This window comes from Wolinella succinogenes DSM 1740 (assembly GCF_000196135.1).
GTDB classification, from domain to species: Bacteria; Campylobacterota; Campylobacteria; order Campylobacterales; family Helicobacteraceae; genus Wolinella; species Wolinella succinogenes.
On the sequence record NC_005090.1, the window covers coordinates 399644 to 514986 of the forward strand.

The 115343-nt window shown below is 48.9% G+C and carries 104 protein-coding genes, 5 tRNA genes and 1 other RNA gene (2 of these 110 running past the window's edge); 81 read left to right on the forward strand and 29 right to left on the reverse strand.

Annotated elements, in window-relative coordinates; genetic code table 11:
• From WS_RS02015 to rnpB, 3 genes are all read right to left on the reverse strand, one after another.
• On the reverse strand, positions 1-15 hold the start of the coding sequence (locus tag WS_RS02015) for a P-II family nitrogen regulator (protein ID WP_011138353.1). 324 nt of this gene lie to the left of the window's left edge; the window shows 15 of its 339 coding nt (coding positions 1-15); its start codon is at positions 13-15; the stop codon falls past the left edge of the window.
• 11 nt (positions 16-26) lie between these two features.
• A complete protein-coding gene (locus WS_RS02020; protein WP_011138354.1) occupies positions 27-1340 on the reverse strand; it encodes an ammonium transporter in 1314 nt (437 codons plus the stop codon).
• Positions 1341-1539: 199 nt separating this feature from the next.
• Positions 1540-1865, reverse strand: an RNA gene (gene rnpB, locus WS_RS10790) — RNase P RNA component class A.
• A 174-nt stretch (positions 1866-2039) separates the two neighbouring features.
• Here rnpB and WS_RS02025 point away from each other — a divergent pair.
• The 3 genes from WS_RS02025 to WS_RS02035 are packed head-to-tail and all read left to right on the forward strand — an operon-like array spanning position 2040 to position 7528.
• Complete coding sequence (locus tag WS_RS02025; RefSeq protein WP_081454405.1) at positions 2040-3116, forward strand: efflux RND transporter periplasmic adaptor subunit; 1077 nt, start codon at positions 2040-2042, stop codon at positions 3114-3116.
• Positions 3117-3125: 9 nt separating this feature from the next.
• The gene (locus WS_RS02030) at positions 3126-6278 is read left to right on the forward strand and encodes an efflux RND transporter permease subunit (RefSeq protein ID WP_011138356.1); all 3153 of its coding nucleotides are present in this window, start codon (positions 3126-3128) and stop codon (positions 6276-6278) included.
• The gene (locus WS_RS02035; RefSeq protein WP_011138357.1) at positions 6275-7528 is read left to right on the forward strand and encodes a TolC family protein; all 1254 of its coding nucleotides are present in this window, start codon (positions 6275-6277) and stop codon (positions 7526-7528) included. Before WS_RS02030 ends, WS_RS02035 begins: the two co-directional genes overlap by 4 nt.
• Here the strand turns inward: WS_RS02035 and WS_RS02040 are convergent.
• Genes WS_RS02040 through purB form a run of 3 tightly spaced genes read right to left on the reverse strand, consistent with a single transcriptional unit; the run spans position 7522 to position 12499 of the window.
• A complete protein-coding gene (locus WS_RS02040) occupies positions 7522-8817 on the reverse strand; it encodes a GGDEF domain-containing response regulator (protein ID WP_011138358.1) in 1296 nt (431 codons plus the stop codon). The two genes, WS_RS02035 and WS_RS02040, sit on opposite strands and share 7 nt — an antisense overlap.
• The gene (locus tag WS_RS10530) at positions 8792-11161 is read right to left on the reverse strand and encodes a response regulator (RefSeq protein WP_011138359.1); all 2370 of its coding nucleotides are present in this window, start codon (positions 11159-11161) and stop codon (positions 8792-8794) included. Before WS_RS10530 ends, WS_RS02040 begins: the two co-directional genes overlap by 26 nt.
• A gap of 9 nt (positions 11162-11170) precedes the next feature.
• Complete coding sequence (gene purB, locus WS_RS02050) at positions 11171-12499, reverse strand: adenylosuccinate lyase (protein ID WP_011138360.1); 1329 nt, start codon at positions 12497-12499, stop codon at positions 11171-11173.
• 73 nt (positions 12500-12572) lie between these two features.
• On the opposite strand from purB, the gene WS_RS02055 reads away from it, so the two are divergent.
• Positions 12573-13499 carry an RluA family pseudouridine synthase gene (locus WS_RS02055; protein ID WP_011138361.1) on the forward strand — a complete coding sequence of 309 codons (927 nt, stop codon included), beginning with the start codon at positions 12573-12575 and terminating at the stop codon, positions 13497-13499.
• Here WS_RS02055 and WS_RS02060 read toward each other — a convergent pair.
• Genes WS_RS02060 through WS_RS02070 form a run of 3 tightly spaced genes read right to left on the reverse strand, consistent with a single transcriptional unit; the run spans position 13480 to position 15847 of the window.
• Positions 13480-14109 carry a protein-L-isoaspartate(D-aspartate) O-methyltransferase gene (locus tag WS_RS02060; protein WP_011138362.1) on the reverse strand — a complete coding sequence of 210 codons (630 nt, stop codon included), beginning with the start codon at positions 14107-14109 and terminating at the stop codon, positions 13480-13482. The genes WS_RS02055 and WS_RS02060 overlap by 20 nt on opposite strands.
• Complete coding sequence (locus WS_RS02065) at positions 14110-14832, reverse strand: nitrilase-related carbon-nitrogen hydrolase (RefSeq protein WP_011138363.1); 723 nt, start codon at positions 14830-14832, stop codon at positions 14110-14112.
• Positions 14822-15847: a ribonucleotide-diphosphate reductase subunit beta gene (locus WS_RS02070; RefSeq protein ID WP_011138364.1), complete on the reverse strand. Its 1026-nt coding sequence runs from the start codon at positions 15845-15847 to the stop codon at positions 14822-14824. The genes WS_RS02065 and WS_RS02070 overlap by 11 nt, the downstream gene beginning before the upstream one ends.
• A gap of 138 nt (positions 15848-15985) precedes the next feature.
• Here WS_RS02070 and WS_RS02075 point away from each other — a divergent pair, with 138 nt between their 5' ends.
• Positions 15986-18184 carry a heavy metal translocating P-type ATPase gene (locus WS_RS02075; RefSeq protein ID WP_011138365.1) on the forward strand — a complete coding sequence of 733 codons (2199 nt, stop codon included), beginning with the start codon at positions 15986-15988 and terminating at the stop codon, positions 18182-18184.
• Here WS_RS02075 and WS_RS02080 read toward each other — a convergent pair.
• From WS_RS02080 to WS_RS02105, 6 genes are all read right to left on the reverse strand, one after another.
• Entirely contained in the window at positions 18181-18576 is a 396-nt protein-coding gene (locus WS_RS02080; protein WP_011138366.1) for a VOC family protein, read from the reverse strand. The genes WS_RS02075 and WS_RS02080 overlap by 4 nt on opposite strands.
• A 35-nt stretch (positions 18577-18611) precedes the next feature.
• Entirely contained in the window at positions 18612-19430 is an 819-nt protein-coding gene (gene fabI, locus WS_RS02085) for an enoyl-ACP reductase FabI (protein ID WP_011138367.1), read from the reverse strand.
• 20 nt (positions 19431-19450) lie between these two features.
• The gene (locus WS_RS02090) at positions 19451-20149 is read right to left on the reverse strand and encodes a triose-phosphate isomerase (RefSeq protein WP_011138368.1); all 699 of its coding nucleotides are present in this window, start codon (positions 20147-20149) and stop codon (positions 19451-19453) included.
• Between the two features lie 82 nt (positions 20150-20231).
• On the reverse strand, positions 20232-21716 hold the full coding sequence (locus WS_RS02095) for a vWA domain-containing protein (protein ID WP_011138369.1): 1485 nt from the start codon (positions 21714-21716) through the stop codon (positions 20232-20234).
• A complete protein-coding gene (locus WS_RS02100) occupies positions 21704-22612 on the reverse strand; it encodes a vWA domain-containing protein (protein WP_011138370.1) in 909 nt (302 codons plus the stop codon). The genes WS_RS02095 and WS_RS02100 overlap by 13 nt, the downstream gene beginning before the upstream one ends.
• Entirely contained in the window at positions 22609-22980 is a 372-nt protein-coding gene (locus WS_RS02105) for a hypothetical protein (protein ID WP_041571696.1), read from the reverse strand. Before WS_RS02105 ends, WS_RS02100 begins: the two co-directional genes overlap by 4 nt.
• Before the next feature lie 152 nt (positions 22981-23132).
• Here WS_RS02105 and polA point away from each other — a divergent pair, with 152 nt between their 5' ends.
• Entirely contained in the window at positions 23133-25829 is a 2697-nt protein-coding gene (gene polA / locus WS_RS02110) for a DNA polymerase I (RefSeq protein WP_011138372.1), read from the forward strand.
• Between the two features lie 36 nt (positions 25830-25865).
• The gene (locus WS_RS02115) at positions 25866-26480 is read left to right on the forward strand and encodes a hypothetical protein (RefSeq protein WP_011138373.1); all 615 of its coding nucleotides are present in this window, start codon (positions 25866-25868) and stop codon (positions 26478-26480) included.
• Here WS_RS02115 and WS_RS11100 read toward each other — a convergent pair.
• The 7 genes from WS_RS11100 to WS_RS02145 all read right to left on the reverse strand — a co-directional run bounded on the left by WS_RS11100 (position 26468) and on the right by WS_RS02145 (position 34115).
• Complete coding sequence (locus WS_RS11100) at positions 26468-27682, reverse strand: methyl-accepting chemotaxis protein (RefSeq protein ID WP_049770619.1); 1215 nt, start codon at positions 27680-27682, stop codon at positions 26468-26470. The genes WS_RS02115 and WS_RS11100 overlap by 13 nt on opposite strands.
• Positions 27683-27832: 150 nt before the next feature.
• Entirely contained in the window at positions 27833-28459 is a 627-nt protein-coding gene (locus WS_RS11105) for an FIST N-terminal domain-containing protein (protein ID WP_011138375.1), read from the reverse strand.
• 152 nt (positions 28460-28611) lie between these two features.
• Complete coding sequence (locus WS_RS02125) at positions 28612-30135, reverse strand: mechanosensitive ion channel family protein (RefSeq protein ID WP_011138376.1); 1524 nt, start codon at positions 30133-30135, stop codon at positions 28612-28614.
• Complete coding sequence (locus WS_RS02130) at positions 30128-30616, reverse strand: HIT family protein (protein ID WP_011138377.1); 489 nt, start codon at positions 30614-30616, stop codon at positions 30128-30130. The genes WS_RS02125 and WS_RS02130 overlap by 8 nt, the downstream gene beginning before the upstream one ends.
• 21 nt (positions 30617-30637) lie before the next feature.
• Positions 30638-32083 (reverse strand): Mur ligase family protein, encoded by a 1446-nt coding sequence (locus WS_RS02135; RefSeq protein ID WP_011138378.1) that lies wholly within the window; start codon positions 32081-32083, stop codon positions 30638-30640.
• Between the two features lie 8 nt (positions 32084-32091).
• Entirely contained in the window at positions 32092-33078 is a 987-nt protein-coding gene (locus tag WS_RS02140; protein WP_011138379.1) for an alpha/beta fold hydrolase, read from the reverse strand.
• Positions 33078-34115 (reverse strand): D-alanine--D-alanine ligase, encoded by a 1038-nt coding sequence (locus WS_RS02145; protein ID WP_011138380.1) that lies wholly within the window; start codon positions 34113-34115, stop codon positions 33078-33080. The genes WS_RS02140 and WS_RS02145 overlap by 1 nt, the downstream gene beginning before the upstream one ends.
• A gap of 109 nt (positions 34116-34224) precedes the next feature.
• On the opposite strand from WS_RS02145, the gene WS_RS02150 reads away from it, so the two are divergent.
• The gene (locus WS_RS02150) at positions 34225-35859 is read left to right on the forward strand and encodes a YcaO-like family protein (RefSeq protein ID WP_011138381.1); all 1635 of its coding nucleotides are present in this window, start codon (positions 34225-34227) and stop codon (positions 35857-35859) included.
• On the opposite strand, the gene ruvA is transcribed toward WS_RS02150, so the two are convergent.
• Positions 35856-36425, reverse strand: coding sequence for a Holliday junction branch migration protein RuvA (ruvA, locus tag WS_RS02155; protein ID WP_011138382.1), 570 nt, complete (start codon positions 36423-36425; stop codon positions 35856-35858). The genes WS_RS02150 and ruvA overlap by 4 nt on opposite strands.
• Positions 36422-38245, reverse strand: coding sequence for a FapA family protein (locus WS_RS02160; RefSeq protein ID WP_011138383.1), 1824 nt, complete (start codon positions 38243-38245; stop codon positions 36422-36424). The genes ruvA and WS_RS02160 overlap by 4 nt, the downstream gene beginning before the upstream one ends.
• A 124-nt stretch (positions 38246-38369) precedes the next feature.
• Here WS_RS02160 and murJ point away from each other — a divergent pair, with 124 nt between their 5' ends.
• The 54 genes from murJ (at position 38370) to WS_RS02430 (ending at position 95131) form a co-directional block, all read left to right on the forward strand.
• The gene (gene murJ / locus WS_RS02165) at positions 38370-39785 is read left to right on the forward strand and encodes a murein biosynthesis integral membrane protein MurJ (RefSeq protein ID WP_041571697.1); all 1416 of its coding nucleotides are present in this window, start codon (positions 38370-38372) and stop codon (positions 39783-39785) included.
• Positions 39786-41189, forward strand: coding sequence for a cysteine--tRNA ligase (cysS, locus tag WS_RS02170; RefSeq protein WP_011138385.1), 1404 nt, complete (start codon positions 39786-39788; stop codon positions 41187-41189).
• A gap of 120 nt (positions 41190-41309) precedes the next feature.
• Positions 41310-41513: a 50S ribosomal protein L31 gene (gene rpmE, locus WS_RS02175; protein WP_011138386.1), complete on the forward strand. Its 204-nt coding sequence runs from the start codon at positions 41310-41312 to the stop codon at positions 41511-41513.
• A gap of 1 nt (position 41514) precedes the next feature.
• On the forward strand, positions 41515-42330 hold the full coding sequence (gene rsmI, locus WS_RS02180; protein WP_011138387.1) for a 16S rRNA (cytidine(1402)-2'-O)-methyltransferase: 816 nt from the start codon (positions 41515-41517) through the stop codon (positions 42328-42330).
• A 46-nt stretch (positions 42331-42376) separates the two neighbouring features.
• A complete protein-coding gene (gene rlmB / locus WS_RS02185) occupies positions 42377-43069 on the forward strand; it encodes a 23S rRNA (guanosine(2251)-2'-O)-methyltransferase RlmB (RefSeq protein WP_041571986.1) in 693 nt (230 codons plus the stop codon).
• Positions 43053-44039: a hypothetical protein gene (locus tag WS_RS02190; RefSeq protein WP_011138389.1), complete on the forward strand. Its 987-nt coding sequence runs from the start codon at positions 43053-43055 to the stop codon at positions 44037-44039. The genes rlmB and WS_RS02190 overlap by 17 nt, the downstream gene beginning before the upstream one ends.
• Positions 44036-44866, forward strand: coding sequence for a hypothetical protein (locus tag WS_RS02195; RefSeq protein WP_011138390.1), 831 nt, complete (start codon positions 44036-44038; stop codon positions 44864-44866). Before WS_RS02190 ends, WS_RS02195 begins: the two co-directional genes overlap by 4 nt.
• A 29-nt stretch (positions 44867-44895) precedes the next feature.
• Positions 44896-46119, forward strand: a complete 1224-nt coding sequence (locus WS_RS02200) for an LL-diaminopimelate aminotransferase (protein ID WP_011138391.1) — start codon at positions 44896-44898, stop codon at positions 46117-46119.
• Positions 46119-47378, forward strand: a complete 1260-nt coding sequence (locus WS_RS02205) for a homoserine dehydrogenase (protein WP_011138392.1) — start codon at positions 46119-46121, stop codon at positions 47376-47378. Before WS_RS02200 ends, WS_RS02205 begins: the two co-directional genes overlap by 1 nt.
• Position 47379: 1 nt before the next feature.
• Positions 47380-47706: a YraN family protein gene (locus tag WS_RS02210; protein ID WP_011138393.1), complete on the forward strand. Its 327-nt coding sequence runs from the start codon at positions 47380-47382 to the stop codon at positions 47704-47706.
• Positions 47707-47787: 81 nt separating this feature from the next.
• The gene (gene trxA, locus WS_RS02215) at positions 47788-48108 is read left to right on the forward strand and encodes a thioredoxin (protein WP_011138394.1); all 321 of its coding nucleotides are present in this window, start codon (positions 47788-47790) and stop codon (positions 48106-48108) included.
• Positions 48108-48596, forward strand: a complete 489-nt coding sequence (locus tag WS_RS02220; RefSeq protein WP_011138395.1) for a hypothetical protein — start codon at positions 48108-48110, stop codon at positions 48594-48596. Before trxA ends, WS_RS02220 begins: the two co-directional genes overlap by 1 nt.
• Positions 48597-48616: 20 nt before the next feature.
• Positions 48617-49564 (forward strand): thioredoxin-disulfide reductase, encoded by a 948-nt coding sequence (gene trxB, locus WS_RS02225; RefSeq protein ID WP_041571987.1) that lies wholly within the window; start codon positions 48617-48619, stop codon positions 49562-49564.
• A gap of 1 nt (position 49565) precedes the next feature.
• On the forward strand, positions 49566-50336 hold the full coding sequence (dapB, locus tag WS_RS02230; RefSeq protein ID WP_011138397.1) for a 4-hydroxy-tetrahydrodipicolinate reductase: 771 nt from the start codon (positions 49566-49568) through the stop codon (positions 50334-50336).
• On the forward strand, positions 50320-51732 hold the full coding sequence (gene purF, locus WS_RS02235) for an amidophosphoribosyltransferase (protein WP_049770620.1): 1413 nt from the start codon (positions 50320-50322) through the stop codon (positions 51730-51732). The genes dapB and purF overlap by 17 nt, the downstream gene beginning before the upstream one ends.
• A gap of 29 nt (positions 51733-51761) precedes the next feature.
• Positions 51762-52709: a tRNA modification radical SAM protein MnmL/YtqA gene (gene mnmL / locus WS_RS02240; protein WP_011138399.1), complete on the forward strand. Its 948-nt coding sequence runs from the start codon at positions 51762-51764 to the stop codon at positions 52707-52709.
• Positions 52706-53464: a tRNA (5-methylaminomethyl-2-thiouridine)(34)-methyltransferase MnmD gene (locus tag WS_RS02245; protein ID WP_011138400.1), complete on the forward strand. Its 759-nt coding sequence runs from the start codon at positions 52706-52708 to the stop codon at positions 53462-53464. Before mnmL ends, WS_RS02245 begins: the two co-directional genes overlap by 4 nt.
• An 80-nt stretch (positions 53465-53544) precedes the next feature.
• Positions 53545-53620, forward strand: a tRNA-Thr gene (locus WS_RS02250).
• 63 nt (positions 53621-53683) lie between these two features.
• Positions 53684-53768, forward strand: a tRNA-Tyr gene (locus tag WS_RS02255).
• An 18-nt stretch (positions 53769-53786) separates the two neighbouring features.
• Positions 53787-53863: transfer RNA gene (locus WS_RS02260), tRNA-Gly, on the forward strand.
• 81 nt (positions 53864-53944) lie between these two features.
• A tRNA-Thr gene (locus WS_RS02265) sits at positions 53945-54019 on the forward strand.
• Between the two features lie 111 nt (positions 54020-54130).
• On the forward strand, positions 54131-55330 hold the full coding sequence (gene tuf / locus WS_RS02270; protein ID WP_041571700.1) for an elongation factor Tu: 1200 nt from the start codon (positions 54131-54133) through the stop codon (positions 55328-55330).
• Between the two features lie 42 nt (positions 55331-55372).
• Positions 55373-55531: a 50S ribosomal protein L33 gene (rpmG, locus tag WS_RS02275; protein ID WP_041571701.1), complete on the forward strand. Its 159-nt coding sequence runs from the start codon at positions 55373-55375 to the stop codon at positions 55529-55531.
• Between the two features lie 39 nt (positions 55532-55570).
• Positions 55571-55646: transfer RNA gene (locus tag WS_RS02280), tRNA-Trp, on the forward strand.
• A gap of 30 nt (positions 55647-55676) precedes the next feature.
• Positions 55677-55856, forward strand: coding sequence for a preprotein translocase subunit SecE (secE, locus tag WS_RS02285; protein ID WP_041571702.1), 180 nt, complete (start codon positions 55677-55679; stop codon positions 55854-55856).
• Positions 55857-55874: 18 nt separating this feature from the next.
• The gene (gene nusG, locus WS_RS02290; protein WP_011138402.1) at positions 55875-56405 is read left to right on the forward strand and encodes a transcription termination/antitermination protein NusG; all 531 of its coding nucleotides are present in this window, start codon (positions 55875-55877) and stop codon (positions 56403-56405) included.
• A 26-nt stretch (positions 56406-56431) separates the two neighbouring features.
• Positions 56432-56857 (forward strand): 50S ribosomal protein L11, encoded by a 426-nt coding sequence (gene rplK, locus WS_RS02295; RefSeq protein ID WP_011138403.1) that lies wholly within the window; start codon positions 56432-56434, stop codon positions 56855-56857.
• A 28-nt stretch (positions 56858-56885) separates the two neighbouring features.
• A complete protein-coding gene (gene rplA, locus WS_RS02300; RefSeq protein WP_011138404.1) occupies positions 56886-57590 on the forward strand; it encodes a 50S ribosomal protein L1 in 705 nt (234 codons plus the stop codon).
• A gap of 114 nt (positions 57591-57704) precedes the next feature.
• On the forward strand, positions 57705-58187 hold the full coding sequence (rplJ, locus tag WS_RS02305; RefSeq protein WP_011138405.1) for a 50S ribosomal protein L10: 483 nt from the start codon (positions 57705-57707) through the stop codon (positions 58185-58187).
• Positions 58188-58220: 33 nt separating this feature from the next.
• On the forward strand, positions 58221-58595 hold the full coding sequence (rplL, locus tag WS_RS02310) for a 50S ribosomal protein L7/L12 (RefSeq protein WP_011138406.1): 375 nt from the start codon (positions 58221-58223) through the stop codon (positions 58593-58595).
• A gap of 112 nt (positions 58596-58707) precedes the next feature.
• Positions 58708-67359 (forward strand): DNA-directed RNA polymerase subunit beta/beta', encoded by an 8652-nt coding sequence (locus WS_RS02315; protein WP_011138407.1) that lies wholly within the window; start codon positions 58708-58710, stop codon positions 67357-67359.
• A 98-nt stretch (positions 67360-67457) separates the two neighbouring features.
• The gene (gene rpsL / locus WS_RS02320; protein WP_011138408.1) at positions 67458-67862 is read left to right on the forward strand and encodes a 30S ribosomal protein S12; all 405 of its coding nucleotides are present in this window, start codon (positions 67458-67460) and stop codon (positions 67860-67862) included.
• A 38-nt stretch (positions 67863-67900) separates the two neighbouring features.
• On the forward strand, positions 67901-68368 hold the full coding sequence (gene rpsG / locus WS_RS02325; protein ID WP_011138409.1) for a 30S ribosomal protein S7: 468 nt from the start codon (positions 67901-67903) through the stop codon (positions 68366-68368).
• Positions 68369-68496: 128 nt separating this feature from the next.
• Positions 68497-70578 carry an elongation factor G gene (gene fusA / locus WS_RS02330; protein ID WP_011138410.1) on the forward strand — a complete coding sequence of 694 codons (2082 nt, stop codon included), beginning with the start codon at positions 68497-68499 and terminating at the stop codon, positions 70576-70578.
• A 103-nt stretch (positions 70579-70681) separates the two neighbouring features.
• Entirely contained in the window at positions 70682-71464 is a 783-nt protein-coding gene (locus WS_RS02335; RefSeq protein WP_011138411.1) for a histidinol-phosphatase, read from the forward strand.
• Between the two features lie 204 nt (positions 71465-71668).
• Positions 71669-72058, forward strand: coding sequence for an NAD(P)H-quinone oxidoreductase subunit 3 (locus WS_RS02340; protein WP_011138412.1), 390 nt, complete (start codon positions 71669-71671; stop codon positions 72056-72058).
• Positions 72040-72549 (forward strand): NuoB/complex I 20 kDa subunit family protein, encoded by a 510-nt coding sequence (locus WS_RS02345; RefSeq protein ID WP_011138413.1) that lies wholly within the window; start codon positions 72040-72042, stop codon positions 72547-72549. Before WS_RS02340 ends, WS_RS02345 begins: the two co-directional genes overlap by 19 nt.
• Complete coding sequence (locus WS_RS02350; RefSeq protein ID WP_011138414.1) at positions 72549-73349, forward strand: NADH-quinone oxidoreductase subunit C; 801 nt, start codon at positions 72549-72551, stop codon at positions 73347-73349. Before WS_RS02345 ends, WS_RS02350 begins: the two co-directional genes overlap by 1 nt.
• Positions 73350-73355: 6 nt before the next feature.
• Positions 73356-74582, forward strand: coding sequence for an NADH dehydrogenase (quinone) subunit D (gene nuoD, locus WS_RS02355; protein ID WP_011138415.1), 1227 nt, complete (start codon positions 73356-73358; stop codon positions 74580-74582).
• Between the two features lie 10 nt (positions 74583-74592).
• Positions 74593-74826 carry an NADH-ubiquinone oxidoreductase subunit E family protein gene (locus tag WS_RS02360; RefSeq protein WP_011138416.1) on the forward strand — a complete coding sequence of 78 codons (234 nt, stop codon included), beginning with the start codon at positions 74593-74595 and terminating at the stop codon, positions 74824-74826.
• Positions 74823-76772 carry an FAD-dependent oxidoreductase gene (locus WS_RS02365; RefSeq protein WP_011138417.1) on the forward strand — a complete coding sequence of 650 codons (1950 nt, stop codon included), beginning with the start codon at positions 74823-74825 and terminating at the stop codon, positions 76770-76772. Before WS_RS02360 ends, WS_RS02365 begins: the two co-directional genes overlap by 4 nt.
• Positions 76773-76787: 15 nt before the next feature.
• Complete coding sequence (locus tag WS_RS02370; protein WP_011138418.1) at positions 76788-79028, forward strand: 2Fe-2S iron-sulfur cluster-binding protein; 2241 nt, start codon at positions 76788-76790, stop codon at positions 79026-79028.
• An 8-nt stretch (positions 79029-79036) separates the two neighbouring features.
• Positions 79037-79966 carry a 2Fe-2S iron-sulfur cluster-binding protein gene (locus WS_RS10805; RefSeq protein WP_011138419.1) on the forward strand — a complete coding sequence of 310 codons (930 nt, stop codon included), beginning with the start codon at positions 79037-79039 and terminating at the stop codon, positions 79964-79966.
• A 1437-nt stretch (positions 79967-81403) separates the two neighbouring features.
• Positions 81404-82393 carry an NADH-quinone oxidoreductase subunit NuoH gene (nuoH, locus tag WS_RS02380; RefSeq protein WP_011138421.1) on the forward strand — a complete coding sequence of 330 codons (990 nt, stop codon included), beginning with the start codon at positions 81404-81406 and terminating at the stop codon, positions 82391-82393.
• A gap of 5 nt (positions 82394-82398) precedes the next feature.
• Complete coding sequence (nuoI, locus tag WS_RS02385; protein ID WP_011138422.1) at positions 82399-83016, forward strand: NADH-quinone oxidoreductase subunit NuoI; 618 nt, start codon at positions 82399-82401, stop codon at positions 83014-83016.
• The gene (locus tag WS_RS02390; protein ID WP_011138423.1) at positions 83009-83581 is read left to right on the forward strand and encodes an NADH-quinone oxidoreductase subunit J; all 573 of its coding nucleotides are present in this window, start codon (positions 83009-83011) and stop codon (positions 83579-83581) included. Before nuoI ends, WS_RS02390 begins: the two co-directional genes overlap by 8 nt.
• Positions 83581-83883, forward strand: a complete 303-nt coding sequence (gene nuoK / locus WS_RS02395) for an NADH-quinone oxidoreductase subunit NuoK (protein ID WP_011138424.1) — start codon at positions 83581-83583, stop codon at positions 83881-83883. Before WS_RS02390 ends, nuoK begins: the two co-directional genes overlap by 1 nt.
• A gap of 3 nt (positions 83884-83886) precedes the next feature.
• Positions 83887-85734, forward strand: coding sequence for an NADH-quinone oxidoreductase subunit L (gene nuoL, locus WS_RS02400; RefSeq protein ID WP_011138425.1), 1848 nt, complete (start codon positions 83887-83889; stop codon positions 85732-85734).
• A gap of 3 nt (positions 85735-85737) precedes the next feature.
• On the forward strand, positions 85738-87258 hold the full coding sequence (locus WS_RS02405; protein WP_011138426.1) for an NADH-quinone oxidoreductase subunit M: 1521 nt from the start codon (positions 85738-85740) through the stop codon (positions 87256-87258).
• Complete coding sequence (gene nuoN, locus WS_RS02410; protein WP_011138427.1) at positions 87258-88748, forward strand: NADH-quinone oxidoreductase subunit NuoN; 1491 nt, start codon at positions 87258-87260, stop codon at positions 88746-88748. The genes WS_RS02405 and nuoN overlap by 1 nt, the downstream gene beginning before the upstream one ends.
• 66 nt (positions 88749-88814) lie before the next feature.
• Positions 88815-91163: a tetratricopeptide repeat protein gene (locus WS_RS02415; protein WP_049770622.1), complete on the forward strand. Its 2349-nt coding sequence runs from the start codon at positions 88815-88817 to the stop codon at positions 91161-91163.
• Between the two features lie 43 nt (positions 91164-91206).
• Complete coding sequence (locus WS_RS02420) at positions 91207-91599, forward strand: hypothetical protein (RefSeq protein WP_011138429.1); 393 nt, start codon at positions 91207-91209, stop codon at positions 91597-91599.
• 8 nt (positions 91600-91607) lie between these two features.
• Positions 91608-93425 (forward strand): hypothetical protein, encoded by a 1818-nt coding sequence (locus tag WS_RS02425; RefSeq protein WP_011138430.1) that lies wholly within the window; start codon positions 91608-91610, stop codon positions 93423-93425.
• A complete protein-coding gene (locus tag WS_RS02430) occupies positions 93422-95131 on the forward strand; it encodes a WD40 repeat domain-containing protein (protein WP_011138431.1) in 1710 nt (569 codons plus the stop codon). The genes WS_RS02425 and WS_RS02430 overlap by 4 nt, the downstream gene beginning before the upstream one ends.
• A 4-nt stretch (positions 95132-95135) precedes the next feature.
• On the opposite strand, the gene dnaK is transcribed toward WS_RS02430, so the two are convergent.
• The 3 genes from dnaK to WS_RS02445 are packed head-to-tail and all read right to left on the reverse strand — an operon-like array spanning position 95136 to position 98445.
• Positions 95136-97031 carry a molecular chaperone DnaK gene (gene dnaK, locus WS_RS02435; protein WP_011138432.1) on the reverse strand — a complete coding sequence of 632 codons (1896 nt, stop codon included), beginning with the start codon at positions 97029-97031 and terminating at the stop codon, positions 95136-95138.
• A gap of 29 nt (positions 97032-97060) precedes the next feature.
• The gene (gene grpE / locus WS_RS02440; RefSeq protein WP_011138433.1) at positions 97061-97615 is read right to left on the reverse strand and encodes a nucleotide exchange factor GrpE; all 555 of its coding nucleotides are present in this window, start codon (positions 97613-97615) and stop codon (positions 97061-97063) included.
• Between the two features lie 35 nt (positions 97616-97650).
• Positions 97651-98445, reverse strand: coding sequence for an HrcA family transcriptional regulator (locus WS_RS02445; protein WP_011138434.1), 795 nt, complete (start codon positions 98443-98445; stop codon positions 97651-97653).
• Between the two features lie 215 nt (positions 98446-98660).
• Here WS_RS02445 and WS_RS02450 point away from each other — a divergent pair, with 215 nt between their 5' ends.
• Positions 98661-99275, forward strand: a complete 615-nt coding sequence (locus WS_RS02450) for a class II aldolase and adducin N-terminal domain-containing protein (protein ID WP_011138435.1) — start codon at positions 98661-98663, stop codon at positions 99273-99275.
• Here the strand turns inward: WS_RS02450 and flgL are convergent.
• Positions 99272-101812 carry a flagellar hook-associated protein FlgL gene (gene flgL, locus WS_RS02455; RefSeq protein ID WP_011138436.1) on the reverse strand — a complete coding sequence of 847 codons (2541 nt, stop codon included), beginning with the start codon at positions 101810-101812 and terminating at the stop codon, positions 99272-99274. The genes WS_RS02450 and flgL overlap by 4 nt on opposite strands.
• A gap of 190 nt (positions 101813-102002) precedes the next feature.
• Here flgL and WS_RS02460 point away from each other — a divergent pair, with 190 nt between their 5' ends.
• On the forward strand, positions 102003-102278 hold the full coding sequence (locus WS_RS02460) for an HU family DNA-binding protein (protein ID WP_011138437.1): 276 nt from the start codon (positions 102003-102005) through the stop codon (positions 102276-102278).
• Positions 102279-102347: 69 nt separating this feature from the next.
• On the opposite strand, the gene WS_RS02465 is transcribed toward WS_RS02460, so the two are convergent.
• Positions 102348-102665: a hypothetical protein gene (locus WS_RS02465; protein ID WP_011138438.1), complete on the reverse strand. Its 318-nt coding sequence runs from the start codon at positions 102663-102665 to the stop codon at positions 102348-102350.
• Between the two features lie 78 nt (positions 102666-102743).
• Between WS_RS02465 and WS_RS02470 the strand changes: the two genes are divergently transcribed.
• From WS_RS02470 to WS_RS02550, 17 genes are all read left to right on the forward strand, one after another.
• The gene (locus WS_RS02470; RefSeq protein ID WP_011138439.1) at positions 102744-103115 is read left to right on the forward strand and encodes a RidA family protein; all 372 of its coding nucleotides are present in this window, start codon (positions 102744-102746) and stop codon (positions 103113-103115) included.
• Between the two features lie 105 nt (positions 103116-103220).
• Positions 103221-103532 (forward strand): 50S ribosomal protein L21, encoded by a 312-nt coding sequence (rplU, locus tag WS_RS02475; RefSeq protein WP_011138440.1) that lies wholly within the window; start codon positions 103221-103223, stop codon positions 103530-103532.
• Positions 103533-103541: 9 nt separating this feature from the next.
• On the forward strand, positions 103542-103799 hold the full coding sequence (rpmA, locus tag WS_RS02480) for a 50S ribosomal protein L27 (protein ID WP_011138441.1): 258 nt from the start codon (positions 103542-103544) through the stop codon (positions 103797-103799).
• Between the two features lie 117 nt (positions 103800-103916).
• Positions 103917-104993, forward strand: coding sequence for a GTPase ObgE (gene obgE / locus WS_RS02485; RefSeq protein ID WP_011138442.1), 1077 nt, complete (start codon positions 103917-103919; stop codon positions 104991-104993).
• On the forward strand, positions 104990-105775 hold the full coding sequence (proB, locus tag WS_RS02490; RefSeq protein WP_011138443.1) for a glutamate 5-kinase: 786 nt from the start codon (positions 104990-104992) through the stop codon (positions 105773-105775). The genes obgE and proB overlap by 4 nt, the downstream gene beginning before the upstream one ends.
• A complete protein-coding gene (gene fmt, locus WS_RS02495; RefSeq protein ID WP_011138444.1) occupies positions 105772-106689 on the forward strand; it encodes a methionyl-tRNA formyltransferase in 918 nt (305 codons plus the stop codon). Before proB ends, fmt begins: the two co-directional genes overlap by 4 nt.
• Positions 106670-107305, forward strand: coding sequence for a biotin--[acetyl-CoA-carboxylase] ligase (locus WS_RS02500; RefSeq protein ID WP_041571704.1), 636 nt, complete (start codon positions 106670-106672; stop codon positions 107303-107305). The genes fmt and WS_RS02500 overlap by 20 nt, the downstream gene beginning before the upstream one ends.
• Before the next feature lie 22 nt (positions 107306-107327).
• Positions 107328-108116, forward strand: a complete 789-nt coding sequence (locus WS_RS02505; RefSeq protein ID WP_011138446.1) for a ParA family protein — start codon at positions 107328-107330, stop codon at positions 108114-108116.
• Positions 108113-109006 carry a ParB/RepB/Spo0J family partition protein gene (locus WS_RS02510; protein WP_011138447.1) on the forward strand — a complete coding sequence of 298 codons (894 nt, stop codon included), beginning with the start codon at positions 108113-108115 and terminating at the stop codon, positions 109004-109006. Before WS_RS02505 ends, WS_RS02510 begins: the two co-directional genes overlap by 4 nt.
• A gap of 52 nt (positions 109007-109058) precedes the next feature.
• On the forward strand, positions 109059-109484 hold the full coding sequence (locus tag WS_RS02515; protein WP_011138448.1) for a FoF1 ATP synthase subunit B': 426 nt from the start codon (positions 109059-109061) through the stop codon (positions 109482-109484).
• Between the two features lie 17 nt (positions 109485-109501).
• Positions 109502-110014, forward strand: coding sequence for a F0F1 ATP synthase subunit B (locus WS_RS02520; RefSeq protein ID WP_011138449.1), 513 nt, complete (start codon positions 109502-109504; stop codon positions 110012-110014).
• The gene (locus WS_RS02525; protein WP_011138450.1) at positions 110014-110544 is read left to right on the forward strand and encodes a F0F1 ATP synthase subunit delta; all 531 of its coding nucleotides are present in this window, start codon (positions 110014-110016) and stop codon (positions 110542-110544) included. The genes WS_RS02520 and WS_RS02525 overlap by 1 nt, the downstream gene beginning before the upstream one ends.
• Before the next feature lie 30 nt (positions 110545-110574).
• Positions 110575-112077, forward strand: a complete 1503-nt coding sequence (atpA, locus tag WS_RS02530; RefSeq protein WP_011138451.1) for a F0F1 ATP synthase subunit alpha — start codon at positions 110575-110577, stop codon at positions 112075-112077.
• 15 nt (positions 112078-112092) lie between these two features.
• Positions 112093-112989 (forward strand): ATP synthase F1 subunit gamma, encoded by an 897-nt coding sequence (gene atpG / locus WS_RS02535; protein WP_011138452.1) that lies wholly within the window; start codon positions 112093-112095, stop codon positions 112987-112989.
• 17 nt (positions 112990-113006) lie between these two features.
• Positions 113007-114410 (forward strand): F0F1 ATP synthase subunit beta, encoded by a 1404-nt coding sequence (gene atpD / locus WS_RS02540; protein ID WP_011138453.1) that lies wholly within the window; start codon positions 113007-113009, stop codon positions 114408-114410.
• Positions 114411-114425: 15 nt separating this feature from the next.
• Complete coding sequence (atpC, locus tag WS_RS02545) at positions 114426-114818, forward strand: ATP synthase F1 subunit epsilon (protein WP_041571707.1); 393 nt, start codon at positions 114426-114428, stop codon at positions 114816-114818.
• Positions 114815-115343, forward strand: partial view of a MotA/TolQ/ExbB proton channel family protein gene (locus tag WS_RS02550; protein ID WP_011138455.1) — the 5' portion only. It continues 56 nt past the right edge of the window; the window shows 529 of its 585 coding nt (coding positions 1-529); its start codon is at positions 114815-114817; its stop codon lies beyond the right edge, outside the window. The genes atpC and WS_RS02550 overlap by 4 nt, the downstream gene beginning before the upstream one ends.

Genomic DNA, 115343 nt, shown 5'->3' on the forward strand with positions numbered 1-115343 from the left:
TTCGATTTTTTTCATGCTTTAGCTCCTTACTTTAAGTGAAAGCTTTTTTCGCCGTGGGTGGACTCATCCAGACCCATGGTCTCTTCTTGGGCATCCACTCTTCCTCCTCCAGTAATCAAGCAGACGATCTTGAAGACGATGGCAGTGGCGATGGCGGTAAAGACCATAGTGACCACTACGCCCTCAAGCTGGATGAGGAATTGACCTGCATTTCCATAGAAAAGACCCGTGCCTAGCTCGTTGACTTCGGGGTTGGCAAAGAGTCCTGTCGCCAAAGCTCCCCAGATACCCGCAACTCCATGGATTCCAAAGGCATCTAGAGAGTCGTCTGCCCCCAAGGCTTTTTTGAGCCCATGGATACCAAAGAAGGCCACAAGACCCGCTACAAGACCAATGATCACTGAGGCAGGAGTGTCTACAAAGCCCGCTGCAGGAGTGATGGCCACGAGACCCGCCACAATCCCTGAGGCGATACCGATGAGGGTGAACTTCTTGTAGACGGCGTATTCAATGAGCATCCAAGCCAAAGCCGCTGCCGCTGCGGCAGTGTTGGTCACCATGAAAGCACTAGCGGCGATTCCATCAGCAGCAAGCTCGCTTCCGGCGTTGAAACCAAACCATCCAAACCATAGAAGAATAGCCCCTAGCATGGTCAAAGTCACAGATGAAGGGAAGATTGCCTTATCTTTGTCGCTTCGTTTGCCAAGCATATAGGCCATGACTAGACCTGCAACCCCAGCGTTGATATGAACAACGGTTCCTCCGGCAAAATCAAGAACACCCTCATTAGCCAAGAAGCCTCCGCCCCACACCCAGTGTGCTACAGGAGCGTAAACCACGGTGACCCAAAGCACCACAAAGAGAATCCATGTGGAGAATTTGAGTCGCTCAATGACTGATCCACTTGCCAAGGCTACGGTAATACCCGCAAAAGTCATTTGGAAAGCAGCGAATAGGAGCACGGGAATATTTCCGCCTTCCCAAATATCAGTCACCTTAACATTGCTGAGGAAGAATCCATCCAAAGCGCCCACAAATCCGCCAATGTCTTCACCAAAGGCTAGGCCATAACCCCAGCCCACCCAAACAAGAGAGGCGAGAATGTAGCCCACCACGCTCATGCCGATGGTGTTGAGCATATTCTTAGAGCGCGTCATGCCTCCATAAAAGAGAGCCAAGCCAGCGGGTGTCATGAGCATGACAAAGGCTGTGGCCACTAACATCCAAGCCGTGTTCGCGGCGTCCAATTCCAAAGCGGTCTCTGCTGCCTCCGCTGCGGCTTCGTCTCCGAAAAGCAGAACCGGTAGCAGGGCCAAGATCAAAAGTTTAACGATTTTCATTGGTCTCCCCTTTTAATCCAAACTCTTCTTCGAGTTTTGGTTGGGATCATTATAGACCATCTTCTAGGCAGCTTATGTCGATGGTTATGATTAATTTTTAAGCAATTGACATTTCTGAACAAGGCTAAAGAAGCCTATTTTGCGATCTTTTTGATGGTTTTACATTTTTGTTATGAAAGATGTAGAAGGCGAGAAGGGAGAGAGGGGCGTGGCCGTAAGCCGAGTTCTGTTATGACGGCTATTCATCTATTCGACTATTTCACAATAGCGATAAAGCGAAGGATTCGAAGTTTTGAGACTTTAACCAGATCCTTCTTGCTGCGGGTTGGGTTTACCATGCGACTCCTATTGCTAGGACTCCGGGGGTCTCTTACACCTCCGTTTCACCCTTACCGATGACTCGGCGGTCTCTTCTCTGTTGCACTTTCCCTTATCTTACGATAGCCATCCGTTAGATGGAACCCTGTCTCAATGCAGCTCGGACTTTCCTCTTCTTGGAGCAGAAGCAACCGTCCGCCACGCCCTTGAATGAGATTCTAGCATAGATGAGCCAAGATACCAATTTCACGTCCAATTCACGGTAAAATCTTATGATTGAAATAAGCACACCCTTTAACCTTGGACTTCAAAGTGAAGAGTGAGAGATTGGGATGTGGATGTTTTGAAGGCAATGATCAAAATGGGCAAGGGATATTTGGAATGAAGACGCGATGGATTTGGATTTTGGGTTTGTGTGCGGGGCTTCTTTGGGCGGCACCTGAGGCAAAAAAAGAGGAGAAGCCCTCAAGCGAAGAGAGGGTGGCTTTGGTCGTGAGTGAAGCCATCATTGAGGGGAGTATGGATAGCCTTGGGAGCTTTGTGGGGACGCTCTACTTTGAAGATCGATCTTCTCTTGCCTCTGAAGTGAGCGGGGTGATCGAGGAGCTTTTGGTCAAAGAGGGGGCGAGGGTCAAAAAAGGAGAAGCTCTAGCACGCCTTAATAGCGACCTTCTCCAAAAAGAGATTGCCGCTAAAGAATCTTCACTCAAGCAGTCCAAAGCCCAAGCCGCCAAAGCCGAAAAAGAGTTTGAGCGTCTCTCCAAGCTTCATGCAACTCAATCCGTCTCGTTCAAAGAATATGAAGACGCCCTCTTTGACAAAGAGGCACAAAAGAGTAGCGCTGAGGCGGTGGCTTCAGATTTGGCGAGGCTTAAAAGTGAACTAGGGCGAAAGACACTCAAAGCCCCCTACGAGGGAATCATCCTCGAGAAGCTTCTCAATCCAGGGGAGTGGGTTGCCACGGGAGCAGCGATTTTCAACATGGCGAAGCTAAGCCCTATGGAGGCGAGCATCGAGGTGCCTTTTGAGACGATGAAGAATCTCAAGGTGGGGGATCGCGTCAATCTTAAGGTCGCTCAGAAAGAGTACCCCGCCTCTATCAAGGCGTTGATTCCCCTGGGAGATTCTAAGGCGCGCACTTTCCCTGTGAAGATTGCTATTGACAACTCCAAAGGAGAGCTCTTTGAGGGGTTAGAGGCGCGGGTGAGGCTCAAAACCCAAGAGAGCGCCTCAGGGCTTTTGGTGCCACGCGATTCCATTCTCCCTAAAAATGGACAAAATGTGATCTTTGTCCTCAAAGAGGGAAAGGCTAAGATGATCAATGTCGAGATTTTGGCCTATGAAGGACGATTGGCGCTAGTCAAAGCCAAGGGGATTAGTGCGGGAGAGAGAGTGGTGATTGAGGGGCAAGAGCGCCTAAGAGCTAATCAAGAGACGCAAGAGCGCCAAGCCCAATAAGAGAATTGCATGATTAAATATGTCATTGCCAAGCCCGTTGTGGTGATTGTTGGCATTATCCTTGTCGCACTCTTTGGGGTGCTGAGCCTCTCTCAAATGCCCTATCAGCTCACGCCCAGCGTGACGCGTCCCATCATCACCATCAACACGCTTTGGACTGGTGCAACTCCCTATGAGATGGAGCGAGAGATTATCGAGCGTCAAGAGAAGGTGCTCAAAGGAATCGATAACCTCATTAGCATGGAATCGCGCTCAAGAAATGGAAGGGCGGATATTACGCTGGAGTTTAAGATCGGCACTAGCCTAACAGAGGCGATGCTCAAGGTCTCTAATAAACTCGATGAGGTCAAAAAGTATCCCGATGGAATCGATAAGCCCATCATCACCGCCACAGGTGAGAGCACCTCGCCCGTGGTGTGGATGGTGCTTAAGACCCAAAAAGAGAATCCTCGCCATATCAATGAGTATCGGACCTTCTTCAATGAAAGCGTGATTCAATATTTTGAGCGAATTGATGGCGTGGCGGAGGTCTTTTTCCCCTCGGGCACTGATAGAGAGATGCATGTGGTGATTGACCACAACAAGCTCGCGAGTTATCAGCTTACTCTTCAAGACCTCATCAGCGTTCTTGATCTTGAAAATGCCAATGTTTCGGCTGGCACGATGGATTATGGGCGTCGTTCCTATCGCGTGAGATCGGTGGCCGAATATAAATCTCCTGAGCAGATTGAGCAGACGGTGGTCTGGAGCGATGGACAGAGGCGGGTGAGAATCGCTGATCTTGGTTATGTCAAAGAGGGATATGCGCGTCCCACAGCCTATGTGGAGCACAATTTTGAGTCTGGAGCGGTCGTGGGAATCAAGCCCACCCCAGGAACCAACATCCTAGAGCTTAGCGATGAGGTGGAGCGAGTCTTTTTCCGTCTGAATGAGGGAGTATTGGCCAAAGAGGGGCTTTATCTGGATTGGATGTATGATCAGCGAAGCTACATCAATGGGGCGATTTCACTGGTGCGCCAAAATATTTTGATTGGGGCTTTTTTGGCTGTTGTGGTGCTTTGGCTCTTTTTGCGAAGCTTCACCTCCACGGTGGTGATCGCGCTCTCCATGCCCATTAGCATCCTTGGGACATTCATCGTGATGAACGCCCTAGGGCGAACGCTCAATGTCGTCTCTATGGCGGGAATCTCCTTTGCTGTGGGGATGCTTGTGGATAGTGCGATTGTGGTGCTAGAGAATATTGATCGCCACAAAAGACTCGGTAAGGGAATCTTTGCCGCCTCTTATGAGGGGACCAAAGAGGTGGTCGGAGCGCTGGTCGCCTCGGTGCTCACCACGGTGGCCATTTTTATCCCGATCATCAACATGGAAGAGGAGGCGGGACAGCTCTTTAGGGATATTGCTCTCACCGCCAGCAGCGCCGTGCTTTTTTCGATGGTGGTCTCGATTCTGATTATTCCAATGTTTAGCTACCAGCTTCTCAAGCTCTTTGGGGTGGAGAAGCCACACCCTAAGAGCACTCTAGAGGGGGTAGGGGCCAGAATCATTGATACGGTAGTGGCGTGGGTGAAGGGGTGCACGGCTTCGGTTGGTTCGCGTCTTGCAACCATCTTTTTCTTCACCTTCCTCTCTTTGGCGATTAGCTACGCGCTCTTTCCCAAGATGGAATATCTCCCTGAGGGGAATCAAAACTTTGTCACCACCGTGCTCAATCCTCCTCCAGGACTCTCTTATGAAGAGCGCCAAAACATTGGCAAAGAGGTCTTTAGGCTCAATGAGTCCTATTTTGTTCAAAAGGGGTATGAGAAAAACGAAAAGGGTGAGATGCCTCCCATTCGCCATATGTTTTTCCTAGGAAGTGAAAACTTCATGTATTTTGGCACAAGAGGAGCGATCGAAGATCGCGCAGGGGAGATGATCCCTCAATTTTTAAAGACCATCGAATCGCTTCCAGGGATGACGGGAGTCTCTATGCAGCCAGGAATCTTTGAGCGAGGAATGGGCAAGGGGCGGACGATTGATGTGGATATTTCAGGAGTTGAGATCGAATCGCTCATCCAAACCGCTAGCGCCATGCAGCGACTCATCAAGCAAAGACTCCCCCAAGGGACACAGGTGCGCCCTCTGCCTAGTTTAGAGCTTATCTACCCTGAGATCAATCTCTACCCCGACTCAGACAAGCTCAAAGCCGCGGGGCTCAATCCCAGCACTTTTGGCGTAGCGCTCGATGTGCTTATGGATGGACGAGCGATTGCGGAGTATAAAGAGGAGGGGCGAGAGAAGATCGATTTGGTGCTCAAAGCCAACAAAGGTGAGCTCAAAACTCCCGAAGAGATCTACAACGCTCTTATCTACACGCCAAGCGCGGGGATTCTCCCCCTCTCCTCTCTCTCTGAGATCAAACGAGAGTATGGAATCACCGAGATTCGCCATTTTGAACGCAAAAGAACCGTGACGCTTCAAGTGACACCCCCTAAGAACATGCCCTTAGAGGAGGCGATGGAAAAAATCCAAGGGGAGTTTGTGGAAGAGCTGCAAAAGCAGGGGCTAATAGGGAGTAATGAGCTACGCCTCAGTGGAACCGCCGACAAGCTCACTCAGACTCGCCTAGCACTCCAAGGGGGGTTTGTGTTGGCGGTGGTGATTATCTATCTTCTCATGGCGGCGCTCTATGAGAACTTCATCTATCCGCTAATCATCATCTTCACGGTGCCTTTGGCAGTGGCTGGAGGGGTGATTGGACTCAAGCTTGTGAATCTCTTTTTGGCGAATCAGCCTTTAGATATTCTCACGATGCTAGGGTTTATTATCCTCGTGGGGACGGTGGTGAACAATGCGATTCTTATCGTCTATCAGGCGATCAATAACATTCGCGAAGAGGGGATGGAGGCCTATGAAGCGGTGATTCTATCCGTTAGGACGCGTCTTAGACCCATCTATATGAGCACGCTCACTTCGCTTTTTGGGATGTTACCTCTCGTCCTTGCCCCTGGTCCTGGGAGCGAGGTCTATCGAGGGCTTGGCGCGGTGATTCTTGGGGGGCTCACCTTCTCGACTCTCATCACCGTCTTTGTGATTCCCTCGCTTCTGCTCTTTGTGATTCAAAAAGAGAGGCTGAAAATCGACATTGAAAAAGCGGAAAAAGCAGGAGGAATCGCATGAAGTGGAGATTAGCCCTTGGGGCGTTGGCTCTTTTTTGGACTTTGGGGGCAGCGGCGCTAAGCATGGAAGAGGCAATTGATAAGGCACTCCTTTATAGTCAGAATGTAGAGCGCCAAGCATGGCTTTTGAAGCAGGCGCAGAGTGAGACTCAAAAGAGTCGGGGAAGTTTCTATCCCGAGGTCAATCTCAAATACCAAACCTATGGCAGCAATCGCTCCGATAATCGAGGAGAGAGTGATGGCAGTTATGCGCTTTTGGAGCTCCGATATAACCTTTTTAATGGACTGAGTGATCGATTCTCTCTCCAAAGCGCCAAAGCTCTAGAGGAGGCGCAAGAGTTTGCACTAGAGGCGAGCCGACAGGATTTGATCCTCTTGGTTAAAAACTCCTATATTGCTCTTTTGAAGGCACGCGAGAATCTCAAAGTCTCCCAAGAATCCGTGAGGCTTTTGGAGGAGCAAAGGCGCGAATCAGAGAACTTCTATCAAGTGGGGTATATTGCAAAAAACACTCTTTTGAAAGTCGAAGTGGAGCTCTCTAATGCCAAACAGACTCTTTTGGAGAAGGAGAGCGCGCTCGCTTACGCTAAGCGTGATTTAGAGCGTTATGTGGGCGAGCATATAGTGCTTGAGGGAGTTAAAGAGGTGAGGATAGAGAGTGCCTTGGAGACTTCAGAGATGCATTTGAGGGAGAAGATGTGGGCGAATCGCTCCGAGCTCCGCTATTTGGCCAAGAATAGAGAAGCCAAACGATATGAGCAAAGGGCCTCCGCCTCGAACTACTACCCCAAGGTGGACTTGGTGGGGGAGTATCGTAGCTATGGGGATAGCGCCTCCTTGGGGAATCGAAATGGCACCTATAACGATCGCACCGAAGGACGACTGGAGGCGAGCTGGAATCTCTTCAATGGGTTTAGTGACCAGCACAACCAAGAGGCGAAGCGATACGCAGTTTTGGCGATGGATAGTCAGATTGTGGAGACCAAGCGGGAGTTAGAGCTTCAGCTTTTTGAGGCGCTAGAGCAATATCGACTCGCTCAAAACGCTCACGAGGTGGCCAAACTAGCCCTAGAGCAAGCCAAAGAGAACTACCGCATCACGCTCAATCGCTACAAAGAGCGCATGGAGACCTCCAGCGAGCTATTGGATGCAGAGCTTCTCCTCACCAAAGCCAAAAGCTCACTCTTGGAGAAGCGCTACTCCATCGCCACCTCCATCGCCTCGCTTCAGAGGGTGGTGGAAGCTCAGTAGCTAATGATGCGATTCCTCCCGCTCTCTTTGGCGGTGTAAAGGGCTAAGTCCGCTCGCCTCACCAGCGTGTCTAGCTCATCTTCAGGGCTAAACTCCGTCACACCAAAGCTTGAGGTGATGGGAATATTCTCAAACTCCATCCCCTCAATCGCCGCGCGCAGGCGCTCGGCAAGCTCTAGGGCTTGAGCGAGTCGATAGCCTTGGGCTAAGACGATAAACTCTTCTCCGCCCCAGCGCGCGATCATCGCCTCTTTGTGTTTGAGTTGACGCTTGAGAGTGGAGGTGATCGCTTTGAGCACGCGGTCGCCAAATTGGTGGCCGTGCGTGTCGTTGATCGTCTTGAATCGATCCACATCTAAAAGCATCAACGAGAAGGGATGATTCGAGCTTTTGGCGCACTTGATCTCTTGGCGGAGAATCTTGTTGAACTTGTAACGATTCCAAACTCCCGTGAGCGTGTCGGTGTGGGCGATGTGCTCTAGCTTTTGATTCTGCTTCTCTAGGATCTGTTTGGTCTTGATGTGTTCGGTGATGTCAAATTGAAGAGCGATGAGCTCAGTGATCTTGCCATCAGCATCAAAGAGTGGAAACATTGAGGCTTGGATGAAGTAGGGTTCACCTTTTTTATTCAAAAGCTCAATCATTCCTTTCCATGATTTTCCTCGTAAAACATTCACCCAAAGCCCGCCATCAAGCCGACTCAAATCTTGACGAGGGGAGACCATGTGGCGATAGATTTTGCCTGTGAGCTCCTCTTTGGAGTAGCCAGAGATTTGGCAAAAGGCTTCATTGGCGTAGGTGATGGTCTTGTCCAAGTCGATCTTGCAGATCATGGCCGTCTCATCGACAATGCGTTTGTATTCGCGCAGCAAGCTTCGATTCTGCCGTGCCTCTTCACGCCGAATGAGCAACTCGATACATCGATTGATGGAGGCGAGGAGCAGTTGGATATCGATGGGTTTGAGCAGGTAGGTCTCCACTCCTAGGCGCGCGGCCTCTGAGACGAACTCTTCATTATCAAAGGCAGAGATGACGATCACGGGAGTGTCACCCAACTCTTTGATCTCTTTAGTGAGCGCCAAGCCATCCATCACAGGCATTTTAATGTCCGTGATGACGATATCGGGGCGTTTCTCTTTGAAGATCGCGAGCGCCTCCTCTCCATCGCTAGCCACTAAAATATGGTCAATATAGCGCTCTAGCACATTGAGGGCTGCCTCTTGAACCTCTCTCTCATCCTCCACAAAAAGGATGGAGAGTTTTTTATAAAAAGGCGTGAGTCGGACCATGTTTGGCATCCTTGCGAAGCTCAATGGGGATGAGCAGAGTGAAGAGCGCCCCACTCCCTGGGGGCTCTTGGTTGATGACGGAGATTTTCCCCTCCATGTTTTTTTCAATGATGATTTTACTCATATAGAGTCCAATTCCTGTCCCTTTTCCCTGCTCTTTGGTGGTGAAATAGGGATCAAAAATCTTCTCTTTGATTCCTTGGGGGATGCCCACTCCTGTGTCTTGGATTTGAATCTCCAAAAAAGGCTCTTTAAGGGAGAGAAAAAGGTCAATTTTCCGCTCACAAAGAGGATCAAGCACGATTCTCTCTTCAACAGAATCGATGGCATTTTTGAGGAGATTGAGAAGCACCTGCTTGAGCTCGTTTTGGTAGCCAGTGATGGTGAAATCTTTGGGAAGCTCAGAGTGGAGCAGACAGGAGATTTGAGAGAGTCGAGCTTGATTTTGAACCATGGCAATACTTTTTTGAATCTCCTCTAGCACCTTGAAGGTTGAGGTGGCCTTGGAGGGGCGAAAAAAGTTACGAAAGTCATCGATGGTGTGCGACATAAAGCTGATGAGATCCATGGAGGAGTGGACAAAATGGTCCACATAAGAGGGGGTGAGCTCTTCATTTTCATAGGCGAGTTCAATATCTTGGATTTTGACGGCTAGGGCATTGATAGGTTGCCTCCACTGATGAGCGATAGAGCCGATCATCTCCCCCATAGCGGCGAGCTTGCTTTGTTGAATGAGCAGATTTTGCTGGTGATTCTTCTCCTCTTTGAGGAGATACTGCTCAGTGAGATTCCTGAAACTGCAAAGAAGCAGATTGGAATCTTCTTCTTGGAGGGTATTGAAGCTGAGTTGTCCTAGGAGCTGTTCGCCGCTTTGACTTAAGAGAGTGATGTCATGAATCTCTCGCCGTTTAGCTAGGATATCTTGGAAAATGGGCTTGATAGAGCGTGCGCTCATAGCACGAAGAAGGCGATAGGGGGGCAAGAGTCTTAGCTCCTCCTTGGAGTAACCTAAGAGCTTTTGGGCGGTCTGATTGCAGTCGATAATGCGGCGCTGGCGATAATCGATGAGAAGGATGGCATCGTAGCTGTTTTCAAAGAGTTGACGGAATTGTCTCTCTAGGCGAAGTTTGCCCATCACTTCGTGGCGGACGCGCTTCTCTAGCTCTATATTGAACCGCAAAAGCTCATCGCGAAGGCGCTTGTTCTCTGTCACATCAAGAATCGCTCCTTGGGCTTTAAGGAGAGTTCCTTTTTCATCTCGAATGAGCTTGACGCTAGAGTTGAGCCAGCGCCCCTCTCCTTTTTTAGTGAGAATCTCGTAATCTTCGGAGATGTATTGGGTCTCTTGGCTCTGGTTGAGGTGAAGATAGTGTTCTTTAATGAGGGTGCGATGAGGCTCTTTTATGTGTTGAAAAAAGAGCTCCGCGCGAGGCTCAACCTCAAAAGGGGTGTAGCCAAGAAGCTCATAGATTCCCCTAGACCACCAAGTGTTTTTTTGGGATAGATCCTCTTCAAAGCTACCCATTTTGGCGATTCTTTGAGCATCATCTAAGCGACGCTTGAGCTCTTCAACCTCCAAGAGTCGTTCGGCGAGCTCTCGTTCGGCGTGGGCGTCTTTGATGAGATTGGCGGCTTTGAGGATGATCTGTTCGATGGAGAAGGGTTTGTTGATGAAGTCGTTGGCTCCATGCTTGAGCACCTTGGCGATATGGTCGTTGTTGAGCGTGGAGGAGAGGGCGATCACAGGGAGGGTGAGGTTTTGGCTATTTTCTCGAATCTTGTAGAGAATCTCTAGACCATGCACATCGGGCAAAAAGAGATCGAGAATCACAAGGTCAATCCGCTCGCTCTCGATGAGCTCTAGCGCCTCTTTCCCACTGGAGGCAAGGGCAATGGAGTAGTTGCGTATCTCAAAGACGCTTTTGCACATTTCGCGAATGGCACGGGAATCGTCCACCACTAGAATCGTGTATTGGTTGTTGTGCTCCACCTTTTCGATGAGAAGCTCAATCTGCTTGCAGATGTAGTCCATTGGGTTGTTTTTGGAGATGTAGTCCAAAACACCAAGCTTGAAGTAATCATCGCGGATGAGCTGATTTTCATTGGAGGTGAGGATGATCACCTTGGATTGGCGAATCGCCCTAGAGACCATCTCTCTAGCGTCTCCATCAGGCAGCGTGAGATCAAAAATCCCATAATCAAAAGACTCCTCACGCATCGCCTCCATCGCCTCTTTGAGAGAGAAGACCGAACGAATAAGAAACCCTAGCTCTAAAAGGTATTCGCTCAAATAGCGATTGATCGAGCGGGAATCTTCAACGATGAGGAGGCGCTTTGGGGTCATCGGAGGGGTTTATCCAAAGACGCGGGAGAAGATTCCCCCCACATTTTTGGTGTAATAACCATAGTCAAAGCAGGCTCTGATGGCCTCTTCGGAGAGCTTTTCGCGAAGCTCTTCATCCCCTAAGAGGTGCTGGAGGTAGAGGCTCTCACCTTTCTCATTGAGCGCGCTTTTCCCTTGCTGGAGATCGGCCCAAACCTTCATCGCATTGCGCTGAACGATCTTGTAGGCATCCTCACGACTCACCCCCTGCAAAGGAAGCTCTAGAAGGATTCTTTGAGAGAAGACAAGACCGCCCGTGAGGTTGAGGTTTTTCATCATGTTTTCTGGATAGACCACTAGCTTTTCGATCACTCCAGTGAGGCGCTTGAGCATGAAATCGGTGGTGATAAAGCCATCAGGCAGGATGAATCGCTCCACGGAACTGTGAGAGATGTCACGCTCATGCCAAAGGGCGACATTCTCCATGGCGGGAATCGCATAGCTTCGAATCATGCGGCAAAGCCCTGTGATGTTTTCGGTGAGGACAGGATTACGCTTGTGGGGCATGGCGGAGCTTCCCTTTTGACCGGGGGAGAAATACTCCTCCGCCTCGTAAACCTCGGTGCGCTGATAGTGCCGTATAGCAATGGCGATCTTTTCGCAACTGCTCGCTAGGAGCGCAAGGTCGCTCATAAGCCTAGCGTAGCGATCGCGCTGAATCACTTGGTTGCTTGCAGGCGCTGGAGTGAGCCCAAGCTCTTCGCAGACATACTCCTCAAGCTCTAAGGGGGCGTGGGCGAAGTTACCCATCGCACCGCTTATTTTGCCCGCAGAGATCACCTTCATCGTCTCTTGGAGGGCTTTGAGGTGGCGATGGATCTCATCATACCAAATCGCTAACACCAATCCAAAAGTGATGGGTTCGCCATGGATTCCGTGGCTTCGTCCGACCATGAGAGTGTGTTGATGCTCAAGTGCGCGTTTTTTGAGCGCCTCCATCAATTCGTTCACATCTTGGAGGATAAGGCTTAGACTATCGCGCATCTGGAGGGCAACAGCGGTATCGATACAATCAGAGCTGGTCATGCCATAGTGGACAAAGCGCGATTCCTCGCCGAGGCTCTCAGAGACTGAGGTGAGGAAAGCGATCACATCATGCTTGGTGGTCGCTTCGATCTCATCGATTCTTGCTACGCTAAAAGAGGCATTGGCACAGATTTTTTCACACGCCTCATCGGGGATGAGACCCAAGCGATTCCATGCTTTGACTGCGGCTTTTTCAACCTTGAGCCATGCATCATATTTGGCCTCTTGTGTCCATAGATTCTTCATCTCTTCCCTAGCGTAGCGCTCAACCATTCATTATCCTTATGAGAGTTTTGATAGAATCCAAAATCTACCACAAATCCACTTAACCTTCGCAGGAAAATCGATGGCTTTCGTCCAAAAAACCTTTCATCTTCACACTCCCACTCCACTCTTTTTATTTTTAATGCGAGAGTTTTCTATCTCCCAAAAAGAGGCGCAAAAGTGGATTGATAAAGGGCGCGTGAGAATCCAAGGAGAGCCCTTTTTAGACAAGAGCGCTAGAGTGAGCGGGGAGCTTGAAGTGCTCTTTTTCAGGCCTGATTCTAGGGGCTTGGAGCCGCTCTTTATCGCTCCTTTTTTTGCCCTCTTTGATAAGCCAGCGGATCTACTGGTTCACCCCAAGGGGACTTTTGAGCACTACTCGCTCATGGATGAGGTGAGGCTGAGGTTTGGCCAAGAGGCGGATTTGGCTCATCGAATCGACAAAGAGACGAGTGGAATCGTGCTTATCACCCGCTCTAAGAAAGAGGGGGCGATTCTAAAAATCAACTTTTTTAATCGCGAGGTCAAAAAGTGTTATTGGGCGCTTGTGAGGGGCAAGATGGAGGGAGAGAGGATTCTTGATTTCCCCCTAAAGGCGCAGAGCAAGCGGCTTGATCTTGGGGTGCGCATGAGGGTGGATGAGAAGGGGAAGAGCTCGCTCACCCAAATCAAAGCGCTTGATTATGAGGCTTTGAGCGACACCACTTTGGTGGAGGCCTCACCGCTCACGGGGCGGACTCATCAGATTCGCCTCCATCTCGCTCACGCAGGGTATCCTATCCTTGGAGACCCCCTCTATGGAACAAGTGATGAGCTAAGCCGTGCCTATCTTGAGCAAGCGATGGATCAGGAGGAGCGAAGACGATGTTTTGGTGCTTCAAGATTGATGCTTCATGCGCAAGGGCTTGGATTCCCCTATAAGGGGAGCTGGTATGAGATCGTGAGTGGACAGGATTTTCTAGGAGAGGTGGAGGGGGCGAGGGAGGCGCTTAGGCAATTCCGCTCTTAATGGGAACAAAGACGCAGCGCTCTAGGATTTTGGTCTCTTTGAGTTGGCCTCGATATTTCTCAAAGCGCTTGATCACCTGAGCATTACCCTCCTCGATGGGGGCGATGAGTATCCCCCCCTCCTCTAGCTGATCCGCGATGGCTTGAGGGATGGAGGGGATGGAGGCGGAGAAGAGAATGCGATCATAGGGGGCGTATTGCGCCCATCCCTTTTGTCCATCATCGAGTTTGGTGTTGACATTGGAGATTTGGGAGGTTTTGAGGCGACCTCTAGCCTCAAGGAGGAGGCGCTCGATTCTCTCAATGCTAAAGACACGGCGAAAGAGGTGGCTTAGCACCACCGCCTGATAACCGCTCCCACACCCAATCTCTAGCACGCTATCAGCCCCTTTTGGCTCTAAGTATTCGCTCATCTTGGCCACCGTTAAAGGGGAGCTAATCCACTGGTTTTCACTCATGGGGAGTGCATCGAGCATGAAGGCCAAATGCCTAAGACCGCTAGGGACAAAAAGCTCCCGATCGACTTTAAGAAGGGCTTTGTAAACCTCAGGAGAGAGGGGGAATCGAGCATGAATCTCCTCCACCATCCGTGCGGTTTTGATGTGATTCATTTAGAGTCCTACGTTGATGTAGCGTCGGACTTTTTTGATTTCGGTGAGATCGGCATCCAAAAAGATGATCTCTTTCTCATCATCCTTGGTGACGATCCCAAAGGGCGAGATGATCGCGCTCCCTTTGGCCATGCTATCGTTTGCGCCATCGCTGGCGATCACAAAGGCTTGATTGGCGATGGCGAGGGCTTTGGTGAGGGTCTCGAAGTGATCCTTGCGCTCTTTGCCCCACTGAGCAGGTACAAAGAGGAGCTCACAGCCTTTGAGGCGACTCCATATTTCGGTGAAACGGAGCTCAAAGCAGTTGATGGCGCCGCATTTGATGCCATCAATCTCAAAAGGAACAATCTCCTCTTCGCTTCCCGCCTTGAAGTGGTTGTGCTCATCGCCAAGGGGGAAGAGTCGACTTTTGGATTGTTTGTGGAGGAGCTCGCCTCGGTGAAAAACCTTGAGGTTGTTGAAGTAGTCAATCTTATTCTTCTCGATCATCGTCACAATGATAGTCTTCTCTCTGGAGAGGGCAAGAAGCTCTTCTGTGGCCTCTTTGGCAAACTCGGCCGCCTCATCCATGCGCTGATAAGAGAAGTGGGTGAGGGAGACTTCAGGCGCTAGGATGATCGAATCCTCTCGGCATTTGGAGATGAGATTCTTGAGGGTGGCGAGATTCTCCTCGAAGTTTTGCTTGGTTTTGAATTGGAGCGAATAGAGTCGTTTAGAAATCATCGAAGTTGATACTCCCTTTGGCGTAGTTGGTGACATTTCCTTCAAAAAAGTTGGTCTTTTGCTCGTTGAAACTGCTGAATTGATCCACCCATTTGATGGGGTGTTTCGCGTTATACAATATCGGCATTCCAACGCGTTTGAGGCGATCATCGGCGAGGTATTGGATATATTCGTGGATGATCTCGCTAGTGAGTCCTAGAATCTGCCCTTGGGTGATGTAATCTCCCCATGCCGATTCGACAGCGACTGCTTTTCTGAACATCTCAACCACCTCCTCTTCAAGACTTTTGGTGAAGAGGTCGGGACGCTCTTTTTTGAGGGCGTTGATCATGTTCTGGAAGATGAGCAGGTGGGTTACTTCATCGCGTTGAATGAATCGAATCATCTGCGCACTTCCTAGCATTTTACCGCTTCGTGCGAGTGTGTAGAAAAAGGAGAAGCCCGCATAGAAGTAGATTCCCTCTAGGATTTGGTTGGCGAACATGGCTTTGAGCATGGCGCTATCAGTGGGGTTTTTGGCGAGCTCCTCATAGACGCCCGCGATGTGATCGTTCTTGCTTTTGAGCTGCATATCCACGCGCCACATCTCATAAATCTCATCGGTGTTAGCCGAGATTGATTCCACCATCACGGCGTAGCTTTGGGAGTGGAGTGCCTCCTCAAAGGCTTGGCGCACGAGGATGAGGTTGATCTCAGGGCTTGTGATGTAGGGATTGACATTATCAATGAGATTGTTGGTTTGGAGCGAATCCATGAAGATGAGCTGAGAGAGGGCGCGATCATACCCAAGTTTTTCAGCAGGAGTGAGACCTCCGTTATAGTCGCGCTTATCGGGGGTCATGTTCACCTCTTCAGGGAACCAAGAGTTGGCCAGCATCACTTTCCAGAGATTGTAGGCCCATTGATATTTGATTTTGTTGAGCTCAAAAATACTGGTGGGATTCCCGCCAAAGATTTTTCGTTCATTGACGGTCTCGGTGGATTGGGGGTTGTAGATCTTTTTTCGTTCTATCATGGAGTGATTGACCGTTCCTAATGATTTCAAAGTTGAAGTTTAGTTGATTATAGAGAATTAATAGTAAAAAGGAGATAAGATAATTGACTTTTCGGGAGCACTCCCTCAATATCTCCGCCTAGGGCAAAAAGGTCAAATATGGACAGGATCAAACTGAGAATCGAAGGGATGCATTGTAGCGCTTGTGCAGAGGGAATCATCGCCAATCTCTCCAAAGAATCGGGTGTTTTGGATGTGAGTGTGAATGCCATCACGGGCAAAGGGCGCATCCAATATGAAGAGGAGCGTATCACTCAAGAGAGGATCATCCGCCTCATCGAATCGTATGGGTTCAAGGCGTTTAAGGAGAGCAGCAGAGATCAAGAAGAGCGGGAGCTTCAGGAGCTTGGGCGGCGATTTTTTCTCTGCCTGCCTCTCTTTTTGGTCATTTTTGGGCTTCATATGTTCTTCCCCCATGAGCCCCTCTATCTCTACACACAGTTTCTTTTAGCCAGCGTGGTGCAGTTTGTCGGTGGAGCAGGCTTTTACAAGGGGGCAGGGGGTCTTTGGCGCACCAAGAGCGCAGACATGAATCTCCTCATCGTCATCGGAACTTCCGCTGCTTATCTCTACTCATGCATCGCGCTTTGGGCGCCTTCGCTCTTTCCTAACACACAGATGGGGCTCTATTTTGAGGGTTCTTCAGCGGTGATCACCTTTGTGCTTTTGGGTGAATGGCTCAAAGCAAGAGCCAAAAAGCGTTCAGGCGAGAGCGTGAGAGCTCTAGCGAGTCTCCTTCCTCAAAGAGCGCGGCTTTGGCGAGAGGGGGCCGAGGTGGAGGTGGAGCTCTCTGAAGTGGGGGTGAATGAGATCTCTCTTGTTAGGGCGGGGGAGAAGATTCCTTTAGATGGAGAGATTGTTGAGGGGGAGGCCGAGGTGGACAGCTCCCATATTAGCGGGGAGTATCTGCCCGTGCATAAAAAGGTCGGCGATGGGGTCGTGGGCGGGAGTATCGCTGTGAATGGCTATCTCAAGGTGCGTGTTCTTAAATCCGCCCAAGAATCGCTTCTTTATGAGATGGTCGATCTGCTCGAAGAGGCTCAGAGCCAAAAGCCCCCCATTGGGAAGCTTGCCGATCAAATCGCCTCAATCTTTGTGCCCGCCGTCATCTTTCTCTCCCTCTTGACGCTTGGAGTGTGGATCTTTTGGGGTGATGGCTATGAGCATGCTTTTTTGGCGAGTGTGGCGGTGCTCATCATCTCTTGTCCTTGCGCGCTGGGTCTAGCTACGCCCATCTCGATTGTCACAGCGATCTCTAGGGGGGCTAGAGAGGGGATTCTTATCAAAAATCCTGATGTAATTGAGCGTGCCGTAGTGATTTCTAAAGTGGTTTTGGACAAGACGGGCACTCTCACCCAAGGGATGCTCTCTATCTCTAAAGTGCGATGGATGAGAGAGGCTCCAGAGGGCTTTTTTGAGATGCTTTTGGGAATTGAATCAACGAGCGCTCACCCGATTTCTCTAGCCCTCACGCGCTATGCAAAAGAGCAGATTAAAGAGGGGAGCGAAGCGGCTCTTATTCCCGAATCGCCTCAAAATTTTATCGGCCTTGGGTTGGCGGCGAAGTTTGGAGGGGAGGAGTTTGTGGTGGGGAATAAGCGGCTTATGATTCAGAAGGGAATCTTAAGCGATGAGGCGCTTTTGGAGAGCTTGAGGGAGGAATTTTTGGGCCTTAGCACGATTTATGTGGCCTATCAAGGAGAGATGATTGCAGCCATAGGCGTGGAAGATTCTCTTCGTCAAGGGGCTAGAGAGATGCTTGAATTCTTTAAAAAGCGAGGGATTGAACCTGTCATTTTGAGTGGAGATTCAAAAGAGGCGGTGTTGGATTTAGCTCAAAGATTAGAGATTGAGCGATTTTATGCAGAGGTGTTGCCCAAGGATAAGCACAGAGTAATCAAAGAGCTCAAAGAGGAGGGGGGAGTGCTCTTTGTGGGAGATGGAGTGAATGATGCCCTAGCGCTTGAAGAGGCAGACATGGGGATCGCCCTCTCTAGTGGCACGGCAATTGCCCAAGAATCGGGGGATATTTTGCTGATGAAAGAGGAGCTTACAGGGGTGAGTGAGGCGCTGGAGCTTTGCCTTTTTGCTTTGAGGAATATCAAGCAGAATCTCTTCTTTGCCTATCTCTATAATACGATTCTCATCCCTGTAGCAGCGGGCGCTCTCTATCCTTGGTTTGGAATCTTGCTTCAGCCCTCTTTTGCGGGTGCGGCGATGGCGCTAAGCTCGGTGAGCGTGGTGAGCAATGCGCTTCGAATCGGACGATGGAAAAGCCAAGGCGCCCTTGGGGCCTAGGCTTTGAAGTAGGGCTTGAACTCCTCGTGGGGTTCGCGTTCGGAGTAGAGATAGAGGGAGATTCCGATGGGATCAATGATGGAGAATCCTCGATCACCCCAAGGATGATCCTCTAGGGGCATGAAAACTTCTAGCCCCTCTTGGGTGAGTCGTGCGTGTTCGGCGTCCACATCATCGACTTTGAAATTGAGCATGATTCCTTCTCCGCTAAAGCTAGGCATCCCCTCTTGGGGGTGCATGAATTGGAGCGATAGCGTAGAGTGGGGGAAACGCAGGTTGAGATACCACCCGCAGTCAAAGAGAGCCTCGGCCAGAAAATGGCGCTGATAAAATTCACGGCAAGCGTCCACGCGTTCTGTGATGAAGCAGGTGGAGAGTTCGAGAGTTTTCATTGTTGAAGCTCCTTGTTTGGGATTCAAAGGAGGGACTACTGGAGTGTGTCCCAAACCATCGTGGCTTTGCCATCGACCTCTTCGACCGCGCACATTCCCATGATGTTGTAGCCGCCATCGACATAGTGAATCTCGCCGCTCACACCGCTAGAGAGGTCAGAGAGAAGATACATGGCGGAGTTGCCCACCTCTTGGATGGTGACATTTTTTCGCAAAGGAGCGTTGGCTTCGTTCCATTTGAGGATGAATCGGAAATCGCCAATTCCACTGGCGGCTAGCGTGCGGATAGGACCAGCGGAGATGGCATTGACGCGGATTCCTTTTTTGCCAAGGTCAAAGGCAAGATAGCGCACCGTTGATTCTAGAGCGGCTTTGGCCACTCCCATCACATTATAGTGAGCGACATGCTTCACGCTTCCAAGGTAGCTGAGGGTGAGGATTGAGCCTTGAGAACTGATGATGGGGAGCAGGGCTTGGGTGAGCTCAATAAGGGAGAAAACGGAGATCTCCATGGCGATATTAAAGGCACTTTTGGGGGTGTTCACAAATTCACCATCAAGAGCATCTTTGGGGGCAAAAGCCACGGAGTGGACGATGAAATCAATCTCTCCGAAATCTTTTTGGAGCGATTCCCTAAGGGCTGTGAAGTGCTCAGGTCGGCTCACATCTAGCTCATAGACATAGGAGCTTCCAAACTCCTCAGCGATGGGACGGACTCGCTTTTCGATCTGCTCATTCATAAAGGTGAACGCAATTTCTGCACCCTGTTCTTTGCACGCTTTGGCGATTCCATAAGCGATCGACTTGTTGTTGGCGACTCCGACAATGAGCCCTTTTTTCCCTTTCATAACCATATTTGAAACTCCTTTGAGGTTTAAATTTTTTGAATCATTTGGCAAAAATCTTCCACTTTGAGCGAAGCGCTTCCAATGAGCGCGCCATCGACTTCAGGGAGAGCGAGAATCTCGGCGATATTGGAGAGATTCACGCTTCCGCCATAAAGGAGAGGGCAAGAGAGATGCGCTTTGAGAGCGGCGTGGGTCTCTTGGATCTGCTCTAAGGAGGCGCTCACTCCCGTGCCAATCGCCCAAATGGGCTCATAGGCTATGATGAGCTTGGGATAGGAGAGATCGATTCCCTCTAGCTGGGAGAGATTGTGACGAATCGTTGCCTCGATTCCTGCCCTTCTCACCTCTAGGCTCTCGCCGATGCAGTAAAAGATCGTGTAGCCCAAGGAGGCGTAGTAGCGAAATTTTTCTGCACAGAAGGCTTGGGATTCTCCTAGGATTCCTCTTCGTTCGCTATGCCCGATAAGGATCGTTTGGATAGCCAGCTCTTCTAATTGCTCGCTTCCTACTTCGCCCGTGAAGGCTCCACTTGGTGCGGGGTAGGCGTTTTGTGTTCCAATGCAAACCCCTCCAATATCATCGAAAAAATCGAGGGCCAAGGGAGGCGGGAAGAGAAAAATATCATGCTCGCAACTTGTCTCAAAGAGGAAATTGGAGAGACGCTCTAGATAGTGTCGAGTCGATTTTCGCGTGTGATTTGTTTTGAAATTGGCGGCTAAAATCATCGCTCGCTCCTATAAAATTTTCAAAAGACCAAAACTCGATTCTATCCAAAATTGACTTTGAGGAAAAATCGCCAAAGAAAAATCACCAAGGAATCGCTCGCTCCATGGAGCGATTCTCTTGGGGGGTGGGGGAGAGAAGGGGGATGAGCGTGGGGGGAGGGAGTGGGGAGGCGGAGGAGCTTTGACTTGGCGTTATGGACAAGGGGAGGAGTTTTTGGCTAGGAGGATTGAGGGGGCGCTCCTCTTTGAGGTGGGATAGGGTGAGGTTGAGATTGTGGCGTGTTTGAGGGTCATCTCTATGTTTGAGGGCTCGCTCATAGGCCTCTAGGGCGAGGCGATACTCTTTGAGGTGGTAGTGAGCGTTGCCTTGATTGTGTTCTAGCGCATGGAGGAGGTCAGGATTTTTGGTTTGGATGCGCGCATAGAGGGTGATGGCCTCTTGGAAGCGATTTTGACGATAGAGCGTATTGGCGAGATTGTATTGGGCCTCTGGCGAGGGAGATTCTTGGAGGATAGTGCGATAGAGGGTTTCGGCCTCTAGGAAAGATTCTTCGAGATAGAGCCGCTCAGCCTCTTTGGCTTTAGGGTGTTCTAGGGCGCTGGAGGGAGTGGTGAGATTTAGAGCAAGAAGAATGATCAATATCTTAGAGAATCGAATCATAGGCAGAGGGATGAAGCCTAGGGCCAAAAGCCCTAGGGCTGCCCCAAGGAGATAGGGAAAAAGCTCCGTGCGAGGGTTTGAAATCCTCTTTGAGGGGGAAGAGAGGAGGGAGCGAAGATGGGCAAGATCGCTTTTGTCATAGGAGGCTTCAATGAATCCTTTAGAGGCGAGCGTTTGGAGGTGAGGATTGAGGGGGGTGCGAATGAGGGCACCCTGAAACGGAAACTCTCCCCCCTCTTTGGTGCCAATGGCATAGACCATCAAGGGGAGGGCATGGCGCTCAATAAAGGAGCGCTCCTCTTTGAGCTCTCCCTCGGCTCCATCGCTCACTAAGAGCACCAAAGAGGGCGTCAAAGAGCCTTGGAGTAGGGCATAGGCGCTCTCTAGGGCTAGGAGGAGGTTGGATTCTCTAGGCGGGGGAAGAGAGCTGGGGGTGAATCGTCGCCATAAAGAGCCAAGCGTGCGGAGCTCCTCGGTGAAGGGAGAGAGCATGAAGGAGTGGCGGGCAAAGACGATGAGGGCGACCTCGTGAGAGGATTCCATCCCCTCTAAAAGCTCCGCTAAGCGCTCTTTGGCAAAGAGCCATCGTGTGGGATAGAGATCGTTGGCTTCCATCGAAAGGGAGGCATCAAAGAGAATCACAAGGCGCTCTTTGGGCGATTCTTGGGTGGAGGAGGAGAGAGGAAGGATGGGTCTAGAGAGGGCAAGCAGCATACAGATAGCGCTTCCAAAGAGGCAGAGCCGCTGAATCTTCGGAGAGAAGAGGGCGCGTCTTAGCCTAAGCCGCTCTAGGGCTTTAGGGGAAAAGAAGCGCTCTAGGGGCTCTTTTTGATGGAGGAGAATCCAAAAAAAGAGGAGCAGGGGAGGGAGCATGAGCCAAAGAAAGAGCGGGTTTAGAATCTCCATGGAACTCCTTTGCTCCAAAGGGAATCAAGGCGGGGGCGATAGACCCAATAGAGCCATCCAAGCAGAGAGAGCAGAGAGAAGAAGAGCGGATAGATGTAGAGCTCCACTCCTTGTGTCAAGGAGGTTTGGCTTGGATGGGGGCGAAGAATCTCCAAAAGAGCCGCCCAAGAGGAGGGCTCTTGGGGGTGGATGAGCGCACCTCCGCTCTCTCTAGCGAGACGCTCTAGCTCCAAGGAGGCATCTTCAGGCTCTAAGAGTAGAGGATAGAGGGGGATGGAGCAGCTCTTTAAAGCCCCTAGGAGCTCTTCTAGTGAACTTCTAGAGGCATTTTCCAATCCATCGCTTAGTAAAAAGAGCTTGGGGTGCTCTAAAGAGCGGGAGGAGAGCGTAGAGATTCCTTCAAAAATGGCGTCATAAAGGGCGGTCGCCTTGCCCGCCTCTTTGGCTTTTAGGGTGTGCAAAAAGGCGATGATGGAGGGGATGTCGCGGCTAAGAGGCACCAGCGTCATGGCGTGCTCGCCAAAAATCACGATGGAGACGCTTCCCTTGGCGTGCTCTCTTAGGAGTGTTTCAAGAAGGGCCTTGGCCTTCTCAAGTCGGCTCTCTTCTCCTTGGGGGTGCGCCATCGAGGCGCTTGTGTCAATCAAAAAGACCCAAGAATCAGCACTCTTCTCTGGAGTGTTGGCTCCATAAGGGAGGATGGGTCTAGAGAGGGCTAGGAGCAAAAGAGCAAGGGTGCTAAAGAGGAGGATCTCTTGGATTGGGGCGTGCCTTGGGGCAATCTCAAAAAGTCGAGCACGAGGGAAGAGGAGCGCATCAGAGCGATTCTTAAAGAGTCGCCTCAAAAAGTAGAAAGGGAGGAGCAAAAGCCAGACCCAAGGGTAGAGGATGATCACTTGGCCATCTCCACAAAGACCCAAAACTCCTCCAATAAAGAAGCCTTGAGCGGCGGCACGCTGGCTCGATATTTGTGGGGTTCTAGCTGGTGCACCAGTTTCTCATAGCGCTCTTTGAGCTCTAATGAATCGCCTAGAATGAGGGCACCATAGCGGGAGAATCCATACGCAAAGCTCTTTGGCTTAGAGGGATCAAGCGCGCGCAAGGCCTCTAGCGCCCTCTCTTTTGGGTTTAGAGGGCGATGAAAGTAGCGCCAAAGGGCAAGAGAGAGCACCCCAAGAAACAGTAGAGCCAAAAGTAGCTCTCCTCCCTCTAGCCACGAAAGAGAGAGAGGGAGGGGCTGAAGCTCTTTGATGTCATATAGCATGGCGTGATTCTAGCGAAAAAGTGCCCCTGAACACTATAGTCAAACAGCAAGCATTTAGAGAGGTCGCGCTCAGGGTTATGTTGATTTATGGGGAGTTAACATGGAAAATTGAGTAAGATTCTATTTATCCAACTCGCTTGCAAGGCTCACCCATGAAAACCCTCACGATTATTGACACTTTTGGATTCCTCTTTCGCAGTTACTTTGCGCTTCCTCCGCTAAAGAGTCCTAGCGGATTCCCTACAGGGCTACTCATGGGCTTTGCCAATCTCATCGCCCAAATCGCTAAAGAGTATCGGAGCGACTACATCGTCTTTGCGCTTGATAGCAAGGAGGAGGGGATTAGAAAGGAGATTGATGCCAACTACAAAGCTCAGCGTCCTGATGTGCCTGAAGAGCTTTTAAAACAGCTTCCTGTGGCATTGGAGTGGATTGAGAAGATGGGCTTTAAGAACATCACGATTCCAGGCTATGAGGCGGATGATGTGATTGCCTCGGTCAACTATTTTGCCAACAGTCATGATGTTTTTGTGAAGATCATCAGCCATGACAAAGACCTCTATCAGCTTATTGATGGCAACACTTTCCTCTTTGATCCGCTCAAAAAGCAAGAGATCAGGGAGGAGCAGTGCATCGCTAAGTATGGCGTTTCGCCCGCTCAGTTTGTGGATTATCAGAGTTTGGTGGGCGATAGTGCGGACAATGTTCCGGGAGTGAAGGGAGTGGGAGCCAAGAGCGCGCAAAAATTGATTGAGAGCTTTGGAAGCTTGGAGGGGATTTATGAGCGCTTGGAGGAGGTTACACCAGAGCGCCTTAGGGGGCTTTTGGAGATGGGTCGTGAGGATGCCTATCGCAGTCGGGAGCTGGTGAGATTAAGGGAGCATCTTTTAGAGGATTTTGATCTAGAATCGTGCCGCTTTCCCTCGCTCCACCCCCTGCTCTCCATCAGCGGAGAGCTCATGGATTTGGGCATGAAGCGCGTGTTAGAGAAGATTCAAAAAGAGGGAGAGTGGATCGCTCCCTCGACCCCCTCCGCGCCTAAGTCTTCGCCCCTCAAAGGGAATTTTGTGCGCCGTACGGAGCTTGTCGATTCGACTAAGCGTCTAGAGGAGCTTCTCTCTTCGCTCACCCCCTCTAGTGTCGTGGCGTTTGACACAGAGACCGATTCGCTAGAGACAAGGAGTGCGAAGCTCGTTGGTTTCTCTTTTTCTCTAGAGGGAGAGGTGGGCTACTATGTCCCTGTGGCGCACTCCTATTTGGGTGCGGGGGATCAGGTGAGCCTAGAGGAGGCTAGAGGAGCGATTGAGAAGATTTTTAGTGCTCAGGTGGTGGGGCATAACCTCAAGTTTGACCTTGAGATTCTTCATGGGGCTTTAGGATTCTATCCCAAGGGGCGAATCGGAGATAGTATGATTTTGGCGTGGCTCCTTGATTCGGGTGCGCCTGTAGGGCTTGATTTTCAGATGAAGCGCTGGTTTGGTCACGAGATGATTCCCTTTGAAAAGATGGTCAAAAAGGGCGAGACTTTTGCACAGGTGGCGCTTGAAGAGGCAGCGGAGTATGCGGGAGAAGATGCTTTGGCGACCTATCGACTCTATTTTCGTCTAGAGGAGGAGCTCAAAAAGAGAGGATGCGAGTCGCTCCTGGGGCTGGCAGAGAGCTTGGAATTCCCCTTTATCCATACGCTCATCGAGATGGAAGAGCGAGGTATTCGGGTCGATACTGAGTTTTTTGCGCGCCTCAACGCTGAGGTGGAGGTGCGTATTAGAGAGCTAAGCGGTGAGGTTTTTGCCCATGCAGGAGGGGAGTTTAATCTCAACTCCACGCAGCAGCTAGGGGGCGTGCTCTTTGAGAAGCTCCACCTTCCCTCAGGGAAAAAGACCAAAACAGGCTATAGCACCGATGAAAAGGTGTTGAGCGAGCTTTTGGGGGTGCATCCTATCATTGAGCCCATCTTGGAATATCGGGAGCTTTTCAAACTCAAAAGCACCTATATTGAGCCGCTCACACGATTCGCCCTCCAAGATAAGAATCGAAGAATCTACACCTCATTCCTCCATACGGGCACCTCAACAGGGCGACTCAGCTCTAAAAATCCCAACCTCCAAAATATCCCTGTCAAAACCGAAGCAGGGCGCAAAATTCGTCAGGGATTTATTGCGAGTGAGGGGAATCTTCTCATTAGTCTGGACTATTCGCAGATTGAGCTAAGGCTTCTGGCGCACTTTTCGCAAGATCCCGCATTGGTGGCGGCCTTTAAGGCGGGAGCGGACATCCACTATGAGACGGCGAAAAAAATCTTTGGAGAAAGGGAGGCAAAAGCCCATCGAGGGATCGCCAAAACGATCAACTTTGGACTCATCTATGGCATGGGCTCGCGCAAACTCTCTGAAACGCTCCGCATTTCACCCAAAGAGGCCAAAGGCTACATCGATAGCTACTTCGCCTCGTTTCCCACGGTCAAATCGTTTCTCAAAGCCCAAGAGGAGTTTGCCCTAGAGCATGGCTACACCGAGACGCTTTTAGGGAGGAGACGCTATTTTGAGTTTCAACAGGCTCCAGAGTATCAAAAAGCGGCCTATTTGAGGGAGGCAGTCAACTGCATCTTCCAAGGGAGCGCAGCCGATCTCATTAAGCTGGCGATGAATGAGATCAGGCGACGATTCGCCCAAGAGGAATCGCTTTGGCTTTTGCTTCAAGTGCACGATGAGCTGATTTTTGAAGCTCCCAAAGAGCACGCGGAGGCACTAGCTAGAGAGCTTGCCTTGGTGATGGAGGGAATCCACCCTCTAAGAGTGCCCCTTCAATGCGGAATCTCGCTAGGAGAGCATTGGGGCGCGCTGAAATAGGGGATCATTTTTTAGAGTAGGAGTTTTGAATAGACAATGAATAAGGATTGGATAGAGTTTGGATTCGCCTTGGGGCGATTCTTGCTCTTTGCGTGCACGGCTGTGTTGGCTGTGGGGATTTTGATGTTAGATGTGGTGATCTTTGATTCTTCTTTGGGTGAAGCCTCTCTCACGGAAATCACTCAAGAGGCAGTTTTGGTGTTAATCATTGGGGTGCTCTACGCTCAGTCTAGGTTGGAAAACTACACTCGCGTGAGCCTTCTGATGGCGGGGTTTTTTGCCTGTATGCTGATTCGAGAGTTAGATTTTCTCTTTGATGAGTGGCGGCATGGCTCGTGGGTCTATTTTGCATTGGTGATAGCGATGATAGCCTCTTGCAAAGGCTTTTTGGATGCCCCTAGGGCTTGGAAGGAGCTCGCTGAATACACCAAAACTCAAGAGTATGAGATGCTCTCTATGGGATTGATGGCTATTTTGGTGCTTTCGAGGCTTTTTGGAATGGGGATTTTGTGGCAAGCTATCCTGGAAGAGGGGTACGCTAGAGTGGCAAAGAATAGCGTGGAAGAGGGATTGGAGCTTTGGGGTTATCTGCTTGCTCTAGTGGCGGTGCTCCGCCACTATGTTCGAGTCTCTAAAGATCACTCCTCCTGATGTAAAACATCAAGCGTCTTTTCGTAGGCTTGAAGCTTCTCTAGTTCTTCATTGAGCGCGAGGGTGAGCATGGATTGAGAGTGAATCTCTTTGGAGACGCTCTGGCTCTCATCCGCGAGGCGTTTCATATCCTCTCCCAGGGAGCCACTCTTAGAAGAGACCTCCAGGAGGCTTTGGCTCACTTGCTTCATACTCTCTCCCATCCCCTCGACTGCTTGAACGATCGTATTGACCGAGACATGCGTCTCGCCAAGGCTCTTTTGGGTGCGCTCAGCTAGCTTCCTCACCTCATCGGCCACTACGGCAAATCCCCTGCCATGCTCGCCCGCTCTAGCGGCTTCGATGGCGGCATTGAGCGCGAGGAGGTTGGTCTGATCGGCAATATCTGAAATCACACCCATGACCGCGCGAATATCGCGCACATTGTTGATGAGTGAGTGAACCTCTTGAGCGAGATCGGAATTTTTGGCACTCCCCCTCTCAATGCTTTGGGCAAAAAGTGAAAACTCCTCCTCGACCCTAGAGAGTGATTCTTGGATGGTTTCAATGGAGCCCACCGCGTCTTGGAGGGTTTTGCCAATGCCTTGCATGATGGGCATTCCCTTTTTGATTCGGGCTAGCATTGCCTGATTGACTCGATCAATCATCGTTTGGCGATTGATTTTCCGCAAGAGAAAGTAGCTCTTAAAGCCAGCGTATTTTTGGACGAATCGATCCACATACTCATCACCAAAGGGCTGATCTTCCACGCGATAAAAAAAGATCGCCGTGAGGGTTTGATTGATATTCACCCCAAGCAGCTCCCCAAAGGTGGAGAATCCAGCCACAGGAAATCCTTTAAAAGAATCGAGTCGGTGAATCTCTTCGCTGTTGCAGAGACGGCGTAGAATGCAGTCGTTGAAGATAGCACCTAGGGGCTTGGGCTTGTTTTGGCAAAAGAGCTCGAAATCCTTGCGTGTGCTTTTGATCAAGCTGCTCTTCTCCAAAAGCCAAAGTTCCTCCCCTGCCTCTAGATCGCAGTAGAAGTGGAGGGTCTCGTTTTTGGGGTCGATGGAAGCCATGGAGCGAATATAGACCTCGCCATCAATCTCGATTCCAAAGGTGTAGTTGGCGAGCTTAGAGGAGAGCTCATCGCTAGAGCATTTGAAGTGATTGCAGAGGGCTGAGACGGCGCCAATGCCCGTGTGCTCTTTGGGATCCATGAAGGCGCTCACGGTGCGCTGAATGGGGTGGGCAGAGAGGACAGTGAAGGAGGCGGAGGTTTTTTGGAAGTTTTGGCTTTTGAAAACCCCGAATCGATAGCCAGGAGCAAGTTTGATAAAGGCGATGATGGCGTGGTGACGCAGGCTCTTTTATCCATCATAAATGTAGGTGTTTTGGAAGTCAAGCTTTCCGCCCGCACTCCCTCCGACAAGGAGGCAAGGGAAGCTCCCGCTTTGATAGATAGCTTCCATAAAGAAACTCTCGCTGCGGCTAAGTCCATCAATGAGCGTGTAGCCTAGCGTGTCTTCGTGATGAATTTTGAAAGGAACCTTGATCTTTTGAATCTCTTGAGTGATTCGTTGAATCTTTTGAGCAACGGGGAATCCTTTTTGGTCGATATCCTCGCTAAAAAGGGGAATGGAGGCAACAAAAATATCACTTAAAATCGACTCAGAGAAGAGGAGCAGGACGATCTTCTTGGAATCATCTCGCGAGTAGAGAGAGGAGAGGGATTTCTCTCCATCTAGTGTGCAGAGCTCACCAGCAGTGCTAGAGAGGATAAGGGGCGTCTCTAAGCCGATGGCTTGGTGGAGCTTGGAGGCGGTGGTGGCAAAATCAAGATCAGGAGAGAGAAAACCAAAGATGGCCTTCGGAGAGAAAGGGAAACGCTCGGTGATTCCCTTGATCTCTTCTGCTCCTAGAGTGAGCGTAATGATCTCTTGGGGGAGGTGAGAGTGATTCTCTATTTTTGATGTAGAGTTAAAAAAGCTAAACATTACAAACCCCTTGGTGATTTTTATTTTCCTTGTGTGTTACTTCTGTTATGGCATCTCTAAGGGGGCTTAAAATGCAAGTTTGAATGAGAAATGCCGCTTTATGGGGTTTGTGTCTGTTGCAAAAAAGAGGAAAATGAAGCGTTTGGTTTTATTTAGCCCTTGAGCCTTACTTCTTCTTTGTTGGCGATAGCCCCAAGGAACTCTTGCGTGATCTCGCTTCGCACCTGCATGATGTCTCGGTAGGGGGAGACAAACCACATCTGCATCCGAATCGCCTTTTTTTCGTTCTCCACGGTGAAGTGAATTTGGGGTTTAAAGTCAACATGGCGTAGATCATATTTGGCGCGAAGCGAGCCATACTGTTTTTTGCCAAGCTCAATATAGCGCCCTGTTCGATCGTAGATCACCTCTAGTGCGATCTTTTGGGCGAGAGCGAGATCACTGCTTGGATCTAGATCAATCTCGATGAGGTCATAGAGGGTTTTCATATTTTCATGGGTGTAGTTGAAGATGAAGTGGTTGAAAACATAGTGGTTGGGGATGAAGACGATTCTTCCTGCACGCTTGAGCTCTTGAGCGGTGGTATGGTTGATCCCCTCATAAAGGACGATTTTGTTAGTGGTGATAGCGATGATATCGCCAATCACTGGGCGTGTCTCGTGATAGAGGAGGATACGATCCCCCACTTTGATCAATCCAGAGAAGCTGAGATAAAACCAGGCAATGAAATTCTGCACCACCTCCTTGAGGGAGACAACCAAGCCAGCACCCACAAAGCCCAAAAAGGTGAGCCCATAGAGGATATTGTCAGAGAAGGTGAAGATCACGACTAGAATCACCGAGAGAATGAAGAGAATATTGATGGTTTTAAGAATCCCAAAGCGTCTCTCATCGTCATGCACATGGCGAGTTACAAGGCGGCGCGTGAAGTAGATGAGGGCAAAGACGCCCAAGAGGAGAAGAATCGTGATCTCAATCTTGGGAAGCTCAGTCCCTCGATACTCTTCCACGCTTTTGTAGAGGCGATTTTCATAGAGTTTGAGCTTGTCCCCTAGGCCAAAAACAATATCCTGAGAGCTCTCTAGGTAGGCGAGATCATCATTGAGGGTGAAGATGAATCGCTCAATCTCGCGCTCCTCCTCTTGGTCGTGCGATTCTTCTAGAAGGGCAAGCGTGCGGCGTTTGTACTCCTTGATGTAGTCAATCGCCCCCTCGTAGTCGCTCTTGATGCTGGCGTAGAGTTTTTGGTATTTATGAATCTCTTTTTCATAACTCTTGGTGAGATAGCTAAAGAGGTTCATGGAGGCGATACCCTCTGCTTCAAGAGGGAGGCGCAGGATATCGGTGAAGCTCTTTTCGAAATTACTATAGAGCTCAAGTTTTGATTTGAGAGTGTCAAGGCGCAAGTTGCTATCCACTCTCTGTTTGCGGCTCAAGCCCCCTTGCTTGAGCTTGTCCTCTAAAATCTGAATCTCTAAAAGAATCTCTTGGTAGTTTTTGATGTTTTTATAGGCGCTTAGCCAGATATTTTTCTCGTCTAGATAGTGAGCTTGAAGTCCTTTCAGCTTTTGTGAAACCGAAGGTTCACTCAAAGGAGCGGGGGGTGGGGTCGGCTCAGCATAGAGGTGGAGCCAAGAGAGACACAAGAGGAAGAGGAGGGATAGAGGCTTAGGCAAAGTGAACCTTGGAGAGTTTTTTGATTGACTGGAAGATTCCCTCAAAGTCAACCCCATAAATCCTAGAATCGCCAATGGCGGTGATGAAGTTGGTGTCTCCGCTCCATCGTGGAACGAGGTGGAGGTGGAGGTGATCGGGAATCCCTGCGCCACCACTTCGTTTGATGTTGATTCCATAGTTGACCCCATGTGCTCCAAAAGCCTCCAAGAGGGCAACGCCTTTTTGGGCTAGGCGGCTTAGATGGAGCCATGATTCTTCAGAGAGGAGAGTGGGGGTGTCCACATGGGCGTGAGGGATGATCATGAAGTGCCCTGGTGTGTAGGGAAATTTGTTCATCACGGCCAAGCAGAGATCATCTCGGTAGAAGACTTTGTGCTCCTCATCTTGATGGGGGGTTTCGCTGAGGTGGCAAAAGACGCACCCTTTGATCTTCTCCTCGCCAAAATAGGCGCTTCTCCATGGGGCGTAGATCGTCTCCATTGCCGCTCTCCTTTCTAGGGTTTAGATATAACTTGGTGCATCGTTGGCAAAAAGGATTAAATCCCCTTCGCGAGTGGTGGCTTTGAGTACCTCCTCAAGCGCTTCCTTCTCTTTCACGACCACTTTTTGCGGTTTTTGGATGTGAGCGGAGAGGGTCTTGAGATTGAGCTCACCCGTGAGGATGGCAATATCAAAGGTCTCATTGATGGCTTGGGCTAAAGTGGTGTTGGCTTCCTCGGTGCTCTCTACAAGTCCAGGGGTGACGATCACCTTGCGTCCGTAGTAGAGTGAGGAGAGGCGGATGGCCTCTAGCATCCCTTCAAGATTTCCATTGAAGCTATCATCTAAAATCAATTTTAAATTGACCTCCATCTTTTGGAGGCGATGGGGGATGGGCTTGAGGCGAGCCACTTGGCGTTGAATCTTTTCAATAGGGATTCCAAGGCGGAGCGCCACAAGGATGGCTGCGGAGATGTTGGTCACATTAAATTCCCCCAAAACCTCGGTTTCAAAAGGATAAAATTGACCTTCGATGAGCATTTCAAAGGAAGTGCCTTTGAGAGTGGCCTTGATGTTTCGTGTTTCCGTAGGGAAAGAGGTCGCTTTGATTCCAGAGGGGGGCGTGTTTCCCTCGTAGGAAAAGAGCTCTTTGAGGCGGGGGCTTTGGGCAAGCTCAAATTTGGTTTCGCGTACATTCTCTAGCGTCCTAAAATACTCCATGTGCTGTTCGCCCACTTTGCCTACGATTCCGTAGTGGTGCTCCAAAAGCACCCCGATCTCTTTGATATCTCCCCTAGTGCGTGCGCCCGCCTCAGCGATGTAGATGTCGCTTAGGGGTGAGAGATTTTCATTGATATCTGCCACGATTCCTGCGAAGGTGTTGACACTCCTAGGCGAAGCGTGAACCTTGAAATTATCATTGAGGATCTGGGCTAAGAAATTTTTGAGACTGGTTTTTCCATAGCTTCCCGTGATGGCAATAATCGTGAGATTGGGCATGGAGGCGAGCTTGTCTTTGGCGGCCGTGGCGTAGCGATTGAGTAGCACCCTCTCTAGCACATAGGTGATGAGAATCGTGAAGAAAAGCGGGAAGAGGTAGAGAACCTTGTCGCACTCTCCCCCTGTGGTGGTGCAAAGAAGCTCGCTAAAGAGCATGAATCCTGCATAGATGGCAAAGAATCGTTTCACTCGCCCCGTGAAGATGAGTGGCTTATCCAGCTTCTTTGCCCATAGCATCACTCCGGGAAGCTGGGCGACATAGAGGTAGATATAGAAATAGTCTCCAAGGAGGAAGAAGAAGAGAATCGGCATAAAGAAGTAGAGGATATGCCATCTCCACTTGTGGTGTTTGAAAAAGACACGCTCTATCTTGTAGCTATACCACTGGAGATTGGTGAGGAGATAGTAGCCAATGGAGAGGAGAAAAAGCCAACGCGAGATGACCTTGAAGAGCTCTAAAGTTTCCACATGCACCCCTAGTAAAGAATCTCAAAGCCCTCTAGAGGGCGAGATTCCACCTCGGAGGCTTCAATCGCCTCAACTTTCGAGCGCAGGGGACCTTGGTGGAGTGCCTTAATAAAAGGCTCATATTGGCTCTCCTCTAGGGTACAGAGCGCCTCGACGCTTCCATCTTCCATGTTGCGCACATGACCTTTGAGTCCCATCTCTTGGGCGACTCTTTGGGTGAATTTTCGATAACCCACCCCTTGGACTTTGCCAGTGATCTTGAAATGATAGGTTTTCAATGCGATTCCTTTCTTCACGATTCCTTCGATGAGAGTGGCTTGGTTGAGAAAAAAGTAGTGATCCCCCTCTAAAGGGAAAAGGGTGGCTCTAGGCATCAAAGAGGCGATTTTGCATCCGCACTCCAGTGGCGTGGCGCGATCCTCTTTGCCCCAAAAGAGAAACCCAAGGGAGCGCGATTCTCTAAAGTGGGGAGAAAAATCCTCATCCACGACATTTTTAAAAGTCTCATACATATTTTGGGGCATCCCCTTGGCGTCTTCGCTCCTTAGTCTTTCGGTGAGCACTCCCCCTAAGAGGGGCTTGGCAATTTTAGCCAGAGCGATTTTGCTTTTGATTTTAAGGGATTTAGGAAGAAGAATCCCCGCACTGCTGAGCAGGATGAGGTTTTGGGGGGATAAAAGAGTGGCGACTTTGCCGCCAAAGCTATGCCCCGCGATAAAATCCCCTTTAAAGCCCACCTCGCTAAGGAAAGCTTGCGTGATCTTGGCATAATCCCTAGTGGCGAGAACTAACTCATTAGGAGTGCCCCCAAAGCCCGGCAGATCAAGATAGAGATGGCGAAAATCAGCAAAGGATCGCCCAAAGGCCTGCTTCATGATCTCTTTGTTGCTACCCCACCCGTGTAAAAAGAGAATATCCCTAGGGGCACTTGGATTTAAAATCTCATAAGAGAGAGGAAAGGTCGCCTCGCCATAGCGAATCTCTTTTTGCGCCACTACTTGCCTTTGGCTTTTTGGATTTGATGGATGTAGCGGTAGTCGATCTTGATGCCCCGCTCTTTGGGCAGGTTGTGGGCGAGAGATTGAAGAATCTTGGGGAAATCTTCAAAGAGATAGTTGGCTAGGCTGCCGGGGATAGGGTTGATCTCATTGAGAAACACCTCTTGATTTTGCACAAAGAAATCGCAACGGATGAGGCTTCCCTCGAACGAGTCATCATAGAGCTTGATGAACGCCTCTTTAAGCAGTCGCTCGCTCGCCTCGGAGAGATCGGCTTTGAGGAGTTTTTGGGTGCGAGAGAAGTCGAGATACTTCTTGTCAAAGTCGAGAAACTCTTTCTTTTGGGGCTCCTCAATGATGGAGAAGTGATACTCGCCATTGATTTTGCACCCCGCGAGATTGTACTCTTTGATTCCCTGCATAAAGGGCTCCAAAAGAGCAGCCTCGTCAAACTCAAAGGCCACATCTAGGGCATAATCGAGCTCTTGGCGATTTTTCGCGATGCTCACGCCAATAGAGCTCCCTAGGCGCAAGGGTTTAACAATCAAGGGGAACTCATTGCCAAACTCACGCTTCTCATTTTTTCGAGCCAGAAGATAGGGGAGGGTCTTCACGCCACGCTCTTTGGCATAAAGCTTGGTGAGGTGTTTATTGAAGCTCATCACGCTCGCTTCGATTCGAGGGCCAATGAAGGGAATACGGAAAAACTCTAGAAGGGAGGCGAGTTTTCCATCTTCGCCATCGCCCCCATGGATGAGATTGAGTGCCGTATCAAAAGGAACCCTCTTCTCGCCCCAAAGCCCTTTAGCATAGAAGCCTCCAGGGCGCAAAAAGAGCTTGGGGTTTTTCTTGTAGATCCCATCGGCAAAGTGCTTGGAGCGCATCTCGCTCGCAGGAATCCAATAGAAGTCACGATTCCCATCCACGAAGATGAAATGCTCTAAAGCGGGAAGAATTTTTTTGAGTGAAATGGCGCTGACAATGCTGATTTCGTGCTCATAGCTTGCGCCACCAAAAATCACGGCTAGATTCAAGGCGATACCTTTACGAAGAGGAGATGGTTATTTGGAGGAAATTGTAACAGAGATTTGCTTGAAAACTTCGATATGATTTCGCCAAACGAGTCCAAAAAGGGAGAAAGAAATGGAAAAACTCACCCCGCTTAAAGGCAAAGACGCTCCCCTAGAGAGGACGCTAGAGGTGATTAAAGAGGCCTTAGGGAAGGCAGGATTCGAGATTATTGAGAAAGAGTGCGCCAATCCCCTCTCAGAGCTCTTTTGGGTCTTTATTCAGGATAAGAATCACCCCTCCTTTTTTAGCAATGGCAAAGGCTACTCCAAAAAAGCGGCGCTTGCCTCGGCGTATGCAGAGTTTGCGGAGCGTGCTTTTAGTGGATTTTTCTTTCAGGAGCTCTATTTGGGCGATGAAGAGGGAATCTATCTAGCCAAAGATGAAGTTTTGGCTCGCTCCATTGCTGAGGTGCTCAATCCCAAGTGGAGGCGATTTTATTCCATGGAGGGGTCGCTTGGCTCTAGAGGGTGGATCGATTTTCAAACCTCTCATCAAGACCACATTTTAGCCCTTCCTTTTAAGCGATTGGGAGGAGAAGAGGGTCTGCTTTTTCCCCAAGCGCTTTTGCATAATCTCTATGCCAGCAATGGAATCGCCGCAGGCAACACACTCCAAGAAGCACTCGTGCAGGCGATCTCAGAGGTGATCGAGCGAGCGGTGCGCTTTGAAGTGATTGCTAAGGGATACGCTCTCCCTGATATTCCCATGGAGGTTTTGGCTCAACACAAAGAGGCGTGTTCTGTAGTGGAAGCGCTTCAAGGGCTTGGCTATGAAGTGAGACTCAAAGATGCCTCTTTGGGGCGTTCTTGGCCTGTGGTGGTGGCTCTTTTGATTAACCCCAAAGACGCGGGGGCGATGCTGCTTTTTGGGGCTCATCCCAATTTTGAGGTTGCTCTTTTGCGCACGCTTAGCGAGTTGCTTCAAGGTCGCGACCCCCATCGAGGATTTAAAGGGCTAGAGATTCCCGCTTTAGAGGTGGAGGAGTGCGCTGATTCGAGGAATCTAGAATCACACTTTATCAACTCCACGGGCAAGATTCCATGGAGGATTTTGGAGGAGAAGAGCGATTTTGCCTTTGAACCTTGGGGCGTAGAGGGGGACAGAGAGGCGGAGCTTGAATACTTGGCGAGGCTTTTGGAGCGCTTTGGATTGGAGGTGTTCTATAAAGACCATAGCCGACTAGGATTTTTTGTCGTGCGTGTAGTGATTCCCTCTTTCTCGGAGGTCTATCCACTGGAAGACATGAAGGAGGCCAACATGAATGAGGGGAAATTTTTCCGCGCTAAGGTGTTGGCGTGGGAGAGCCTAGAGGGTGAGGCGCTAGGGGCGCTTTTGGACGATCTGGAAGAGGTAGAGGATCATCGAGGAATTGAGGAGTTTTTAGGGATTGAGCTTCAAGAGAGGAGCTATCTTAAGGGGGCAATGATGGGGGAGTTTAAGATTCTAGTCGCGCTCTATTTAGGAGAAAGAGGGTATGCGCTAGAGGGAGTGAGGTGGGTACTGGAGGGGCTCGATCGAGCCCATCGGCGCTTTGTGGATTATGCGCTTTTGGAGCGGGTGCTAAGCTCCAAGGCCCCCCTTAAAGCCAAAGGAATCTTTCCCGAAGATTCGATTAAAAGGGTAGAGGGATGGCTCAAAGGAGAGCGAGAACCCCTCTTTATTGACCTCTCTAAAGCAGGGCTAGCTAGAAGAATCGCCACGCTTTAGCGGAGGGTCTGGAGCTTTTTGAGGGCCTCTTTGATGATCTCTTGAGTTGTGGTGGCTTGGATGTTTTGGAGGGCTTTGGCGATGAGCTCGCTCTTAAAGCCAAGTGATTCAAGCGCGAGCCTTGATTCTTCAAAAACAGGAGGCGTGGAGGCTTTGGAACCCTCTTGGAGCGAGAGGGAGAAACCTGCAAGCTCGACCATGATTCTTCCCGCACTCTTGGGCCCAATCCCTGGAACGCGCTGGAGGGCTTTCACGTCTTGAGCTTGGATGATTTGAGCAAAGGTGGGGGGAGTGTAGGTGGAGAGAATCGCTAAGGCTGCCTTAGGACCCACTCCATTAATCTTGATAAGAGTGTCAAAAACTCTCTTCTCTGCCTCCTCGGCAAATCCATAGAGCGACCAAGCCTCCTCGCGGATGAGGTGGGTGATGAGGAGTCTTGCCTCTTTTTCACCCAAAGCAGCGCTGGTGTGAATGGAGATGAAAATCTCATAGGTCACACCCCCCACTTCAAGCCAGAGCCTCGTGGGCTCTTTTTTTTCAATATTTCCTTTGAGTGCGACGATCAAGGGACTCCTTTTTGGTTGAGAATGGATTGTTGGTGCTCATCAAGTCGAAGAAGCCCATGGTGGATGGAGGTTTTGGGGGCGATAAAGAGATCTTTGGGAGGAAGAAGAAGCTTGAAACGCACCTCGTTGTAGCCCTTCCAGCCATTTTTGCTCCAAATATAGGAGGCAAGCGTAGGGGCTTGGAGCGATAGAATCTCTTCGCTTAGGGCGTGACGCTCTCCTTGAAGCTTCTCTATCTCCTCTTTGTGGGCTTGGGTGTATTTGAGGAGATTGATGTAGCTTTTGAGTTTCTCTTGGAGATAGGCAGGGGTGCCAACTCCCTCCTGGCGATTGAGATCGATCATCGCTTTGATCTTGGTGGCTAGAGGACGAAGCGCCTTGATCTCTTTGGCCTCTTCGTTGAACTTTTTGATCTTGGTTTTAAGGGCAGCGCTCAGCTCTTCGAAAGAGCGAAGGAGGGTGGCGAGTCGTGATTGGATTTTGGGATTGGCCTCAGGGGTGAGGGTGAATTTATTATCCTCGCCCATGATTTCAAAGATTTCAATCTTTTCGGAGGCAAAGGCCTGAAGATTAGAGTGAAGGAATCGAATCGAGATCTCCTTAGCATAAACCTTTCCGCCATGAGCGTGTTCAATGTGCACCTTTTGCGCCCTAATAATCCCCGCCTCTAGACGCATCACCTTCACCTCGTCGGCCTCTACCCACCCTTTGTGCGCCTCGATAGAGGCGGATTGAGCGTGGATTTTAGAGGTTTGGTGGGTTTGGCCTGAGATGGTCACTCTATTGGCCCTAATCTCCGAGCCACTCCCGATATTTCCTGCGATTTCCACCTCGCCCGCTTCGATTTTAGCCCCATCGCCCAGCGCCTCTTTGAGGTAGTGATTCTCTTTAACCACCACCGATGTAGGGGCATCTAGCCCCCCTAAAAGAGAGCCTGTGGTCTTGATATCTACCTCTTCGATTTCGATCTTTTGGGTGATAGAGAGGCGATACTCTTCAAAGAGGAGGTAGCCCGATTCTTTGGCGTAATAGTTGATCTTATTCCCTTCATCACGCTCCTCTATGCTCTCATCAATTCGGAGGGGATTTTGGGCACTTGCGCTTGGCTCTTTAGGGGGGATGTAGTTGCCTAGGCAGTCGCGTCCAGCGCCTCCTTTTTGAGGTTTGAGAAAGGTGGCTAGGAGCATTTCCTCTTTGATCGTAGGGAATCGCCCCTGCAGAGCGGGATCCTCTTGGAAGTGCAAAATCAAAGTTGCCTCAACGCAACGCCCCCCTCCTGCGCTTTGGGCAAGAAGAATCTCATAATCTTTATCTAAAAAAGGGAGATTTTGAAGCTCTTTGAGAAGGGAGGCGATTCTCTCCCTCTCTTTGGCTTCCTGGCGAAAGAGAACGCGCATGATCGCCTTTTGGGCCCTCACTCTCTCAAAAAGCTCTTCCAAAAAAACAGCATTGTAGGTGATTTGGGAGCCTTTGTGAAGCGTTAAAAAAAGCTCTCTGAAATCCTCTCCAAGGCGCAGAGAGAAGGAGTATTTCCGCTCTTTTTGCGGTTCGATGATGATGGCAAAGCGCTGGCGAATCTCCACATCAGGTCGCGAGAGGAACTCTTCATCCTCTAAAAATCCAAGCTCGCTCTCTTTAAGCTCCTCAAAGTGGGGCTTCCCCTCGCTTTTGAGAAAATAGAAGACCTCTTGGAGTTTGACCTCCAAAAGAGCAGGGGTGATCTTGCGATCTTGCGCGATCTTCTCTAGCTCTTTTTGAGGTTCTTCGCAATCAGCGATAAAGAGGGGTTGAAAGGTGAGAATCTTGGCTTTGTCGCCCATTTTTACCCTTAGGATGTTGTAATTTCTCTTCGGATACAATTCTCCAAGAATCACGGATTTGACTTGCTTAAAGCACTTTTTATTCCTGCTTTATTCTAGCCCTCCCTGCCTTAAAAGGAGTCTGATGTTGAGGCGAGCCTTTTTAACCAATAGTAGCGGCATTTTGCTCTCGCGAATTTTTGGATTCCTTCGTGATCTTATGACCGCTTCTGTTCTTGGGGCTTCGGTCTATAGCGACATCTTTTTTGTGGCTTTTAAAATCCCCAACCTTTTTCGCCGTGTTTTTGGTGAGGGGGCGTTTAATCAAGCCTTTCTTCCGAGCTTTATTGGCGCACGACACAAAGGGGCTTTCACTCTTTCTGTCGGTGTGATTTTTCTTGGTGTGCTCACACTGATCTCTCTGCTTGTTACCCTTTTTGCGCCCTATTTTACAAAGCTTTTGGCTTTTGGCTTTAGTGATGAGCAAGTGGCGCTGGCTGCTCCGCTGGTGGCGATCAATTTTTGGTATTTGTGGCTGGTCTTTGTGGTCACCTTTTTGGGAGCGATTCTCCAATACAAGCGCCGTTTTAGCGCCTCAGCCTATTCGACGATCCTCCTCAATGTTGCCATGATTGCGGCGCTCTATCTGGCAAGGGGCAGAGAGGGTTATGAGGTGGTGGTGTGGCTTAGCTGGGGGGTTTTAGTAGGGGGGGTGTTGCAGATTCTCTTTCATCTCCCCTCTTTTATCAAAGCAGGGTTTGGGCGGATGCTTTTGGCGGGATGCAAGCATTGGCGCACTCATAAAGAGGAGCGTCAAAACTCCCTTAGGCGATTTTTTAAACAATTTTTCCCTGCGATGCTAGGCGCCTCAACGGCACAAATTGCGGCGTTTATTGACACACTTTTGGCCTCTTTTTTGGCCAGTGGAGCGATCTCTTATCTCTACTATGCGAATCGAATCTTCCAGCTCCCCTTGGCGGTCTTTGCGATTGCGGTCTCTACGGCGCTTTTTCCTACCGTGGCGCGCGCAATCAAAAACCAAAATTCCACTGAAGCGCTTTTTCATCTGAAGCGCTCTTTTTGGTTTTTGCTTTATATGTTAGTCTTCTCGACCCTTGGGGGAATCTTGCTCTCTAAAGAGATCATTTGGATGCTCTTTGAGCGAGGGGAGTTCACGCGGAATGACACGATTGAGAGTGCGCGCGTGCTCTCCATGTACATGATTGGACTGCTCCCCTTTGGAATCGCCAAAATCTTCTCCCTTTGGCTCTACTCCCACTCTAAACAGGGACTAGCCGCCAAAATTTCAGCCAAAGCCCTTCTTGGCGGGACGATCCTCTCGGTGATTTTCATGCAATTTTGGGGAGCGAGCGGATTGGCTTTGGCGGGTTCTGTGAGTGGATTCTTGCTTCTTTACTGGACGATTGAGGCGTTTGGTGCCAAGGAGTTTTGGGGTATAATCCAAGACAAAAAGGGCTGGGTGATTCTTTTAGGACTCACTCTTGTGGAGGTGCTCCTCATTGAGGGGTCGCGAGCTTGGCTCTTTGGAAAAGTGGTGTAAATGATGATAAAGATTTTTGATAGCGTCAAAAGAGAAAAGGTGGAGTTTATTCCTCTTAAAAAGGGAGAGGTGAGCCTCTATGTGTGTGGGCCAACCGTTTACGATGATTCCCATTTGGGTCATGCCAGAAGCGCCATTGCCTTTGATCTTTTGCGTCGATTGATGGAGTTTGAGGGTTATAGGGTGAGGTTTGTCAAAAACTTCACCGATATTGATGATAAGATCATTAAAAAAAGCTTGGAGAGTGGTGAAGAGATAGGAGCCATCACGGAGCGCTACATCACCTCCTATTTAGAAGATATGCAAAAACTCGGAATCAAGCGTCCTGATATTGAGCCTCGTGCCACAGAGAGCCTTGATCTTATGTGGGAGATGATCCAATCTCTGCTTCAAAAAGGAATCGCCTATCAAACCCCTAGAGGGGATATCTATCTAGATGTAAAACAAGACCCTTCTTATGGGAAGCTGAGCGGTCGAGGTGAGGATTTAGAACAGGTGAGCCGCATAGAGAGCAGCGAAGAGAAGCGTGATCCTAGGGATTTTGCACTTTGGAAAAGCTATAAAGGCCAAAGTGATGTAGGGTATGAATCGCCTTTTGGACGGGGACGACCCGGATGGCATATTGAGTGCAGCGCTATGATCGAAAAGCACTTAGCCAAAGAGGGTGATTATGCCATTGACATCCATGCGGGGGGCTCAGATCTTCTCTTCCCTCACCATGAAAATGAGGCGTGCCAGACGCGTTGTGCGACAGGCAGAGAGCTGGCTAAATATTGGATGCATAATGGGTTTGTCACCATCAATGGCGAAAAGATGAGCAAATCTTTAGGGAATAGCTTTTTTGTCAAAGACGCCCTTAGGGTTTATGATGGTGAAGTGTTGCGATTCTACCTCCTGAGCACCCACTATCGTATGGGGCTTAACTTTTCTGAAGAGGATCTGCTGGCTTCCAAAAAGCGACTTGATCGCCTCTATCGCCTCAAAAAGAGGGTTGGCGAAGGGGAGGTGGGTGCTCCTAGCGAGAAATTTTTAGAGAGGCTTTTGGAGGGGCTTAGGGATGATATGAATATCTCTAGAGCGCTGAGTGCCATGGATGAGATGCTCACTCTCTCTAATGAGGAGCTTGATTCCTCCCCCAAAGAGAGAGCGCTTCAAGCGACTATTCGAGGGAATCTAGAGGTTCTGGAGAGGCTCCTTGGGATTGGGGCAAAGTCACCCATACTCTATTTTCAAATGGGAGTTTCACCCGAAGAGAAAGAGAAGATCGAAGAGTTAATCAAGGAACGCGCTGAGGCGAAAAAGGCGAAGGATTTTGCGAGAGCCGATGAGATCAGGAAGAGCCTGAGTGACCAGGGCATCGCACTTTTGGACACTCCAAGCGGCACTCTTTGGGAGAGGGCGTAAGTCCCCTCTGATTTTTGGAGCTTAATTTATTTTTAAACACGAATGAGATAGAATCGCCGTTCCAATTTTCGCCCTTATAGAGTCTAAAGATAAACTTGAATAAACACAAAGGAATCATTTATGAAAAAAGGTATCCACCCCAATTATGTCCCCTGCAAAGTGACTTGCGTCACCAGCGGCAAAGAGTTTGAAGTGCTCAGCACCAAGCCTGAGCTAAGAATTGACATCTCCTCTTTCTGCCACCCCTTCTATACTGGCTCTGATAAAGTGGTCGATACCGCTGGACGCGTTGAGAAGTTCAAACAAAAATACAATATGAAATAAATTGCTAACTCTTCTCCCTACCCCTATTGGGAATCTTCAAGACATCACCCTGAGGAGCTTGGAGGTTCTCAAGGTTGCTGAGATTATCCTCTGTGAAGACACGAGGGTGAGCAAGCGCCTTCTCTCTCTTCTCTCTCAAAAAGAGCTTTTGCCCCCCAAAGAGTACCGTTATATCTCCTTGCACTCCCACAATGAAGAAGCGACGCTTCAAAATCTTCCTCCCGATTTTTTCACCCAAGAGGTGGTCTATATGAGTGATGCGGGAATGCCTTGTATTAGTGATCCGGGGGCTGCTCTGGTGCGATATGCTCAAGAGCGAGGGATTTCCTATACGGTTTTGCCAGGAGCCAATGCTCTTTTGACGCTTTTTGCAGCGAGTGGAAGCGGGAGCAAAGAGTTCTATTTTTATGGATTTCTTCCCCACAAATCCAAAGAGCGTCAAGGTGAGCTCATCAAGCTTTTGGGAATGGAGAGTGATGTGATTCTTTACGAAGCTCCGCATCGCTTGATGGAGTTTTTGGAAGAGATTCAGGCTCTAGCCCCCCATCGAAGGATTTTTGCCGCCAAAGAGCTCACTAAAATGCATGAAAAATTTTATCAAGGGAGCGCGAGCGAGATCATTCAAAGAGTTCGTCAAGAATCGACTAAAGGAGAGTGGGCGATTCTCCTTTATCAAGGGGAGAAAAATCCCGAAGCGCTCCTCTCGCTCTCCGACCTTGCTACCTTGGATATTCCCCCTAAAATCCGTGCCAAAATCCTCGCCAAAATGACAGGAAGAAGTGTTGAGGAGTGCTATAAGGATTCCTGCCAAAAATAGCCCCGCATTAGAGCTTCCCTTAAGCCATCCTGAGTTAAAATCTTTCATGATAATCTACGGAAAACAGATATTTCTTTACGTTTTAAGGCGACATCCAAAGCTCATCAAAAGCGTCTATCTCGGCAAAGAGGTCGAAAAAGATCTCTTTAAGGAGATTTCGCGTTTGGGGATTCCCCTGCTTCGCGTTGACCCCAAAAAGGCTCAAGCGATGGCTAGAGGGGGGAATCATCAGGGATTCTTGATGGAGATTGAGGCCATCTCGCCTCTTTCTTTAGGTGAGATCAAGAGAGTTGATCGGCTGCTGGTGCTTCATGGTGTGAGCGATTCGGGGAATATCGGGGGGATATTCCGAAGTGCTTATTGCCTAGGGATGGAGGGGGTGATCCTGACCAACCTCTCTTCATTCTCCATCGAATCGGCGATTCGTACTAGCAGCGGGGCTCTTTTGGAGTTGCCCTTTGGAATTGTGAAGAATCCGTGGGATTTGATCAATGAGCTTCGGGGGGCGGGTTTTACGCTCTATGGAGCGGCCTTAGAGGGGGAGATTCCCAATGGAAAGAGTTTTGCCTCCAAGCGCGCGCTTTTCATGGGTAGTGAAGGCGAGGGGCTTCCAAAAAAGCTTCTTTCTAAGCTTGACCAACTACTAAAAATTGAGATGGAACGAGACTTTGATTCGCTTAATGTCGGGGTGGCGGCGGCAATACTTATGGATAGGATGAGAGATGGAAGAAGCAATTGAGAAGCTAAAGAGTATCGGTCATGGGGAGATCAATCAAAAAACCCACATCGCCTCTAACAAGATTCTTTATATCCTCAACAGGGATTATGAGCGTTTTGATAAGACCACAGCCATTGGCTTTATTCGCATCTTGGAGCGAGAATACAATGTCGATTTGAGTGAATGGGTCAAGGAGTTTGAGGCCTATATTGTGGCGCATGGAAAAGCAGAAGAGGCTCCCTTGCTAGAGACCAATTTGGTGGATGTTCAGGTGTCTAGGGCAGGGAAAAAAGGCGGAGCGGGTCGATTCTTCTGGTCGGTGGTGCTACTTGGAGCATTGGGAGGAGGGGGCTATTACCTCTATCAGTACCATTTTGAGGAGATTGTGAAGCTTTGGCCGATCAAAAAAGAGGAGAAGAGCATTGAGCCTATTCTCTCCAATGCCAACGAGAGTATTCAGACGGCCAGGATTCTTACTGGAGAGGCGCCTTTAGAGCTTGGAATCACTCCAAAGATTGAGACCCCTATTAACGAATCGACAACCGCCCCTTTAGAGCCTGCACTCAAAGCAGCGATTGATGAAGCCAAAAAGGTGGATGTGAGTAACACTCTAGAGAGTCAATCTAGCGCATTGCCTTTACTTGAAGCCAATATAACTCGTTCCACTTTGGCTTCCGAGCCAGAGAACACCCCCGCTTTAATGGCTCCCAAAGAGGTGATTTTTCAGGTGAAAAACAAAGTATGGCTGGGAATCGTCTATCTGGACAAAAAAGAGAAAGTCGCGGAGACGGTGAGTGGTCAATACAAGCTCAATCCCAATCGAAGTCAGCTGATCATCACAGGGCACGGGATGTTAGAGGTGAAAGTTGATGGCAGAGTGGAGAGCTATAATAGTGGTGCTCCCATGCGCTTTCGCTACACTCCCGAGGAGGGGTTGAGCGTTATCACGCTAGAAGAGTTCAAGGCTCAAAATGGAGGAAAAGAGTGGTGAAAAAGTCGCTAGGGTTGTGGCTGCTTCTAGCGAGTCTCATCTCTTGCTTAAAGGCGGATGCTTTGGATCAGAAGGTGGCCGCTTTGATGGATTCTCGCGCTTATAATGTGAACCAAAAGTTCGTCCAGCTCCTCTTTAAAAACAGAGAGGAGTTTTACGATCAAGGGAGAATCGACTTTGCCAAGGTGGCACTCAAGCTCAAAGAGAATGGTCTTTTGAAACTCTCCTTTGGAGGCCCCAAGGATCTTCATATCTCTTTTCTCACTCCAAGCTCTCCCCTGCTTTTCACCAAAGCGGTCTCCTCTTCCTTGCAAAGCCTAGGCTACTACTATTTTGCCCCCAAGGAGGCAGAGTATCAAGATGGACTCTATCGTCTAGGGATTGAGATGAGCACCGAGTATGCCATTGATCCCACGCTCCTTATTGAGGAGTTTAAAAAGCGGGGCTATCAAGTCGCCGATGTGGCTAGAGAGGGTGAAACCAAGTGGCGCTACACCCTAGAGCTCCTCTCTCCTCTTATTCCTGAGGCGGAGAGTTTGGAGCTCAATCAAGAGAGTGAAATCGCGAGGCTTTCGGGAGAGTATTGGCTGGATGTGAAGAATCTTGCAGGCACGCTCTCTTTTGCCTCTTCGACCTATGGCGCCAATCTCTACCCTCAAGTCACCCTCTTTGATGCTTCGCTTCGCATCATCTCCTCCTATCGTTTTGAAGAGGAGGAGCGGCGATTTAGCGTCACAATTCCCTCAGGCGTTCGCTTTGTGCGAATCACCGATTCCTATTCGCCTTCCAATATTAAAACAGGAATCAGGGTTAAATTAGCCCCTTAGATTCCTATCCCACCCAAAGGTTTTTTGCGATGTTTGATGAGATACAGTTCGACAAAATCAAACGGCTTCCAAAGTATGTCTTTGCCGCCATCAATGAGATCAAGCTTGAGATGAGACGCAATAATGAAGATGTGATTGATTTTAGTATGGGGAATCCCGATGGAATCACTCCCGCCCATATTATTGATAAGCTCTGCGAGGCGGCACAAAAGCCGAAGAACCACGGCTATTCAGCGAGTCGAGGAATTTACAAGCTACGCCTAGCGATCTGTAATTGGTATAAGCGTAAATACAATGTTGATCTTGATCCAGAGCTTGAAGCGTGTGCGGTCATGGGTTCCAAAGAGGGCTATGTTCACCTAGTGCAGGCGATTGCCAACTTTGGAGATAGCGCCGTGGTCGCTGAGCCCGTCTATCCAATTCACTACTACGCTTTCATTATCGTGGGAGCTAATGTGACCAAGTTTGGACTGAAGTGGAATGATCGATTTGAGCTCGATGAGGATGACTACTTTGAGAATCTCAAACGCTCCTTGCGAGAGACGATGCCAAAGCCCAAATTTGTCGTGGTTAACTTCCCTCACAATCCCACCACGGTGGTGGTCAAAAAGAGCTTTTATGAGCGATTGGTTGCTTTGGCTAGAGAGGAGCGATTCTACATCATTAGTGACATTGCCTACGCCGATTTGACTTTTGATGGCTACTCTACGCCCTCGATCTTGGAGGTCGAAGGGGCGAAAGAGGTGGCCGTGGAGAGCTACACTCTTTCAAAAAGCTACAACATGGCGGGCTGGCGTGTGGGCTTTGTGGTGGGCAATCCAAAACTGGTTGGAGCGCTTCAGAAGATCAAGAGCTGGATTGATTATGGGATGTATGCCCCCATTCAAGTGGCGGCCACGATCGCCCTTGATGGCCCTCAGGAGTGCGTGGAAGAGATCAAAGGCAAATATGAGAAGCGCATGGATGTGCTCATTAAAAGCTTTAGTGAAGCAGGTTGGGAGATGGACAAACCGCAGGCTTCGATGTTTATTTGGGCAAAATTGCCTGAGTGCGCCCAAGGCCTAGGGAGTTTAGAGTTTAGCAAACGACTCCTTCGAGAAGCTAAAGTGGCGGTGAGTCCTGGGGTGGGCTTTGGTGAGCATGGTGAGGGCTATGTGAGAATCGCGCTTATTGAAAACGAGAAGCGAATCCGCCAAGCTGCACGCAACATCAAGCAGTTTTTGAAAACTTTACAGAATACGAAAGAGGCATAATGATCAAGGTAGGAATCATCGGTGTAGGAACAGTGGGCAGCAGTGTCGCTGTTATTTTGGAGCAAAATAGAGAAGTCATCGCCGCTAGAGCGGGCAAAGAGATCGTCGTGAAAAGAGGAGTTGTTAAAGACCTCTCCAGAACGCGAAGCGATGTGAAGATTCCTATCTCCACGAACATTGATGATATCCTTGATGATCCTGAGATTGATGTGGTGGTGGAATTAATGGGGGGTGTGGAGTTTCCCTTCGAAGTCGCTAAAAAGGCTCTAGAGAGGGGCAAGAGTGTCGTGACTGCCAACAAAGCGATGCTCGCCTATCATCGATACGACTTGCAGGCTATTGCGGGTGAGATTCCTATTGGCTTTGAGGCAAGTGTAGCGGGGGGAATTCCTATCATCAAGGCGTTAAGGGACGGTCTTGGGGCGAATCACATCCGCTCCATTCGTGGAATCATGAATGGAACCTGCAACTTTATCCTCACCAAAATGGTCAAAGAGGGAGCGGCCTATGAGGCGGTGCTCAAAGAGGCTCAGACGCTCGGATATGCAGAAGCGGATCCGACTTTTGATGTGGGAGGATTTGATGCGGCGCACAAGCTGCTCATCCTTGCCTCCATTGCTTATGGAATCGATGCAAAGCCCGAGGAGGTGCTCATCGAAGGAATCCAGAAGATATCCCAAGACGAGATCGCCTTTGCTAAGGAGTTTGGTTATAGCCTGAAGCTTCTTGGAATCGCCAAAAAAGAGGGTGAAGAGGTGGAGTTGCGCGTCCATCCCGTCTTTATCTCTAGTGAGGAGATGATCAGCAAAGTCGATGGCGTGATGAATGGCATTAGCGTCATTGGGGATGCGGTGGGCGAGACGATGTATTATGGAGCGGGTGCAGGAGGTGATGCGACTGCGAGTGCCGTGATCTCCGATCTCATCGAGATTGCAAGAGTGAAGGGTGCCCCCATGCTTGGGTTTAAAAGACCCATGGAGAGTGGATTGAGACTCAAGCCTCAAGAGGAGATTCGTTCCCGATACTATTTGCGCCTAGAAGTCAAAGATCAGCCAGGTGTTTTGGCTAAAATCGCCTCTCTTTTAGGGGAGCAATCCATCTCCATTAGCACTCTTTTGCAGAAGAACTTCGAAGGGGGCGCAAAACTTCTCCTCTCCACGCACACCTGCAGCGAGCGAGAGATTAAGCGTGCCATTGAAGGGCTTGAGGCTTTGGAGGTGGTGCTTAGCGCTCCTGTGATGGTGAGAATCGAGGGGTAGGGTGAGTCGCGCCAAAGGGGCTAAAGCCGAAGAGATTGGAGCGCTCTTTTTGCAAGATTTGGGTTATAAGATCATTGATCGCAACTTCTACGCCCCCTTTGGCGAGATTGATATCATTGCTCAAAAAGGGGGAGTGCTCCACTTTGTCGAGGTGAAAAGTGGTGCAAACTTTGAGCCAATCTACAACATCACTCCACTTAAGCTGAGCCGTATTATTAAGAGCGCGCAATACTATCTAAAGCAGAAAAAAATCACCCCTCCTTTTTGTGTGGATGCCCTTATTTTGCGAGGTGGAGAGGTCGAGTTTATCGAGAATATCACTCTGTGAAATAGGCTATAACTGTATAGATTCGTTTAAAGATACTATTGTATAATCCCGCCATAAAATAATTTTAAGGAGACTCCAACTATGGGTAAATATATTGAACTCAATGCTTCAAATTTTGATGAAGTCACCAAGAAAGGCGTTTCACTCGTTGATTTTTGGGCACCTTGGTGTGGACCCTGCCGTATGGTCGCTCCCGTGATCGAAGAGCTCGCGGCTGATTTTGAAGGCAAAGCCAATGTTTGCAAAGTCAACACTGACGAAGAGCAAGAGCTAGCGGTGAAGTATGGCATTCGAAGTATCCCTACGATCCTCTTTTTCAAAGACGGTGAGATCGTGGATCAAATGATCGGGGCTTCTTCTAAACAAGCCTTCAAGGAAAAACTCGATTCTTTGATTGGCTGATGATTAAACCACTAGGGAGGGCTTGCGCCTCCCGCCTCTCTATCCTCTCCACATTTTTTGCCGTCTTCTTTGTCGCTTGCGCCTACTTCTATTTTCAATACAGCTACACCAAGTTAGTGAATGTCAATTTTGATGAATGGGTGCTCTACCAGGGTGAAGGAATTTTCACCCCTTCAAGCGATCGCTACACGCTCTACTTTTATAACTCGCAGAGCAAGGAGCAAAAAGAGTGGTTAGAGAGGGCCTCTATCCCTAGTGAAAAGCCCGTGGTGGCGATTGATATCTACCAATACAAAGAGCCCTCAACGCAGGAGAATCTCATCTTTGCAAGTGCTGGAATCAACACGATTCTTCACTATATCCACCGTTTTAAAATCACTGAGTTGCCCGCTGTCGTGGAGATTGAAAGAAAGAGTGTTCATCTCTACCACCAGAGCGCCAAGACGCGGGTTATTCCGGCGCGCTTACTTAAAGAGCGCCCTCTTTAGCAAGGAGAAACTTATTCATGGTGTTAGATGTAGCGATTATTGGCGGAGGTCCAGCGGGACTTAGCGCTGGACTTTATGCTACCCGAGGAGGCGCAGAAAATGTCGTCCTCTTTGAAAAGGGTATGGTTGGAGGACAGATCACCTCTAGCAGTGAGATGGAAAACTATCCTGGTGTGGCTCATGTGATGAGTGGACTCGATTTCATGGAGCCATGGAGAGAGCAGTGTTTTCGTTTTGGTCTTCAGCATGAGATGGCCGAAGTCTCTAGAATTGCGCGACAGAGCGAGGGGAATTTTGCAATTCACTTGAGCGATGGTCGAATCTTTGAGGCGCGAAGCGTGATTGTCACCACGGGAGGTAAACCCAAGAAAGCGGGCGTGAAAGGAGAGCTGGAGTTTTTTGGCAGAGGGGTGAGCACCTGCGCGACTTGCGATGGATTCTTCTATAGGAATCGCGATGTAGCGGTGATTGGCGGAGGGGATACAGCGCTTGAAGAGGCGCTCTATCTCGCCAACATCTGCTCCCATGTCTATCTTATTCATCGTAGAGAAGAGTTTCGCGCCGCCCCTTTGAGCGTGGAAAAAGTGAAGAAAAATCCTAAAATCACTCTGCTCACCTCTAGGGTGATTGAGGAGATCGTGGGGGATGCTTCAGGGGTGAATGGAGTGAAGATTCGCCACAAAGAGAGCAAAGAGGTGGAGACCCTTTCTGTTATGGGAGTCTTTGTTTTTGTAGGGTATGATGTCAACCATCAAGTGCTAAAGCAAGAAGATGGCAGTTTCCTTTGCGAGGTCAACGAAAAGGGCGAAGTGGTGGTCGACCTCTCCATGAAGACCAACATTCCTGGGCTTTTTGCGGCGGGAGATTTAAGGATAGAGGCTCCAAAGCAAGTGGTTTGCGCCGCAGGAGATGGGGCAAGTGCTGCTTTGAGTGCCCTTGCTTACTTGGAGCATCTAAAGGAGTCATAACATGAATCGAATCGGGGTTTTTGGCGCGACAGGACGCGTGGGAAAGTTGCTGGTGGAGTTGTTAGGGAGTGATGAGAACGCGAAGCTCTCCTCTGTTTTTGTTCGTAAAGAGCTTGACTTTTCCATGCCGCCAGGAGCTTTGGTCACCAATGATTACAAAACTTTTCTAGAGGGATGCGATGTGGTGATCGACTTCTCTTTGCCTGATGCGACCGCGGCTCTACTTGAGACGGCGATGCAGGGGCACCCTAAACCTCTTGTGATTGGTACGACAGGATTGGATGCGCACCATTTTAATCTCATCCATGAAGCCTCTAGACAGATGCCTGTGCTCTATGCGACCAATATGTCTCTGGGGGTGGCCATCCTTAATAAGATGGTGCACACGGCGGCCAAGGCGCTGGCTGATTTTGATATTGAGATTGTTGAGATGCACCACAGGCATAAAAAAGATTCTCCTAGCGGAACAGCGCTCACTTTAGCCGAGAGCTGTGCGAAGGCTAGAGGGGTTGAGCTGGATGAGGTGAGAGTGAGCGGACGCAATGGGAACATTGGCGAGCGAAAAAGCGAAGAGATTGCAGTGATGTCGCTTCGCGGGGGTGATATTGCAGGCAAGCACACGGTGGGCTTTTACAGCGAGGGCGAGTATTTGGAATTTGTCCATACGGCCACGAGTCGCATGACCTTTGCCAAGGGGGCACTCAGAGCGGCTAAATGGCTAGCCAAGCAAGAGAGCGGTTTGTATGGTATTTCTGATGCCTTGGGAATCTAACACAAAAGAAGAGAATCAAGTGGAAACATTGAGAGATTGGAACGAAGAGTGCGCGGTTGTAGGGGTTTATAACGCTGATACAGCGGCGAGTGTGGCCTACTATTCACTATTTTCAATGCAGCATCGAGGGCAGGAGGCGAGCGGAATTAGCAGCTCTACAGGTGAGAAACTCATCACCATCAAGGATCGAGGGCTGGTGACGGCAGTTTTTGGAGATGATAAGCTCAAAAAACTCAAAGGGCGATCGGCCGTAGGTCACAACCGCTACTCCACGGCGGGAGAAGATTCTATTTTGGATGCCCAGCCTGTATTTGCGCGATATGATTTGGGTGAAATCGCGATTGTGCATAATGGCAATCTGACCAATGCCAAGCAGATTCGAGAGGATTTGATCCAAAAAGGGGCAATCTTCCAGAGCTTTATGGATACGGAGAATCTCATCCATCTCATCGCTAAAAGCCAAAAAGAGAAGCTCATTGATCGAATCATTGACGCGGTGCACAAAATAGAGGGGGCCTACTCTCTGATCTTTTTAAGTCGCAAAAAGATGTTCGCGATTAGAGATCCACATGGTTTTAGGCCTTTGAGTTTAGGGCGTATCAAAAACAGCGATGGTAGTTTTGGCTATATGGTCGCGAGTGAAACCTGCGCCTTTGATCTTGTGGGGGCAGAGTATATTCGAGATGTTGAGCCAGGCGAAATGCTCGTGTTTGAGGCAGAAGGAGAGCCAAGAAGCTACAAAATTTTTGAAAAACAACCTCGTCCCTGTATTTTTGAATTTGTCTATTTTGCTAGACCCGATAGCCGTGTGTTTGGACACAATGTCTATGAGGTACGCAAAAACATGGGACAAGAGCTCGCTAGAGAGAAACCCATTGAAGCAGACATGGTGATTCCTGTGCCTGATAGCGGGGTGGCTGCAGCCATTGGATATGCAAGAGAGAGCGGGATTCCTTTTGAGCTTGGAATTGTTCGTAACCATTATGTGGGAAGAACCTTTATTGAGCCCACGCAACAGAGCCGAGAGCTAAAAGTCAAACTCAAACTCAACCCCATTAAGGAGCTCATCCAGGGCAAGCGTCTCATTGTGATTGATGATAGCATCGTGAGAGGGACAACTAGTCGGCAGATCGTGAGAATCTTGCGTGCAGCGGGCGCTAAAGAGGTTCATATGAAGATCAGCTCCCCTCCCACTATCTCCCCTTGCTACTATGGGGTCGATACGCCTGATAAATCTCAGCTCATCTGCGCCAATATGACGCTAGAGGAGACCTGCCGCTTTATCGAAGCCGATTCTCTCTCTTTCCTCTCTCTTGAGGGGCTTAGACGCAGTATTCAATGCGATGAGCGAGAGCTTTTTTGTCAAGCATGCTTTGACGGAAAATATATAGTCTAATTCACAGGATTTCCATCAAAGTGAGAAAAATGTTAACCTTTGGAAGGTATTTTAAGAAAAAATTTGGTGAAAAAGTTCGCAAGATTCCCATTAGTATCCCTGGATTTACCTGCCCTAATATTGATGGTACCGTGGCCAAGGGAGGGTGTATTTTTTGCCGAAATGAGAGCTTTTCGCCCATCCTCTCCAAGCAAGCCCCCGCCCCCTTTAAGCTTCACCCAGGGCTTAGCGAGAATCCCCATTTAGAGATGCAGATTGAGGTGCTCAAAAAGCAGTTTGATTCCCAGGTGGGCTTTCACCGCGAGAAGTTTGGGATGAAGAAGTTTTTGGTCTATTTTCAATCTTTCACCAACACCTATGCTCCCATAGAGACGCTCAAGAGACTCTATTCTGAGGCATTTAGACTGCCTGATGTGGTGGGAATCTCCATCGGCACACGCATCGATTCGGTGAACCATGAGATTTTGGATTTTCTTGGAGAATACGCTAGAGAGAAAGAGGTCTGGATCGAGTATGGAATCCAGTCGATTCATGATCGCACGCTAGAGGGAATCAACCGAGGTCACGACTCTTCAGAGATGGAGTATTGGATCAAAGAGACCCAAAATCGAGGAATTAAGGTCTGCGTTCATCTCATCTATGGGCTTCCTGGAGAGAGTGAAGAGATGATGTTAGAGACGCTTGATAAGATGATTGAGTGGCAGGCGGAGAGTATCAAAATTCATCCTCTTTATGTGATGGCGCACACCGCCCTCGCTACCCTCTACAAAAAAGGAGAGTATACCCCTATCACGCTGGAGCGCTACGCTTGGCTTATTGGGGAATCGATGAAGCGAATCCCCAAAGAAATCGTGGTGCAGCGAGTCAGCGCTGGGGCGCACACCGAGGATCTGCTCGCGCCTGATTGGTGTTTTGATAAAAACATTCAAATGCGATATATCCGCGATTCCCTAAGAGCAACAGGGATTGATTATTGAATCTGAAGCCCATCTTGACGGGGGATGATTCCCCCACGCTTTTTAGTGAGCGTTTTGGTGAACACTACCACTCTACAAGCATGGGCGCCCACTCTGAATCGCTCCACAAACACATCCTCCCTCCGTTGCTTGTTCACCCCGAATGGCTGAATCGATCTAAAATCAAGATTTTAGATATCTGCTTTGGGCTTGGCTATAACACCCTTGCAACCCTAGCGCTCTATCGTCAAAAGGGTTTTAAGGGAATTATTGAGGTGCACTCACCTGAGATGGATGAGGAGCTTTTAGAGGGATTGCTCTATTTTGACTATCCTCTAGAGCTTGGGGAGACTCGCTCTTTTTTGTACGAGCTTATTCGAAAAAAGAGAGTGGAGCGAGATGGGGTGATTTTGGAGCTTTTTGTGGGGGATGCGAGGGAGTATCTGCGTATGCTTGAAGGGGGATTTGATATTGTTTATCAAGACGCCTTCTCTCCAGTGAAAAATCCACTCCTTTGGACGGTGGATTATTTTTCTGATCTCCGAGCGATTCTTGCAGAAGAGGGAGTGGTGACCACCTACACGCAATCCTCCGCTGTGCGATATAGCGCTTATTTGGCAGGCTTTCAAGTCTATGCCTATGAGAATGGAATCGATCGCGGAGGAACTCTCTTTTCTCCCTCTTCTCTCCCATTAAAGCGAATCAATCTTGAAGAAAAGCGTCTTAACAATCCCTCTCTAAAAGCGCTCCGAGATGAAGATTATTGCGTCAATTAGCCTTTAAGACCCTTGACAAAGAATAGGAAAATCTATATACTTCCAGCTCACAAATTCGGAAGCGATATTTGTGCGTTCTTGCTGGTGTAGCTCAGTTGGTAGAGCAGCTGCCTTGTAAGCAGCAGGCCGGGGGTTCGAGTCCCTTTACCAGCTCCATTTCATTCAAACATCATAATGTTTACCATTATTTTCAGTGTTTGACCAGTCACGACTAATCGAGGTGAGATACTCAAGTGGCCAACGAGGGCAGACTGTAAATCTGCTGACTATGTCTTCGAAGGTTCGAATCCTTCTCTCACCACCATTTCTCGATAGTCATTTTGCGGGAATAGCTCAGTTGGCTAGAGCATCAGCCTTCCAAGCTGAGGGTCGCGGGTTCGAGTCCCGTTTCCCGCTCCACCGTTTTAGGGATACTGGGAGCTGATTTTACTTCACGACAAATTGGTTCCGCAAAACACATCTCCTTCACGCATGTCAATTGCCCATATAGCTCAGTGGCAGAGCACTTCCTTGGTAAGGAAGAGGTCGGCGGTTCAATCCCGCTTATGGGCTCCAGTTTTTCAATATTCGGAGCTGTGAGCCTTTTTGGCACTTTAGCTCTTATTTTGGTCTTGGCATAATTAGTGTAAAATGACTCACATTCTTAATTCAATATAGGAGACAAGCATGGCTAAGGAAAAGTTTGTAAAAAACAAACCCCACGTTAATATCGGTACCATCGGTCACGTTGACCACGGTAAAACCACTCTTAGTGCCGCTATTTCTGCGGTACTTGCAACCAAAGGTCTTTGCGAGCTTAAAGATTATGATGCGATCGACAATGCTCCTGAAGAGAGAGAGCGTGGTATCACCATCGCTACTTCACACATCGAGTATGAAACAGAAAATCGACACTACGCTCACGTTGACTGCCCTGGACACGCCGACTATGTTAAAAACATGATTACAGGTGCTGCTCAAATGGATGGCGCGATTCTTGTTGTTTCTGCGGCGGATGGCCCCATGCCCCAAACTAGGGAGCACATTCTTCTTTCTCGACAAGTAGGCGTTCCTTACATCGTGGTTTTCTTGAACAAAGAAGATATGGTTGATGACGCTGAGCTTCTTGAGCTTGTTGAAATGGAAGTTAGAGAACTTCTTAGCAACTACGACTTCCCTGGAGATGACACTCCTATCGTTGCAGGTTCCGCTCTTAAAGCTCTTGAAGAGGCTAAGACAGGAAATGTTGGCGAGTGGGGCGAGAAAGTATTGAAGCTTATGGCTGAGGTTGACCGATATATTCCTACGCCTGAGCGAGATGTGGATAAGCCTTTCCTTATGCCTGTTGAAGACGTATTCTCCATCGCGGGTCGTGGAACCGTTGTGACAGGAAGAATTGAAAGAGGCGTGGTTAAAGTCGGTGACGAAGTAGAAATCGTTGGTATCCGAAACACACAAAAAACAACCGTAACTGGCGTTGAGATGTTCCGAAAAGAGCTCGACAAGGGTGAGGCGGGTGACAACGTTGGTGTTCTTTTGAGAGGCACCAAGAAAGAAGATGTTGAGAGAGGTATGGTTCTTTGTAAAATAGGTTCTATCACTCCTCACACTAACTTTGAAGGTGAAGTTTACGTTCTTTCCAAAGAGGAAGGCGGACGACACACTCCATTCTTCAATGGATACCGACCTCAGTTCTATGTTAGAACTACAGACGTTACCGGTTCTATCTCTCTTCCTGAGGGCGTAGAGATGGTTATGCCTGGTGACAACGTTAAGATCAATGTTGAGCTTATCGCTCCTGTAGCCCTCGAAGAGGGAACACGATTCGCGATCCGTGAAGGTGGTCGAACCGTTGGTGCGGGTGTCGTTACCAAGATCACTAAATAAATCGTATAGTCCCTTTTTGGGGCTATATTCTTTGGAGTTTTCATGAAAGTAAAAATCGGACTAAAGTGTTCCGAGTGCGGTGATATCAATTACAGCACGACGAAAAACGCTAAGACTCACACCGAAAAACTGGAGCTCAAAAAGTTCTGCCCTAGGTTGAACAAACACACTATTCACAAAGAAGTTAAGCTCAAGAGCTAACAAGGAACCTTTTGGGTTTCTTGGCTCTTCCCATCTTGTAGGTCAGTAGCTCCAATGGTAGAGCATCGGTCTCCAAAACCGAGTGATGGGGGTTCGAGTCCCTCCTGGCCTGCCAAAAAATCAAGTAGAATAAAAAGTGACGCCGATGAAAAAACTAGTGACCTATTACAACCTCTCCAAGGAAGAGCTTGGCAAGGTGATTTTCCCTACCAAAGAACAGGTGAGGAATGCCGCGGTTTCCGTTGTGATCGTCGTGAGTGTGATCACGCTTTTTTTGGCATTGGTGGATCTGATTTTATCTGCTTCTGTATCTAGTATTCTATAGCTCAAAACAGGAAAGCTTATGTCATTCGATTGGTATGCGATACAAACCTATTCCGGTAGCGAGCAGTCAGTGAAACGTGCGATTGAGAATCTGATTCGTGAGAATAAAATCGAGGATCGGCTAGAGCAGATCGTCGTTCCAACCGAAGACATCATCGAAGTCAAGAACAACAAAAAAAAGATCACCGAGCGTAGCCTCTATCCAGGTTATGTATTCATTAAAGTGAGTCTTGACACAGAGCTTTGGCATCTCATTCAATCCCTTCCTAGAGTCGGCCGATTCATTGGGGAGGCGAAAAAACCTACCCCCCTTAGTGAGGCTGACATCAACACTATTCTTGAGAAGGTCAAGAATCGAGCGGCTCCTAAGCCCAAAGTCTCTTTTGAGGCTGGCGAAGTGGTTCGAATCACCGAAGGTCCTTTCGCGAACTTCACAGGCACAGTGGAGGAGTACGACATGGAGCATCGAAAATTGAAGCTCAATGTTTCTATTTTTGGTCGAAGCACTCCTATAGAAATTCTATATTCACAAGTAGAAAAAATCGTATAGATAATCATTTTAATAAGGATTAAGTTATGGCTAAGAAAATTATTGGCGAACTCAAGCTTCAGATTCCTGCAGGGAAGGCCAACCCTTCTCCCCCCGTTGGTCCTGCGCTAGGTCAGCGAGGCGTCAACATCATGGAATTCTGCAAAGCATTCAATGAGCGAACAAAAGATATGGGGAGTTTTAATATCCCTGTCGTGTTGACCATCTACCAAGACAAGAGCTTCACGTTCATCACCAAGAAGCCTCCTGTGACCGATCTGATTAAGAAGGCTGCTGGAATCCAAAAAGGTTCTGACAACCCCCTGAAAAACAAAATCGGCAAGATCACTAAGGCTCAAGTGGCTGAGATTGCAGCAACCAAGATGGAAGATCTTAACGCTAAGTCAACCGAAGGAGCGATTAAGATCGTTGAGGGAAGCGCTCGAAGCATGGGCATTGAGATTGTAGATTAACCAAACAGAAAAATAGTTGGAGTATAAAATGTCAAAAAAAATCACAAAAAGAATGCAAGCCTTGCTTGACAAGGTGGACACCCAAAAAGTATACGATATCACAACCGCTTCTGTAAGTGTTAAATCTCTTGCCTCTGCTAAATTCGACGAAACCGTTGAAGTTGCATTGAAGCTTGGCGTTGACCCAAGACACGCTGATCAGATGATTCGTGGCGCGGTTGTGCTTCCCCATGGTACAGGTAAAAAAGTGCGTGTTGCAGTTTTTGCTAAGGGCGTGAAGGCGGATGAAGCTAAAGCAGCTGGAGCCGATGTGGTTGGCGATGATGATTTGGCCGAAGAGATCAAAAATGGAAACATTAATTTTGATATCGTGATTGCTACCCCTGATATGATGGCGCTTGTAGGTAAAGTGGGTCGTATTCTAGGACCCAAAGGTTTGATGCCAAACCCTAAAACAGGAACCGTTACAGCGGATGTGACCAAAGCGGTCAATAACGTTAAGAGTGGTCAAGTGAACTTCCGTGTCGATAAAAAAGGGAATATTCACGCTCCTGTGGGCAAAGCGAGTTTTGATGCAGAGAAGATCAAAGAAAACGTGCTTGAGCTCGTTAAGATGATCAACCGACTCAAGCCTGCAACAGCCAAGGGTAAATATATCCGACATGCAGCCATCTCTTTGACTATGAGCCCCTCTTTGGAGCTTGATGCCCAAGAGCTTATGGACGCACGATAATTTTCCTAGCTATCCCATTTATCTTAGGCTGATGACTATAGGGGCGAAAGCTTAATTAGGGGGCGATCCCCTCCCTGTAATAGGTTATAGGTCGGAAAGGAGAAGAAACCTCACATGACAAAAACTGAAAAAACCCAAATCATTGAAACTCTCACCGCTGAATTCAAAGCTTCTAGTGCGATTGCTGTTTGTGACTACAAAGGTCTAACAGTACGACAGTTTGAAGCATTGCGAAGAGCCGCAAGAGACAATGGGGCGAAAGTCCAAGTGGTCAAAAACACTTTGGCGGGAATCGCGCTTGAAAATGCCGATGCTAAAGGCCTCGAACTGAAAGAGACAAACGTTTTTGTTTGGAGTGATGATCAAATCGCTCTTTCTAAAACCATCATGAAGTTTGCCGAAACCAGCAACGAGAAATTCAAAGTCAAGTTCGGATACTATGAAGGAAGTGTTGTGGATGCGGCTCATATTGAAACCGTCTCTAAACTACCTTCTAGGGATGAGCTTATTGGTATGTTGCTTTCTGTTTGGACAGCACCTGCAAGATATTTTGTTACCGCTTTAGATAATCTAAAGAAACAAAAAGAAGAAAACTAAAAACATCAAATCAAAGAAAATTAGGAGAATCCTATGGCAATCACTAAAGAAGAACTTCTTGATTACATCGGCGGCTTGTCAGTGTTGGAGCTTTCCGAACTCGTGAAAGCTTTTGAAGAAAAATTTGGCGTTTCTGCGGCTCCCACTGTAGTGGCTGGCGCTGGCGCTGGTGTAGCAGCTGCAGCTGTTGAAGAGAAGACTGAGTTTGACGTGATCCTTCTAGATGGTGGCGAGAAGAAAATTAACGTCATTAAAGTGGTCAGAGAGCTTACAGGCCTTGGTCTAAAAGAGGCTAAAGATGCGGTAGAAAAAACTCCTACAACCATCAAAGAAGGTGCTAACAAAGACGATGCGGCCGCTATGAAAGCTAAGCTTGAAGAAGCAGGCGCTAAAGTAGAGATCAAGTAAATTTCCGTAGCTTTTCCCTACCCTGTCTAATACTTTTTATTCGGCCTAAGAAGCTTTTCTTGGGCCGGTTATCTCATAATTCTTCCAAAATTCTACTACGAGGTTATACACGATGCCAACGACTTTAAAATCAGGTAATAGATTGCGGGTTGATTTCACTAAGATTCCTCAAAATATCGCTATCCCCAACCTCCTCCAACTTCAACGAAACAGTTATGACTCTTTTTTGATGCCCATTGAGAACGGCGAGAGTGGAATTGAGAAGGTTTTTCGATCCATTTTCCCTATTCATGACGCACAAAATCGAATCACACTAGAGTATGCGGGATGCGAATACGGGAAACCGCGATACACCGTCAGGGAGGCGATGGAGAGAGGCTTGACCTATTCTGTTCCTTTGAAGGTGAAGATCCGTTTAGTGCTTTGGGAGAAAGATGAAAAGACAGGAGAGAAGCTAGGCGTTAAGGATATTAAAGAGCAGAGCATTTTTGTTCGTGAGATTCCTTTGATGACCGATCGCACCTCATTTATTATTAATGGCGTGGAGAGAGTGGTGGTCAACCAGCTTCACCGAAGCCCTGGTGTTATCTTTAAAGAAGAAGAATCGGCTACCTCTTCCAACAAGCTCATTTACACAGGTCAGATCATTCCTGACCGTGGCTCATGGCTCTATTTTGAGTATGATGCTAAAGACACGCTCTATGTGAGAATCAACAAGCGCCGAAAAGTGCCCGTGACGATTCTTTTTAGGGCTCTGGGGTATAGCAAACAAGATGTGATTAAGACCTTCTATCCCCTCATGAAAGTGAAGGCGGAAGCGGGCAAATACCTCATGCCTTTCAACCCCGAAGAGTTCATCGGAAGAATCGAGTTTGATATTCGAGACACTTCAGGCAATCTCATTATCGGTGCGGGCAAGCGACTCACGCAAAAGCGCGCTAAAACTCTCAAAGAGCAAGGGCTAGAGTGGGTGGAATATCCCGTAGAGATTCTATTGGATCGACACCTCGCAGAGCCTATCGTAGACAAAGAGAGCGGAGAGGTGATTCTTGACACGCTCGTTCAATTGGATGAGGGCAAGCTCAAGAAGATTCACGAGCTAGGAATCAAAGAGTTCACCATTGCCAATGACCTGGCTCAGGGCGTGGATGCCTCTATTATCCACTCTTTTGTCGCCGATAATGAATCGCTTAAGCTCCTTAAGCAGACCGAAAAGATCGATGATGACAATGACCTTGCCGCTATTCGAATCTACAAGGTGATGCGACCAGGCGAACCTGTGACCAAAGATGCAGCGAAAAGCTTCGTTCAGCAGCTCTTCTTTGACCCTGAGCGATACGATTTGACTCGCGTGGGTCGAATGAAAATGAATCACAAGCTTGATATTGAAGTGCCCGATTATGTCACCGTGCTCACCCACGAGGATATTATCTGCACCGTCAAGTATCTGATTCGTGTCAAAAATGGACAGGGTCACATCGATGATCGAGACCACCTTGGAAACCGAAGAATCAGAGCGATTGGCGAGCTTTTGGCCAATGAGCTTCACACGGGATTGGTGAAGATGCAAAAAGCGATTCGAGACAAGCTCACCACCATGAGCGGTAATCTTGATGAGCTTATGCCTCATGATTTGGTTAACTCCAAAATGATCACTAGCACGATTTTGGAATTCTTCACGGGCGGTCAGCTCTCTCAATTCATGGATCAGACCAACCCTCTCTCTGAAGTGACCCACAAAAGACGACTCTCAGCCCTAGGCGAGGGGGGGTTAGTCAAGGAGCGCGCAGGCTTTGAGGTGCGGGATGTTCACCCTACTCACTATGGTCGAATCTGCCCCATCGAGACTCCTGAAGGTCAAAACATTGGTCTAATCAACACTCTCTCCACTTATTCCAAGGTGAACGATCTTGGCTTCATCGAAGCGCCCTATAAAAAAGTCATCGAAGGAAAGGTCACGGATGAAGTGGTCTATTTGACGGCGACTCAAGAAGAGGGATTGGTCATCGCTCCAGCGAGCACAGTGCTTGAGACTGATGGCGCTATCAAAGAGGATTTGATCGAAACGAGAATCGATGGCGAAATCGTCCTTTCTGAAAAATCCAAAGTCGATTTAATCGATCTTAGCCCCGGCATGGTTGTGGGTGTAGCAGCATCGCTCATTCCCTTCTTGGAGCATGATGACGCGAACCGAGCGCTTATGGGCTCGAACATGCAACGCCAAGCCGTTCCTCTTCTTAACCCTGATGCTCCTGTGGTTGGAACAGGGATGGAGAAGACCGTGGCGCGCGACTCTTGGGAGGCGATTAAGGCGACAAGAGGCGGGATTGTAGAAAAAGTGGATGCGAAAAATATCTATATTTTGGGCGAAGATGAGAACGGCGCCTATATCGACCACTACTCCCTTCAAAAGAATCTAAGAACCAACCAAAACACTTGCTTCTCTCAAGCTCCTATTGTCCATGAGGGCGAGACGATTGAGGCAGGGCAGGTGATCGCTGATGGTCCTAACATGGACAAGGGCGAGCTAGCTCTTGGGAAAAATATCCGCGTGGCGTTCATGCCTTGGAATGGTTATAACTTCGAGGATGCGATTGTGGTGAGCGAGAAGCTCATTCGCGAAGACACCTTCACCTCTATCCATATCTACGAAAAAGAGATTGAGGCGCGAGAGTTGAAGCATGGCGTGGAGGAGATCACTCGTGATATTCCCAATGTTCGCGAAGAGGAGCTAGCACACCTCGATGAGAGCGGAATCGTCAAAATTGGAACCTTTGTCAACGCAGGAATGATTCTAGTGGGTAAAGTCTCTCCCAAAGGCGAGGTGAAGCCCACGCCTGAAGAGCGACTCCTAAGAGCTATTTTTGGAGAAAAAGCGGGACATGTGGTCAATAAATCCCTCTATTGCCCCCCTTCGCTAGAGGGAACAGTCGTGGATGTCAAGATTTTCACCAAGAAAGGCTACGACAAGGATCAAAGAGCGATTGCAGCGTATGAGGAGGAGAAAGCAAGACTCGATCTTGAGCATCATGACAAGCTCATGATGTTGGATCGTGAAGAGATGCTACGACTCACCTCCATGCTCTCTAAAGAGCCTTTGGCAAGCGATGTAGTGGTGAATGAGAAGAGCTACAAAAAAGGTGAACTTATCGAGAAGGGTGATTTGGCTAAAATCAACCGATTCGCGATGAACGCTCTTGTGAAATCTTTCCCCAAGTCGATTCAAGAGGCTTATGATCAGCTCAAGAGTAACTTTTTGGAGCAGAAGAAGAATCTTAGTGAAGAGCATGAAGAGAAGCTCTCTGTTCTTGAAAAAGATGACATTTTGCCCAGCGGCGTGGTGAAATTGGTCAAAATCTATGTCGCCACCAAGCGAAAACTCAAAGTGGGCGACAAGATGGCGGGACGTCACGGTAACAAAGGCATCGTCTCTAATATCGTCCGAGAGATTGATATGCCCTACACCAAAGATGGCGAGCCTGTCGAGATCGTTCTTAACCCTCTAGGGGTTCCTTCGAGGATGAACATTGGTCAGATTCTAGAAGTGCACTTGGGATTGGTGGGCAAAAAGCTTGGTGCTCAGATCAACGAGATGTTCGAGAATCAGACCAAAGATTGGATGGGTGCCCTCAGAGCCAAAATCATCGAAATCGCCCAAGTCTCTAAAATGACTGGCGTGGACGAGTTTGTCTCCTCTTTGAGTGATGAGGCGCTTCTCTCCTATGCCCGCGACTGGAGAAGAGGCGTGAAATTTGCTACTCCTGTCTTTGAAGGGGTGAATGAAGAGGAGTTTACAAAACTCTTTGAGCTCGCTAGAATCGATACGGATGGCAAGACTGAGCTTTATGATGGCAAGACTGGTGCGAAGATGAAAGAGCGCGTCAATGTTGGCTATATGTATATGCTCAAACTCCACCACTTGGTCGATGAGAAAGTCCACGCGCGAAGCACAGGACCCTACTCGCTCGTTACGCAACAGCCTGTGGGCGGTAAGGCGCTTTTTGGAGGCCAGCGATTTGGAGAGATGGAGGTTTGGGCGCTTGAGGCCTATGGAGCAGCGCACACCCTCAAAGAGATGCTCACAGTCAAATCCGATGATGTCGAAGGTCGCGTGAAGGCTTACAAAGCCATCACTCGCGGTGAACCCGTCAAAGAATCAGAGATTCCTGAGACCTTCTATGTTCTCACCAAAGAGCTTCAATCTTTGGCGTTGGATGTCACCGTCTATGGCGAGACCGAAGAGGATTCTTTTGTTCCTATGCCCATCAAAGAAGACGATCGACCCTCTGACTTCAACGCCTTCCAGTTAATGCTCGCTAGTCCCGATAAGATCATGAGCTGGAGCAATGGTGAGGTTAAAAAACCTGAAACCATCAACTATCGAACGCTCAAGCCTGAGCGCGATGGACTCTTCTGCGCCAAGATTTTTGGTCCAGTGAGGGATTATGAGTGCCTTTGCGGTAAGTATAAAAAGATGCGCTATAAAGGCGTTGTGTGCGAAAAGTGTGGAGTTGAAGTCACCTCTTCCAAGGTGCGCCGTTCACGCATGGGTCATATTGAGCTTGTCACGCCTGTGGCTCATATTTGGTATGTCAACTCGCTTCCTAGTCGAATCGGAACGCTTTTGGGCGTGAAGATGAAAGACCTTGAGCGTGTGCTTTACTATGAAGCCTACATCGTCAAAACTCCTGGAGAGGCCTTCTATGATAACGAAGGAACCAAGCCTGTAGCGAAGTATGATGTGCTCAATGAAGAGCAGTATCAGAGCCTCAATCAGCGATTTGAACACACAGGATTCGTCGCTCAAATGGGGGGCGAGGCGGTCAAAGAGCTTCTTGCTCAAATTGATTTAGTGGAGCTACTGCACACCCTTAGAGAAGAGATCAAAGCGACCAACTCTGAAGCCAAGAAGAAGACCATCATTAAGCGCTTGAAAGTGGTTGAGAGCTTCATTAACTCAGGCAACCGACCTGAGTGGATGATGCTAACCGTTCTTCCTGTCCTTCCTCCTGATTTGCGACCTCTTGTGGCGCTAGATGGTGGAAAATTTGCGGTGAGTGATGTGAATGACCTCTATCGCCGCGTCATTAACCGAAACCAGCGACTCAAGCGACTCATGGAGCTAGATGCGCCAGAGATTATTATCCGAAACGAAAAGCGAATGCTTCAAGAGGCAGTGGATGCACTCTTTGACAACGGCCGAAACGCCAATGCGGTCAAAGGCGCGAATAAGCGACCTCTCAAATCGCTCTCTGAGATCATCAAAGGGAAGCAAGGTCGATTCCGACAAAACCTTTTGGGTAAGCGGGTGGACTTCTCTGGACGAAGTGTTATCGTTGTGGGACCCAACTTGCGAATGGATCAGTGCGGTCTTCCTAAGGGGATGGCGCTAGAGCTTTTCAAGCCCCATATTTTGGCGAAACTTGAGGAGAAGGGCTACGCCACAACTCTCAAGCAGGCCAAGAAGATGATTGAGCAGAAGACTAATGAGGTCTGGGAGTGCTTGCAGGAGATTGTTGAGGGTTATCCTATTATGCTTAACCGTGCACCAACGCTTCACAAGCAGTCGATTCAGGCGTTCCATCCTAAGCTTATTGATGGAAAAGCGATTCAGCTTCATCCGCTTGTCTGCTCCGCTTTCAACGCGGACTTTGATGGCGATCAGATGGCGGTTCACGTCCCTCTCTCTCAAGAGGCGATCACAGAGTGCAAGCTGTTGATGTTAAGCTCTATGAACATCCTTTTGCCTGCCAGCGGTAAGGCGGTCACCGTTCCATCACAGGATATGGTTTTGGGTCTCTATTACCTCTCATTGGCCAAAGAAGGCTCAAGGGGTGAGCACAAACTCTTTAGCAATGTGGATGAGATCATGATTGCATTGGATGCAGACGCGGTGGAAATCAACACCAAGATTCGCACCATTGTGGATCGTCGTCCTCTCTACACTACGGTGGGACGAATGATCATCAAGTCGATTCTGCCTGATTTTGTGCCTGTGAGCCTCTGGAACAAAGTCTTAAAGAAAAAAGACATTGCAGCATTGATTGATCACGTCTACAAAGAGGGCGGTCTTGGAATCACAGCTAGATTCCTTGATAACCTCAAAGATTTGGGCTTTAAGTATGCGACCACCGCGGGAATCTCAATCTCCAGCGATGATATTAGGGTGCCTGATATCAAGCGAAAAACGGTTGAGGCAGCCAAGAAGAAGGTGAAAGAGATTCAGGCTCAATTTGGCGCGGGTCTATTGACGGAGCAAGAGCGATATAACAAGATCATTGACGTTTGGACAGACACCAACAACGGTCTTGGAAGCGAGATGATGAAGCTAGTCCAAGCGGATAAGGGTGGCTTCAACTCTATCTATATGATGGCAGACTCTGGAGCGCGAGGTAGTGCAGCACAGATTCGACAGCTCTCCGCCATGAGAGGTTTGATGGCTAAGCCTGATGGAACGATCATCGAGACGCCTATTATCTCTAACTTTAAAGAGGGCTTGAATGTTCTTGAATACTTTATCTCCACGCACGGAGCGAGAAAAGGTCTAGCCGATACCGCGCTTAAAACCGCAAACGCTGGTTACTTGACTCGTAAACTGATCGATGTTTCGCAAAACGTGAAGATTGTCATGGAAGATTGCGGCACTCACGAAGGGGTCGAAATCACTGATATTGCCATTGGTAGTGAATTGATTGAGCCCCTAGAAGAGAGAATTTTTGGACGAGTGGTGGCAGAGGATGTGATTGATCCTATCACCAACGAGATTCTCGTGAGCGAGGGCAGTCTCATTGATGAAGAGATGGCCAAAAAGATCAAAGAGGCCGGCGTGAAGGCGGTTATCATCCGTACGCCTGTGACTTGCAAGGCAGAGAAAGGCGTTTGCAGTAAGTGCTACGGTCTGAACTTGGGTGAGGGCAAAGTGACCAACCCTGGCGAGGCCGTTGGGGTTGTTGCTGCTCAGTCCATCGGTGAGCCCGGAACTCAGCTCACGCTCCGAACATTCCACATTGGTGGAACCGCTTCAAGGTCACAAGAAGAGCGTCAGGTGGTTGTAGAGAAAGAAGGTTTCATTCGCTACTACAATATCAAAACCTACAAAAACAAAGAGGGCAAGACTGTGGTTGCCAACCGAAGAAACGCAGCCGTTTTGCTGGTCGAGCCCAAAATCAAAGCGCCTTTTGAGGGTGAGTTGCGTGTTGATACCGCTCACGAAGAGATGGTGATTAGTGTTATTGGTAAAAGCGAGACCGTGCGCTACTCTCTCCGAAAGAGCGATGTTGCCAAGCCCAATGAGCTCGCGGGAGTTACGGGCAAGATCGAAGGCAAGTTCTACATCCCCTATGGAAGTGGAACCAAAGTCCGAGAAGACGGCAGTATCGTGGAGATTATTAAAGATGGATGGAATATTCCTAACCGAATCCCTTATGCAAGCGAGCTAAAGGTCGAAGACAACGCTCCTATTACCCAAAAGATCTTCTCCAAGGAGAAGGGAATTGTGAAGTATTATCGACTCAAAGGCGACCACCTAGAGCGATACAAAGAGATCACCAAGGGTGAAAAGGTGACCGAGAAGGGAATCTTTGCAGTCATTGCCGATACGAATGATCGAGAAGCCATCAGGCACTATATTGCGCGCGGCTCTATCATTGAGCTTGCCGATGGTGCGGAGGTGAAGCCTGATTCTTTGGTGGCTAGCCCTGCCTCCAGTGAGCAGATTGTGATTGCGGATTGGGATCCTTACTCTAACCCTATCATTGCCGAAGAGGCAGGGGTGGTGAAATATGAGGACATCATTCCAGGCGTCACGGTGACCGAGCAGGTGGATGAGCTTACAGGCCAAAGTCGATTGGTGGTGAATGAGTATCTTCCCACCTCATTCAAGCCTACGATTGTAGTCGCTTCTGCGGCGGGTAATCTCATTCGATACGCGCTTGATTCTAAGACAGCGATTTTCGTTGGAGATGGCGCTGAGGTCGAGGTAGCCGATGTTTTGGCTAAAACACCTAAAGCTTTGGCCAAATCCAAAGATATTACAGGAGGTCTTCCTAGGGTTTCTGAGCTCTTTGAAGCTAGAAAACCCAAAGACCCTGCGGTGCTTGCAGAGATTGATGGAGTGGTGAGCTTTGGCAAACCCATCCGAGGCAAAGAGCGAATTATTATTACGGCTGATGATGGTCGTACGACTGAGTATGCCGTAGATAAGAGCAAGCATATCTTGGTGCACCACGGAGAGTTTGTTCACGCGGGTGAGTCTATCACGGATGGAATCGTCTCTAGCCACGATATCTTGAGAATCTCAGGCGAAAAAGAGCTTCACAAATATATTGTTAGCGAAGTTCAGCAAGTCTATCGCCGACAGGGGGTCAATATCGCTGACAAGCATATTGAGATCATCGTTTCTCAGATGTTGCGACAAGTGCGAATCGTTGACAGTGGTAACACCAAGTTCATCGAGGGCGATCTCGTGAGCAAGCGACACTTCAAAGAGGAGAATGAGCGAACGATTCGCCTAGGAGGCGAGCCAGCGATTGCTGAGCCTGTCCTTTTAGGAATCACTCGAGCGGCAATTGGAAGCGATAGTATCATCTCTGCGGCCTCTTTCCAAGAGACCACCAAGGTCTTGACTGAGGCGAGTATCGCGGCAAAGATCGACTTCCTTGAAGACCTTAAAGAGAACGTTGTTTTAGGTCGAATGATCCCCGTAGGAACAGGAATCTACAAAAATAAAAAGATTCGCATCAAAGAGAAAACTGAAGGGGCTTAAGAAACCCTTCAGTTAAGACAAATGCAAGTTTTTTTTAAGTAGAATCCGCTTCATTTTGTCGATAAATAATTTTATGAAATTTCGAGAAGGAAACTAAAGTGCCAACCATTAACCAGCTCATTAGAAAAGAGAGAAAGAAAGCGATTAAAAAATCCAAATCTCCCGCTTTGGTTAACTGCCCCCAAAGACGAGGAGTTTGTACTCGTGTCTATACCACCACCCCTAAAAAGCCTAACTCGGCTCTTCGAAAAGTAGCCAAAGTTCGACTCACTAGTGGTTTTGAAGTCATTAGTTATATCCCTGGTGAAGGCCACAACCTCCAAGAGCACTCCATTGTTCTTATTCGAGGCGGAAGGGTCAAAGACTTACCTGGTGTGAAGTATCACATTATCCGAGGGGCTCTTGATACTGCAGGGGTTCAAAAACGAAATGTATCTAGAAGTAAGTATGGTGCCAAAAAGGGTAAAGCAGGCGCGGCTCCCACTACAGGCAAGAAAAAGTAGATCTGAAAAATAAATTCATTTGACGAAGGAATAGTTCTATGAGAAGAAGAAAAGCCCCCGTTAGAGAGGTTCTAGGCGACCCCATCTACGGAAACAAAGTAGTCACTAAATTTGTGAACAAAATGATGTATGATGGCAAGAAGAGCGTGGCTGAAAAGATCATCTATGCTACTTTTGACCGAATCGAAGAGAAGACCAAGGAGAAGGGAATCGAAGTATTCGAAAAAGCCCTTGAGCGTGTTCGACCTATGGTGGAAGTCCGAAGCCGACGAGTGGGCGGAGCAACCTATCAGGTGCCCGTAGAAGTTCGCGCGACACGACAGCAATCTCTCTCTATTCGATGGTTGCTTGAGGCGGCTAGAAAGCGAAACGAGCGAACCATGGTGGATCGATTGGCGAATGAGCTTATCGATGCAGCCAATGATCGAGGTTCAGCTTTCAAGAAGAAAGAGGATGTCCACAAGATGGCTGAAGCCAACAAAGCGTTCGCACACTATCGATGGTAAGAGCATGACAGGGAGAAGCTTAGACGACTATCACGGCGCTTCTCTCTGTCGCCATTCCACGCCCTTTACCCCATTTCTCCACCACTTTTTTGAGACAATTCACTTAAATTCTACTAGAGGATAACTGCATGGCTAGAAAAATACCCCTAAATCGTATACGAAACATTGGTATCGCCGCTCACATTGACGCGGGAAAAACCACCACTACCGAGAGAATTCTCTTCTACACGGGCGTCAGTCACAAGGTCGGAGAGGTTCATGATGGTGCTGCGACCATGGATTGGATGGAGCAAGAGAAGGAGCGAGGAATCACGATCACTTCAGCGGCGACCACCTGCTTCTGGAAAGATTATCAAGTGAACATCATCGACACCCCTGGACACGTTGACTTTACAATTGAAGTTGAGCGATCCATGAGGGTCCTTGATGGAGCTGTAGCGGTTTTCTGCTCCGTGGGCGGTGTTCAGCCCCAGAGTGAGACTGTATGGCGACAAGCTAACAAATATGGCGTTCCTCGAATGGTTTTTGTTAACAAGATGGACCGAATCGGTGCCAACTTTTACAACGTAGAGAGCCAAATTAGTGATCGACTTAAAGCACGACCCGTCCCTGTAGTGATTCCTGTTGGAGCAGAGGATACTTTTAAGGGTGTGATTGACCTTCTGCAGATGAAAGCCCTTATCTGGAATGACGAAACCATGGGCGCAAAGTATGACATCGAAGAGATTCCTGCGGATTTGGTTGAAAAGGCAAACGAGTATCGAGAAAAGATGATCGAAGCGGCTGCAGAGCAAGATGAGGCTTTGATGGAAAAATATCTCAATGGCGAGGAGCTCACCACAGAAGAGATCAAAAGAGGCCTCAAGATCGGTTGCCACGCGATGGCCATCATTCCTATGCTTTGCGGATCTTCTTTCAAAAACAAGGGGGTGCAAACTCTACTTGATGCAGTCATTGATTATCTTCCTGCGCCCACTGAAGTGGCTGATATTCATGGCGTGGATGCCAAGGATGAGACCAAAGAGATCAGCGTTCAATCTTCTGATGAGGGTGAATTCGCTGGTTTGGCCTTTAAAATCATGACCGATCCTTTCGTGGGCCAGCTCACTTTCGTTCGTGTTTATCGCGGAAGCCTTGAGAGCGGTAGTTATGTCTATAACTCCACCAAGGGGAAAAAAGAGCGCGTAGGCCGATTGCTCAAAATGCACGCCAACAAGCGAGAGGATATCAAAGAGATCTACGCGGGCGAGATTTGTGCCTTTGTTGGACTCAAAGAGACACTCACGGGCGATACCCTCTGCTCTGAAAAAGAGCCCGTGATCTTGGAGCGAATGGAGTTCCCTGAGCCTGTTATCTCTATTGCCGTTGAGCCTAAAACCAAGGCCGACCAAGAGAAGATGGGTATTGCACTCAATAAGCTAGCCGAAGAGGATCCAAGCTTCCGCGTCAATTCAGATGAAGAGACAGGCCAGACCATCATTTCAGGAATGGGCGAGCTTCACCTTGAAATCATCGTTGATCGTATGAAGCGAGAGTTTAAAGTGGAAGCGGAAGTGGGACAACCTCAAGTTGCCTTCCGAGAAACGGTTCGTAAAGCGGTCAACAAAGAGTGCAAATACGCCAAGCAGTCTGGAGGCCGCGGTCAGTATGGTCACGTCTTTATCAAGCTTGAGCCTCAAGAGGCGGGCAAGGGCTATGAGTTTGTCAATGATATTAGTGGGGGCGTGATTCCCAAGGAGTATATTCCTGCTGTTGACAAGGGTATCAAAGAGGCGATGCAGTCAGGGGTTTTGGCTGGCTATCCCGTCGTGGATTTCAAGGTCACTCTTTATGATGGTAGCTACCACGATGTTGACTCTTCTGAGATGGCGTTTAAAATTGCGGGCTCAATGGCGTTCAAAGATGCCGCCAGAGAGGCAAGTCCTGTTCTTCTTGAGCCCATCATGAAGGTCGAAGTGGAAGTGCCTGAGGATTACATGGGGGATGTCATTGGTGACCTTAACCGAAGACGAGGCCAAATCAACTCCATGGGCGATCGCTCAGGAATCAAAGTGATCAATGCATTTGTTCCTTTGGCTGAGATGTTTGGCTACTCTACCGACCTCCGATCCGCGACCCAAGGGCGTGGAACTTATACCATGGAGTTCAGCCACTATGGCGAAGTCCCTGGAAATATCTCCAAAGAGATCATCGAAAAGAGAAAGGGTTAATTCCCCTTCTCCTTTCCCCTCTCTTCCTCTCTGCTCTTTATCTCCTCCTTAATCCTCTTTGTTATAAGATTGCCTGTTTTTGATTCCTCTTTAGGAGCTTTGGATGCGCTACGACCTTCACAATCACACTTGGCGTTGTAATCACGCGGTGGGCTCTATGGATGAGTATGTTCAAAAGGCGATTGAGCAGGGGCTGGAGGGATTTGGATTCGCTTGCCATGCACCCATGGCGTTTGATGAGGAGAATCGCATGGCTTTAGCCGAGCTAGAGAGCTACAAACGCGATGTGTTGGAACTCAAGGAGCGCTATGTGGGGCTTTGTGATATCAAACTAGGGCTTGAAGTGGACTATCTCCCCGGTTTTATGGAGGAGGAGGTGCTCCAATTTGAGGGGGATTATCTCATTGGTTCCATTCATTTTTTGGGCGATTGGGGCTTTGACAATCCCGCCTTTTTGGCGGAGTACGCCAAGCGCGATATTAACGAGAGTTGGAGGCGCTATCTAGAGGGGATTGTGGCGATGGCTCAAAGCGGACACTTTGACATTGTGGGGCACTTTGACCTCATGAAGGTTTTTGGTTTTCGTCCCACCGAGGATTTACGTTCTGAGATCGAGCAGGCCTTGCGGGCGATCAAGCGCGCGGGAATGGTGATTGAGCTGAATGCTTCAGGGCTAAGAAAAAAGGTCGCTGAACCCTACCCAGGCGAATCGATTCTCCAAATGGCGGGAGCTTTAGAGATTCCTATTACTTTTAGTAGCGATTCTCATGCCCCTGAGCATGTAGGCTTTGAACGAGTTAGGCTTGAAAATCTCGCAAAACAGGCGGGTTACACTCACTATACTATCTTCACTCATCGAGAGAAAGAGAGCTTAAAGATTCCATAATCGATTTACTAATCGTAACAACCCTTCCCCGTGGAAGAGAAATTCTTCCGCTATTACCGAGCTTTCAACGACTCTACTTTATACTTAACCCCTAAATTAGTTCCGCCATTTTAGAAATAAATAATTTTTTATAGCCTTTTTAGGTTGCTTGGGGATAATTCTGCTAATTTCCCTATTTAAAGAAGTGTTCAAGGAGCCCAAAGCATGACCCACATGGATTTTGACCACCCCTATTTTGGGGTCTTTTTTATCTTCCTCTTCACCTTCGTAGCCTTTTTCGCGACCACCTACCTCGCGCGATTGGTGGGTGGAGTCCTCGCGCGTAAAGAGACGCAAAAGCTCAAGCTCGCCCCCTATGAGTGCGGTCCCCTGCCAAACAAACAGCCCAACCGAATCTCGGCGCAGTTCTACTTGATGGCGCTTCTTTTCATCCTGTTTGATGTAGAGATTCTCTTTATGTTCCCTTGGGCGGTTGATTTCAAGGTGTTGGGAATCTTCGGTATGGTGGAGATGGTACTCTTTATACTACTCCTCTCCATAGGTTTTGTCTATGCATGGAAAAAAGGAGCGCTTGAGTGGCACAGCATGAAGTGAATTATCTAAAAAGTGGGGGATTGCCCGTGGTTTTGACCACGGTCGATCACTTGGTGAATTGGGGGCGGAGCAACTCTTTATGGGCACTCACCTATGGCTTGGCCTGTTGTGCGATTGAGATGATGGCCAGTGGAGCGGGGCGATATGATTTTGACCGCTTTGGGACGATTTTCCGCGCAAGTCCTAGGCAGGCGGATGTGATGATTGTCGCGGGCACTCTCACCAAAAAGCACGCGGAGTTTATTCGGCGCCTCTATGATCAGATGAGCGAGCCTAAATGGGTCATCTCAATGGGAAGTTGCGCCAATACAGGCGGAATGTTCAACACCTATGCCACCGTGCAAGGGTGCGATCGAATCATCCCTGTGGATGTCTATCTTCCCGGCTGCGCCCCTAGACCTGAGACGCTTCAATACGCCGTGATGGTGCTTCAGCAAAAGATTAGACGAGAGAAGGCCTCTCGAAAACTCCCTCCTAAAAGGCTCGTGTGATGAGACAGTATAAGCCGCAGGCCAATGCGCAAAAAAAGGTCTATTACAGCGATCGATTCCATGAGAAGCCCTCTCTCCCCAAAGAATCACTAGAGGCTTTTCCTGAGTTTGCCAAGGAGTTGGAGCTTCTAAGCCAAGAGGTGAAAGTGCTAGAGAGCTATGTAGAGCGAGGGGATTGGGTCGCTTATGTTGAGCCCAAGGAGAACAAAAAAGCCCTAGCCGCTCTAAAGAGGATGGGTTATGAGATTCTCTCAGAGATGAGCGCGATTGACTATCTAGAGACGCGACATGGCTTTGAGGTTTTCTATCAGCTCCTCTCTATGGAAAAACACCACCGTATGCGCTTGAAGCTCTTTTTGCCCGAAGGGATGGAGTTAGAATCAGCAAATGACCTCTTCCGATCGGCGGATTGGAGTGAGCGAGAGATGTATGATATGTTTGGAATCAGGCTCCTTCACCACCCCTATCTCAAGCGAATCTTGATGCCCGATGATTGGAGCGGCTATCCCTTGCGCAAGAGCTATCCTTTGCACGGAGATGAAGCGGCGCAGTGGTATGAGGTGGATAAGATTTTTGGCAAAGAGTATCGAGAGGTGGTCGGCCCAGAGAATCGAGATGCTGCGAGAATCGATCGCTACGACACCACCCGATTCGCTCGAATGGGTCATGAGGTGCCCTATGGTGAAGATATTAGCCTAGGCGAAAAGGAGACCCCGATTCGCTATCAGGAGGAGGGTGGTGTCGTGATTGTTGAGAAGCTCACGCCTGAAAACTCCAAACAGCTCCAAGAGAGGAAGTGATAGACCATGCAGATTCCCAATCGACTTCAACCCTTTTATGAGAATCTCGTCTTTGAACGACACGACAATCAGATGGTTATCAACTTCGGTCCTCAGCACCCCTCTGCTCACGGGCAGCTCAGGCTCATCCTAGAGCTAGAGGGAGAGAAGGTGACGCGCGCCGTGCCTGATGTGGGCTATCTCCATCGCGGGATGGAGAAGATGGGCGAGAACATGATTTATAATGAGTTCATCCCCACCACGGATCGCATGGATTATATCGCCGCTAGCTCCAACAACCACGCCTTTGCGCTCACCGTGGAGAAGCTTCTAGGGATCGAAGTTCCTCGCCGCGCCAAAGTGATTCGCATGATGATCGTGGAGCTCAACCGCATCATCTCTCACCTCTTTTGGCTGGCCACTCACGCACTAGATGTGGGGGCGATGAGTATCTTCCTCTATTGCTTTAGGGAGCGCGAATTTGCAATGGATTTGATGGAGGATTATTGTGGGGCGAGACTCACCCACTCCAGCATCCGAATCGGAGGCGTGCCTTTGGATTTGCCTGCGGGATGGCTGGAGAAGCTTAAGAGTTTCTTGGAAAAAATGCCCGAAAATATCGCCCTTTATGAGGGGCTTTTGAGCGAGAATCGTATCTGGAAGATGCGACTAGAGAATGTGGGAATCATCACCCCTGAGATGGCTAAAAGCTGGGGTTGTAGCGGTGTAGCGCTCCGTGGAAGCGGAATCCAGTGGGATTTGCGCAAAGAGCAGCCCTATGAGCTCTATGATGAGGTGGAGTTTGATATTCCTGTGAGCGATAGCGGCGATAGCTATGGACGCTACAAACTCTACATGGAAGAGATGCGCCAGACCGTGAAGATTCTCCATCAGCTCATTGAGATGTATCCTAGCACCTCTAGCGAGATCATGGCGCATGCTCCCCAGTATATCTCCGCACCCAAAGAGCAGATCATGACGCAAAACTACTCGCTCATGCAGCATTTTGTTTTGGTGACTCAAGGGATGAGACCGCCTGTGGGCGAGGTTTACTGTGCGACCGAATCGCCCAAGGGAGAGCTTGGATTCTTCATCCGCTCCGAGGGCGAACCCTACCCCTATCGTCTTAAGATTCGCGCTCCTAGCTTCTATCACACGGGGATTTTGCAAGACCTGCTCCCTGGAGGTTACATAGCGGATGTGGTGACGATCATCGGAAATCTCAACATCGTCTTTGGCGAAATTGATAGATAAGGCAGGCGAGATGAAACGATTTGATTTACGCCATCTTGGAGGTGACTTTTACTCGCGGATGGGGGAGATTTTAGATCAAGAGGTGAGTGAGGGCGAAGTGGCCATTTTTCTCTTTGAAGTGGGCGATTTCTCTTCGGTGCAAAAGAGTGCGGATTGGGTGTTGGAGCGAGGAGATGAGTTGCTCAACTCCCTTCGCTTCAATGAGGTGGATTGGACGATTGTGGTCAAAAGGAAGAGCGCGTGAGCCAAGCGCACTTCTCCTCGTGGCGGGGTCACCAAGAGTTTCTCGCCCCTCATCTCATTGAAGGGCGCGCCGTTCGCGCCTTTATTGGATGGGCGGGGGTGATGATCTATGATCCGACCTTGGATGTGATTGCGCTAGCCAAAGAGTATGCAAGACAGTATCAATGCTTTGCAGAGACTTGCGGGAGATGCGCTCCAGGCAAGTTTGGCGGGAAGATTCTCTTTGATCTGTTGGAGAAGATTGACCAAGGAAGAGGCGAAGAGAGTGATTTGGAGCGTCTTGTAGAGGTGGGAAAACTGATGATGACAACGAGCAAATGCGAAGTGGGCAAGACGACCCCCTTGCCTATTTTGGATTTGCTGGAAGCCTATCGACCCCTTTTTGTGGAGGCGCTAGGGAATCGCTCCAGAAAAGAGAGGAGCAAAAAGGAGCGCTATATCGCTAAGATCACCGCTCCATGCATAGATGCCTGCCCCGCTCATGTCGATATTCCTGCCTATATTGAGGGAGTGCGAGATCATCTTTTGGGCGATTCTCTGGCTGCCACGCGAAAGAGTATGCCGCTAGCTCAAGTGTGCGGGCGTGTCTGTCCTCATCCTTGTGAGAGTGCTTGTCGGCGAGGCGATTTGGATGAGCCTATCTCCATTATGGAGCTCAAGCGCTTGGGGGCGGATTATGAGAAGGAGCGTCATGGCGGATTTATCCACCCCTATCCTCCAAAACCTAGGCGCAAAGACAAGAGGGTGGCGATCATTGGGGCGGGACCCGCGGGACTCTCTAGCGCTTACTATCTGGCGCTAGAGGGAATCATGAGCGATGTTTTTGAGGCGCTTCCTGTGCTTGGCGGCGAGGTGAGCGTGGGAGTGCCTGAGTATCGGATGCCCATAGATCGATACTACCATGATATTGAGGCGATCAAAAGCCTAGGCGTGAGCTTTTGGACGAATCACTTCGTGAGCGCCAAAGAGTTGGATGAGATGCGCCAAAAGTATGACGCCATTATTTTGGCCACAGGGGCGAGAATCTCCAAAAAGCTTGGAGTCAAAGGCGAAGAGGAGTCGCTAGGGGGATATGCTCCCGCGATTCCTTGGCTGGATCAGATCAATCTTGCCACCAAGTTCAATCTTGCCGCTCTGCCTGATTTGAGAGGAAAGAGCGTGGTGTGTGTGGGGGGCGGATTCACCTCGATGGATGTAGTGCGATGTGCCGTGCGATTGGGGGCAAAGCGGATCGTGATGCTCTATCGCCGCGATGAGGCGACACTCATCCAAAACACCTCCAAAGAGGAGTATCACGAGGCGCTTGAAGAGGGGGTGGAGTTCCTCTTTCAGTGCGCTGTGCAGGAGATTAAGAGCTGCGGGGGAGAGATCAAAGCCCTCTTGGTCGAGGAGTATGAGGTGGTCTATGAGGAGGGCGCGCGCAAACCCTCACTGAGACGAATCGAGCGAGAGCCTCTCTTTTTAGAGTGCGATCTTCTTATCCCTGCGGTCTCTCAAGAGGTGGACAGGAGCTTTATCCCTAAAGAGTGGAATTTGGAGAGTACCTCATGGGGGAGTTTCAAGACCAATGGCAAGGATTTTTCTACAACTCTGCGTGGGGTTTTTGCTGCGGGGGATTGCGAAAAAGGGCCTTTGACCATCGTCAATGCCGTAGGGCAGGGGAAGAGAGCGGCGAGCGTGGTGAGTCGATTCTTGGAGGATGGAGAGATCACTTTGACTCCTGAGGAGGAGATGGAAGATTGGCTTAAAAAAGAGGGGGTTTATGACCGATCCATGCCTGTGGTGGGCTGGCTGGCGGGATTGGTGCGCCAAGAATCGCACAAAGAGGAGCCTTTGAAGCGCAGAGAGGATTTTAGAGAGGTGAATCAGGGGCTCTCCATGCAGGAGGCTTTTGCCGAATCGGAACGATGTATGCGATGCTACTATATCTCGATGGTAGCGCTTTAAGAGGGGTTATCGGGCATGGTAAGATTAAGAATTGATGGAATTGAGATCAGGGCGCGCCAAGGAGAGACGATTTTAAAAGCGGCGCGAAGAGCAAAGGTCCATATTCCCACTCTCTGCCATCTCTCCAAGCTCTCCCCTATCGCCTCATGTCGCCTCTGCCTCGTGGAAGAGAGAGGGAGTGCGGGCTATCTACTCTCCTGCCAAACTCCTGTCAAGGAGGGGATGGAGATCGCGACTAAGAGCAGAGCGCTGGAAGAGCATCGACTCCAATTGATGCAATTTTATGCGATGAATCATCCTCTAGAGTGTGGCGTGTGCGACAAAAGCGGGGAGTGCGAGCTTCAGAATCGAGTGCATGAGTTAAGGGTGAACGAGCAGCCCTTTGCCGCAAGAGAGAAGGCGCGCGCCCTTGAAACATGGAAGGGTGGAATCTCCTATGATGAGTCGCTTTGCATCGTTTGCGAGAGGTGCGTGAGGGTCTGCAATGAGCTCATCGGTGATTCTTGTCTGCGCGTTTTACCAGGGGGCTTCTCCTCCAGAATTGTCTTTAAAGAATCATCCCACTGTAGCGAGTGCGGGGAGTGCGTGGCCGTCTGCCCTGTAGGAGCGCTTTCTTCAAGGGCTTTTCACTATACTTCCAATGCTTGGGAGCTTAAAAAGCACTCTTCAAGCTGCCCCCACTGCGCGCTCGCTTGCCCTTTAGAGTATGAGACCAAAAACCAAGGCGCTCTCAGCCAAGGAGAGAGCCAAATCTATCGAATCTCATACGATCGCGAGTTTGGAGCGCTCTGCAAGATGGGGAGATACGCCTTTAGGAATAGAAAAGTGATGAAACCTGACACACACGCCTTTGCTAACGCTTTAGAAGCCTTCAAAAAAGCCGACACGATTGCCTTTAGTAGTTATATCACCAATGAAGAGGCGCTTATCCTCCAAAAGCTCAAAGAGGAGCATGGATATAGGCTCTACAATCCCGAAGCTCTAGCTTTTCAAACTTTTGCTCGCATGATGCGCGCCTCTTTTGGAGGGAGTGATGAGACAAAGATGAAGAGCGTGGAGATGAGTGATTGTATTGTGGCCTTGGGGGGTCGCTTTTATGATGAAGCCCCCCTGCTTAAAAGCGCCATGTCCCAAGCTCAAACCCGCCAAGGGGCGAAACTTTACTGGCTCCATCCGTTAGAGGAATCAAGAATCAAAGCGCATGGAATGTGGCGCTATGAGGTGGGCGCAGAAGAGGGCGTGGTGGCGCTTCTTTTGGCTTCAATTCTAGAGGGGTGTGCTGTGGATGGGAGTGTAGAAGGGTTTTTAGAAGAATTGGATTGGGGCTATGTGAGCTCTGAATCTAATCTCTCTGAAGAGGAGCTCTCGCTCCTCCGCTCCTCCCTCACCCAAGCCTCCTCTCCGATTCTTGTCATTGGAGCGGATCTCTACGCTCATCCTAGAGCCACCAATATCGCTAGAATGCTAGGAATCCTCCAAAAGCATAGCGCCATTAAGATTCTTCTCACCCCTCCCTCCACCAACACCCTAGGGGTCGCTCTCCTTTGTGATTTGGATGAAGAAAAGGGAGAATACACTATTGGCTATAACACCCAAGGAGACTTCATTCTCTCCTCTCTTCCCGAGAGAGCCCATCTCTTAATGCCCGCTCTCAATCAACAAGAGGGAACCTTCACCAATATAGACAAACGAGTGATTCCTCTCCATCCCGCTCTTCCCTATGAGGGATATGAGCTTAATGATATTGCCAAAGCCCTAGGACTCAAAGAGGAGCACACGATCCACTACACCCCTTTGCTCCCTAAAGAGAAAGGATTCTTGGAAGTGGCCTTTGATTCTCTCCCTAATCACTATGAGAATGATGGGAGTGAGAAGAGGGGGTATTATCTGAGTGATGCCTCGCTCTGCGTCTTGCCCAAGGCCCCTTTGGGGCTTGAAGAGGTGGAAGAGATCGGCGAGTTTAATGGAAGCGTGGTCTATTTCCCCTCGGTGAGTCCTGAGGCAATCGGAGCGATTTGTGAACGCGAGGAGAAAGAGGTTTCTCTTCGTGGAGGGAGGCAGTTTGCTCTGGCTGCTAAGATTCAATCAGGGGATCGTATTGAAATGATCTCCCCGTTACTTACATGGAGGGGAATCTTTGAAGAAGACCCTTTGATGAAAGGGGTGGTGGCGATTTTGGATAGAAGTGAGAAAGAAGAGATGGATAAGAGCTATGGATACGCCTATCAACGGGTGAGAATCAGTAAACTGGATTAGGAGGGAAGATGAGCGAGATAACCCTGTGGATTGATGAGAGGGAGGTGAGGTGTGAAGAGGGTGAATACCTCCTTCAGGTGGCGCGAGCAAGAGGGATTTTCATCCCAGCGATCTGCTACCTTTCGCGCTGTTCACCCACACTAGCGTGCAAGCTCTGCATGGTCGAGGCTGATGGCAAGCGTGTTTACGCCTGCAATGCCAAAACCAAAGAGGGGATGAGGGTCTACACTAAGACCCCCGAAATTCTTGAGGAGCGGCGCGCCATCATGCAGGTGTATGACATCAACCACCCCCTAGAGTGTGGCGTGTGTGACAAAAGCGGGGAGTGCGAGCTCCAGAATTACACGCTAGAGATGGGGGTCTATACACAGGATTATTCGATTCGCGATTCTTCAAAAGAGAAGGCGACTTGGGGGCAGGCGCTCTATGATCCCAACCTCTGTATCGTTTGTGAGCGATGCGTCACGGTTTGTAAGGATATGGTGGGGAGCGCCAATCTAAAAACAATCAAGCGAGATGCGGATGCACCCGCTAAAGAGCTCAAAGATAGTATGCCCAAGGATGCCTATGGGGTTTGGAATAAGATGAGCAAATCGCTCATTGGCCATGTGGGCGAAGAGGATTGCACCGATTGTGGCGAGTGCATCTCTGTCTGCCCCGTGGGGGCGCTCAGCACGAAGCACTTTCACTATAAGAGCAATGCTTGGGAGCTAGAGACCACTTGGAGCGCTTGTGCTCACTGTGCGGTGGGTTGCATGGTAGGCTATGAGACCAAGCAGGGCAAAATCTATCGTGTCACCAATGATTGGAATTTTGGGAATCTCTGCGGGGCGGGGCGATTTGGCTTTGATTTTGCCCCCCCCCTCTTTGGGGCAAGAGAGAGAGCAGCTCCACGAAGCGCTAGAAGCCTTCAAAAAAGCAGACACGATTGCCTTTAGTAGTTATATCACCAATGAAGAGGCGCTTATCCTCCAAAAGCTCAAAGAGGAGCATGGATATAGGCTCTACAATCCCGAAGCCAAGCGTTTTGGCGACTTTCTCCGCGCTTTTAGCCAAACCGCAGGGACGCTTTATGAGGGTAAGAGGAGCGAGGTGAGCGCGAGTGACTTTATCCTCACCCTTGGAGGATCGATTCGTCATGAGGCGCCTGTAGTGAAATACGCGATCAACAACGCCCTCAAGATGAACAAAGGCTCTAGCCTCCTTTGTCTCCACCCTCTCAAGGATAAGGCAATGGAGAATCTTGGAAAAAATGTCACCTCCCTCTCCTATGCTCCCCTCAAAGAGGAGCAGGCGGTGGCATGGCTACTCCAAGCTGCCCTTCCAAGAGAGATTCTAAGGGGCTCCTTTTTGGAGTATTTGGAGGGTAAAGAGCGTTGGACGAGCGTGGAGATTCCTGCTGCTAATGAGGGTGAAGAACCAACCAAAGAGGAGCGTTATGAGAGCCTTTTGGCGAGTGCATTAGGGTGGGAGTTTGACCTCCGCACCTCCCTCACCCAAGCCTCCTCTCCGATTCTTGTCATTGGAGCGGATCTCTACGCTCATCCTAGAGCCACCAATATCGCTAGAATGCTAGGAATCCTCCAAAAGCATAGCGCCATTAAGATTCTTCTCACCCCTCCCTCCACCAACACCCTAGGGGTCGCTCTCCTTTGTGATTTGGATGAAGAAAAGGGAGAATACACTATTGGCTATAACACCCAAGGAGACTTCATTCTCTCCTCTCTTCCCGAGAGAGCCCATCTCTTAATGCCCGCTCTCAATCAACAAGAGGGAACCTTCACCAATATAGACAAACGAGTGATTCCTCTCCATCCCGCTCTTCCCTATGAGGGATATGAGCTTAATGATATTGCCAAAGCCCTAGGACTCAAAGAGGAGCACACGATCCACTACACCCCTTTGCTCCCTAAAGAGAAAGGATTCTTGGAAGTGGCCTTTGATTCTCTCCCTAATCACTATGAGAATGATGGGAGTGAGAAAAGGGGGTATGAGCTTGCCCCTGTGGTGGATGGGGTGAAAAAAGAAGAGGTTTTGGAGCTTGAGATTCCAAAAGAGCGGGAGGATTTCAAGGCCAACGCCTACGCACGCAACCCCGAATCACAATTTTCCCCTTGGAGTGCGCGTTCATCCATTTTGCAGGCCAAAGCAGGAATCTACGCCTCCTCTGCGATGATGGAGTCCTTAGGAATGGAAGCAGGCGAGGAGCTCAGGCTTGAGGGACCAGAGGGGTCACTCACGCTCCCTCTCTATCTCGATGCTTCCATGGAGGGAGAGTTTCTGGCTGTCTCGATTTATGAGCACTTTGGAGAGGCGCATCCGCTCTTTCCCACGGGCTATCCCTTCTCTCATCTTTCTGTGAAAAAGGCGAAATCATGACCCCTTATATCATCGAAACCATTCTTAAAGTCTTGGTTGTCGTGGCGATCTTCTCGGCTTTGGCTGGATTTTTGACCTATGTTGAGCGAAAGGTGCTTGCCTTCATGCAGCGTCGATTGGGGCCTATGCATGTGGGGCCTTACGGGGTTTTGCAAATCTTAGCCGATGGAATCAAACTCTTCACCAAAGAGGATATTGTCCCCGTGGGGGCCAACCAGACGATTTTTAAAATCGCTCCCGTGATCTCTGCGGCCACGGCCTTTATCGCCATGAGTGCGGTGCCGTTCTTCCCTGAGTTTGAGCTCTTTGGCCATACAGTGCGACCCATTATCGCGGATATTAATGTCGGGATTCTCTTTGTGCTTGGGGTGGGGGCAGTAGGAATGTATGGTCCTCTTTTGGCGGGAATGAGCTCAGGCAACAAATGGTCACTCCTAGGAGCAGCGCGTGCGACTGTGCAGCTGCTCAGTTTTGAGGTGGTCTCAGGGCTTTCGATTTTAGCACCCCTAATGATGGTCGGATCGCTCTCGCTCATTGAGATTAACAACTATCAAAGCGGAGGAATCTTTGATTGGCTTGTTTGGTCTCAGCCCTTGGCCTTTTTACTCTTTCTCATCGCGGGTTATGCGGAGCTCAATCGAACCCCTTTTGACCTTTTGGAGCATGAGGCGGAGATTGTTGCGGGATTTGCCACGGAGTATTCAGGAATGCGCTGGGGAATGTTTTTCATTGGCGAATATGCCAATATGATCACCCTCGCCTTTCTTGTGGTGCTCCTCTTTTTTGGGGGATTTAATCCGCTTTGGTTCATCCCCGGAGGAATCGCCATTTTACTCAAAGTGGCGGTTTTCCTTTTCCTCTTTTTGTGGGTGAGGGCGGCGTGGCCTCACATTAGGCCAGATCAGCTCATGTGGGTCTGCTGGAAGGTTCTCATGCCTCTAGCGCTTTTAAATATTGTCCTCACGGGCATTGTGCTGATTTTGTAGGAGGGATGGATTTGAAGCAGAAATATATTTTTATCGAAGGCACCAACTGCCCTGTGACGGTGCGCGGTAGGCTCCTCCAAGTCTTTAGACGGAGCGTGAGCGGAGAGCTCTTTAAGGGGCTTTGGCTTGTGCTAAGAGAGATGTTGCGCTTTAACATTCACACCACACAATACCCCAAAGAGAAGCTTCCTCTCTCGCCTAGATATCGGGCGATTCATGAGTTGCTCAGGCTTCTAGAGAGTGGAAATGAGCGCTGCATCGGGTGTGGCTTGTGTGAGAAGATCTGCATTAGCAATTGCATTCGCATGGAGACCTCTTATGGAGAGGATGGACGCAAAAAAGTACATGAGTACACCATTAATTTTGGGCGTTGCATCTTTTGCGGTTTCTGCGCGGAGGTTTGCCCTGAGCTAGCGATTGTTCATGGCGGACGCTATGAGAATGCCAGCGAACAGAGGGCGCACTTCGGGCTCAAAGAGGATATGCTCACCCCTATGGAGCGCTTCATGAATCAAGGACAGAAGGAGTTTCCTGGTTTTGGGGCTTTAAGTCAAGACGCCGATTCCAAGGTCAAAAAGACCCCTCTAGCCTACTTCACTCCCAAAGGAGAAGAGAATGTTTGAGACCATCGCCTTTTATCTTTTTGCCGCACTCAGCGCTTCGATGTTTTTGATTGTGGTGACCACTAACAATGTTCTTCATGCCCTAAGCGCGCTAGCCGCAGGGATGATCTTCATCTCAGCCTTCTTTTTTATGCTTGGCGCGGAGTTTCTTGGGGTGGCGCAGATCATCGTCTATACAGGAGCGGTGATGGCGCTTTATGCCTTTGGAATGATGTTTTTTGATAGCAGTAAAGCGATCAAGGAGAAAGAGGAGAATCGATGGGTTCTTTGGGTCTTGATTGGAATCGTCACGCTTTTGCTTTTAGTGATTCTAGGCGCCCCCTTTATCCATCTCTCGCTTGATGCACGCCATCCTATTCCTGAGGGGGTTGGTAACACCGAGGCGATTGGCTATGTTCTTTTCACCCAATACCTTGTGCCTTTTGAGCTAGCCGCAGTGATGCTCTTGGTGGCGATGATCGCAGGAATCGTGCTAGCGGGCAAAAAGATGGATCAATCCCTCACGCTTATGAGCGATGAAGAGGCGGAGATTCTTCTTAAAAAAACCAAAAAAAGGAGCTTTTGATGGTCACCCTCAACCACTACCTTATTCTCTCGTCACTCCTTTTTATGATTGGGCTTGTTGGGGTGATGCGGCGCAAGAATCTCCTCATGCTCTTTTTCTCCACAGAGATCATGCTCAATGCCGTCAATGTTGGTTTGGTCGCAGCGGGCAAATACATGAATGATATGGCGGGGCAGATGTTCTCGTTTTTTATCATTGCGGTGGCAGCGAGCGAGGTGGCCGTGGGGCTTGGACTGCTTATCCTTTGGTATAAGAAAAATGGCAGTCTGGATTTGGATAATCTCCAGCTGATGAAAGGATAAGGGATGTTGGAAAACCTTCTTTACACAGCGCTTTTTGCTCCCTTGGTGGGGTCGCTATTGAGTGCAACTTTGGCCGCTGGATCCAAGAGGCTCTTTTTGGGAATCCTCACCTCCGCTCTTTTGGCGCTCTCTATGGCCTGCTCCATCGCACTTTTTATCTACACTCTGCATGGAGCGAGCGTAGAGGCGAGGCTGATGGATTGGATTGGGGCGGGAGATCTCTCCCTCTCCTTTGGGTTTGTGGTCGATCAGGTGAGTGCCACCATGATGTTGGTGGTGACGGTGGTCTCCACGATGGTGCACATCTTCTCCATTGGCTACATGAAGCACGACCCCTCGTTCAATCGATTCTTCGCCTACTTGTCGGCGTTTGTCTTCTCGATGCTTGTTTTGGTCATGAGCGATAACTATCTTGGGCTCTTTATCGGATGGGAAGGAGTGGGGCTCTGCTCTTGGATGCTGATTGGATTTTGGTATCACAAAGAGAGCGCGAGTTTTGCCGCCAACGAGGCGTTTATCATGAACCGAATCGCCGATCTTGGGATGTTGCTTGGAATCTTCTTGCTTTTTTGGACCTTTGGAAGCGTGCGCTATGAGGAGGTCTTTACGCAAGCGAGTGAAGTGGAGAGCTCCACTCTCACGCTCATTGGATTGCTCCTTTTTGTCGGCGCGATGGGAAAATCGGCTCAATTTCCTCTGCACACATGGCTAGCGGATGCGATGGAGGGGCCCACGCCTGTTTCGGCGCTCATCCACGCTGCCACCATGGTCACCGCGGGGGTCTATCTGGTGATTCGCTCCCATCCTATCTATGATCTGATTCCTGATGTGGGCTATCTCATCGCTTGCCTAGGGGCGTTTGTAGCGATTTTTGCCGCGAGCATGGCACTGGTTAATCGCGACTTGAAGCGAATCATTGCCTACTCCACGCTCTCTCAGCTTGGATATATGTTCGTGGCTGCGGGTATTGGGGCTTATTGGGTGGCGCTTTTCCACCTTATGACACATGCCTTTTTCAAATCGCTCCTCTTTCTTGGTGCGGGAAATGTCATGCACGCGATGCACGATAAGCTCGATATCACCAAGATGGGAGCGCTCTATAAGCCCCTCAAAGCCACGGCGATTCTGATGATTCTTGCCTCGGTGGCGCTGGCGGGAATCTACCCCTTTGCGGGATTCTTCTCTAAAGACAAAATCCTAGAGGCGGCCTTTAGTCAGGGTCATTTTGTCCTTTGGTTTATGCTCTGGGTGGGCGCAGGACTCACTGCCTTTTATAGCTTTAGGCTTATTATGCTTGTCTTTTTTGTCCCCAAAAATCATGACGAGCATCCTCATGAGGCCTATCCCTATATGATTGGCGCGATGATTCCTTTAGCGATTTTAGCGGTAGTGAGTGGGTGGTTTGAGAGCCCCTTCCATCATTATGTGGGCGCACTTTTGCCCCTTCATGACAAAGAGCTGGGGGTGATGACTCACTGGGCTCTTATCTTTTTGGCTAGCGCCATGGCTCTTAGTGGAATCTTCTATGCGGTCTATAAATACTACAAAGGAGGATTTGATCCCTCATGGGAGAAGAGTCGAATCTACAAGCTTCTTAGCGCGCAGTATTACATCCCCCAAATCTATGAGAAGTGCGTCATGATTCCCTACAAGCGACTCTCAGAGATGGCTTGGCGAATGATTGATTTAAAGATCATCGACTTCACGGTGGATCTCATTGCAAGGGCGATTTACAAGAGTGGAGAGTGCGCACGACCCATTCAGAGTGGGAACCTCTCCAAAATGTTGCGCCTCATGCTCTTTGGTTTGGCGCTCCTTTTGGTGCTCATGATTTTTGGAATACGAGGGTAGGGCATGGAATATCTATTAACATTATTGATCTTTTTCCCCGCAATTGCTGCGCTTATGGCGCTTTTGGTGAATGAAAACATCAAATCTTTCGCGGTGGTGGTGAGTGCCCTAGAGCTTGTGTTGGCCTTGGTGCTGTGGGCTAATTTTGACACCCAAAGCGGTGAGATGCAGTTTATCCACCATCTCCCCCTGGTGGCGAGTTATGGAATCAACTACTTTGTGGGCGTGGATGGAATCTCCCTCTTTTTGATCATTTTGGCGACCTTCATCTCGCTCATTGGATTCATCTCGCTCAATGAGCCCAACGAGACCAAAAAGCTCATCGTCTCGCTCCTCTTTTTAGAGACGATCATGGTGGGGGTTTTTTCTGCACTGGATGCGATTCTTTTCTACCTTTTTTGGGAGCTCTCCTTGGTGCCGATGCTCTATATTATCGGAGCATGGGGAAGTGGCAAGCGAATCTATGCGGCGGTGAAGTTCTTCCTCTATACCTTCACGGGCTCGCTTGTGATGCTCGTGGGGATGCTCTACTTTGCCTACACCTACTATCAGACTACAGGAATCTGGACCTTCTCGATTCTGGATTGGCATATGCTAGTGCTCCCTTTAGAGCTCCAAAAATGGCTATTTATCGCCTTTTTTGCGGGGATTGCGATCAAGGTTCCGATGTTCCCCTTTCACACTTGGCTCCCCTACGCCCATGGGCAAGCCCCCACGATAGGTTCAATCATCCTTGCCGCGGTGCTTCTTAAGATGGGAACCTATGGTTTTGTCCGATTCTCTCTCCCTCTCTTTCCTGATGCCTCGGTCGCCTTTGCGATACCTATCGCGATTCTTTGTCTTGTGATGATCATCTATGGAGCGATGGTCGCCTACGCCCAAGAGGACATGAAGCAGGTGATCGCCTATAGCTCTATCTCGCACATGGGAGTGATTGTTCTTGGAACTTTTGCGCTCAATGTCGAGGGAATCAGCGGCTCGATCTTCTTTATGTTAAGCCATGGGATCGTGAGTGGGGCGCTCTTTATGCTAGTGGGGGTGATCTATGAGCGGCGCCACACTAAGCTCATCGCCAAGATGGGCGGGATTGCTAGCGTGATGCCCTACTACGCCACGATCTTTGGTCTTATGTTGATGGCTTCGGTGGGATTGCCTCTCACGATGGGCTTTGTGGGTGAATTCCTCTCTCTGCTTGGATTCTTCAAGGCCTCTCCATGGATTGCCTTTTTGGCAGGAACAAGCATCATCTTAGGTTCAGTCTATATGCTGGTGCTTTTTAAGCGAGTCTTTTTTGGCAAGGTGACTTGCGAGGAGAACGCTGCCCTCAAAGACCTCAATGGCACAGAGCTAGCAGCGCTTTTGCCCTTGGTGGTGGTGGTGATTTGGCTTGGAATCTACCCCAAGCCCATCCTCGCTCCTATTGATGTGAGTGTCAAAGGGATGATGGAGCTCATGCAACAAAAAGCGCGCACCCAAAGCGCTAAAGAGTGGCTGGGGACACCCAAAGCAGAAGGAGGCCTATAATGCTAGAAGTTGTCAATATTCCCCTAGAGAGCCTCAATCTTTCCACTATCTTGCCCATGGCGGTGGTCATTGCGGGTGCGCTGGTGATTCTTGGAATCGACCTCTTCACCAAGAATAGCTCGCGCAGTTTTTACACGATGCTAAGTGTTATTTTTATCGTGCTCGATTTGGGTGCAGTGCTCTATTTTGAGGGGTATAGCCGAGGGTTTTTTGATTTTATGCTCATCGATGGAATCTCAATTCTCTCACAGTTTATTATTCTTATCGCCTCCGCGCTCTTTATCCCTTTGGCGCTCACCTCGAAGCGATTCCATGAATTTTCCTATCCGGAGTATTATGCGCTCTTCCTTTTTATGATCGCAGGATTCCAATTCATGGTCTCTAGCGATCATTTGATTCTTATTTTTGTAGGCTTAGAGACCGCTTCTCTCGCCCTCTATACGCTCATCGCGATGCACAACCGTCAAAGCGCCTTTGAGGCAGCGATCAAATATTTCACCATGGGAGCTTTGGCGGCGGGATTCTTTACCTTTGGCTCGATGCTGCTCTATGTGGCCAGCGGCACGCTTGAGCTCAATGTAATGGCCGAGGTGCTAGTGGAGCGCGACTTCCAGCCGTCTTGGCTCGTCTTTGCAGGATTTGTTTTCCTCTGCTCTGCCATTGGCTTTAAAATTTCACTTGTCCCCTTTCATACTTGGACGCCCGATGTTTATGAGGGCACCAACTCTGTCTTGGCAGGTTATATGTCGGTGGTCCCTAAGATCGCTGGATTTATTGTGGCGATGAGGTTTTTTGACATTTTCTTGGCTTCGGAGATTGAGTGGGTGCGCAACCTTCTCTATTTCCTCACGATTCTCACTATCACGCTTCCCAATATCATGGCCTTGGTGCAGGAGGATGTGAAGCGGATGCTCGCCTACAGCTCCATTTCGCACGCAGGATTCGCGCTTGCAGCCATCATGATCAACACCACACAGTCCACCAGTGCCCTCTTTCTCTATTGGATTCTTTTCCTCTTCACCAACCTTGGAGCCTTCACGATGTTGTGGGTCTCTAGGAGTAAGATCAATCATTGGAATCATCGCTACGATCACCCCTATGAGCGATTCTCGGGGATGGCAAGAATCATGCCTGTGGGGGCGATTCTCATGGGAATCTTCATGTTAAGCCTCGCGGGCGTGCCCCCCTTTGCGGTCTTTTGGGGCAAGATGTATCTCATGAGCTCTGCGCTAAATAGTGGTTTTATCGTGCTAGCACTCATCATGGCGGTCAATAGTGCCATCTCGGCCTACTACTATCTCAAACTCATCATCTATATGTTCCTCAAAGAGCCTCAAAAGAGCAATGAGCGGGATGTCTTCATGAAAAACGCCACGATGCCCCTAAGGACGATCATCGGACTTTCAGCGAGTGTGGTGATTCTTTCAGTCTTTTTTGTGGATAGACTTTTGGATTTTATCCTTAAGTATGTGGAGTATAGCGGATTCTAATCCCCCTCCTCCGCGCCCTTTAAAGAGGCAAAGATGGTATAATCTCCATAAAAAACAGGGAGTTTCATGCCTCTTTGGTTGCTTCTCTTTTGGCTCTTTCTCACTCCACTTTGGTCGCTAGATGTGGTGATTAATAGCGGAAAGGAGGAGGGCAAGAGCTTTGCAGTGCTCAATCTTGTGCATGATCAGCTCTTCCCTTGCAAAGAGGAGATCAATCGACATGGTGAAGTCGAGCAGGTGATCTGTCTTTTGGAAGGCAAACCCTCCACCCCTTTCACTCAGAGCAACACCCTCTTTTTCAAGGTCGAAACCAAGCGCATCGATTCCTCCCTCTATCTAGTCATCACGCCTAAAAAGCGCGCCAAACTCTTTGCGCTTCATGTTGATCCCAGAACCCAAGCTCCCCTTTTGAAGGAGGAAGCCAAGCTCTCTAAGCGTTGGCAGGTGGTTGGATATGAGGAGAAGATTCCTTTTTTGGGGGAGAAAAAAAGCATGGGGATCAACTTCCCTATCGCCATGGAGGGGACGACCACCCCTTTTATTGAAGCATTGGATGTTTTCAAAAAACCCCTCATCATTGAGAGCGGCAATGATGTTCCTTTCTATTTGAGCGCCAAGAGCCTCATGGAGCGTCACTCCTATAAAGAGGCACTAGCGGCTATTGATGAGGCGTTGGTGCGCTACCCTGAGACAATTTTTAAGCGTGATCTTCTGCTTTTTAAGATTCGTGCGATGGAGGCGCTTAGCGACCCTGAGAGCATGGAAGATTTGGTGGGGTTGGCCAAAAGCTGGAGTCGAGCCTATCCTTCAGATGCGAGTATCCCCGAAGTGCTCTATGTGCTGGCAAAGGCTTATGGGAATATGCGCTTTTTTGATGAGGCGCGCTACTACTATGAGCGGCTCTTTAGTGAGCACAAAGGGGATAATTTCGAGCTTTTGGCCAAGATTGCGCTTGCTGATGAGCTCCTTAAGCGCGGGGATAACAAGCGCGCTCCTCAACTCTACACCGATGCGCTCAATGAGAGTAAAAATCTAGAGACCGCTTCGCTTGCCGCGGTAAGACTGGCGGATTATCAGATATCCAAAAAGAACTTCAAAGAGGCCGAATCGCTTCTGCTTAAGGTCTTGGAAGCCAATCCAAGCCATTTCCAAAAAGAGCCCTCCAAAACCCATGCGATGCTAGAGCGATGGGTGGATCAGGGCTTTTATGGCGCGAGTGCAAGAATCGCTGAGGAGCTATGGAAGGGCAAGGTGGAGGATGATGATTTGGATGAGCGCCTCATCCGTCAAGCGGGGATATGGTATGAAGCGGCCGAGCGCTTTGATGACGCGCATCGAATCTATCGCCTCTACAAAGAGAAGTATGCCAATCGCTCCGCGATCAAGGAGATCATCGAGCGGGATGATAAGCTTCTTTTTGTGCTGGATGAAAACAACGCCACCAAGCGCCTGGAGCGTCTTGACCATGTGATTAAGAGCTATCCGGGGACGCCCGAAGAGAGGCGAGCCTATGAGCGCAAGGCCGAGACTTACGCTGAGCTAGGGGAGTATCCCAAGGTGCTTGAGATTGAGCGCCATTTAGATCCAAATCACCCCGCACTCCTCTCATCGGCCACCAAGCTCGCCCAAGAGGCACTCAAGAGAGAGGATTGCAAGAGCGCCTCTTTCTATCTGCAGAAATATTCCTCTTTGGCTTTAGGGAATGAGGAGAAGATTCAGGGTTTTGATTGTCTCATGAAATCTTCCCTCCTAGCCAAAGCCCAAGAGCTCGCCCAAGAGGGGATCGCCCTCCCTGATCTCTCCTGGCGTCTTGAGTGGCTCTATCGCTACGCCAAAGTATTGGAGGCCTCGATGAATTTCCCCAGGGCGACTTTGGCCGCTAGAGACACGCTGGTGCTGGCCGATTCGCTCAAAAAGCCGATTTTTAATGATATCGCCTTCACTCTCTTTAACGCACTGGTGAAGCAGAATCGAGAAGAGGAGGCTAGGGAGGTCTTTGCGCGCCTCCAGAAGCAATTCCCTGAGGATAATCGCATGATTGAGGCGTATAAGAGCATGCTTGTTTGGGCGTCCAAGCGCTTGGATGAGACGGCGATTGAGATTTATGCCAAGGAGCTCTTGCGTCTCCAAAAGCTCCACGCTAGACCAGAATATTCGCCTTGGGCGGAGCTCACCTATATCGAATCGCTCCTAAGAACGCAGCGCTTCAAAGAGGCTTTGGGAATCACAGAGGAGCTCTCTAGGCTAACGCTAGAGCCAGAGGAGCGCATCAAGACCCTTTATATTCGCGGCTCTATTGCCCAGCGTCTTGATGAAAAAGCTCTAGCCAAAGAATCTTTTGAGCAGTGCTCCAAGGTCGAAGGCGTGAGTGCATGGAAGAATCTATGCGCCGAGGCGTTAAAATTACTCAACTAAATGAGCCCTTTGGGGTTTTGAGCTTACAGAGAAGGAGGATGGGATGGAGCTAGAGGAGCTGAGAAGCTATTTTGAAGAGAGCTATCGATTTTTGCATGAGTATGACGAGCCTCTTTGGGAGAGGGAGAATATCAAGCGTCTTTTTCAAGGGATAGAGGAGCGCCTAACACGCCTAGAGGAGGCATTTGCTCCCAATGGAGCGAATCTACCCGTAGAGATTGGAGGGCGTTTTTTCTTTGTCTATCAAAATGGTTCTTGGCTCTTTAAGTATGCGCTATTGACTACTTTAGAAAAAGGTCGCAATGGAGGAGCTTGGATAGATCGAGGATTCTTAAAGATCACCCCCTCTTTAGAGCGAGAGAAGTATGCCCAAGAGTTTCAAGAGATAGAAGAGAGGATTATTTCACTAGGGCTTTGCCTGCAAGATTTGACATAGGAAGAGGCGTGCAAGAGATAGTCGAGGTTTGTTCAGATATAGGGGCGACGATCAAGCGCTTGGCTAAAAAACACAAGATTCATCCCCGAAAAATCGATTTTGAGATTTTGGGACTCAATACTTTTTTAATCAAAGGGGAGGAGCTTCAGAAGGTCAGCGCTCAGGCTCTTTATGAGATCGCCTACTCTCCCTATGAGATGAGACAATTTTATAAAGTGCGATTCTTTGTGCGCGGCAAGGAGCTTGAGCCTTTCCTCTTTTCAATTCGAAGTGAAGAGGAGGGGACGAAACTCATCGCGGCGATTTCACTTGAACGGCTTCCCGCCTTGGATGAAAAATTTATCCCTACGCTCAAGCATTTTCTCCAAAAGAGAATGGCGCTTGGGGGCTATATTTGGGGGCTTGGGGGAAAGCGCATGGAGGAGGAGATCGCTCGATTCTTCGCCACGCTCCTGAAACGCTCCGCCCTTAAAGGGGGTGCGGTCAAACTCACGCTATGTGAGCTGAGAATCCCTGAAGCGATCAAGCCCGCTTCGCTTAAACTCCTCTCCAAGCCCTATGGACAGGGAAGATTGCTGGAGGGGAGTGAGCTCTTGGAGGGGGCGATTTTGAAAGTGGAGGCGGGAGAGGTGATTCTTCGTTATCGCAAACCCACCTACAAAGCCGCTTGGAGGAGCTGCAAGGGGGAGTGGTTTGGCGAGGGGAGCTACCCGATAGGAATCATCAAGGGGGAGGGGCTTGAGCAGGTCGAAAACGAAGAGAATATCGAATACAAAGCCCAAAAAGAGGGATTTGCTTCTATTCTAGAGGGGAGACTCAGTGTGCTGGAGATGCCCATCATTGAGAGCCTTGATTTCAAGCGATCCAAGAATCTTGCCGACCTTGGGATTGAGAGGCTTCAAATTCTCAACGAAGAGAGCTCTATGGATGCGATCGCCCAAGGGGTAGAGCTGGAGATTCCTTATCTGGTGGTCAAAGGAAATGTAGGACCCGCCACTATTGTCTCCAAAGAGCTCAAAATCAATGGACAAATCCACGCTCGCGCCTCTTTGAGCGCTGAAGAAGCAACCCTTCTTTTTCTCAAAGGTTCGCTCAAGGCCTCCAGGGCTCAGGTGAAGTTTTGCGAATCGGCTCACCTAGTAGTGGAGGAGTTAAAAGCAAGCTATCTAGGCGGGACAACCACTTTTTTTGAGGAGGCTGAGGTGGAGCGACTAGGCTCTAATAATACGCTTCATATCGGTAAAAGCCTCCGACTTAAGGAGGTGATGGGAAAGGGGAATGTTCTTGCTTTTGACCCTTTTGCCTCCAAAAAGAGCAAGCGTCAATTGGATTGGCTCAATCACCAGAGGGAGTTTTTTGAGGAGGTGACGCGCGGAGGGCATTGGCGAGAGAGGGAGATTCATCAAGAGAGGGTGAGAATCAAGCTCTTTCTTGAAGAGATCCAGAGTCGTCAAACCCTCATCGAAGGGATGGGAGAGGCGGTTGCTAGAGAGCTTTTGAAGGCTCAATCTTCCCAAGAGCTTCGCCTCAGGCGAAATGAGCGAATCCTAGAGGCGATGCGCCACTCCAAGGAGCGTCTAGAGAGGCTCAAGGAGGAGATCAATACACTTAAAGAGAGGGTGCTTGGAATCACTTTGGAGTGTCAAGAGGGAATCGGAGAAGAGAACACCATTCTCTTTAGGCTCCCTAGTGGAGAGAGTCTGGAGTTTATCCCTCCCTACCCTTTGGGGCGAGTGGGCTTGGTCAAAACTGAGGAGGGAGAGTATGAGGTCTCGTATGAGCGACTTTTTAAAGGGGCTAAGCCCCAAGGGGGAGGCGTATCGTGAGCGATTCCTTTGATCCTTCTCTTGCGCTTGATTACTCCATCTACTTAGAGCGAGTCGCCTCCTTACTCCAGCCCCATCCTAATGGCTGGCTTTCGCTATTTGATAAGAGCAAAAAGAGCTACTATCTGTTGGATATCGCTCAAAAGAGTCTTAAACAAAAGATCGCCCTTGATATGGCCAAGGGAGAGAATCCTGAGTTTGGGCGCGCGAGTATTGCACAAGAGATTCCTAGGTTTGCCTTCATTGAGCCAGATGAAGAGCATGTGAGGGTGATGGATGGGGCGAGTTTGCAAAATATTGCCACGATTCATTGTGCCAAAAGCAAGGTGGAATCAATCCACCTCACTTCTGATGGCAAGGGGCTTTATACGGGCGGCAAGGACGGCTTGATCACGCTTTGGGATGTGGAGGAGAAGAGGGTGGCCGCCCAAATCTCCAAGCATCAGGACTTTGTCTATCTGATCAAAGAGAGCCCATGCGGGGAGTTTATTCTCTCTGTCGGCTATGATCGAAGTCTCTTTTTGTATCACAAAGGCAGAGGGATGAGGGGGGAGCGCATCCATGTCGCCTCTCATTTGCCGCGCTCGATTCTCTTTTTATCTGGTGGGTATGTCGCCATCGGAGAATCAAGGGGAGAGGTGGTGATTTTGGATTGTCTTTTGGGGCGCGTGGCGACTCGATTCCGTGTGACGCATGAGGAGATTATTGCCATGGAGGCTTTGGGGGAGGGGGTGATTCTCTTTTTGAGCAAATTTGGAAAGCTTGGAAGCGTCGATTATCTAAAGGGTGAAGTGAGAAGCGATGACTATCTTCCCGCCAAAAAACGCTACGCCTCTATGGCTCTGGAGGCTCAGGGTGAGAGGCTCGTTCTCTCCACCCAAGATGGCTATATTCGCTCTTACAAATTAGGAGAACTTTTGCCTTGGCTTGAGAGGCTGGTGGAGAAAGAGGAGACGAATCACGCCTATGAGCTCATGGCGGCTCATCCTCATCTTCGGGGAAGCAAGAGTGCCATGGTGCTTGAGGCACGATTTGAGATCGCCCTTTTGGAGGCATGGGGGCTCATGGAGGAGGAGCGAATCTCTGAGGCGCAACAGCGACTCGCGCTCTATTTGACGATTCCTGAGAAACGCATGATTGTGCAAAAACATATCGAGCAACTGCGCCAGATTCCTGATCTGCGCTCCTATCTCAAAGATTCTTATCTTTTGCGGGCACACTCTTTGGTGCAGACTCGACCCCTCTTGGCTCAAACTTCCACTGCCAAGTCAATGGATGAGAGCTTTTTGAAGGCGCTTTGGAGCGCTAAAGAGCTTTTGAAGAGAGGACAAAAAGAGGAAGCGGATAAGGCGATCTTTATTCACAAAGCGGTGAATGCGCGCTCAAAAATGATCAAAGAGGTGTTCTCTAATCCTTTTTTGATTGACACCGTGCTAGAGACGATTCAAAAGGGCGATTATCGGCGCTATTTTGAGCTGAAACGCCAGTTTTCGGTGGTCTCATTTTTGCCTCAAGCCAAGGCGTTTGAGGAGAGAGAGGAGGAGCTCTACTTTGAGCTTGAAGAGGCATTTTGTCTGGGGAATTTAGAGCGAGCCAAAGAGTGCGTGGAGATACTCCTCCTCTTCCCTAAAGGAGAGGAGCGAGTGAAACCTTGGGCTCAGAAGATCAAGGAGTTTAAGGGGAAAATCCCCTTGGAGGTGGAGTAGGGAACTACTCCACCTCCGCGTCGATTACATCGTCATCTTTTTTCTTGCCCGCGTTGGCTGTGTTTCCTTGTTGGGCATCGGCTGCTTGGGGATTCTCTTTTTTATACATCGCTTCGGCTAGTTTATGGCTCACTTCGGTGAGGGCTTTCACCTTCTCATCGATCTCCTCTTTAGTGAGATTCTCTTTTTTGAGCGTCTCTTTGAGGTCGTTAATGGCGCTCTCAATCTTGGTGCGCTCACTCTCTTCGAGCTGATCTTTAAACTCGCCTAGGCTCTTTTCGGTCTGATAGAGGAGTGAATCGGCTTGGTTTTTGGCTTCGATCATTGACTTTCGTTTGGAATCTTCTTCTTTGTGGAGCTCAGCGTCTTTGACCATTTTTTCGATCTCTGAATCGCTTAGGCCGCTAGAACCTGTGATTTTGATCTCTTGAGATTTGCCTGTGGCTTTATCTTTGGCGGAGACGGTGAGAATCCCGTTGGCATCAATGTCAAAAGTGACCTCGATTTGGGGCACACCCCTAGGAGCGGCAGGAATTCCGCTGAGCTCAAACATACCCAAAGATTTATTGTCTCTAGCGAGCTCACGCTCACCCTGAAGCACTTGGATGGTGACGGCGGGTTGATTGTCCTCAGCCGTGGAGAAGACTTGAGATTTCTTCACAGGGATGGTGGTGCCACGATCGATAATCTTGGTCATTACGCCTCCAAGGGTCTCGATTCCAAGAGAGAGGGGGGTGACGTCTAGGAGGAGAACATCTTTGACATCCCCCTTGAGCACGCCCCCTTGAATAGCTGCACCAAGGGCAACCACCTCATCGGGGTTGACTGATTTGTTGAGCTCTTTGCCGATAAAATCTTTGACGCGTTGTTGGACTTTGGGGATACGAGTCGAGCCGCCCACCATCACCACTTCGGCGATATCAGACTTTGCAAGACCCGCGTCTTTAATGACGAAGTCGATCTTTTGGATCGTCTGCTCGATAAGGTCATCAATGAGACTCTCAAATTTGGCTCGTGAAATCTTCTTCACCAAGTGCTTAGGACCTGTAGCATCGGCGGTGATGAAGGGGAGGTTGATCTCGGTCTCGTTGGCAGAGCTCAACTCTTTTTTGGCGTTTTCAGCGGCGTCTTTGAGTCGTTGGAGCGCCATCACATCTTTTTTGAGATCGATTCCATTCTCCGCTTCAAACTCCTTGGCCGCCCAGTCGATGATTCGGTTGTCAAAGTCATCTCCGCCCAAGAAGGCGTCTCCGCCCGTGGCCAAAACCTCAACGACATTGTCACCCGTTTCCAAAACAGTGACATCAAAGGTTCCGCCCCCGAGGTCATAGACCACGATCTTTTCGGCGTGTTTTTTGTCCAAGCCATAAGCAAGAGCGGCAGAGGTAGGCTCGTTGATGATTCGCAAAACATTGAGTCCAGCGATGGTGCCCGCCTCTTTGGTCGCCTTTCGTTGAGCGTCATTGAAGTAGGCAGGGACAGTGATAACCGCCTCGCTCACCTCTTCGCCAAGATAGGCTTCGGCATCCTCTTTGAGTTTCATGAGAATTTTCGCACTAATCTCTTGAGGAGTGTAGACCTTATCAGCGATCTCCACCGCGCACGCGCCATTTCGATCAACCACTTTGTAAGGGAGGCGTTTTTGAGCCTCTTTGGCCTTATCTTCGCTCATCATCAAGCCCATGATTCGCTTGATGGAGTAGATGGTTTTTTGGGGATTGGTGATCGCTTGGCGCTTGGCGGGATCGCCCACTAAAATTTCGCCCTTATCGGTGAATGCAACCACGGAAGGGGTGGTATTACGACCCTCTTTGTTGGCGATAATTTTTCCTTCATTTCCTTCAAAAACAGCCATGGCAGAGTTGGTGGTGCCAAGGTCGATTCCTAGAACTTTTCCCATAGGTTTGCTCCTTTTTAAGTTTTATTAATTTAGTTGGATTTGGCAATGCTGACCATCGCAGGGCGCAAAACACGCTCTTTGTAGCGATAGCCTTTTTGGAACACTTGAACAATTTCGCCCTCTTGGTGCGAAGGACTTGGAACTTGCATGATGCACTCATGAAGATGAGGATCAAACTCTCCCTCGCAAGCGATCATTTCGATTCCGTGGCGCTGGAGCACCTTAGAGAAGTTGTCCAGCGTGAGCTCTAGACCCTCTTTGAATTTGGCCTGAAGCTCGCTCTCTTCACCTGAGACTTCATTGGCGCTTTTGAGCGCAATCTCTAGGGTGTCAACGATGGGAAGCAGATCTTTGGCGATCTTCTCATAGGCGTATTCAAGCGCCTGAAACTTTTCACGCTCTAATCGTTTTTTGGTGTTTTCAAAGTCAGCATGGACGCGAAGATAAGAATCTTCCAGCTCCTTGATTTTGGCTTCTAGCTCCGCCTCTTTGGAGCCATCACTACCACTCTCTGGAGTGGAGGGTTGACTCTCCAAGGAGACCTCCTCTTCTTGTGGTTCAGCGTTGGCGGGATTGTCGTTCATGAGCGAATTCTCCTTTCTTTAAATTAGATTCTAGTTCAGGCGAGCGCTTCTTGATAGAAAGCCTCATAGTTTCGATTGAGCGAACCCATAAACATAAGCTTGGCAGCGCTTTTTTCGACTCGAATCTGTTGGATGAAGGCCAAGGCTCCCCTGGGGATGAAGCGATCAAAATAGAGCCCCTCTTCCAGAGTGTCGAGCCATTTTCCTTTAGATATGTCGTGGAAGAGGCGCTCCCCTTCTCGGCTTGGCTGGAGAAGCTCGGCGAGCTCTTTGAGCCCGAAAGTGAGCACAGGCTCTCCTTCTAGCAAGTGGTCTAGCTTTGTGGCGAGCTCGTGGGCACAGACTTGGTAGGCAATCTTTCGAATATCTCGAATCTCTAGCCCCACCAATTCTCCCAAGAATCGCTCCATGGCTCCTGAATATTTGACGACCGCCTCACCCTCTTCAAAGCCAAGCACAAGGAATCGAGTCCCCACGCTCACCACCTCCTGAAGGAAGTTGGGCTTATAAAAGCGCAGAGCACAGAATATCCCTGTCTCCCTAGCCGACTGCTCGATCTTTTTGAGGCTCTCAAATTCGAGCATCTCAAGGGGAAGAAGTTTTTTGCGCCAGTAGTTTTTGAGGGCAAGCTCGGTGGGAATCCGACCGCTACTCACATGGGGTTGTGCCAAGGCTCCCTCTTCAACTAGGGTTTTGAAATGATTCCTAATGGTAGCCGATGAGATTTTGATATTGAGCGAGAGGCGAAGCGATTCAGAGCCGATAGGCTCTTGCTGCTTCAGGTATTCGCGAATGATCTCATCAAGTAACAGGGATTTTTTGGGTGTCATGGCACTCGCCTCGCTTTGGGAGTAGACTTCAATAAGGTAACCAAACGCAATTATAGCACAAAAAAGCGTTAAAAATTAGCACTCTTGTTAACTTATTGCTGGTTTTATTATATAACATGAGTCTATATTTGTCAAGTTTCATGATTAAAAACTCATCAGATTCTTGCGGGAAGAGGGTATGGTGTTTTGCCAAGGCTTAGGATAAAATAGCGTCTATGGATAAAAAATTAGCGCAAGAGATGGGGCGAATCTCCCTCTCCATGTTTCGGAAAAACTTCTTTGGAGTCTTTCACGGCTCGATCTCTGCCAAGCTTGGCGACAATCGATTTGTTATCAACAAAAAAGATGCGATTTTTGATGAGATCAACGAAGAATCACTCATCACCCTCTACCACTCCCGTGACTATCGCTGGCAAGAGGCGAGCATCGATTCGTTCATTCATTCCAATATCTATCAAAACATCAGCGACGCTAAATATATCGCCTACTGCTTACCGCCTTTCACGATGGCTTATGCACTACGCTTCAATAAAATTGTCCCACAGGATTACTTTGGAGCTACCCTTTTTAAGGTGATCGAGGTTTATAATCCTAGGGATTTTGAGACTTGGTATGAACGAGCGGATGTAGAGATCTATCGCCACATGAAAGAGAAGAGGGTTAAGGCGATGGTGATTCGAGGGTATGGGGTCTATCTTTTTGATCGTGACATTAATCATCTTGCCAAGACCATTGCGGTGATTGAAAATAGCTGTCGGATTCTCTATCTCTCTGCTACCCTGGGGGGCGTCCCAGGAGTGCAGAGTTGTGATCTTCCCTATACTATTTAGATGTAATTGACCAAAGAGAGCTGGTTGATTTTGCTGATCGAGGTTAACATTGCCTGATAGTTGAGGGTGAGCTGGGCGAAGTCATTGTAGGTGCTTGCAATATCGGTGTCCACGACCTCAGATCTCAGGCTCTTGGTTTGGACGATGAGCACTTCGGTGCGCTCAAGGGAATATTTGAAGGCGTTGCCTTGTGCTCCGTTTTTGGCATGGACTTTATTGACATGGTCGCTTAGGTGTTCAAATTGGGTCATGCCTCCTTGGATTCCTACGCTTCTTAGGTCGCTTGAATAGGTCCCATCAGCCACATCCCCCGCTCGATAGATTCCCTTTCTGACTGAATCGATGATGCTATCTAGTTGGGCAAAGAAATTGACATGAGGATCATCCACGGTGAGGGTGTTGTTGGAGTGGAAGGTGAGGGCGGAGCCGCTCTTGTCCATGGTTGCGGAGTAGTCATCGGTGGCAGAATCATACATCATGAAGCTCATACGAGTCTCAGAGCGGAGGAGATCTTTAATCTCGAGTTGCCCTTGGCTGTTGAGGGAGACGCCAATATTAGCTTTAGAGGCTTGGAGTAAGCCCTCGTAAGCGCTCTTTTGAATCTGCAACGTTGCACCCGTAGTTGCATCGGTATAGTCTGTGGTCGCATTGATATTGCTGTAGTTCATTGCCACCGTGATTACATCCATGAGTTGTTGATAGGTCATCTCATCAGCCCTCACTTGGGTCACTGCTGGCGGAGTGTCGTGGGGATTAAAGATGGGAAATGTATCGACACCATTGATAGTGAAGGTGGTGCCAGGAGGAACGGTATTGCTAAAATTGAGTCTCGCCTCTACATCTATTCCGTTGATATCTTTGAGTTTCATGACATAGCTATCGCCATCCAAAGAGGCACCCGCCACTGCAGATAGTTTGGTGGAGGCCGTGGCGTATTCGCTATTTGAATTAATGATTTGAGAGACATTGCTAGAGAGAGTGGAGCCGCTCTTGGTGAAGGCAACGCGATCATATTCAACCGTGTAGTCGTTACTGAAGGCTTGGACGGGATTTCCTACGCCATCCTGGGCTTGGATGTTAATGCTAAAGCTGCTCTCTCCATCATAAGGGGGTTCTCGCTGATCACTCGTGAGATTGAGGACGTTTTTGTCGGTGATATTGATTTTGCCATTACTGAATTCGACCTCAATATCACCCGTGCCGGCGAAGTTGGCTTCGATTGAATCAAGTAAGTCTTGCACAGTGGTGGTGGGGGTGATGGCAAAGTTGTAACCCGCTACAGCTGCCCCAGCTGTTCCATCGGGATTGTTGGCTGAATTCCCTCCCAAGACAAGATTGGTGACGCCTCCCCCAAGAATATCGCTAAGAAGAGAGCTTTTGCCTGCAATGGCGTTATTGCTCGTACGAAGTGTGGTGGGGAGTGTGCTCACCCGGTGGTCGTAGTAGTTATTGGTAGAGGTGATTTGAGTGGCGGTTTTATCCCCTAGATAGGGGCTTTGGATGTAGCTTTTCACTCTGGCTCCACTCTCAATCAATTCATCTAAATCATCCACGTTAGAATCGCTTGAAATCATATAGAAGTCGATATTGCTTCGTCCCGTGGTGAGGTCTTTGATCTGAATTTCTCCATATTCATTGAGGGTTACATCGACCACTTTGTTGGTGCTCGTGTTGCCAAATTCCCTGCCAATTCGATCAAGCAAATCTTGCACGGTGGCGGCACTATCTTCGTTGGTGTAGGAGGGGGAGAGGGAAAACTTGTTTTTAAATGAGGTCCCATCGGGTCGAACCCCTTGAACATAAAACCACTCATCAGGATTGTCGCTGGGATTATCGTTGTTGTCTCCAAGTAAATCTCGAAGTTTGTCAGTGCTTTTGAGATAGACCTCTTCTGGCTCTCCTGTTTTGTTAAGAGAATCCATGATATCGGGGTGGAGTTTGGATTGATTGTAGTTTTTGACGTTGGTGACGATGATGCGACTCTTATCGCTATCTTTGCCGCCAAACAGTTCAGCTCCTGTGATATTGTAACCAAGAAGGTTGTTCGAGCCAAGAAGGGCTTCTAGAGAAGAGTCGTTGCCATAATAGTTGCCATTAGAATCAAAGGGCTTGGTGGTGACGGCTGTTCCTGAGAAGATGTATTGTCCCCCGATGGAGGTGTTGGCGATAGAGAGCATGTGCTCTTTGATCGCTTGAAGGTCATTGGCAAGTGCCTCCAAAGAGGTGGCGGAGTGGATTTGGTTGGCGGCTTGATTGAGTTTGGTGGTGAAGTTGGTCATGGATTTGGAGAGCTCACTGAGCGCCGAATCGGTGTTGTCTGAAAAGCTTTTGGCGCTAGTGCTTAGCGTCTTGCTTTGGGTGAGGGTCGCCTCCTCGTAATCTAGACGCAGGGTTTGGCTATAGATGGTGCTATCTTGGTAGCCAAACTGGATTTTACGACCCGAAGACATTTGGGTAAGGAGGTCGTTGAGCTGAAGCTGGCTTGACTGCTGGTAGCGCGCGAGTGTCAGGTATTGTGAACTGTAACCAATTCTCATGATGCATCCTTTAGGGATTCTCTTTAAGGAGTTCTCTTTGATCAAGTGGCAAGCAATTTCAATTCCCTTCTTGCATCACGATTAACCTAGAGAAACCCTAGCAAACTATCGTGAAAATCGGCATTTCTTGTGGATTTTTTAAAAATAGTGTAAAATCGCCGCTTTTTACTTCAAAAGCACAAGGACAATCATGAAAAAAGCTGAATTTATCGACGCTGTAGCCCTCAAAGCAGGTCTATCCAAGAAAGATTCTGAGTTGGCACTCGATTCGATTCTAGAAGTTTTGACTGAAGCACTCGCTCAAGGCAAAAGCGTCAATTTTATTGGATTTGGTGGATTTAGCACCATTGAACGAGCGGCTCGAAAAGCTAAAGTTCCCGGAACGGATAAAGTTGTTGATGTTCCTGCGGTAAGAGCGGTGAAATTCAAAGTGGGCAAGCAACTCAAAGAGGCTGTGGCGAAGTAAGGTGGCGCAAGTTCCTTTGGAAAGCAAACTTTCCAAAGGAGACACTTGCGAGCAAGAGGGGATTTTGGGTTATCGAAGAAGCTCGATTCTCTCCTCTTTCATCTCATAGGGAATCTTGGGGGCACTAGGTGCTTTACCACTGGCTTTGCTGGCAGGATTGCCGCCTTTTCTTCCTATCTGTGAGGCGTTTGGAGCTTTAGAGATAGAGAGAATTTGACCCGTTCGGCCATCCACAAAATAGGCCGTGTTAGAGGATTGGGTTTGTGAGAAGTTTTTGAGCTGCGCATCCAAAGGGTTAAGTTTGGGGGCGGATTTGGGGACTTGTAGATAGTTGTCCGCTTGAGCTAGAGAGAGAGCCAAAAGCAGAACCAAGGCGATTCGCGTCATGTTTTAAAGTTCCTTTGAGATAGAATATTTGACACCATTATATAGTAGCTTTGATTACATTTGATTAAGGAGAGAGTGATGAAATTCATTTCGACAGACCAAGCCCCCGCAGCGATTGGACCCTATTCGCAGGCGATTGTGGTGAATGATATGATCTTCACTTCGGGGCAGATTGCCCTAAGACCTGAAGGAAGCATGGAGGAGGGAGATGTGGAGGCTCAGACGCGACAAGTGCTCACTAATCTCAAAGGAGTGTTAGAATCAGAGGGGAGCACTCTCTCTAAAGTGATTAAAACCACGGTTTTTCTAGCACACATGGAAGATTTTGCTAAGATGAATGGAGTCTATGCGGAGTTTTTTGGCGAGCACAAGCCTGCTAGAAGCACCGTGGCGGTGAAAACTCTTCCAAAGAACGCTTTGGTGGAGATTGAGTGTATTGCTTTAAAGTAAACTTAACATTGATTTTTGTATAATCCGCACTCCTAATTTCATCTGTATGCCCTGTGTGGGCGTGTAGTTTGGAGCCAAACTTCAAAACATTTTTAAGGAATAGCAATGTATGCGATCGTGAAGAATGGAGGCAAACAATACAAGGTCCAAGAAGGCGATATCGTCCTTTTTGATAAAATGAGCCTTGAGCCGAAGTCAAAAGTAGAGTTGAATGAAGTTTTAGCCCTCTGCAAAGATGACAACTTGATCCTTGGAACCCCTTTTGTTGAGGGTGCAAAGATTGAGATTGAAGTCATTAATGAAGATCGAGCGAAAAAGGTCGTCACTTTCAAAAAACGAAGAAGAAAAGACAGCAAAACCAAACGAGGCTTCCGACGAGATTTCACTCGCGTCAGAATCTTGAAGATCGCTGCGTAAGGAGAAGAAATGGCACACAAAAAAGGTCAAGGTAGTACCCAGAATAACCGCGATTCAGCGGGGCGACGCTTAGGCGTAAAAAAGTTTGGGGGTGAGTTTGTTCGCGCAGGCAACATTATCATCCGACAGCGAGGCACCAAGGTTCACCCTGGAAGCAATGTGGGCATGGGAACAGACCACACGATTTTCGCTCTTATTGATGGAATCGTGAAGTTCGAGCGCAAAGACAAAGAGCGCAAAAAAGTCTCTATCTACCCCGCTTCTTAATTTCCCTCTCTATTCTCCTCCCCTTTTAGATTTTCTAGAAGAGGGAGGCTTCTAAAAGTTTTCAACCACTTTAAGATAAAATCCCCTCAATGTTAAAACACAAAGGCAAGCTCATATATGTTTGTAGATAATGTCGATATTTATGTCTCTTCGGGCAAAGGAGGCGCGGGCGCTGTTTCTTTTAGGCGTGAAAAGTATGTGATTCAGGGGGGTCCTGATGGGGGCGATGGAGGCAAAGGGGGTGATCTCTACTTTGAAGTGAATGCTAACACCGACACCCTCTCTAAGTTCAAAGGGGCAAAGCACTATCGCGCCAAAAATGGACAGCCAGGAATGGGAAGGCGCATGAGCGGCAAGAGTGGTGAAGAGATGGTGATTGTGGTTCCTCCGGGAACGCAAGTGTTTGATTATGAGAGCAACGAGCTTCTTTTGGACCTCAAAGAGGAGGGTATGCGCGTGAAATTCCTTGAGGGGGGCAAAGGAGGGTTGGGCAACTATCACTTCAAAAACTCCGTCAATCAGCGCCCCACTTACGCCCAACCCGGAATCGCTGGAGAGGAGCGTCATGTTCGCTTGGAGCTGAAGCTCATCGCTGATGTGGGATTGGTCGGATTCCCCAATGTAGGCAAGTCAACGCTCATCTCCACCCTCTCTAACGCTAGACCTGAAGTGGCCAATTATGAGTTCACTACGCTCATTCCTGCCTTGGGTGTAGTGGATGTGGATGAGTTTAGCTCTTTTGTGATGGCCGATATTCCTGGAATCATCGGGGGTGCGAGCGAAGGAAAGGGGCTTGGTCTAGAGTTTTTGCGTCATATTGAGCGCACCAAAACACTTCTTTTTGTGATCGACCTCTCCAACTATCGAGAACCCTTGGAGCAGTTTGAGATTCTTCAAAAAGAGTTGAGCCAATTTAGCCCCGAGCTTTCGCTTCGACCCTTTGGAATCGCCCTCTCCAAAGTGGACGCCCTCTCCAAAGAGGAAGCCAATGAGAAGATCGAACTCTTTTTAAAAGGAATCGGTCTCTCCTCTTGTCAAAGCAATCAATACGCTCTGAGCGAGGCGTTGCAGAATTACATCGCTCCTTTGGAATCGTCCATCCCCGCCTTTGTTGTGCCCATCTCTTCGGCGACCCATGAAAACATCAAACCACTCAAATATCTTCTTCACGAAAGCGTGAGGAGAAGGGGATGAGGCGAATTGTCATCAAGGTCGGAAGCGCGCTTTTAAGCCGAGGGCATGAGATGGCAATGGATCGGATGGAGTCGCTCTGTCGTTTTATCGCGGAGTTGAAGCAAAAAGGCGATGAGGTGATTTTGGTCACTTCGGCCGCGGTAGCAGCGGGATACACAGCACTGGCGTTGGATAAGAGACAATTGCCCAATCGTCAGGCGCTTGCTGCCATTGGCCAGCCACTTCTCATGAATCTCTATCATCAAACGCTAGCCCCCTTGGGAATCTTGCCCGCTCAAATGCTCCTCTCTGCCTATGATTTTGATTCGCGAAAGCGAACAGAAAATGCACGCAACACGATTGAGGTGCTGCTGAGTCATGGCGTTTTGCCCATCATCAATGAGAATGACGCGGTTGCCACCAAGGAGCTTGATATGCTCGCGGTCTTTGGCGACAACGATCGACTCTCGGCTCATGTAGCGCACTATTTTAGCGCCGAGATTCTTCTGATTTTGAGTGACATTGATGGCTATTATGATAAGAATCCTTGTGAATTTCCTGATGCCAAGATCAGGCGTGTGGTCAATTTTTTGACACCCGAGGAGCTGGAGGCGGAGGTTTCACCCAATAACGCTTTTGCCACAGGGGGAATTGTCACCAAGCTTCAAGCGGCGGATTTTCTCATGAAGCGAGGGCAGAAAATGTTTCTGGCCAATGGCTTCAATCTAGGGGATGCGCGAAGCTTTCTCTTGGAGGGAATCCATTGCCAAGGGACGCTATTTGTGCAAGGAGGAGAATCGTGATTAGAGTGCTTTTCATGGGGACACCCGCCTATGCCAAAACCATCCTTGAGGCGCTTTGGTTCTCTGAGGAGGTTGAGGTAGTGGGGGTGGTCTCTCAGCCGGATAAGCCCGTAGGAAGGAGGCAGGAACTCACCCCTCCGCCCGTTAAAGAGAGCTGTTTGAGGCTTGCCCCCCATACGCCTCTTTTTCAGCCCGAAAACCTCAAAGAGGAGCGATGGGCGAAAGAGTGGAGGGCGCTAGAGCCTGATTTTATCGTGGTTGCGGCCTATGGAAAGATTCTCCCAAAAGTGATTTTAGATATCGCCCCTTGTATTAATCTGCATGCCTCGATTCTTCCTTTGTATCGTGGAGCCAGTCCAATTCATGAGTCGCTCCGAAGGGGTGATGCTTGGAGTGGTGTGAGTGCGATGAGGATGGAAGAGGGGCTAGATTGTGGCGAGGTGCTTGGTTGTAGTTTCGTGGAGATCAAAGAGGAGTGGGGTGTCTCAAGACTCTTTGAGGAGTTGGCTAATAGAGCAGCGGCTTTGACTTTGAAGGTTTTGAAGCGCTTCTCCGAGATTCGTCCCCTTCCCCAGGTGGGTGCGGATAGCTCTTACTGCAGAAAGATTCGCAAAGAAGAGGGGTTGGTGGGGTTTGTCAATGCCAAAGAGCTCTATGACCAGTTCCGCGCCTACAAGGTGTGGCCGGGAATCTTTTTGCGCTCTGAGCTCAAACTCAAAGAGATCACTCTTTTGTCTGAAACAGGGGAGCACCACATGGGTGAGATTTTGGCGATCAACAAAGAGGGAGTTGTGGTGGGCTGTAAAGAGGGCTCTCTGAGGATTCTTATGGTGCAGGCTCCCTCTAAAAAAGAGGTGGATGCGGTGAGTTATGTGAATGGCAAAAGGCTTGGGGTTGGAGATATACTCTTTTGAGGAGCTCTCCTCCACTCAGCTTTGGCTCTGTGAGCAGATACGCACCCAAAACCTCTTCCCGCCCCTAGCGGTAGTCGCCAAGCGCCAAAAAGATGGAATCGGAAGCCGAGGGAATCAATGGGAGGAGACCAAAGAGGCGCTCACCTTCTCCTTTGCCCTCCCCATCACCTCGCTCCCCAAAGACCTCCCTCTTGTCTCTTCTTCGCTTTTTTTTGGCTATCTTTTTAAAAAAGTTCTCGCTCAAAGAGGCTCAAAGGTGTGGCTCAAATGGCCTAACGACCTCTACCTTGGAGAGCGGAAAATGGGGGGCGTGATCACTTCAAAGGTGGGTGAAGTCGTCGTGGGGGGGATTGGGCTTAATCTTGATTCCTCAAACGATTCTTACGCTTTTTTGGAGTCAGAAGTGCCAAAAGATGGGCTTTTGGAGGAGTATTTGGGGGAGCTTAGCAAAGAGTGGAGATGGAAGCAAATTTTTAGTAATTACGAGATAGAATTCAAGCTTAAATCCGACTTTATTTTCCACCACGAAGGGGAGAGGGTGTCAGCTTTGGAGGCGACGCTCTGTGAGGATGGGGCACTGCTGTTTCGTGGAAAGAAAGTTTACAGCGCTAGATAAAATTCAGGACTTGGGATGCATCATGTGTGAAATTATTGCGATTGCTAACCAGAAGGGTGGCGTCGGAAAGACGACAACAGCGGTGAACTTGGCAGCCTCCTTGGCAGTGGCTGAAAAAAAAGTTTTGCTCATCGACGCCGACCCCCAGGCGAACGCCACCACGAGCCTTGGAATTCATCGAAGCGATATTGAGTTTAACATCTATCATGTGCTCATTGGCACTCGAAGACTCTCTCAAATCATCCAGAAAACTTCAATTCCAACGCTTTTTTTGGCTCCTTCAAACATCGGTTTAGTCGGAATCGAGAAGGAATTCTATAATAAAAAGCGCAACGGGCGGGAGCTAATCTTGCGAAAGAAGGTCGAGGAGGTGATGGATCAGTATGATTACATCATTATCGATTCCCCTCCCGCGCTTGGGCCTCTGACAATCAATGCCCTAGGGGCGGCGCATTCAGTGATTATTCCTATCCAGTGCGAGTTTTTTGCACTAGAGGGCTTGGCGCAACTGCTCAATACGATCAAGCTCCTTCGCCAGACGATCAACCCTACTCTTGCGATCAAGGGATTTTTGCCTACGATGTATAGCGCCCAAAACAACCTCTCTCGTCAGGTCTTTGCCGATTTAGCCCAACACTTCAATGGACAGCTTTTTAAAGATATCGAAGATTCTTCATTCATTGTGGTTCCTCGTAGCATTAAATTAGCCGAATCTCCTAGCTTTGGGAAGCCGATCATCCTCTATGATATTCGCTCCACGGGTAACACCGCCTATCAAAGTCTAGCTAGAGCGATTCTAGAGGGAGCATGATGGCGGCCAAAAAGAGTTTGGCTCTCGGTCGAGGGCTTGGGGCGATTTTGGGCGAGGTCGAAAAGGCCTATGAAAACGATTTAAACGATAACTCGGATTTGGTGGTGGAGCTTGATATTCACTCCATCAAACCCAACCCCTTCCAGCCGAGAAAACACTTCGATACCACCGCTCTTGAAGAGCTAGCCTCTTCTATCAAAGAGCATGGCTTACTGCAACCTATTTTGGTTTTTGCGGATGACGAAGAGGGCTACTCTCTCATAGCGGGAGAGCGGAGACTTCGAGCCTCTAAGCTCGCAGGATTCTCAACGATTAAAGCAATTATTGTAGATATCAAGACGGAGAGGTTGCGCGAAGTTGCTCTGATCGAAAATATTCAGCGTGAGGATCTCAATCCCATTGATCTAGCTCAAAGCTACAAGGAGTTGATTGAAGATTATGGAATCACGCACGAAGAGCTTGCAAAGAAAATTTCCAAGAGTCGCACGCAAATCACCAACACCTTGAGGCTTCTTACTCTCTCTTTGGAAGTGCAGGAGCAGCTTTTAGAGGGTAAGATCACCCAGGGACACGCTAAGGTTCTTGTGGGGCTTGCTTCTGAAGAGCAAAAGGTAGCCCTTGATTCAATTATCGGGCAGCGATTGAGTGTTCGTGAGACCGAATCGCTCATCAAGAATCTCAAAGAGACTCCTCGTCCCTCTAGCCACCCTTCTAGAACCCCCTCTAATCCCTTGGTCTCCCAATCTTCTCAATCGTTACTGGAACTGGTTATGCTAATGAAGCAAAAAGGCTTCAAAGCCTCGCTAAAGGGGACAAAAATTGTCTTGGATTTTGAAGGAGAAGAGGAGGTTAAAAGGTTAATCAAATCTTTATCAAGTCTTAGTTTTTAAGTAAAAGCACCAATTATGCGTGATAGAATCTAGCAAACCAAAAGGAGTGTTGATGAGCTTAAGCGTTAATCCGTTACTGATGCTTTTAGTGCTGGTCATTTTTTTGACATCAGCCTATCTGCTCAATCGATGGCTTTTTAAGCCATTGTTGACGTTCATGGATAATCGAAGCACCTCTATTAAGAGTGATCTTCAAAATATTCAAAGCAACAGCAGTGAGGTGGCCTCTTTGAATGCTGAGGCAGACAAGGTATTATCTCAGGCAAAAGCTGAGGCAAACCTTATTCGCGAAAAGGCCTTGGAGAGCGCCAGAGCTGTGGCTGAACAAAAAATTTCCACAAAAAGGGATGAACTCGAGAAGAAGAAGCGAGAGTTTATGGTGGGACTTGAAGAGGAGGGGGTGATGCTAAGAAATTCTTTGCTTTCTCAAATGCCTCTTTATCGCGAGAGTCTCAAAGCTAAATTGAGCCAGTTATAAAGAGAAGGAGAGAATAGGTGAAAGGGAAATATTTCATTCCATGTCTTCTTCTGCCCACGATGATGTTGGCATCGGGCGGTGGAGGCGAGACGGATATTGTTGAGCGGACGATCAACTTCGTCATCTTTATAGCCATCTTCTACTACCTCGCGGCGGATAAAATCAAAGCCATCTTTGTGGCTCGACAAGAATCCATTGCGGCCGAATTAGAGAAGGTTCAAGAGAAGCTCAAGGAGTCTAAAAAGGCCAAAGAGCAAGCCCAAAAGCGCTTTGAAGAGTCAAAAAGAATGGCTGAAGATGTGATTTTGACTGCTAAAAAAGAGGTGGTCCTTTTGACACAAAAAGTCGAGGACAGCACCAAGGGTGATATTGAAAATTTGATTCGCCAATACAACGATTCCATGGAGTTTGAAAAGCGAAAAGCAGAGAGAGCAATCATCGATGAAATCTTGGCGGAACTCTTTGAGAGCGATGCAACTAAGCTTGATAAATCGGCTTACAGCGAGATTCTATTGAAGAAGGTGGCCTAATGAGAGAGTTGGTGGCTAAGCGATACGCTAAAGCATTGGTTGAAGCGTTGGGTGAAGATAGATTGGCTTCTACGCTGGAGTGGCTTAAAGGAAGCGAGAGTGCCTTTGGAACTGAAGCGTTTCAAGAGATGCTCGCCTCTCCCCAGATCTCCAAAACACTCAAAGGTCAGGTAGTGCTTGATGTCTTGGGGGATGGGGAAGCGAAGCTTCTCAACTTCATCAAGGTGTTGGCGGACAAAAATCGCCTTGAGTTGATTCCTGATGTTTGCAAAGAGCTTGAAAAATCTATAGCTGCGACGCGCAATGAGTATGTTGCCGTCCTCACGACTCAAGAGGCCTTTGATGATAAGACTCTTAAGGCGATTGAAGAGACATTGGCCAAAAAACTTCAAGCCAAACTGGTTCTCTCTCAAAAAAGAGAAGAGTTTGAAGGGGTTAAGTTGGTGGTCGAAGATTTGGGCGTGGAGGTCTCTTTCTCAAGAGAACGATTCATTAACGATCTAAAAAATCATATTCTAAAAGCATTTTAATTTAAGAAAGGAGAAGTAGTGGTAGCAAAGATGCAAGCAGATGAAATCAGCTCGATCATCAAAGAGAGAATTGATAATTTTGAGCTAGATGTAAATGTGGCAGAGACGGGCAAGGTCATGGCTTTTGCTGATGGAGTTGCAAAGGTTTATGGTCTAAAAAATGTCATGTCTTATGAGATGGTGGAGTTTGATACAGGAGATAGAGGTTTGGCCTCTAACCTTGAAGAGAGTAGCGTGGGCGTGGTTGTCCTTGGTGCGGGCAAAAACATCAAAGAGGGCACTTCAGTCAAGCGACTAGGTAAATTGATGAAAGTTCCTGCGGGTGATGCGCTCATGGGAAGAGTTGTCAATGGTATGGGTGAGCCCGTAGATGGCAAGGGAGCGATTGAGACAACCGAGTATCGATTTGTCGAAGAGAAAGCCCCTGGAATCATGCAACGAAAATCCGTTCATGAGCCTCTTCAAACAGGTCTTAAAGCTATTGACGCACTTGTTCCTATTGGCCGAGGTCAGCGAGAGCTTATTATTGGTGACCGCCAAACAGGAAAGACTACAGTCGCAATCGACACCATCATCAACCAAAAGGGTCAAGATGTGGTTTGTATCTATGTGGCGATTGGTCAAAAAGAATCAACCGTTGCACAGGTAGTTCGAAAGCTTGAAGAGCATGGTGCGATGGAGTACACTATCATTGTCAATGCTCCCGCTTCTGATTCAGCAGCGATGCAGTTCCTTGCTCCCTATACTGGCGTGACAATGGGTGAATACTTCCGAGATAATGCACGCCATGCCCTCATTATCTATGATGACTTGAGTAAGCATGCGGTCGCTTATCGAGAGATGTCTCTAATCCTTCGAAGACCTCCTGGTCGAGAAGCATTCCCTGGAGATGTCTTTTATCTACACTCCCGACTTCTTGAGCGAGCGGCCAAAGTGAGCGATGAACTGGGCGCAGGTTCTCTAACCGCCCTTCCTATCATTGAAACACAAGCAGGCGACGTAGCGGCCTATATTCCTACCAATGTTATCTCCATCACCGATGGTCAGATTTTCCTTGAAACCGACCTCTTTAACTCAGGCGTTCGACCTGCGATTAACGTGGGTCTCTCTGTTTCTAGGGTTGGAGGAGCGGCTCAAATCAAGGCTACCAAGCAGGTGGCGGGAACTTTGAGACTTGATTTGGCTCAGTATCGAGAGCTTCAAGCGTTTGCTCAATTTGCTTCTGATCTTGACGAATCAAGCCGAAAACAGCTTGAGCGTGGACAGAGAATGGTTGAAATCCTTAAGCAACCTCCCTATGCGCCTCTTCCTATTGAGCGACAAGTGGTGGTCATTTTCGCTGGAGCCAAGGGATATATGGATGATATCTCTGTGACCAAAATCACCAAATTTGAAGCAGAGCTCTATCCTTTTATCGAGGCTAAATACCCACAAATTTTTGAAGACATTCGAACCAAAAAGATGATCGATAAAGAAACCGAAGAGACATTATCAAAGGCGCTAGAAGAGTTCAAAACCGTATTTGTGGCATAACCCTAAGGACCTAATATGGGAAGTAACCTAAAAGAGATCAGAAAAAAGATCACGAGCGTCAAAAACACTCAAAAAACCACCAAAGCGATGAAGCTCGTCTCCACCTCCAAGCTTAAAAAAGCTGAGGAGATGGCGAAACGCTCTAGAGTTTACGCGGAAAGAATCACCGCTGTATTCCAAGAGATCAAGGCGAAGATCGAGCAAAATGGTTTCAGCGGTCTAGAGAGCCCCTATTTTACAGCAGGCGAAGATCGAGAAGTCAAGATGGTGGATATTGTTTTTGTGACAGCAGACAAAGGGCTTTGTGGAGGTTTTAACTCAACCACTATCAAAGAGGTCACTCGCCTGATGGCAGAGTATAAAAGCCAAAATGTCAAGGTTCGACTTAGAGCGATTGGCAAGAAGGGGATCAGCTTCTTTGGCTTCAATGAAGTGGAACTTCTTGACAAGGTGAGCGATCTGAGTGCCACTCCTGATTATGAGAGGGCGGCAGAGTTTGTCAATAAGGCGACTACAGATTTTATCAATGGCGTGACAGACAAGGTGATTTTGGTGCACAATGGCTTTAAGAACATGATCTCTCAAGAGCTCAAAGTTCAAGATCTACTTCCAATCAAAGCAGACGCCATTGAGGCCAAAGAGAGCTTGGGAATGATGGAAGTGGAGCCTAGCGAGCAAGAGAGAGAGATTTTAGATCAGCTAGCCAAGAAGTATATTGAATTCAATATGTATTATGCGCTCATCGATTCTCTAGCAGCAGAGCACAGTGCGAGGATGCAGGCGATGGATGCGGCGAGCAATAACGCGGGTGAACTCGTCAAGAGTTTGACCATTGCTTATAATAAAGCCCGACAAGAGGCAATCACGACAGAGTTGGTAGAGATCAATACCGGCGTCGAGTCAATGAAATAAATTAAGGAGTAGACTGAATGGAAGGAAGAATAACCCAGGTTATGGGTCCTGTCGTTGATGTCGATTTCGATTCGTATCTTCCCGCGATCAATGAGGCGCTGGATGTCAATTACGATATCGAAGGACATCCCAAGAAGTTGGTGTTGGAAGTGGCGGCACATATTGGTGATAGCCGTGTGAGAACCATCGCTATGGATATGACAGAGGGCTTGACGCGAGGAACTAAAGTGGTTGCTCGAGGAAAATCCATCGAGGTTCCCGTAGGCGAGCAGGTTCTTGGAAGAATCTTCAACGTAGTGGGCGATGTGATTGATGGGGGCGATGAGCTCAAAGAGCCTGTGAAGTGGTCGATTCACCGAACAGCTCCTACATTTGAAAACCAAAGCACCAAAACAGAGATGTTTGAAACAGGGATCAAAGTGGTTGACCTTTTGGCTCCTTACTCCAAGGGTGGTAAAGTTGGACTCTTTGGGGGTGCGGGCGTTGGCAAGACCGTTGTTATTATGGAACTTATTCACAACGTTGCTTTCAAACACAGCGGTTACTCCGTATTTGCGGGTGTAGGCGAGCGAACCCGTGAGGGGAATGACCTCTATCACGAGATGAAAGAATCGGGTGTTTTGGATAAAGTTGCCCTATGCTATGGACAGATGAACGAGCCCCCCGGCGCAAGAAACCGAATCGCCTTCACGGGCTTGACTATGGCGGAATATTTCCGAGATGAGAAGGGATTGGATGTTTTGATGTTTATTGATAACATCTTCCGATACGCTCAATCAGGGGCTGAGATGTCAGCGCTTCTTGGGCGAATTCCTTCAGCGGTTGGTTATCAGCCTACATTGGCTAGCGAGATGGGCAAGCTCCAAGAGCGAATCACCTCCACCAAAAAGGGATCTATCACCTCTGTTCAAGCGGTTTATGTTCCCGCGGATGACCTTACAGACCCTGCGCCTGCATCGGTGTTTGCCCACCTTGATGCAACTACGGTTTTGAACCGAAAGATCGCTGAGAAAGGAATCTACCCTGCGGTTGACCCTCTTGATTCAACCTCAAGAATCCTTGATCCTCAAGTAGTTGGTGAAGATCACTACAAGACCGCCACAGGCGTTCAGCAAGTGCTTCAAAAATACAAAGACCTCCAAGATATCATCGCGATTCTTGGTATGGATGAGCTTTCTGAAGAGGATAAGCGAGTGGTTGAGCGAGCACGAAGAATTGAGAAATTCCTCTCTCAACCCTTCTTCGTTGCGGAAGTGTTCACTGGAAGCCCTGGCAAATATGTGACGCTTCAAGAGACCCTAGAGGGCTTCAAAGGAATCTTGGAAGGCAAGTATGACCAGATTCCTGAGAACGCTTTCTATATGGTGGGTGGAATCGACGAAGTCTTGGAGAAGGCCGAGCGGCTCAAAGCTAACGCTTAATTAATAGGAGCGTTGATGGAACTACTAAAACTAAACATCGTGACCCCTCAAGGAAGCATCTTCTCTGGAGATGTGAAGAGTGTCACGTTGCCTGGAGCTGAGGGAGAATTTGGCGTTCTTCCTGGCCATGCCGATCTGCTCTCGCTTCTAAATGCGGGTGCGATTGAGTTTGAAAAGAGCAATGGCAAAACCGAGCTTGTCGCCGTGAACTGGGGGCAGGTGAAGGTGGATGCTGTGAGTGTTGATGTGTTGGCCGATGGCGCCATAGCCATCGGAGGCGATAGCGAGAGCGAAGTGGCAATGGCCATCGCAAACGCTAGGACACTTCTAGAAGAGGCGACCGACAACAATGTAGCCATTTCATCGGTTGTCTCCAGAATCGAATCGGCGGCGAAAAATTCACTGTGAAATCCCTTGATTCTTTGTTCAACTACCTCGCGGATAGCGGGGTGGTGACCCACCTTGTGTTGGGTTGGCTCTCCATCTACTTTATCACTACAGTTTGGGTCTTTATCTACCGTTATCTTACCCTTAGCAACTACATCACCCGCGAGAAAAACTCTCTTGAGATTCTTTTCATGGGGCAATCTAATCTTCCTCGCATCTCTATGCTTAGCTCTTGTATCAAGAAAAAGGGCAAAGTGAGCCGTGAGATATTAGAAGTCTGTAAGCACAAAGCGCTAAGAGAGGCAACGATTGGCTTAACGATCCTAAGCATTATTGCTTCAACTGCTCCTTTTATCGGTCTTTTTGGAACCGTTGTGGAGATTCTTGAAGCCTTTTCTAAATTAGGCGGAGGAGCGCGAGCCTCCTTGGATGTGATCGCCCCCGTCATCTCTAAAGCCCTCGTGGCAACAGCCGCAGGCATCTTGACTGCGATTCCTGCTTACTCCTTCCATCTCTTTTTAAAGCGCAAAGCTTTTGAGCTCTCCT

Excerpts from the sequence above, each read along its gene's own strand:
- WS_RS02025 (WP_081454405.1), top strand. The coding sequence starts at position 2,040 with ATGAAGACGCGATGGATTTGGATTTTGGGTTTGTGTGCGGGGCTTCTT.
- atpC (WP_041571707.1), top strand. The coding sequence starts at position 114,426 with ATGGAACTACTAAAACTAAACATCGTGACCCCTCAAGGAAGCATCTTC.
- WS_RS02090 (WP_011138368.1), bottom strand. The coding sequence starts at position 20,149 with ATGATTTTAGCCGCCAATTTCAAAACAAATCACACGCGAAAATCGACT.
- rpmA (WP_011138441.1), top strand. The coding sequence starts at position 103,542 with ATGGCACACAAAAAAGGTCAAGGTAGTACCCAGAATAACCGCGATTCA.
- WS_RS02340 (WP_011138412.1), top strand. The coding sequence starts at position 71,669 with ATGACCCACATGGATTTTGACCACCCCTATTTTGGGGTCTTTTTTATC.
- murJ (WP_041571697.1), top strand. The coding sequence starts at position 38,370 with ATGTTGAGGCGAGCCTTTTTAACCAATAGTAGCGGCATTTTGCTCTCG.
- rplA (WP_011138404.1), top strand. The coding sequence starts at position 56,886 with ATGTCAAAAAAAATCACAAAAAGAATGCAAGCCTTGCTTGACAAGGTG.
- nuoL (WP_011138425.1), top strand. The coding sequence starts at position 83,887 with ATGTTGGAAAACCTTCTTTACACAGCGCTTTTTGCTCCCTTGGTGGGG.
- WS_RS02200 (WP_011138391.1), top strand. The coding sequence starts at position 44,896 with ATGTTTGATGAGATACAGTTCGACAAAATCAAACGGCTTCCAAAGTAT.
- trxA (WP_011138394.1), top strand. The coding sequence starts at position 47,788 with ATGGGTAAATATATTGAACTCAATGCTTCAAATTTTGATGAAGTCACC.
- mnmL (WP_011138399.1), top strand. The coding sequence starts at position 51,762 with ATGTTAACCTTTGGAAGGTATTTTAAGAAAAAATTTGGTGAAAAAGTT.
- dnaK (WP_011138432.1), bottom strand. The coding sequence starts at position 97,031 with ATGGGAAAAGTTCTAGGAATCGACCTTGGCACCACCAACTCTGCCATG.
- rplJ (WP_011138405.1), top strand. The coding sequence starts at position 57,705 with ATGACAAAAACTGAAAAAACCCAAATCATTGAAACTCTCACCGCTGAA.
- WS_RS02055 (WP_011138361.1), top strand. The coding sequence starts at position 12,573 with ATGGCTTTCGTCCAAAAAACCTTTCATCTTCACACTCCCACTCCACTC.
- WS_RS02160 (WP_011138383.1), bottom strand. The coding sequence starts at position 38,245 with ATGGGCGACAAAGCCAAGATTCTCACCTTTCAACCCCTCTTTATCGCT.
- fabI (WP_011138367.1), bottom strand. The coding sequence starts at position 19,430 with ATGGTTATGAAAGGGAAAAAAGGGCTCATTGTCGGAGTCGCCAACAAC.
- dapB (WP_011138397.1), top strand. The coding sequence starts at position 49,566 with ATGAATCGAATCGGGGTTTTTGGCGCGACAGGACGCGTGGGAAAGTTG.
- purF (WP_049770620.1), top strand. The coding sequence starts at position 50,320 with ATGCCTTGGGAATCTAACACAAAAGAAGAGAATCAAGTGGAAACATTG.
- WS_RS02220 (WP_011138395.1), top strand. The coding sequence starts at position 48,108 with ATGATTAAACCACTAGGGAGGGCTTGCGCCTCCCGCCTCTCTATCCTC.
- WS_RS02350 (WP_011138414.1), top strand. The coding sequence starts at position 72,549 with ATGAGACAGTATAAGCCGCAGGCCAATGCGCAAAAAAAGGTCTATTAC.
- grpE (WP_011138433.1), bottom strand. The coding sequence starts at position 97,615 with ATGAACGACAATCCCGCCAACGCTGAACCACAAGAAGAGGAGGTCTCC.
- WS_RS02115 (WP_011138373.1), top strand. The coding sequence starts at position 25,866 with ATGAATAAGGATTGGATAGAGTTTGGATTCGCCTTGGGGCGATTCTTG.
- rpmE (WP_011138386.1), top strand. The coding sequence starts at position 41,310 with ATGAAAAAAGGTATCCACCCCAATTATGTCCCCTGCAAAGTGACTTGC.
- WS_RS02070 (WP_011138364.1), bottom strand. The coding sequence starts at position 15,847 with ATGATAGAACGAAAAAAGATCTACAACCCCCAATCCACCGAGACCGTC.
- rpmG (WP_041571701.1), top strand. The coding sequence starts at position 55,373 with ATGAAAGTAAAAATCGGACTAAAGTGTTCCGAGTGCGGTGATATCAAT.
- WS_RS02020 (WP_011138354.1), bottom strand. The coding sequence starts at position 1,340 with ATGAAAATCGTTAAACTTTTGATCTTGGCCCTGCTACCGGTTCTGCTT.
- rplU (WP_011138440.1), top strand. The coding sequence starts at position 103,221 with ATGTATGCGATCGTGAAGAATGGAGGCAAACAATACAAGGTCCAAGAA.
- flgL (WP_011138436.1), bottom strand. The coding sequence starts at position 101,812 with ATGAGAATTGGTTACAGTTCACAATACCTGACACTCGCGCGCTACCAG.
- WS_RS10805 (WP_011138419.1), top strand. The coding sequence starts at position 79,037 with ATGAGCGAGATAACCCTGTGGATTGATGAGAGGGAGGTGAGGTGTGAA.
- nuoH (WP_011138421.1), top strand. The coding sequence starts at position 81,404 with ATGACCCCTTATATCATCGAAACCATTCTTAAAGTCTTGGTTGTCGTG.
- WS_RS02150 (WP_011138381.1), top strand. The coding sequence starts at position 34,225 with ATGGAAAAACTCACCCCGCTTAAAGGCAAAGACGCTCCCCTAGAGAGG.
- WS_RS02505 (WP_011138446.1), top strand. The coding sequence starts at position 107,328 with ATGTGTGAAATTATTGCGATTGCTAACCAGAAGGGTGGCGTCGGAAAG.
- cysS (WP_011138385.1), top strand. The coding sequence starts at position 39,786 with ATGATGATAAAGATTTTTGATAGCGTCAAAAGAGAAAAGGTGGAGTTT.
- WS_RS02465 (WP_011138438.1), bottom strand. The coding sequence starts at position 102,665 with ATGACGCGAATCGCCTTGGTTCTGCTTTTGGCTCTCTCTCTAGCTCAA.
- purB (WP_011138360.1), bottom strand. The coding sequence starts at position 12,499 with ATGGTTGAGCGCTACGCTAGGGAAGAGATGAAGAATCTATGGACACAA.
- WS_RS02510 (WP_011138447.1), top strand. The coding sequence starts at position 108,113 with ATGATGGCGGCCAAAAAGAGTTTGGCTCTCGGTCGAGGGCTTGGGGCG.
- atpA (WP_011138451.1), top strand. The coding sequence starts at position 110,575 with ATGCAAGCAGATGAAATCAGCTCGATCATCAAAGAGAGAATTGATAAT.
- WS_RS02060 (WP_011138362.1), bottom strand. The coding sequence starts at position 14,109 with ATGAATCACATCAAAACCGCACGGATGGTGGAGGAGATTCATGCTCGA.
- WS_RS02460 (WP_011138437.1), top strand. The coding sequence starts at position 102,003 with ATGAAAAAAGCTGAATTTATCGACGCTGTAGCCCTCAAAGCAGGTCTA.
- atpG (WP_011138452.1), top strand. The coding sequence starts at position 112,093 with ATGGGAAGTAACCTAAAAGAGATCAGAAAAAAGATCACGAGCGTCAAA.
- WS_RS02035 (WP_011138357.1), top strand. The coding sequence starts at position 6,275 with ATGAAGTGGAGATTAGCCCTTGGGGCGTTGGCTCTTTTTTGGACTTTG.
- WS_RS02370 (WP_011138418.1), top strand. The coding sequence starts at position 76,788 with ATGGTAAGATTAAGAATTGATGGAATTGAGATCAGGGCGCGCCAAGGA.
- WS_RS02130 (WP_011138377.1), bottom strand. The coding sequence starts at position 30,616 with ATGGAGACGATCTACGCCCCATGGAGAAGCGCCTATTTTGGCGAGGAG.
- WS_RS02080 (WP_011138366.1), bottom strand. The coding sequence starts at position 18,576 with ATGAAAACTCTCGAACTCTCCACCTGCTTCATCACAGAACGCGTGGAC.
- WS_RS02415 (WP_049770622.1), top strand. The coding sequence starts at position 88,815 with ATGCCTCTTTGGTTGCTTCTCTTTTGGCTCTTTCTCACTCCACTTTGG.
- WS_RS02420 (WP_011138429.1), top strand. The coding sequence starts at position 91,207 with ATGGAGCTAGAGGAGCTGAGAAGCTATTTTGAAGAGAGCTATCGATTT.
- WS_RS02205 (WP_011138392.1), top strand. The coding sequence starts at position 46,119 with ATGATCAAGGTAGGAATCATCGGTGTAGGAACAGTGGGCAGCAGTGTC.
- fusA (WP_011138410.1), top strand. The coding sequence starts at position 68,497 with ATGGCTAGAAAAATACCCCTAAATCGTATACGAAACATTGGTATCGCC.
- WS_RS02105 (WP_041571696.1), bottom strand. The coding sequence starts at position 22,980 with ATGCTATATGACATCAAAGAGCTTCAGCCCCTCCCTCTCTCTCTTTCG.
- WS_RS02470 (WP_011138439.1), top strand. The coding sequence starts at position 102,744 with ATGAAATTCATTTCGACAGACCAAGCCCCCGCAGCGATTGGACCCTAT.
- proB (WP_011138443.1), top strand. The coding sequence starts at position 104,990 with ATGAGGCGAATTGTCATCAAGGTCGGAAGCGCGCTTTTAAGCCGAGGG.
- atpD (WP_011138453.1), top strand. The coding sequence starts at position 113,007 with ATGGAAGGAAGAATAACCCAGGTTATGGGTCCTGTCGTTGATGTCGAT.
- tuf (WP_041571700.1), top strand. The coding sequence starts at position 54,131 with ATGGCTAAGGAAAAGTTTGTAAAAAACAAACCCCACGTTAATATCGGT.
- nusG (WP_011138402.1), top strand. The coding sequence starts at position 55,875 with ATGTCATTCGATTGGTATGCGATACAAACCTATTCCGGTAGCGAGCAG.
- secE (WP_041571702.1), top strand. The coding sequence starts at position 55,677 with ATGAAAAAACTAGTGACCTATTACAACCTCTCCAAGGAAGAGCTTGGC.
- nuoD (WP_011138415.1), top strand. The coding sequence starts at position 73,356 with ATGCAGATTCCCAATCGACTTCAACCCTTTTATGAGAATCTCGTCTTT.
- nuoI (WP_011138422.1), top strand. The coding sequence starts at position 82,399 with ATGGATTTGAAGCAGAAATATATTTTTATCGAAGGCACCAACTGCCCT.
- nuoK (WP_011138424.1), top strand. The coding sequence starts at position 83,581 with ATGGTCACCCTCAACCACTACCTTATTCTCTCGTCACTCCTTTTTATG.
- WS_RS02315 (WP_011138407.1), top strand. The coding sequence starts at position 58,708 with ATGCCAACGACTTTAAAATCAGGTAATAGATTGCGGGTTGATTTCACT.
- polA (WP_011138372.1), top strand. The coding sequence starts at position 23,133 with ATGAAAACCCTCACGATTATTGACACTTTTGGATTCCTCTTTCGCAGT.
- WS_RS11105 (WP_011138375.1), bottom strand. The coding sequence starts at position 28,459 with ATGTTTAGCTTTTTTAACTCTACATCAAAAATAGAGAATCACTCTCAC.
- WS_RS11100 (WP_049770619.1), bottom strand. The coding sequence starts at position 27,682 with ATGGATCCCAAAGAGCACACGGGCATTGGCGCCGTCTCAGCCCTCTGC.
- WS_RS02450 (WP_011138435.1), top strand. The coding sequence starts at position 98,661 with ATGGATAAAAAATTAGCGCAAGAGATGGGGCGAATCTCCCTCTCCATG.
- WS_RS02335 (WP_011138411.1), top strand. The coding sequence starts at position 70,682 with ATGCGCTACGACCTTCACAATCACACTTGGCGTTGTAATCACGCGGTG.
- WS_RS02075 (WP_011138365.1), top strand. The coding sequence starts at position 15,986 with ATGGACAGGATCAAACTGAGAATCGAAGGGATGCATTGTAGCGCTTGT.
- WS_RS02360 (WP_011138416.1), top strand. The coding sequence starts at position 74,593 with ATGAAACGATTTGATTTACGCCATCTTGGAGGTGACTTTTACTCGCGG.
- WS_RS02525 (WP_011138450.1), top strand. The coding sequence starts at position 110,014 with ATGAGAGAGTTGGTGGCTAAGCGATACGCTAAAGCATTGGTTGAAGCG.
- WS_RS02405 (WP_011138426.1), top strand. The coding sequence starts at position 85,738 with ATGGAATATCTATTAACATTATTGATCTTTTTCCCCGCAATTGCTGCG.
- WS_RS02190 (WP_011138389.1), top strand. The coding sequence starts at position 43,053 with ATGGAAGAAGCAATTGAGAAGCTAAAGAGTATCGGTCATGGGGAGATC.
- WS_RS02030 (WP_011138356.1), top strand. The coding sequence starts at position 3,126 with ATGATTAAATATGTCATTGCCAAGCCCGTTGTGGTGATTGTTGGCATT.
- WS_RS02390 (WP_011138423.1), top strand. The coding sequence starts at position 83,009 with ATGTTTGAGACCATCGCCTTTTATCTTTTTGCCGCACTCAGCGCTTCG.
- nuoN (WP_011138427.1), top strand. The coding sequence starts at position 87,258 with ATGCTAGAAGTTGTCAATATTCCCCTAGAGAGCCTCAATCTTTCCACT.
- WS_RS02065 (WP_011138363.1), bottom strand. The coding sequence starts at position 14,832 with ATGATTTCTAAACGACTCTATTCGCTCCAATTCAAAACCAAGCAAAAC.
- WS_RS10530 (WP_011138359.1), bottom strand. The coding sequence starts at position 11,161 with ATGACCCCAAAGCGCCTCCTCATCGTTGAAGATTCCCGCTCGATCAAT.
- WS_RS02040 (WP_011138358.1), bottom strand. The coding sequence starts at position 8,817 with ATGGTCCGACTCACGCCTTTTTATAAAAAACTCTCCATCCTTTTTGTG.
- rlmB (WP_041571986.1), top strand. The coding sequence starts at position 42,377 with ATGATAATCTACGGAAAACAGATATTTCTTTACGTTTTAAGGCGACAT.
- rpsG (WP_011138409.1), top strand. The coding sequence starts at position 67,901 with ATGAGAAGAAGAAAAGCCCCCGTTAGAGAGGTTCTAGGCGACCCCATC.
- rplL (WP_011138406.1), top strand. The coding sequence starts at position 58,221 with ATGGCAATCACTAAAGAAGAACTTCTTGATTACATCGGCGGCTTGTCA.
- WS_RS02445 (WP_011138434.1), bottom strand. The coding sequence starts at position 98,445 with ATGACACCCAAAAAATCCCTGTTACTTGATGAGATCATTCGCGAATAC.
- WS_RS02515 (WP_011138448.1), top strand. The coding sequence starts at position 109,059 with ATGAGCTTAAGCGTTAATCCGTTACTGATGCTTTTAGTGCTGGTCATT.
- WS_RS02095 (WP_011138369.1), bottom strand. The coding sequence starts at position 21,716 with ATGGAGATTCTAAACCCGCTCTTTCTTTGGCTCATGCTCCCTCCCCTG.
- rplK (WP_011138403.1), top strand. The coding sequence starts at position 56,432 with ATGGCTAAGAAAATTATTGGCGAACTCAAGCTTCAGATTCCTGCAGGG.
- obgE (WP_011138442.1), top strand. The coding sequence starts at position 103,917 with ATGTTTGTAGATAATGTCGATATTTATGTCTCTTCGGGCAAAGGAGGC.